The 101,102-nt window shown below is 63.9% G+C and carries 82 protein-coding genes, 1 pseudogene and 1 riboswitch (1 of these 84 only partly in view); of the genes and pseudogenes, 55 read left to right on the forward strand and 28 right to left on the reverse strand.

Translation table 11 applies throughout. The features are described 5' to 3' along the window. The 3 genes from J8I33_RS04625 to J8I33_RS04635 all read left to right on the forward strand — a co-directional run. Positions 1-218, forward strand: the 3' end of a protein-coding gene (locus J8I33_RS04625) for an ABC transporter permease (RefSeq protein ID WP_124554511.1). Its footprint begins 496 nt before the window's first position; 218 of the gene's 714 nt are visible here — the last part of the coding sequence; its start codon lies beyond the left edge, outside the window; it ends in the stop codon at positions 216-218. Between the two features lie 33 nt (positions 219-251). Beyond that, positions 252-1,019, forward strand: a complete 768-nt coding sequence (locus J8I33_RS04630) for an ATP-binding cassette domain-containing protein (protein WP_050018074.1) — start codon at positions 252-254, stop codon at positions 1,017-1,019. A gap of 82 nt (positions 1,020-1,101) precedes the next feature. Next, entirely contained in the window at positions 1,102-1,536 is a 435-nt protein-coding gene (locus J8I33_RS04635; RefSeq protein ID WP_050018075.1) for a cupin domain-containing protein, read from the forward strand. 200 nt (positions 1,537-1,736) lie between these two features. On the opposite strand, the gene phaZ is transcribed toward J8I33_RS04635, so the two are convergent. Next, on the reverse strand, positions 1,737-3,092 hold the full coding sequence (gene phaZ / locus J8I33_RS04640) for a polyhydroxyalkanoate depolymerase (protein ID WP_209933492.1): 1,356 nt from the start codon (positions 3,090-3,092) through the stop codon (positions 1,737-1,739). A 284-nt stretch (positions 3,093-3,376) separates the two neighbouring features. Here phaZ and J8I33_RS04645 point away from each other — a divergent pair, with 284 nt between their 5' ends. The 8 genes from J8I33_RS04645 (at position 3,377) to J8I33_RS04680 (ending at position 12,802) form a co-directional block, all read left to right on the forward strand. Beyond that, positions 3,377-4,039, forward strand: coding sequence for a glutathione S-transferase family protein (locus J8I33_RS04645; protein WP_050018077.1), 663 nt, complete (start codon positions 3,377-3,379; stop codon positions 4,037-4,039). A 238-nt stretch (positions 4,040-4,277) separates the two neighbouring features. Next, entirely contained in the window at positions 4,278-5,525 is a 1,248-nt protein-coding gene (locus J8I33_RS04650; protein ID WP_089489083.1) for a cyclic nucleotide-binding domain-containing protein, read from the forward strand. A gap of 13 nt (positions 5,526-5,538) precedes the next feature. After that, complete coding sequence (locus tag J8I33_RS04655; RefSeq protein ID WP_050018079.1) at positions 5,539-6,303, forward strand: flagellar motor protein; 765 nt, start codon at positions 5,539-5,541, stop codon at positions 6,301-6,303. 70 nt (positions 6,304-6,373) lie between these two features. Beyond that, the gene (locus J8I33_RS04660; RefSeq protein ID WP_209933493.1) at positions 6,374-7,045 is read left to right on the forward strand and encodes an OmpA family protein; all 672 of its coding nucleotides are present in this window, start codon (positions 6,374-6,376) and stop codon (positions 7,043-7,045) included. A 172-nt stretch (positions 7,046-7,217) separates the two neighbouring features. Then, a complete protein-coding gene (locus J8I33_RS04665) occupies positions 7,218-9,080 on the forward strand; it encodes a methyl-accepting chemotaxis protein (protein ID WP_209933495.1) in 1,863 nt (620 codons plus the stop codon). A gap of 323 nt (positions 9,081-9,403) precedes the next feature. Continuing rightward, complete coding sequence (locus J8I33_RS04670; RefSeq protein ID WP_209933497.1) at positions 9,404-9,868, forward strand: hypothetical protein; 465 nt, start codon at positions 9,404-9,406, stop codon at positions 9,866-9,868. A gap of 252 nt (positions 9,869-10,120) precedes the next feature. Then, the gene (locus J8I33_RS04675; RefSeq protein ID WP_209933503.1) at positions 10,121-11,935 is read left to right on the forward strand and encodes an NACHT domain-containing protein; all 1,815 of its coding nucleotides are present in this window, start codon (positions 10,121-10,123) and stop codon (positions 11,933-11,935) included. Positions 11,936-12,505: 570 nt separating this feature from the next. Further along, complete coding sequence (locus tag J8I33_RS04680; RefSeq protein ID WP_050018303.1) at positions 12,506-12,802, forward strand: hypothetical protein; 297 nt, start codon at positions 12,506-12,508, stop codon at positions 12,800-12,802. A gap of 200 nt (positions 12,803-13,002) precedes the next feature. Here J8I33_RS04680 and J8I33_RS04685 read toward each other — a convergent pair whose 3' ends face one another. The 3 genes from J8I33_RS04685 to J8I33_RS04695 all read right to left on the reverse strand — a co-directional run bounded on the left by J8I33_RS04685 (position 13,003) and on the right by J8I33_RS04695 (position 16,618). Next, positions 13,003-14,244, reverse strand: a complete 1,242-nt coding sequence (locus tag J8I33_RS04685) for an amidohydrolase family protein (RefSeq protein ID WP_209933509.1) — start codon at positions 14,242-14,244, stop codon at positions 13,003-13,005. A 13-nt stretch (positions 14,245-14,257) separates the two neighbouring features. Continuing rightward, positions 14,258-15,574 (reverse strand): MFS transporter, encoded by a 1,317-nt coding sequence (locus tag J8I33_RS04690; protein WP_023474996.1) that lies wholly within the window; start codon positions 15,572-15,574, stop codon positions 14,258-14,260. A 132-nt stretch (positions 15,575-15,706) separates the two neighbouring features. Then, positions 15,707-16,618: a LysR substrate-binding domain-containing protein gene (locus J8I33_RS04695; protein ID WP_209933516.1), complete on the reverse strand. Its 912-nt coding sequence runs from the start codon at positions 16,616-16,618 to the stop codon at positions 15,707-15,709. A 194-nt stretch (positions 16,619-16,812) separates the two neighbouring features. On the opposite strand from J8I33_RS04695, the gene J8I33_RS04700 reads away from it, so the two are divergent. The 6 genes from J8I33_RS04700 to J8I33_RS04725 all read left to right on the forward strand — a co-directional run bounded on the left by J8I33_RS04700 (position 16,813) and on the right by J8I33_RS04725 (position 24,039). Continuing rightward, positions 16,813-17,223 carry a TIGR02594 family protein gene (locus tag J8I33_RS04700; RefSeq protein WP_089489714.1) on the forward strand — a complete coding sequence of 137 codons (411 nt, stop codon included), beginning with the start codon at positions 16,813-16,815 and terminating at the stop codon, positions 17,221-17,223. A 258-nt stretch (positions 17,224-17,481) separates the two neighbouring features. Further along, positions 17,482-20,004 carry a type VI secretion system Vgr family protein gene (locus tag J8I33_RS04705; RefSeq protein ID WP_245171462.1) on the forward strand — a complete coding sequence of 841 codons (2,523 nt, stop codon included), beginning with the start codon at positions 17,482-17,484 and terminating at the stop codon, positions 20,002-20,004. Between the two features lie 15 nt (positions 20,005-20,019). Then, positions 20,020-20,646, forward strand: coding sequence for a DUF3304 domain-containing protein (locus J8I33_RS04710; protein ID WP_050017852.1), 627 nt, complete (start codon positions 20,020-20,022; stop codon positions 20,644-20,646). Further along, the gene (locus J8I33_RS04715; RefSeq protein WP_209933523.1) at positions 20,643-22,823 is read left to right on the forward strand and encodes a DUF2235 domain-containing protein; all 2,181 of its coding nucleotides are present in this window, start codon (positions 20,643-20,645) and stop codon (positions 22,821-22,823) included. The genes J8I33_RS04710 and J8I33_RS04715 overlap by 4 nt, the downstream gene beginning before the upstream one ends. 37 nt (positions 22,824-22,860) lie before the next feature. Beyond that, complete coding sequence (locus J8I33_RS04720) at positions 22,861-23,748, forward strand: DUF4123 domain-containing protein (RefSeq protein WP_124595203.1); 888 nt, start codon at positions 22,861-22,863, stop codon at positions 23,746-23,748. Positions 23,749-23,757: 9 nt separating this feature from the next. Then, positions 23,758-24,039, forward strand: a complete 282-nt coding sequence (locus J8I33_RS04725; RefSeq protein WP_077179869.1) for a PAAR domain-containing protein — start codon at positions 23,758-23,760, stop codon at positions 24,037-24,039. Between the two features lie 70 nt (positions 24,040-24,109). On the opposite strand, the pseudogene J8I33_RS04730 reads toward J8I33_RS04725, so the two are convergent. The 4 genes and pseudogenes from J8I33_RS04730 to J8I33_RS04745 all read right to left on the reverse strand — a co-directional run. After that, positions 24,110-24,652, reverse strand: a pseudogene (locus J8I33_RS04730) (integrase core domain-containing protein); the annotation flags it as partial. Positions 24,653-24,708: 56 nt separating this feature from the next. Next, positions 24,709-27,222, reverse strand: a complete 2,514-nt coding sequence (locus J8I33_RS04735) for an EAL domain-containing protein (protein ID WP_176015471.1) — start codon at positions 27,220-27,222, stop codon at positions 24,709-24,711. Between the two features lie 324 nt (positions 27,223-27,546). After that, a complete protein-coding gene (locus J8I33_RS04740; RefSeq protein ID WP_209933530.1) occupies positions 27,547-28,866 on the reverse strand; it encodes an EAL domain-containing protein in 1,320 nt (439 codons plus the stop codon). A 357-nt stretch (positions 28,867-29,223) separates the two neighbouring features. Then, positions 29,224-30,666, reverse strand: a complete 1,443-nt coding sequence (locus J8I33_RS04745; protein WP_209924701.1) for an efflux transporter outer membrane subunit — start codon at positions 30,664-30,666, stop codon at positions 29,224-29,226. Between the two features lie 92 nt (positions 30,667-30,758). On the opposite strand from J8I33_RS04745, the gene J8I33_RS04750 reads away from it, so the two are divergent. After that, positions 30,759-31,811: an RNA-guided endonuclease TnpB family protein gene (locus J8I33_RS04750; protein ID WP_209924702.1), complete on the forward strand. Its 1,053-nt coding sequence runs from the start codon at positions 30,759-30,761 to the stop codon at positions 31,809-31,811. A gap of 35 nt (positions 31,812-31,846) precedes the next feature. Here the strand turns inward: J8I33_RS04750 and J8I33_RS04755 are convergent, their stop codons facing one another. The 4 genes from J8I33_RS04755 to J8I33_RS04770 all read right to left on the reverse strand — a co-directional run bounded on the left by J8I33_RS04755 (position 31,847) and on the right by J8I33_RS04770 (position 36,051). After that, positions 31,847-33,421, reverse strand: a complete 1,575-nt coding sequence (locus J8I33_RS04755; protein WP_209933535.1) for a DHA2 family efflux MFS transporter permease subunit — start codon at positions 33,419-33,421, stop codon at positions 31,847-31,849. A 13-nt stretch (positions 33,422-33,434) separates the two neighbouring features. After that, positions 33,435-34,529: an HlyD family secretion protein gene (locus tag J8I33_RS04760; protein WP_050017860.1), complete on the reverse strand. Its 1,095-nt coding sequence runs from the start codon at positions 34,527-34,529 to the stop codon at positions 33,435-33,437. 64 nt (positions 34,530-34,593) lie between these two features. Continuing rightward, positions 34,594-35,025: a MarR family winged helix-turn-helix transcriptional regulator gene (locus J8I33_RS04765; RefSeq protein ID WP_011548253.1), complete on the reverse strand. Its 432-nt coding sequence runs from the start codon at positions 35,023-35,025 to the stop codon at positions 34,594-34,596. Between the two features lie 105 nt (positions 35,026-35,130). Beyond that, the gene (locus J8I33_RS04770) at positions 35,131-36,051 is read right to left on the reverse strand and encodes a LysR family transcriptional regulator (protein ID WP_050017861.1); all 921 of its coding nucleotides are present in this window, start codon (positions 36,049-36,051) and stop codon (positions 35,131-35,133) included. 135 nt (positions 36,052-36,186) lie between these two features. Between J8I33_RS04770 and J8I33_RS04775 the strand changes: the two genes are divergently transcribed. The 3 genes from J8I33_RS04775 to J8I33_RS04785 all read left to right on the forward strand — a co-directional run bounded on the left by J8I33_RS04775 (position 36,187) and on the right by J8I33_RS04785 (position 38,510). Beyond that, positions 36,187-36,615, forward strand: coding sequence for a MarR family winged helix-turn-helix transcriptional regulator (locus J8I33_RS04775; RefSeq protein ID WP_050017862.1), 429 nt, complete (start codon positions 36,187-36,189; stop codon positions 36,613-36,615). 205 nt (positions 36,616-36,820) lie between these two features. Further along, positions 36,821-38,068, forward strand: a complete 1,248-nt coding sequence (locus J8I33_RS04780; protein ID WP_209933540.1) for an aconitase X — start codon at positions 36,821-36,823, stop codon at positions 38,066-38,068. Then, positions 38,061-38,510, forward strand: coding sequence for a DUF126 domain-containing protein (locus J8I33_RS04785; RefSeq protein WP_209924705.1), 450 nt, complete (start codon positions 38,061-38,063; stop codon positions 38,508-38,510). Before J8I33_RS04780 ends, J8I33_RS04785 begins: the two co-directional genes overlap by 8 nt. 13 nt (positions 38,511-38,523) lie before the next feature. Here the strand turns inward: J8I33_RS04785 and J8I33_RS04790 are convergent, their stop codons facing one another. Next, positions 38,524-39,606, reverse strand: coding sequence for an AraC family transcriptional regulator (locus J8I33_RS04790; RefSeq protein WP_124681446.1), 1,083 nt, complete (start codon positions 39,604-39,606; stop codon positions 38,524-38,526). A 75-nt stretch (positions 39,607-39,681) separates the two neighbouring features. On the opposite strand from J8I33_RS04790, the gene J8I33_RS04795 reads away from it, so the two are divergent. After that, positions 39,682-41,715 (forward strand): NADPH-dependent 2,4-dienoyl-CoA reductase, encoded by a 2,034-nt coding sequence (locus J8I33_RS04795; RefSeq protein ID WP_209933546.1) that lies wholly within the window; start codon positions 39,682-39,684, stop codon positions 41,713-41,715. A gap of 195 nt (positions 41,716-41,910) precedes the next feature. Here J8I33_RS04795 and J8I33_RS04800 read toward each other — a convergent pair whose 3' ends face one another. Both J8I33_RS04800 and J8I33_RS04805 read right to left on the reverse strand, forming a co-directional pair. After that, positions 41,911-42,315, reverse strand: a complete 405-nt coding sequence (locus tag J8I33_RS04800) for a DUF2471 family protein (protein ID WP_050017867.1) — start codon at positions 42,313-42,315, stop codon at positions 41,911-41,913. A 137-nt stretch (positions 42,316-42,452) separates the two neighbouring features. Then, the gene (locus J8I33_RS04805; protein ID WP_209933547.1) at positions 42,453-43,346 is read right to left on the reverse strand and encodes a LysR family transcriptional regulator; all 894 of its coding nucleotides are present in this window, start codon (positions 43,344-43,346) and stop codon (positions 42,453-42,455) included. Between the two features lie 86 nt (positions 43,347-43,432). Between J8I33_RS04805 and J8I33_RS04810 the strand changes: the two genes are divergently transcribed. Beyond that, on the forward strand, positions 43,433-44,218 hold the full coding sequence (locus tag J8I33_RS04810) for an NAD(P)H-dependent oxidoreductase (RefSeq protein WP_209933554.1): 786 nt from the start codon (positions 43,433-43,435) through the stop codon (positions 44,216-44,218). 10 nt (positions 44,219-44,228) lie between these two features. Here J8I33_RS04810 and tssE read toward each other — a convergent pair whose 3' ends face one another. From tssE to tssK, 6 genes are all read right to left on the reverse strand, one after another. After that, the gene (tssE, locus tag J8I33_RS04815) at positions 44,229-44,651 is read right to left on the reverse strand and encodes a type VI secretion system baseplate subunit TssE (protein WP_209933563.1); all 423 of its coding nucleotides are present in this window, start codon (positions 44,649-44,651) and stop codon (positions 44,229-44,231) included. Beyond that, positions 44,648-47,362, reverse strand: coding sequence for a type VI secretion system ATPase TssH (gene tssH, locus J8I33_RS04820; protein WP_209933572.1), 2,715 nt, complete (start codon positions 47,360-47,362; stop codon positions 44,648-44,650). Before tssH ends, tssE begins: the two co-directional genes overlap by 4 nt. A 94-nt stretch (positions 47,363-47,456) precedes the next feature. Beyond that, positions 47,457-47,942 carry an Hcp family type VI secretion system effector gene (locus tag J8I33_RS04825; protein WP_006750272.1) on the reverse strand — a complete coding sequence of 162 codons (486 nt, stop codon included), beginning with the start codon at positions 47,940-47,942 and terminating at the stop codon, positions 47,457-47,459. Positions 47,943-48,036: 94 nt separating this feature from the next. After that, entirely contained in the window at positions 48,037-49,815 is a 1,779-nt protein-coding gene (locus tag J8I33_RS04830; protein WP_209933579.1) for an OmpA family protein, read from the reverse strand. Further along, positions 49,812-50,486, reverse strand: a complete 675-nt coding sequence (locus J8I33_RS04835; protein WP_209924712.1) for a DotU family type IV/VI secretion system protein — start codon at positions 50,484-50,486, stop codon at positions 49,812-49,814. Before J8I33_RS04835 ends, J8I33_RS04830 begins: the two co-directional genes overlap by 4 nt. Before the next feature lie 80 nt (positions 50,487-50,566). Further along, positions 50,567-51,916 carry a type VI secretion system baseplate subunit TssK gene (gene tssK / locus J8I33_RS04840; protein WP_209924713.1) on the reverse strand — a complete coding sequence of 450 codons (1,350 nt, stop codon included), beginning with the start codon at positions 51,914-51,916 and terminating at the stop codon, positions 50,567-50,569. Positions 51,917-52,494: 578 nt separating this feature from the next. Between tssK and tssB the strand changes: the two genes are divergently transcribed. From tssB to J8I33_RS04910, 14 genes are all read left to right on the forward strand, one after another. Next, positions 52,495-53,007: a type VI secretion system contractile sheath small subunit gene (tssB, locus tag J8I33_RS04845; protein ID WP_006750268.1), complete on the forward strand. Its 513-nt coding sequence runs from the start codon at positions 52,495-52,497 to the stop codon at positions 53,005-53,007. A gap of 73 nt (positions 53,008-53,080) precedes the next feature. Then, positions 53,081-54,631, forward strand: a complete 1,551-nt coding sequence (gene tssC, locus J8I33_RS04850) for a type VI secretion system contractile sheath large subunit (protein WP_006750267.1) — start codon at positions 53,081-53,083, stop codon at positions 54,629-54,631. A gap of 78 nt (positions 54,632-54,709) precedes the next feature. Further along, the gene (vgrG, locus tag J8I33_RS04855) at positions 54,710-57,379 is read left to right on the forward strand and encodes a type VI secretion system Vgr family protein (RefSeq protein ID WP_209933585.1); all 2,670 of its coding nucleotides are present in this window, start codon (positions 54,710-54,712) and stop codon (positions 57,377-57,379) included. Further along, a complete protein-coding gene (locus tag J8I33_RS04860; protein ID WP_209933592.1) occupies positions 57,376-59,364 on the forward strand; it encodes a phospholipase D-like domain-containing protein in 1,989 nt (662 codons plus the stop codon). The genes vgrG and J8I33_RS04860 overlap by 4 nt, the downstream gene beginning before the upstream one ends. 3 nt (positions 59,365-59,367) lie before the next feature. Beyond that, positions 59,368-60,663, forward strand: a complete 1,296-nt coding sequence (locus J8I33_RS04865; RefSeq protein ID WP_209933597.1) for a sel1 repeat family protein — start codon at positions 59,368-59,370, stop codon at positions 60,661-60,663. Then, the gene (locus tag J8I33_RS04870) at positions 60,663-61,907 is read left to right on the forward strand and encodes a sel1 repeat family protein (RefSeq protein WP_245171527.1); all 1,245 of its coding nucleotides are present in this window, start codon (positions 60,663-60,665) and stop codon (positions 61,905-61,907) included. Before J8I33_RS04865 ends, J8I33_RS04870 begins: the two co-directional genes overlap by 1 nt. A gap of 91 nt (positions 61,908-61,998) precedes the next feature. Beyond that, a complete protein-coding gene (locus tag J8I33_RS04875) occupies positions 61,999-62,247 on the forward strand; it encodes a PAAR domain-containing protein (protein WP_209924718.1) in 249 nt (82 codons plus the stop codon). A 10-nt stretch (positions 62,248-62,257) separates the two neighbouring features. Then, positions 62,258-63,472, forward strand: a complete 1,215-nt coding sequence (locus J8I33_RS04880; RefSeq protein ID WP_209933605.1) for a hypothetical protein — start codon at positions 62,258-62,260, stop codon at positions 63,470-63,472. Between the two features lie 19 nt (positions 63,473-63,491). Then, the gene (locus J8I33_RS04885) at positions 63,492-67,232 is read left to right on the forward strand and encodes an ImcF-related family protein (protein WP_209933610.1); all 3,741 of its coding nucleotides are present in this window, start codon (positions 63,492-63,494) and stop codon (positions 67,230-67,232) included. 8 nt (positions 67,233-67,240) lie between these two features. Then, entirely contained in the window at positions 67,241-68,824 is a 1,584-nt protein-coding gene (gene tssA, locus J8I33_RS04890) for a type VI secretion system protein TssA (RefSeq protein ID WP_209933620.1), read from the forward strand. Positions 68,825-68,833: 9 nt separating this feature from the next. Then, positions 68,834-70,648 (forward strand): type VI secretion system baseplate subunit TssF, encoded by a 1,815-nt coding sequence (tssF, locus tag J8I33_RS04895; RefSeq protein ID WP_209933628.1) that lies wholly within the window; start codon positions 68,834-68,836, stop codon positions 70,646-70,648. 17 nt (positions 70,649-70,665) lie between these two features. Further along, positions 70,666-71,769, forward strand: a complete 1,104-nt coding sequence (gene tssG / locus J8I33_RS04900) for a type VI secretion system baseplate subunit TssG (RefSeq protein WP_245171540.1) — start codon at positions 70,666-70,668, stop codon at positions 71,767-71,769. Positions 71,770-71,782: 13 nt separating this feature from the next. Continuing rightward, positions 71,783-72,301 carry a type VI secretion system lipoprotein TssJ gene (gene tssJ, locus J8I33_RS04905; RefSeq protein ID WP_209924724.1) on the forward strand — a complete coding sequence of 173 codons (519 nt, stop codon included), beginning with the start codon at positions 71,783-71,785 and terminating at the stop codon, positions 72,299-72,301. Beyond that, positions 72,298-73,062, forward strand: coding sequence for a hypothetical protein (locus J8I33_RS04910; RefSeq protein ID WP_209924725.1), 765 nt, complete (start codon positions 72,298-72,300; stop codon positions 73,060-73,062). The genes tssJ and J8I33_RS04910 overlap by 4 nt, the downstream gene beginning before the upstream one ends. An 88-nt stretch (positions 73,063-73,150) precedes the next feature. Here J8I33_RS04910 and catC read toward each other — a convergent pair whose 3' ends face one another. From catC to J8I33_RS04925, 3 genes are read right to left on the reverse strand one after another with little or no spacing between them, the layout of a single operon-like run. After that, positions 73,151-73,441, reverse strand: a complete 291-nt coding sequence (gene catC / locus J8I33_RS04915; protein ID WP_209924726.1) for a muconolactone Delta-isomerase — start codon at positions 73,439-73,441, stop codon at positions 73,151-73,153. 43 nt (positions 73,442-73,484) lie between these two features. Next, complete coding sequence (gene catA / locus J8I33_RS04920) at positions 73,485-74,387, reverse strand: catechol 1,2-dioxygenase (RefSeq protein WP_209924727.1); 903 nt, start codon at positions 74,385-74,387, stop codon at positions 73,485-73,487. 32 nt (positions 74,388-74,419) lie between these two features. Next, positions 74,420-75,553, reverse strand: a complete 1,134-nt coding sequence (locus tag J8I33_RS04925; RefSeq protein ID WP_209933635.1) for a muconate/chloromuconate family cycloisomerase — start codon at positions 75,551-75,553, stop codon at positions 74,420-74,422. 91 nt (positions 75,554-75,644) lie between these two features. Between J8I33_RS04925 and J8I33_RS04930 the strand changes: the two genes are divergently transcribed. Then, positions 75,645-76,535, forward strand: coding sequence for a LysR family transcriptional regulator (locus J8I33_RS04930; protein ID WP_050017395.1), 891 nt, complete (start codon positions 75,645-75,647; stop codon positions 76,533-76,535). Positions 76,536-76,681: 146 nt separating this feature from the next. Here J8I33_RS04930 and andR read toward each other — a convergent pair whose 3' ends face one another. Beyond that, positions 76,682-77,647, reverse strand: coding sequence for an anthranilate 1,2-dioxygenase regulatory protein AndR (andR, locus tag J8I33_RS04935; protein ID WP_209933642.1), 966 nt, complete (start codon positions 77,645-77,647; stop codon positions 76,682-76,684). Positions 77,648-77,860: 213 nt separating this feature from the next. Here andR and andAc point away from each other — a divergent pair, with 213 nt between their 5' ends. From andAc to J8I33_RS04960, 5 genes are all read left to right on the forward strand, one after another. Continuing rightward, positions 77,861-79,132 carry an anthranilate 1,2-dioxygenase large subunit AndAc gene (gene andAc / locus J8I33_RS04940; protein WP_209924730.1) on the forward strand — a complete coding sequence of 424 codons (1,272 nt, stop codon included), beginning with the start codon at positions 77,861-77,863 and terminating at the stop codon, positions 79,130-79,132. A 14-nt stretch (positions 79,133-79,146) separates the two neighbouring features. After that, positions 79,147-79,623, forward strand: coding sequence for an anthranilate 1,2-dioxygenase small subunit AndAd (gene andAd, locus J8I33_RS04945; RefSeq protein ID WP_006479528.1), 477 nt, complete (start codon positions 79,147-79,149; stop codon positions 79,621-79,623). A gap of 26 nt (positions 79,624-79,649) precedes the next feature. Beyond that, positions 79,650-79,976 carry an anthranilate 1,2-dioxygenase ferredoxin subunit AndAb gene (andAb, locus tag J8I33_RS04950; protein WP_039344765.1) on the forward strand — a complete coding sequence of 109 codons (327 nt, stop codon included), beginning with the start codon at positions 79,650-79,652 and terminating at the stop codon, positions 79,974-79,976. Continuing rightward, positions 79,966-81,186: an anthranilate 1,2-dioxygenase system ferredoxin--NAD(+) reductase gene (andAa, locus tag J8I33_RS04955; RefSeq protein ID WP_209933650.1), complete on the forward strand. Its 1,221-nt coding sequence runs from the start codon at positions 79,966-79,968 to the stop codon at positions 81,184-81,186. Before andAb ends, andAa begins: the two co-directional genes overlap by 11 nt. 111 nt (positions 81,187-81,297) lie before the next feature. Continuing rightward, positions 81,298-82,584, forward strand: coding sequence for a DUF445 domain-containing protein (locus J8I33_RS04960; protein WP_209933657.1), 1,287 nt, complete (start codon positions 81,298-81,300; stop codon positions 82,582-82,584). Between the two features lie 73 nt (positions 82,585-82,657). On the opposite strand, the gene J8I33_RS04965 is transcribed toward J8I33_RS04960, so the two are convergent. Continuing rightward, a complete protein-coding gene (locus J8I33_RS04965) occupies positions 82,658-82,957 on the reverse strand; it encodes an addiction module antidote protein (RefSeq protein WP_050017389.1) in 300 nt (99 codons plus the stop codon). Positions 82,958-82,960: 3 nt separating this feature from the next. Then, positions 82,961-83,299, reverse strand: coding sequence for a type II toxin-antitoxin system RelE/ParE family toxin (locus tag J8I33_RS04970; protein ID WP_050017388.1), 339 nt, complete (start codon positions 83,297-83,299; stop codon positions 82,961-82,963). A 376-nt stretch (positions 83,300-83,675) separates the two neighbouring features. Here J8I33_RS04970 and J8I33_RS04975 point away from each other — a divergent pair, with 376 nt between their 5' ends. The 12 genes from J8I33_RS04975 to J8I33_RS05030 all read left to right on the forward strand — a co-directional run bounded on the left by J8I33_RS04975 (position 83,676) and on the right by J8I33_RS05030 (position 100,182). Next, positions 83,676-85,316 carry an acetolactate synthase large subunit gene (locus J8I33_RS04975; RefSeq protein ID WP_089489109.1) on the forward strand — a complete coding sequence of 547 codons (1,641 nt, stop codon included), beginning with the start codon at positions 83,676-83,678 and terminating at the stop codon, positions 85,314-85,316. A gap of 28 nt (positions 85,317-85,344) precedes the next feature. Further along, complete coding sequence (locus J8I33_RS04980; RefSeq protein WP_124681325.1) at positions 85,345-86,778, forward strand: aldehyde dehydrogenase family protein; 1,434 nt, start codon at positions 85,345-85,347, stop codon at positions 86,776-86,778. 232 nt (positions 86,779-87,010) lie between these two features. Continuing rightward, positions 87,011-88,594 carry a Na+/H+ antiporter gene (locus J8I33_RS04985; protein ID WP_209924732.1) on the forward strand — a complete coding sequence of 528 codons (1,584 nt, stop codon included), beginning with the start codon at positions 87,011-87,013 and terminating at the stop codon, positions 88,592-88,594. 474 nt (positions 88,595-89,068) lie between these two features. After that, on the forward strand, positions 89,069-90,202 hold the full coding sequence (locus tag J8I33_RS04990) for a hybrid sensor histidine kinase/response regulator (RefSeq protein ID WP_124655039.1): 1,134 nt from the start codon (positions 89,069-89,071) through the stop codon (positions 90,200-90,202). A gap of 124 nt (positions 90,203-90,326) precedes the next feature. Further along, entirely contained in the window at positions 90,327-92,003 is a 1,677-nt protein-coding gene (locus J8I33_RS04995) for a methyl-accepting chemotaxis protein (protein ID WP_050017383.1), read from the forward strand. After that, positions 92,000-92,512 (forward strand): chemotaxis protein CheW, encoded by a 513-nt coding sequence (locus J8I33_RS05000; RefSeq protein WP_089489112.1) that lies wholly within the window; start codon positions 92,000-92,002, stop codon positions 92,510-92,512. Before J8I33_RS04995 ends, J8I33_RS05000 begins: the two co-directional genes overlap by 4 nt. Next, positions 92,509-93,924: a CheR family methyltransferase gene (locus tag J8I33_RS05005; protein WP_209933664.1), complete on the forward strand. Its 1,416-nt coding sequence runs from the start codon at positions 92,509-92,511 to the stop codon at positions 93,922-93,924. The genes J8I33_RS05000 and J8I33_RS05005 overlap by 4 nt, the downstream gene beginning before the upstream one ends. A gap of 47 nt (positions 93,925-93,971) precedes the next feature. Continuing rightward, entirely contained in the window at positions 93,972-94,688 is a 717-nt protein-coding gene (locus J8I33_RS05010) for a chemotaxis protein CheW (protein ID WP_124680579.1), read from the forward strand. Further along, complete coding sequence (locus J8I33_RS05015; RefSeq protein ID WP_209933670.1) at positions 94,685-97,000, forward strand: hybrid sensor histidine kinase/response regulator; 2,316 nt, start codon at positions 94,685-94,687, stop codon at positions 96,998-97,000. The genes J8I33_RS05010 and J8I33_RS05015 overlap by 4 nt, the downstream gene beginning before the upstream one ends. After that, entirely contained in the window at positions 96,997-98,016 is a 1,020-nt protein-coding gene (locus J8I33_RS05020; RefSeq protein ID WP_209933674.1) for a chemotaxis response regulator protein-glutamate methylesterase, read from the forward strand. The genes J8I33_RS05015 and J8I33_RS05020 overlap by 4 nt, the downstream gene beginning before the upstream one ends. A gap of 78 nt (positions 98,017-98,094) precedes the next feature. Beyond that, positions 98,095-98,198: riboswitch (Fluoride riboswitch) on the forward strand. A 79-nt stretch (positions 98,199-98,277) separates the two neighbouring features. Continuing rightward, positions 98,278-99,519 (forward strand): voltage-gated chloride channel family protein, encoded by a 1,242-nt coding sequence (locus tag J8I33_RS05025; protein ID WP_209933680.1) that lies wholly within the window; start codon positions 98,278-98,280, stop codon positions 99,517-99,519. Positions 99,520-99,597: 78 nt separating this feature from the next. Then, positions 99,598-100,182, forward strand: coding sequence for a hypothetical protein (locus J8I33_RS05030; protein ID WP_209933686.1), 585 nt, complete (start codon positions 99,598-99,600; stop codon positions 100,180-100,182). An 18-nt stretch (positions 100,183-100,200) separates the two neighbouring features. Here J8I33_RS05030 and J8I33_RS05035 read toward each other — a convergent pair whose 3' ends face one another. After that, on the reverse strand, positions 100,201-100,914 hold the full coding sequence (locus J8I33_RS05035; RefSeq protein WP_209924735.1) for a riboflavin synthase subunit alpha: 714 nt from the start codon (positions 100,912-100,914) through the stop codon (positions 100,201-100,203). Positions 100,915-101,102 lie beyond the last annotated feature (188 nt).

The following is a 101,102-nucleotide window of genomic DNA, read 5'->3' on the forward strand; positions in this document are numbered from 1 at the left end:
AAGTGATCCTGATGCTGCACGCGACGACGCTCGCGTTCACCGCGACCGTGCCCGACATCCTGAAGGTCACGCGCGACGTCAATTCGGCGACGTACATGTCGTTCCAGGCGTACGGCATCGCGGCCGTGTTGTACGCGGTCGTCGTGTTCGCGCTCATCTGGGCGTTCCGCAAGCTCGAGACGCGCTGGCTCGCGTACCTCGCGCCGCGCGGCCATTAACGCATTCGCAAGATCCGCAACGAAGGACCCAGCATGTACAAGCTTACCGTTGACAACCTGCACAAGAAATTCGGCGACAACGAGGTGTTGAAGGGCGTGTCGATGAAGGCGAAGGCCGGCGACGTGATCAGCATCATCGGCTCGAGCGGCTCCGGCAAGAGCACGTTCCTGCGCTGCATCAACTTCCTCGAACAGCCGTGCTCGGGGCAGATCACGATCGGCAGCGAGCCGATCCAGACCCTGCGCGATCGCAACGGCTCGCTGCGCGTGGCCGACCAGAAGCAGCTGCAGCGCATGCGCACGAAGCTGTCGATGGTGTTCCAGCACTTCAACCTGTGGGCGCACATGACGGTGCTCGAGAACGTGATCGAGGCGCCGATGGCCGTGCTCGGCGTCGGCAAGGACGAGGCGATCGCGCGGGCGCGCCAGTATCTGGAGAAGGTCGGGCTCGCGCCGCGCGTCGAGGGCATGTATCCGTCGCACCTGTCGGGCGGCCAGCAGCAGCGCGTCGCGATCGCGCGCGCGCTGGCGATGGAGCCGGAAGTGATGCTGTTCGACGAGCCGACGTCGGCGCTCGACCCGGAACTGGTGGGCGAAGTGCTGAAGGTGATGCAGAAGCTCGCCGAAGAAGGCCGGACGATGGTCGTCGTCACGCACGAGATGGGCTTCGCGCGCAACGTGTCGAACCACGTGATCTTCCTCCATCAGGGGAAGATCGAGGAAGAGGGCGATCCGCAGCAGATTCTCGTGAATCCGAAGAGCGAGCGGCTCGGGCAGTTTCTGTCGGGGCGGTTGAAGTAAGTAAGCGCACGGTTTCGCGCCGTCGCAAACTGGAACGCTTAATGCTTGTCTCGCGTGATCCTTTCGATGAAGGAGCATCGCGATGAGCACGCCGACCACCACCGCTTTTTCCCACGTGAAGCCGCAGGACACCGCCTATCAAGGCGAGGGCCTGCGCGACTTCTTCCTGTACCGCGATCTCGGTATCGCCGCCGCGACGAACGGCAAGGTCGTCGCGCAACTCGTCAGGGCCAATCATGCACCGGCGGCGGGCACCGGCTGGCACCGTCACGAGGCCGAATTCCATATCGTGATCATGCTGAAGGGCTGGGCGCGCTTCATGTACGGCGAACAGGAAACGCTGGTGGCGGCAGGAGACTGCGTGCACCAGGCGCCGGGAATCGTTCACTACCTGTTCGACTACTCGCCGGACATGGAGTATCTGGAGATCGTCGGGCCGGCCGACTTCAAATCGATCGACGTCGACGGCCCGTGTGCAGTGCCGGAGCCGACGCCGTGGGGCGAGGTCGGTGCGTAGCGTGCCGGTTGGGTGTGCGCTTTCGACGAACCGCCTGCATTCAGGCGGTTTTTTATTGGTGCGCCGACATCCGCGACTTGCCTTCCGCTTCCGCCTAGCCGGCCCGGCGCGCGAGTGGTTCGCTCACGCGTCGTCCGGATGTTGCGGCAAACGTCGCCGCGCCTCTCCGGCGTGGCGATTCACTGTGTCGCTACCCGCGTTCAGTGCGCATGATCCGATTGCGCTTCGGTCGCCGCATCGATCCCGGCCGTGCGCGCATCGAGCAGCGCGCGCAGCGTGACGTAATGGGTGCCGCTTGTGCCACCTTCCGCATCCGCGGTGCGATCGTACGGCTCGTTGTCGTGGATCGTCGCCCGCACGATCGGATAGATCTGCGTTTCCCAGCGGCTGCCGTTGAACACGCCGTAGTGCCCCACGCCCGTCTGGACATGGTGCGTCTTCAGGTACGACGGTAATCCCGAACACAGTTCCTGCGCGGCCACCGTCTGGCCCACCGCGCAGATATCGTCCTTCTCGCCTTCGACCGTCAACAGCGCGGTGCGATGAATCGCTGCCGGTTCGACGAGCCTGTCGCCCACCGTCAGCTCGCCGCGCGCGAGCGCGTACTGCTGGAACACCTTCTCGACCGTTTCCAGATAGAAGTCCGCGGTGAGATCGGCCGTTGCGAAATATTCGTCGTAGAAATGCCGCAACGTATCGGCTTTCGCGGGGTCGCCTTTCGCGCGTTCGTAGTACAAATCGGCGAACGACGCCGCATGCCGGTCCGGGTTCATCGACATGAACGCGCCCACCTGCACGAAGCCCGGATACACGCACCGCTGCGCGCCGACGAAGCCCGTCGGCACCACGCTGATCAGGTTGTGCGCGAACCACTCGATCGGCTGGCTCGTTGCGAGTTCGTTGACCTTCGTCGGATTCACGCGGCAGTCGATCGGGCCGGCCATCAGCGTGAGGCTCGCCGGCTGAGCGGGATCGCCGCCGGCCGCCATCAGCGAGACTGCCGCGAGCGACGCGACGGTCGGCTGGCAGATCGCGAGCACGTGCGCGTCCGGGCCGATGTGGCGAATGAAGTCGATCACGTGCGTGACGTATTCGTCGAAACCGAAACGTCCGGCCGTCAGCGGGATGTCGCGCGGGTTGTGCCAGTCTGTGATGTACACGTCGTGATCAGCCAGCATCGTGCGCACCGTGCCGCGCAGCAGCGTCGCGAAGTGCCCGGACATCGGCGCGACGATCAGCACGCGCGGCTGGCGCGCGACCGGCCGCGCCTTGCGGAAATGCAGCAGCGTCGCGAACGGCGTGGCCGTGGACGCTTCCTCGACGATTGGCACCGCTTCGCCGTCGACGACGACCGACGCGATCCCGAACGGCGGCCGCCGGTGCGAGAACGCGCAGCATTCGAGCAGTTCGCACAGCGCATCGACCATGCGGCCTGTCGGCGTCGATGTCGCCGGTGGCCACAGCGACATCGTTGCGCGCGTCGCGGCCGCCCATGCACGCGCCGGACGCAGACATTCCGCAGACCATTGATAAAACGGATAGGCAAGCAGATTCATGACCTTCGCTCGTGACGCCGCATTGCAATGAACGAGGCAAGCCGTATGCCAGCATGCGGCTGGCACGCGCGTTGCAGCGGTTCGGGAGCGTGGCGATGCGCGCGGTACGTAGTGAGCAGGGCGAAGGCGATGCGTTGCCTTGCTGGTCGGGCGCGCGACACGTGCGGCGATGCCGTGCGACGTTGCGCCAGTTCGGCGTACGGACCGCACAGGCGTGGTGCGCGGTCCGACGGCGCGTCCGTTTACGGTGCAGGGGCACGAACGACATTCTGCAGGGGAGTGATATGGAATCCAACGCACGAACGACGCTGACCATCAGCAGTCGCAATTACTCGTCGTGGTCGATGCGCGGCTGGTTGCTCGCGAAGCTGAGCGGCCTCGCGTTCGAGACGATCAGCGTGCCGATCGATGCCACGTCGCGCGCCGAGCTGCTGCTGCTGTCGCCATCGATTCTCGTGCCGTGCCTGACGCACGACGGCAACGCGGTGTGGGACACGCTCGCGATCGCCGAATACCTGAACGAGATCCGCCCGCAGGCGCGGCTGCTGCCCGACGAGCGCCACGCACGCGCGCATTGCCGGTCGATCTGCGGCGAGATGCATTCCGGCTTCAGCGCATTGCGATCCGCGCTGCCGATGAACCTGCGCGGGCATTTCCCCGGCTTCCGGATCTGGTCGCGCGCGCAGCACGACATCGAGCGGATCGTGACGATCTGGCGCGAGTGTCTGGCCGAGTACGGTGGCCCTTGGCTGTTCGGCGCGGAGATCGGCATCGCCGATGCGATGTACGCGCCGGTCGTCACGCGCTTTTTGACCTACGACGTGAAGCTCGAACCGGATGTCGCCGAGTACTGCATGCGCGTGCTTGCGCATCCGTTCGTTGCCGAGTGGATCGACGCGGCGAAGGCCGAGCACGAAGACATCGACGAACTCGACATGGAGTTCTGACGCGCGCGATCGCGGCGCGCTTTCAATTTCACTACAGGCGCAAGCGACGAAACGAACGATCGATGGACGTGCGCAACTCGCAAACGTTTCACCTTGATTTCGGTTCAAAACGAGCACGAATGTCCTAAAGGGCGTTGCGCCCGATGACGTAAACAAGTCACGGGGATGACTCGCGATCGCATGCTTCAGACGTGCGACGCGCAGTCCGCAATAACCAGCGCAGCAGGGGGATCGACTCGTGAATCGTCAGCAATCGTGGACGCGTACCGCCGCGCCCGGGGAAATCATTTACTCGGAGGGCTTCGCGGGCGAGCCCGTCATCTTCCTCATTACCGACGGCAAGGTCGAGCTGTCCACGCGCTGCGACGACAAGCGCGTGATCGTCGCGACGCTCGGCCGCGGCGAGTTCTTCGGCGAATCGGCGCTGCTCGCCGCCGAACCGCGAGCGCATACCGCGAAGGCGCTGTCGTTCTGTCAGCTCACGGTCGTGCCGGCCGGCATCCTCGATGAAGAAATCGAGCGCGTGTCCGCACTGCTGCGTCATATCGTGCGAACGATGATCCGCCGCGTGAAACGCAAGGATGACCAACTCGCGACCTATACGCATGCCGACTTCATGCCGGGCGTGCTGTCGTATGCGCACGTGTTGTCACTGATGGCCGGCGCCGATGCGCGCGAATCGGGCGACACATGGGCGCGCCGGCCGATGCAGGCGCATGCGGCCGAAACCTCCGTGCCGCTCGCCGAAGTGATCCGCAAATGCCGCGCGATTGCCGGCCACTCGCGGCCGCATGTGCTCGCGATGCTGCGACGCATGGAGAAGCTCAACCTCGTCACGATCGAAGCGGCGCAGGGCGACGCTGGTGGCGCGACTGATCACGCGACGTCGTCGGATGCGCGCCAGGTCGTCACCTTCGACGCCGCACGCGTGATCGACCGCGCGCAGCAGGTCGCCGATCACGATCTCGACGTGTCGATCAACAGCGAACTCGAACTCATCGAACTGGCCGATCTCGAATCGCTGATCGGCGTCGACAAGACGCTGCTGCTCAACAAGCTGTCGAATGGCGAGATCGCGGAAGAAGTGTTCGCGTTTCGCAAATCGAAGGTGCTCAACTACGTCGAACAGAAAGGCGTTGCGTACTTCTCCCGCCGCAACGGGCGCCGCGGCGGCGACGTGCGCGCGCTCGAGGATCTCGTGTGGATCGACCAGCGCACGCTGTTCGACGTGATCAGCGCGTTCGATACGTACGACCTCGCGAAACTGATCGCGAATCTCGACGATCGCGCGGTGGCCGACAAACTGTTTTCCGTGATGACCGAGGCGCGGCGCAACGAGGTGTCGTGGGTGATGCGCCGCGAACTCAAGCTCGATCCGGTCGAGATCGAGGACATCGAGCAGCGCGTGCTGGAGGCCGTACGCGCGGCGAAGGCGCCTGCGGCGGGTGCGATGTCCGTCGCGTCGACATTGTCGTCTGACGCGTGATACGGAGGCGCATATGGATCTGTTGACCCTGGTCGGTGTGGTGCTGGGCGGCGCGGCGATCGTGTTTGGGTTCGCGCTGGAAGGCGGGCATTTCTCGATGCTGTTTCAGTTCGAGGCGCTCGTGATCGTGCTCGGCGGCACGCTCGGCGCGGTGATGATCCAGAACACGTGGGCGCGCTTCTTCGACGCGGTGAAGCAGTTGCGGCTCGCGTTCGTGCGGGCACGCGAGGTCGATCGCAAGAACCTGTCCGACCTGCTCGAATGGGGCGACCGCGCGAAGCTCGACGGGCTGCTCGCGTTTGAGTCGATGGACGTGAGCGGGATTCATCCGTTCGCGCGCCGCGGGCTCGAACTGCTGGCGAACGGCGTGTCGACCGCGGTGCTCGAAGATGCGTTGCAGCGGGAACTCGATGCGTACGAACGCAGCCGCTTGGCAGCCGTGCGCGTGTGGCAGCAGGCCGGCGGCTATGCGCCGACCTTCGGCATTCTCGGCTCGGTGCTCGGGCTCGTGCAGGTGACGAGTCATATTCTGGAGCCGGCGCAGCTCGGGCCGGGCATCGCGATGGCGTTCATCGCGACGCTGTATGGGCTCGCGTTCGCGAACCTCGTGTTCCTGCCGCTGTACGGCAAGCTGCGCGCGCAGATCGATAGCGAGATGCGGTTTCGCAAGCTGTATCTCGACGGTTTGCTCGCGATCTCGCGCAAGGAATCGCCGCATACGATCGAGACGCGGTTGACCGGCGACGTGCGCGGGCGGGCGGCGGAAACGCTGGCGTGATGTTCGTGTGCTTTGTGCTTACGCCTGGGCCTGTATCTGTACCGTTTGACGAACCCGGATTCCCGACAGCATGACTGCTCGAACTGATGGCGCATCCGCTGCCGATCGCGACGATCACGAACTCGAAGGCGCGCGCTCCGGGCGCTGGCTGATTTCGTACGCGGATCTGATCACGACGTTGATGGTGCTGTTTCTCGCGCTGTATGTGCTTCAGCTCGCGAAATACAACGCGCTCGATGCGCGGTATCAGACGCTTGCGCGGCAGGCTGGGGATGCTGCGACTGCTTCCATCGATGCTGCCAAGTCCGAGCCAGCGCCGCCGTGGCTCGCGTTGCTCGATTCGTTGAAGTCGAATGGACGCATTTCGTTGGTGAAGGCGCCGCATGGCGTCGAGATCGGTATCGACGCGAAGATCCTGTTCAACGTCGGCGATGCGCGTTTGCTGCCCGATTCGTCGCCGGTGCTGAACCAGATCGCACAGGCACTGAGCGAGCATGCAACCGGCGACATCCTCGTCGAAGGCCACACGGATAGCGTGCCAATCGCGAACGCGAAATACGAATCGAACTGGGAGCTTTCGTCGGCGCGCGCGGGGAGTGTGGTGCGCTACCTGACCGAGCGCGGTGTCGCGCCGCATCGGCTGGCGGCGATCGGGCGGGCGGATACGCAGCCGCTTGTTGCGGGGGACGATGCTGGTTCAAGGGCGAGGAACCGGCGCGTCACGATCTTCGTTGCTTACTGATCAGCGCCTCGTATTTGCGTTGCTTCTCGTGCATATAGGTGGCCGCATATGCCCGCTCTTTAACAACATAACGAATCTCGAATGATCGCTATCTGAAATCAGCGATGCGATTCTGCGCCCGCCTGCCGATAACCCAATCTGGCTCAGACCGAGCGGTTATCGAGGGTTCCCCATGCATTTCTGGCGCAAGCTTTCCATTCAGAACAAGCTGATTCTCAGCATGACGAGTTGCCTGCTCGTGTTCGTCGCGATTTCGAGCGGGCTCAGCGTCCGTCTGATCGGCAACGCGGTGCGCGATCGCGTCGTCCGCGAAGAGCTGCCCACCGCCGTGAACGGCATCCGCGCCGACGTGCAGCGCCAGATGGCCGGCCCGATCGCCGCGTCGCGCATTCTGGCGCGTGATGCGTTCCTGCTGCAATGGGAAGCCGACGGCGAACCCGACGCCGGCACACGCAACTGGATTCAGCTCGCGAAGAACGTGAAGGACGAGCAGAAGGCCGCGTCCGTGCAGTGGGTGTCGGTGAAGAGCGGCAACTACTACAACGAAGCGGGCTTGCAGCGGAAGGTGACCGACAAGGATCAGTGGCTGACCAGCTTCCTGTCGTCGGGCAAGGCGTACGACGTGAACATGGATCGCGAGGTGACCGTCGGCGGCTACATGATGTTCATCAACAGCCGCGTGGAACTCGACGGCGTGCCGATCGGCGCGGCGAGCATGAGCCTGTCCGTCGATGCGCTCGCGAAGGGGATCTCGGCTTACCGGATCGGAGACACCGGGTTTGCGTATCTCGTGCGCCCCGACGGCGCGATCATGATGCATCGCGATACGTCGCTGATCGACGGCAAGCATTTTCTGAAGGATGAGCCGGGGCTGCCGGGCGAGGCGTCGTCGACGCTGCTTGCGGGCAAGCCGTATGCGTATCTCAGTTACGACGGTGATGGTGGCGCGCGGTTCATCGCGACTTCGTTCATTCCGGAGCTGAATGCGTATGTGGTCGTTCAGGTGCCGCAGGCCGAGCTGCTCGGGCCGGTGACGCGCGCGATCCGCAGCGCGGCATTGGTCGCGGCGGTGGTGGGCCTTGGGGTCGCGCTGCTCGTGATCTGGCTGGTGGGCCGCGCGATCGCTGCGCCGATTCGTCGGGCGGCTACCCTGCTGTCGGAGATCGCGAGCGGTCAGGGGGATTTGACGCGCCGCATGACGGTGGAGAGCGAGGACGAAATCGGGCAGTTGTCGGATGCGTTCAATCGGTTCGTGTCGTCGCTGTCGACGCTCGTTCACCGGATTCGTGCGGCTTCGGCTTCGATTGCGACTGGCTCGGCGCAGATTGCTTCTGGGAATGCGGATCTCAGCGAGCGCACCGAAGGGCAGTCGAGCAACCTGGAACGGACGGCTTCTTCGATGGAAGAGATCACGGCCGTGGTGCGCAACAACACCGAGACGGCGACTACTGCGGCGAAGATGATCAACGGTGCGGCGGATACGGCGGCGCGTGGTGGGCAGGTGGTGGGTGAGGTCGTGACGACGATGGAGCAGATCAGCAACGCGTCGCAGCGGATTTCCGAGATCATCGTGATGATCGACAGTATCTCGTTTCAGACGAATATTCTGGCGTTGAATGCTGCAGTGGAGGCGGCGCGGGCGGGGGAGCAGGGGCGCGGGTTTGCTGTGGTCGCTTCAGAAGTGCGGAATCTGGCGCAGCGTAGTGCGCAGGCGGCGAAGGAGATCAAATCTCTGATCGAGCACAGCGCGGGGACGGTGGGTGCCGGGTCGCGGCTCGTGAGTGAGGCGGGGAAGGTGATGAGTGATGTTGTTTCGCAGGTTCAAGGCGTTAGCGCGATGATGAGCGAGATTGCCGAGGCTAGTCTGGAGCAGAGTGCCGGGATCGATCAGATTGGCGATGCGGTGCAGTCGCTCGATCAGATGACGCAGCAGAATGCGGCTTTGGTCGAGGAAAGCGCGGCTGCGGCGGAGAGTTTGAGGCAGCAGGCGTCGGAACTGACCAAGCTGGTTTCAGCTTTTAAGGTGGATGAGTAAGGATTGGTTCGCGGGTTGGATTTTGGGGTGTTTGGGACGGCTGCCGTGGGGTCACGGCAGCCGTTTTTGTTTGTCGGTACTGGAATTGGCTGCGTTTATAGAAATGAAACGCATTTTCAGATTGAATGTTGGGGTGGGTGCTTGTTGCCGTCATTGCTGCGGTGGGGGGAAGTTGTCGGGTCGCCAACGGATACTTATCTGGCTTGTCGGGAGAAGGTGGCGGCGAAGGTGGGAGCGGTCAGGATGAAAGATCAGGCAGATCTGGACAAGAAATATGCGGCTGAAGTGAATGCGAGGCTGGTTAAGCTCGTCGGGGCGGTCAAATGAAGGAGTTTTCTGCGAAGGCGGGGAGTAACGTACAAAGCGTTCTCGCCGATGACAGGGTGACGCCCGGGCCCGATGGGCTTTTCTTGAAGTCGGATGTCGGGAAGGTCAATCTGCTTGTTACGACGGTGCCGCTTTTGAAGGCTTGGGCCGAGAGGGCGGACGCGGGGATCAAGTCTACGGGTGATGTTGCCGTTATCTTCGATAACGGGGCTTTCTATACGGATGTGTTCGCTGATGATGTGGCGGCGTATCGGTTTGCAGAGTTGCTGGTGACGTGGAAGCCGGCTGATGCTGGCGTGAAGGCGTTGCTTGGGGAAAGCCAGGAAGGGGTGCCGGAAGGGCCGAATACGTTGGTTGTCTCGGTCAAGCAAGGAGCAGTAGGAGTTTTCTTTGTATCGCAAAATCGAACAGGTTTAATAGATTGTGATTCAGGGATTTTCTGTTACACGTTTTTTTATTGAGGAAAGAAGATCCCGTCGTGCACTTCAATCGATCTGAACGGGGTTGGCTAGACACGGATGGGTGGCGACAATGCTTGGATTGATGGCGATTGTCATACTGGCTAATGGATGGTTGCGTGAACATAAAATATTGCGAGAGGAGGGTTGAGTTGTTTTGAAATTTTTTGGGGAGATTATTATGGCTATTTCATGTAAGTGATTTTATTTGCAATAAACATTCGATTTTAATTTATAAATCATAAGGGGTGGTTTATGGTGGTGGCGACTGCAGCATCGGTGGCGACTGGTGCGAGAATTTTAGCTCCGTTGATAAAGGATTTGTATGATCGAGCAAAAAAATCCGGTGTTAATTATTTGAGTAGATGGGATGCCTCGCAGTTTTCTAGAAAATTGTCGAGGAAGATTTGTAAGATTGAGTCTGTGAAGACCCTTTGGCAGTTTGATAAAGAAGTCCGCTTAACGGATTTTTATTATCCGGCAACAATTGAAGTGGAGGGTGAAGGGAGGAAGCGGGTCCGCAGTATTTTGGATATCGATGTTAGTCCAGTTGTTCTTGAGGGGATTGTTGGTCAAGGTAAATCTATATTTCTCAGATATCTTTGCATTCAAGAGTTGTCGGAGAACGGTAGTGGGCGCCTTCCAGTATTTATTGAGCTTCGCTCTATAAAATCTGGAAATGATCTCATGCACTACATTCTCCAGGAACTCAAAACGTATGATATTGATGCTACTCCGGAGGCATTTAATTTTCTTGCTAAAACAGGGAAAGTCGCGCTTTTCTTTGATGGATTTGATGAGCTTGATGGTTCTTTGGTTTCTGGCGTAGTTGACGAGTTGGAGAGGATTGTTGAAAGATATGATGATATATTTATAGCGATTACCTCTCGGCCGGATTGTGAAATTCAAAAGTGTCCGCCATTTTCAGTCATTCGTCTGGCTAAAATTGGTGTCGAAGATTACGTTCCATTTTTTGAGAAACTTGATTTACCGAGGGTGCGTGCAAATGAAATAGCCGCTGCCATTGAGGGGAGCCCAAACGAGATATCTAAGCTAATCGTCACGCCGCTGATGTTGACGTTGACTGTGATGGTTTATCGGTCGGAAAAATTTATTCCTCCATTGTTGGCTGAGTTTTTTGAATCGTTGTTTGCCACAGTATTCACGAGGCATGATAAAAGTAAACCGGGATTTGAGAGAAAATTAAAGACTGGCCTCGGTGAGCGGACGCTGCAGAAATTATTCGAAACTTTTTGCTTTATGTGTGCTCAAGCTGAACTGACTCGTACTCTCACTGCGGAGGAGTTTGCGACAACTTACGAGCGATCCGCAAAGTACTTCACTGAAGGGACAGCAACGGTGGAGGCATTTCGGCATGATATTAGCAAGGTTGCCTGCCTGTTGCTGGAAGAGGGTGTCGGTGAGATGACCTTCCTTCACAAGAGTATTGCCGAATATTTTGCTGCTTCATTTATTCGAAGATTGCACGATGAGGCGGCCCGGAAATTTTATGAAAGAGCAAGGGCTGATTACGATAGATGGCGGGAAATATTGAATTTTCTTTCTAAAATAGATAAATACAGATATTATTCGTATTTCCTGATACCGGATCATGAAAAATGCCTTGACGATATTATGGGGAAGTCGTCTGGTGATGAAAGTGCGTTGCGAAAATATCTGGATGAAAAGACGAAGGGCGTTAGTCTTCGTTTATTTGATGATGGTAAGGCGATATCTGCGGTTACCATGATCACGGTGCATCAGCTTGCAAGTCGAGATTTTTCTTTCTCGGGTGAAGAGGTTTTGCGACGCATCTCATTCGATACTGAAATTGATCCTTCTTATCGAAATTGGCTTGTTGAGCATGCGTCGCGCTATCAAGGGGGGAAGTCGATTCGACGAGTAGGAGGGGAGGAGATCGGTGAAATACCATTTGCTGTTTTGTTTTCTAAGACGGGTTATGATAATTTCATTAATACGCTTAAAGTATCGATTGAGAGAATGCGGCAGAGTATAGGTGTTGCTCGTGAGTATATCAATGGTGAAAATTTAAAGGAGAACATTTTTTGATTATTGATGGTTAATTTTATTAAAAATTAGTTTTGTATTGAATTTGGTGGAGGTCTTGAGTGTTGGGTTGTGAAGGTGTCGGAGGGGCTTGGTTATTTGAAATTGCATTGTCCCGGAGTTCGGTGGGGTGAGGGAAGTGGAAGTAATGAATTTCCCCAAGACTGAATTGGATCGTGCTCGAGGTGACCTGTCGTGTGGAGAAAGGCTACTGCAGGCGTAGCCTTTTCGTAAGCGAGGGCCGATTAAGCGCAAATCGATCGATGAAGCGCAATGTTAGGTCTTCGGTAGAAGCCCCGGTGACACGCACGCCCTATGCCTAACGGCCAATCCCCCTCAATTCCTCATTTCTGAGATGCCAGCGCGACTACACTGGTCATGAAGCCATGCTTCTCGCCATCGGAGCTGAACGCAACCTCCTCCGCCTCGATGGTCGAAAAACGTCTTGCCCAACAAGACCCAGCGAAGAGGGGAGAAAGAAGGGGAAACCTGAGGCAACAAAGAAGCGCGGGCCGCATGGGCGGCAACCCATACGACCCGCTGACCACCACCAACTCATCCGAGGAGTCGGAAATGGCTGACGCCAATACTAAGCCACGTCGTAGAAAGAACAAACCCGTCAACATGCAGAAGACGTTTGAGCTGGTCCTGCGCAACTACCCGGACCTACCCAAGCGAGGCTGGCCGTACCTGCCGTGGATGAAGGCGATCGATATCAATTTCAAGATCTTCGGTTTCAAGCCGGGCGACCGCGTGTACCTGAGGGTCAGCGACGTCGACCGATCGATCACGATCACGCCGGACTACAGCCAGTTGGCGCTGCGAGAGCAGCCGTACCACGATCCTGACCGGGGACCGTCGCCGCTCTAACACCTGCAAGGGCCGCTTGCTGCGGCTCTAGCGAGTGAAACGCAGGCGTTGCATGAACACGACTGGCCGCCGGGGCGACACCGCCCCGGCCATGGCCGCGAACGCCGCGATTCACACCTTTAGCGACCTTCAACAACTGTCACGACCGCAAGGCCAGTGAGGCCGCACCGCGCCTTCCGAAATACCCGAACGGCGTCAAATCACCGCCCGCCAACCCGCCGTTTCACAACCGCCCCCCGCTGCAACACATACTCGACCCGCGCGCCTTCATCGGCCACGACCCCGATATCCTCAAGCGGATTCCCATCCAGCACGACGAGATCAGCGATCGCCCCAACCGCAACGACCCCAAGCTCCCCGGTCATATTCACAATCTCCGCCGCCACCGTCGTCGCCGACCTGAGCGCTTCCAGATTCCCCAGCACCTCCGCCCGAATCCGAAACTCCCCGGACTGAAACGCATGCATTTCGCCGAGCAGGTCCGACCCGAACCCCATCTTCACGCCGGCCTTTGCATAGATCTCAAGCGACTCACGTCCTTTCTGCTGCACGGAAGCCACCTTCGCGATGGAGTCCGCCGGCATCCCAAACTCCGACCCATGCTTAGCCAACGCGTCATAAGTAACAAGCGTCGGCACCACAAACGCCCCCCGCTCATGCATGAGCACCGCAGCCGCTTCATCCACAAGATTCCCATGCTCGATCGTCCGCACGCCGCATCGCACGGCCCGCGCAATCGCCCGCCCCGTATACGCATGCGCCATCACATACGTATTCGCGGCCTCGGCCTCGTCGACGATCGCCCGAATCTCGTCCTCCGAATACTGCGTGTTCGCAATCGGATCGGTCGGCGAAGCCACGCCGCCTGACGCCATGATCTTGATCTGCGTCGCGCCTTTCTGAATCTCCTCACGCACGGCGAGCCGCACGCCTTCGACACCATCGACGACCCGCGCAATCGCTCCCGTCCTGAAACAGCAGGAGCAGGGCTCCAGCACATCACCACGAGGCCGGAAATCCCCATGCCCACCAGTCTGCGACAGCGCCTTCCCCGACGGAAAAATCCGCGGCCCCGGAATCAGCCCTGTCTCAACGGCCTGCATCAAACTCCAATCCGCGCCCCCCGCATCCCGCACACTGGTAAACCCCCGCGCCAACATCGCATCGAGAATCGGCAGCGACCGAATCGCCGCGAGAATATTCGGCTGCGTCGCATTCGCGCCCAGGTTCGCATTCGACGCCAGCACATGCACATGGCAATCGATGAACCCCGGCATCACGGTCTTGCCGCGCACGTCGATCACCTGCGCATTCGGCAAATCCACCGGCCGATCGGTGACTTCGACGATCCGCTCGCCTTCGATCACGACATGATGATGTTCGAGCAACACGCCTCTTTCGAGGTCGAGCACGTTGCCGCCTTGAAGCACGGTAATGGTCATGAGAGAAAAATCCTTATCGAGTCGTTGCGGCCGCACGCTTCGCATCCTTCACGAAGCGCGTGCCGACGAAACTGACGGCCGCCGCGAGCATCACGTAGAACGCGGGCGCCATGTTGCTGCCGGTGCGGGCGATGAGCCATGTAATCAGGAACGGCGCGAACCCGCCGAAGATCGTCACCGCGAAGTTGTACGCAACGGATAACCCGGTCGACAGCACCTTGGTCGGAAACAGCTCCGCGAACGCCGCGAGGATCGGCCCCGTATAGGTCGCGATCAGCACGCCGAACACGGCCTGGAACACGATCAGCGACGCGAACCCGGGCGCATGGTTGATCCACGAGAACATCGGCCACGCGAGCACGAGGATCGCGAGCGCCGAGCCGGACAGGAACACGCGCCGTCCCCACGCGTCGGCGAGTCGCCCGACGATCGGCGAGCAGCACATGATCATCAGCCCGCCGACCATGCCGGCCGTGAAGCCGGTCGATTGCGGCAGATGCAGCGTGCGCACGGAATAGGTCGGCATGTAGAACAGCAGCACGTAGGTGCAGACGGTCCACAGGATGACCATCGAGAAACTCGCGAACGTCTCGCGCGGATACGTGTGCAGCACTTCCTTCAGCGGCGAGCTTTCCTTCGCCTGCGATTCGACGGCGCTGAACGCGGGCGTCTCGTCGATATGGCTGCGAATGAAGTAGCCGACCGGCCCGACGATGATCCCGAGCAGGAACGGCAGCCGCCAGCCCCAGCTATGCAGCGCCTGCGTGTCGAGCGACGTCGTGACGAACGTGCCGGTCGCCGCACCGAGCAGCACCGCGAAGCCGATGCTCGACTGGATCCAGCTCGAGTAATACGCGCGCTTCTCCGGCGGCGCGTATTCGGTGAGGAACGCGGTGGCGCCGCCCATCTCGCCGCCGGCCGAGAAGCCCTGTAGCAGCCGCGCGACGACGATCATCAGCGGCGCGGCGATGCCGGCCTGTTCGTAGGTCGGCGCGATCCCGATCAGCGCGGTGCCGGCCGCCATCAGCAGGATCGTGAGCGACAGCGCGGCCTTGCGTCCGACCTTGTCGGCATAGACGCCGAGCACGATGCCGCCCACCGGCCGCATGAAGAAGCCCACGCCGAACGTCGCGACGGTGAGCAGCACGGACGTCAGTTCGTTGCCGGTCGGGAAGAACAGCTTCGCGATGATCACCGCGAAGAAGCTGTAGACGGTGAAGTCGAACCATTCGAGACCGTTGCCGATCACGGTCGCGACGATGGCGCGGCGGCGCTGTTGCACTGCCGCATCGACGGAAGGCGCGGCGCGCGGGGAAAGCGTTCCTTGCATGGTCTCTTCCTTGGTCAGAAGACGGGACGGCTGCCCCGCATGAATCCCATGCTAAGGAGAGCCGCATTTTTTTCTGAAACGAAAGATTCGCATGCCTGCATGCGCTGCACGCATGCGTCGCGCCCGCGGCATTCAGGGCGCGGTCTGCCGCTCCGCCTGTTCGAACAGCCAGCGCGTGAACAGGCGGGCGGCCTGGTTCTGCGCGCGGTCGTTCGGCGAGATCACGTAATAGCCGCCGCCGTGGCTCGCGGACGCTTCCGTCACGCGCACGAGCAGCCCGGCTTCGATGCATGCGTCGATCATGTAGCGCCAGCCGAGCGACACGCCCTGGCCGAGAATCGTCATCTGCACGATCTGCGGATACGAGTTGATCGTGATGTCCTGCGGCTGCGCCTTCTGCCGGTCGACGTCGTTCATGTCGAACCATTCGGACCACGACATCCATTGGCGCTGGCCGTCTTCGAGGCGCAGCAGCGTTTCGCTCGCGAGATCGGCCGCATCGAGCGTGCGGTCGGCCAGATAGCCTGGCGCGCAGACGGGGAACACTTCTTCGTCGAACAGGCGGCGTGCGGTGTATTCGGCCGGCGTCTGCTGGCGCACGTAGTAGACGCCGACGTCGAATTCCGCGGGCGACATCGATGCCAGGCCGTCGCGCACGATCAGGCGCAGCTTGATGTTCGGATACGTGGCCCGAAAGTTCGGTAGCCGCGGCGTGAGCCACAGCAGCGCGACACCGGACGAGCACGCGATCGTCAGTTCGAGATCGCCGTACGGTTTCATCACGTCGTGCGTGGCTTGCGCGCATTGCGTGAGCAGGTGGTGGACTTGTGCCGCGTATTGCTCGCCGGCGATCGTCAGCCGCAGCGAACGGTGTTCGCGCACGAACAGCGAGCGGCCGAGGAATTCCTCGAGCTGCTGGATCTGGCGGCTGATCGCGCTTTGGGTCAGATGCAGTTCGGCGGCGGCTTTCGTGAAACTCGCATGCCGCACGGCGGCTTCGAACGCGATGAGGCACTGAAGAGGCGGCAGGGGCGTGATGCGCATGGCGGGCAGGGAGTCGGGGGCGCTGCCTCCATGATACGGGGGGGCCCGACGAAAATCCCGATCCGTGAAGTGCGCTGTGGATTCGCCGTATTCACTCATGCGAAGATTGAGCGAAACTGCACCGACACGTACCCGAGAACGACGTGACCCTATCAAACCCTGAGAGCAAAGTGAAAGCCGTCCACCCACCCTGGATGCCCGTTGCGCTGGCCGAACTCGGTATCCGTCGCCATCCGCCGGGCAGCATCAACCCGCGCATCGTCGAGTACAACAACCAGACGAACCTGATCGGCTACGACGACAAGATTTCCTGGTGCTCGTCGTTCGTGAACTGGTGCATGGCGCACGCGGGATTCCGCGGGACCGGCTCCGCGCTCGCACGCTCGTGGCTCGAATGGGGCAAACCGCTGGAGCGTCCGGTCTACGGCTGCATCGCGATCCTGACGCGCGACGATCCGACGAGCTGGAAAGGGCACGTCGGGTTCTACCTGCGTCACGATGCCGAACACGTTCACCTGTTCGGCGGTAATCAACTGGAAGAAGTGCGCGAACTCGCGTATCCGTTGAACGAAGTGATCGGATACCGCTGGCCGTCCACGGACTGACCGTGCGGCGGTAGCACGCGGAAAATCCCGAATGCGGACATTCCCGCCGTTGCTAATCTGTCGAACACACCGCACTGACCCACCTGGAGCCCCGTCGGCGAGTTCCCCCACGATGTATGGCGCTCGCGCGTGGACGCACCTCAAATCCATGCGCGTGAGTTCACCGTGCTGGCGAGGCATTTGACTGTAGAATCGCGCGAGAGAGCTTGTGTCATACTACTGACAATAAAGTAAGCAAAAAGTAATAAAAGGATGGAAATGGATGCGCAAGACATCGTGAGGGCGATGCAGGGCGGATTGCTTCAGCAAGATCGGCTGCTGAAACTCGACACTCCCTTTGGGGAAAATGTATTGCTACCCCAGCGCACTGTGGGCTGGTCTCGGATCGGCCGACATTTCGACTTTGCGGTCGACGTCCTGTCGACACGAAGCGATCTCAAGCTGAAAGACCTGATCGGTCAATCCGTTACGCTCTGGATTCAGCAGGCAGATCGGTCCTATCAGCCACGAAACGGTTACGTCTATGCCGCCCGAAGACTGGGATCAGAGGGTGGACTGACCAGCTACCAGATCAGCTTTGCATCATGGATGCATTTTCTGAAGTTTCGCCGCGATCAGCGTATCTGGCAGGACAAGCCTGTTGATGAGATCCTCCGGGATGTATTCAACGCGCATCCGCAGGCGAAAGGCCGATTTGAATTCGCACTGTCCAGGCAGCTTCCGTCGAGGTCGTACTGTACTCAATACGAAGATGATTGGAATTTCGTCCACCGGTTGATGGAAGAGGAAGGACTGTTCAGCATCTGGAAGCAGGCCGACGATGGTAACTCCCATACACTGACTATCACGGATCACCTAGACACGTGTGAGCCCCTCGCCGCGCGGTCGGTTCAGTTCTCTCGATACGGTACTAACAGCGAGGTTGACGCGCTGGTTCACTGGTCCGGCTTGCGAACCCTCCATAGCGCGGCTCTGACAACTCGCACATTCGACTATAAGTATCCGTCGCCGCTCGCGAATCCGAAGGGCACCAATATCCCGACTGTGTCACATCAGCTGCCGGAGCAGTTGGAGGTGTATGAGTATACCGGCCCCTATACGTATCTTGATCAAGAGCGCGGCGATCATCTCACCAAGGTGCGCATGGAGGAGTGGGAATCACGCGGAAAGCGGTTTTACGGCACGGGGGGACTGCGCGGTATCGACGCTGGGCGGTGGTTTGAGCTCGTTGGCCATCCGGAGCATGACCGGGAGTCTAGCGAGCGCAGCCAATTCGCAGTCGTCGAAGTGATATGGCTGATCGAGAACAACCTGCCGGGATCGAACCATCACGGGGACCTTCCTCACAGCCTGAATGGGCGTTTGGCTAAAGCGAAAGCTACCTTCGACGGGCAACCGACCTCTGGGATTACTCATTTCGACGGGGCCGAGGGTTTCTTCTTGGTTGAAATCGAGGCACAACGTAAATCGGTGCCCTTCCGTAGCCCGTACGAACACCATAAACCCGTCATGCAGATGCAGACGGCGACAGTTGTCGGTCCGCAAGGTCGTCGTATTTATACGGATGAGTTGGGCCGAGTAAAGGTTCAGTTTCATTGGGATCGCATCGGTCAGCGTGACGAGCGTAGTTCCTGCTGGGTCCGGGTGAGCCATCCTTGGGCAGGCGAGGGATTTGGGATGATCCATGTTCCTCGAATCGGCGACGAAGTCGTAGTGTCGTTTTTGGACGGGGCACCGGACCGCCCGCTCATTACAGGTCGGGTGTCGAACGGAAATAACTTCGTGCAGTGGAAACTGCCAGATAACCAGGCGTTATCGGGGCTGCGTTCCAGAGATCTCGAGGGAACGCAGGCGAATCAAGTTGTAGCCGACGACACACCAGGAAAACTGCAGGTTCAAGTATCGAGCGACTACGAGCATTCACGCCTCGTCGTTGGCTACAACACACGCATTGATGGCAACGCGGGGCGAAACGGAGCTCGCGGCACCGGGTGGGAGCTGGCAACGGATTCCTGGGGCGTGTTGCGCGCGAACCGTGGCATGCTAGTGACGACCGAGACGCGCGCGGGTGCAACGGCCGCCGCGAAAGATATGAGCGAGACCGTTGACCGACTCGGAAAGGCGCAGCAACTGCACGACGCGCTGACGAAGATCGCGCAGCAGAGCGAGGCACAGGATGCGGACGGCCATCAAGCCGACATCGTCAATACCATCGCGGCACAGAACGAACAAATTCGTGGCACGGGCGCTGGCAGTAACAACGAGTTTCCGGAGTTGTCGGAACCGCATCTGGTGATCGACGGCAAGGCGGGTATCGAGATCACCACACCAGCGACCGTGCATGTGGCGTCTCAGCAGGCCGCGATCACAACAGAAGGTCATATTGGTATTGCAAGTGGACGCAGCCTTTTCGCGACGGTGCGAGACACGCTTCGTTTGTTTGCGCAGACTGGCCCTATGCATCTTGTCTCGGCTGCGGGCGACATCGTATTGAACGCACTGACAAAGTCAATCGTGGCGCGAGCACAGAAGCAGATCCTGCTGGAGAGCGAGGAGATTCTGCTGCGTGCTCACAAATTCCGTGTCGAGGTAAACGGCAGCTTCCTGAATATGGATGCGAGCGGTGTGGTGAGCGGAACAACAGGAAAATTTACCGCGTATGCAGCTTCTCATGATTTGCCCGGCCCGAAGGACCAGATGGTCGATTTGTCTCCGAAGAAGATCTGTGTCGAATGCATGCTTAAGGCAGCCCGGGGCGGAGCGGCCCTGGTGCCCCGTTAATCCGTAGACTTATCCATGATGACAGACCGACTTTCCCATTTCCGGCGACGTGCGATCCAGGCCGTCGCCTTTGCTGCCGTTTTTTTCCTCGGGGCATGCGATAAGCATCCTGGCGCTATGGCACAGCCGCTTGATCTGTCGAGCCTGCCGAAGCACTACGATACGCTGGGTGTTGGCGCCTCGACCCTGAACTACTCCCCTTGGTACATCCATAAGTGGGGATTTGAGGGACCGGAGGGATCGGGGGTAAGCGGTGGTGGCCCCAACGTATTACCCGTTGAAGCAGACAACAAGCCGTCCGGTGGTGGCGGTGATATGTGCTGCAGCGACATCCCCTCTGTATGGCAGCCGGACCTGAGGCTGACGGTGCGCTGGTTGGTTGACAAGAAGCAGGACGGAAAGACACCGGGGTACTGGTACAAGGCGGAAAACGTTCGGATCCCGAAATACGGAAAAATTATGGGCGGTCTATGGGCGGTCTTTTTGCCGGATGACCGGGTCCGTATCATGGTTGCCGACGGTCAGAAAGGTGACTTAAACGACCCCGGCATACGCCCTCCAGACACCGATCCGTACATTGTGCACGGGGTTTTGGATCAAGAGTGGAATCGGTTATACCGGAATGGAGGGGGCGCAAAATGAGCCTCAGATGGGCGGATCCGATGCCTCAGGGCGGGCGTATAGCGGGTAGTATCACGGCGTTGAGAAAAGGGCGCACGCTGGTGTGCGACGCTCTAATGTCTTGTCCTCAGACACTTCATATCACGCTGTTCTTTGACGGCACGAACAATAACGACGAACAGACAAATCCGTTCCGGGATTCGCTTGTTCACACACATTCCAATGTTGCGCGTCTGTATAACGCGGCACTGGACCGATCAGAAGAAGGGATATTTCGCTTCTATATTGCGGGTGTGGGTACACCGTTCAAGAGTATTGGTGAGCAGACATACTCGACTTCCGGCAAGTCAATGGCATCCGGTTTTGGAAGTCGTTGCGTGTGGGGCTACACAAGAGTACTGAATGCTATATATCGGGCTATTGCTACGGACAAGACGCGAAATCTGATTCCGGATAGCGACGTCCAAAGAGTTTGCACGGAAGTGGCCGATGGTCACAAACTCCCGCTGGTTGGCTACACCGATCGATTGGGTCTCGCTCACAAGCAGGCGATCGACGAGGGGCGATATCCCCAGACGATCAAGCAGATCTGGATCAACGTAATTGGTTTCTCGCGGGGGGCGGCATGCGCACGCGTATTCGTCAACAAGCTGATGAATGAATGGGCACGGGACGGACGGATTGGATATCAGACTGGCAAATATGCGCTGAATTACAAGGTTAACTTCGTCGGTCTTTTCGATACAGTTGCCTCCGTTGGCCCTCCCGACTCGACTCGTGCGACCGTGGACTTTGGCACGTTTGATGGGCACTTCGCGTTTGCTAACGACGGTCGGCTCGATATTCCTAAGGATGTGCGATTCTGTTACCACGCGTTCTCGGTGCACGAGCAGCGTATGAGTTTTCCACTTGATTCAATCCGTAACGGGGACAGCTACGGCGGCGGTATCCGTGACGAGGTGGCTTATCCGGGGGTCCATTCGGACGTGGGTGGCGGCTATGCGCCGTGCGAACAGGGTAAAGGAGGAGCTGCAGCGAAAGCTGGGGACGACAGCTACAAGCTTAGTCAGATCCCGCTGCACGATATGTATTTTAAGGCCGCCTCGTATGGTGTGCCACTGATGGATAGCGATGCGATAAGTAAACGTGCCGATCTGGTCGCCGACTTTGCTCTCGACCAGTCGGTGATCGATGCATTTAACGCTTGGCGAAAGACCGTCGAGAACGTTAACACTGTGGAGGACGCGCTGAAGGTCGGATTGGGCCAGATGTTGGCGTGGCGTACGCTGCGCGCAGACATTGGTAATCCGCAGCGCTATGTTACGGGACAGTCTTTCTTCAAACGCGCGCACGAAGACAAGATGACGCCGCACAAGGTACAGCAGGCGGTTTCAAAGGCGTCGGAAAAGGATTCGACCATGAGTAAGCTCAGGTCGCAATCTCAGTTGCTCCAGGCGAACGCCCTGTCGATGGGAGCGGGATATACGTCGTACATGAGCACGCAAAAGGGACAGGTGACGGCGCTGAACGAAGCCATGGACCGGCGCAACGAGCAGCTGTGCGGTGCGATTGCTCATCCTGGTGTCGCTAACCCGAAACCTGCCCGTCCAGGGGAGGGACCGCTCGATGTTGTGACCAACGATCAGACCGACCTTCGGCAAGGCGCGGAGGAAATGCGACTGCTTCTCGGGTACCTGTATCCGGACCAGTGTGAACGGTGGAAGGTGAAGCGCACGGATCATCGCCCAATAGTGACGCGCGGTGGCGACGTGATCAAGGTGCCACCGACATTTGTCGTCGAACATGATCAGCCCGGGAGTGATTCCCCCTGCGTGACGCTCGCGTATAGCGGAATACTGCTCAACACGGTCTGGTCGACGCTTGTGCAGAATTACCGCGTAGAGGACGATGTTATGGCTGCACCATTACCTGGCGTGGAATCATTCCTGCGCCAGCACACATCTTCCGACGCCGTGAACAAGTTGCCAGTTGGGGCCATCACTCTATTTGATGACTATATACACGATAGTCGCTGTTGGTTTCGAGTGCCGTATTTTCACGAGTACGCGCCCGGTGGGTATGGTTTCCCGCGAGTCGTGTTTGTAGGAGGAGATAAGCGCAAGGCATATCTCGGCCTTGCGTCAAACGCTTCGCAGCTCGACTTGGGTAATGGCAGGACCCAAGCCGGTTGGGCCTGAGGCGGATCGGAAAACAAGCCGATAAACAGGATTGCAGATGGAACTACAAGCTATACCCTCGCAAGCGCGCCTGATGGGGCTGATCGACGCGGCGGTGTGTCCACCGAAAGTGGTGCCTTTGCTGCAGCGTGCTGGCGTACCGTTTCTCTCCGTTTTCGCTGGTCTGCCTGAAGAGGAACTCGGGCCGGCTTCATTATTTTTGGTCTCGGTAGATGACACGGAGGCGGATTGGTTTGTAGAACTCGATCAGCTCGATCGTCAAAGTCCATGCCTGTCCTTGATCTCTAGCCGGGTCGAGATGGATGCGCTCGTCACGCATCTGCAAGCCTTCCTGTTTGCGGATATTGGCGACAACATGACCGCGATGGTCCGGTTCTTTGATCCGCGTAACACGACGGCGGTTTTGAACACGTGGGGAGAGCAGATTCGCGCCATGTTCATGAGCCCTATCGAGCAATGGATGTACCGCGGGCGTCACAAGGAGTGGCAGCACATTGGAAACGAATCGATGGCGAGCGCGAGGATCTGCCGTTCTGTCATGGTTCAGCTTGGGCCGGAGGACGTTAATGCCCTCACGGCGCACACGGAACCCGACGAGATTCTGGCTGCACTGATCGAGTCCGGCGATGTCGACGGAGAGCATACCTACCTTGACCGCTTCGAGGATTTTATTCCTCGTTACCTCCGTGCGGTGCAGTGGGGGATCCGCGAGCCGGGGGATCGCCTTTCGTTCTGTCAGCATACCTATATGTACGGGCAGGATTTCGATCGGCATCGGTTTGTTCATGATTTGCTGATTCAGCGTCAGCAGTCTGATGAGTCGTTTAGTGTCGCTATCACTGGCGTTCCGGAAAGTGTATGGGCCGAGATTGAGCGGATGGGTCCGCACGACGCCGGGAACGCTTCTCAGCCCGTTATGTTATAGGGAGTATGTATGGCATTGCAGATGATCGTGGTCGGTGATGCGACCTCACATGGCGGACGAGTGATCACCGGATCGGAAACACATAGCATCGATGGCAAAAAGATTGCGCGTTTGCACGATCTGGTGGACTGTCCTGAAAAATATCCGGATGGACGACCACATGGAGTTAACAAGATAATCGAGGCGCATCCGACGGTAACGATCGATGGCCAACGCGTTGCGTTGCACGGCCATCATACCGAGTGCGGGTGCACGTTAATTGGCAGTATGACTGCTCGTGTGGGCGATTGAACGATGCGTAGGATCACGTCGGTTGTGTCGAGGTGTGCGATTCACGGACATCGTTTCACTTCTTAAGGTGCCGACAATGTTCGGCGAGGGCCTTGTCGACGCGCCATTCGCGGTGCCGAATTCGCTCTTTCGTTTCGTCGAAGGCACTGCCCACCTCCTCCGCGGGAGGTGGGCTTTCTGTCAGATCAGCGATACGATCGACGGGTGTCTTGCCACCGAGCGAGCCGTGCGGGCGCTGCCAGTTGTAGTCGAACTTCCACTCCTCAATTCGTTGATCGATCGCGTCCTCCGTCGGCGAACGATACGACCAGGATTCGTTGATGTCAGTGAGCTATGATCGTTCTACTTTGCCATTGAGGTGTAGCGAGCGTGGCGGAATAGGTCGGAATTTGATGCACTCGCTCGTCAAACGGCGTTGCACCGGCTCAGCGAAGAACTCGCCGCCTCGGTCGGTTTGGATGCGCTGGATCGAGAACGGCTTTCCTCGATAACGCGATCAAGAAAGAGCAGCATATTTCGGGCAATTCTACGTGGGTAGATCGTCAGTACCCCGGAACCGCGAGCAGTCGTCAATTGGTGTGTGCTGGTACGCACCTCGAGCGATCAATACACTTCAACGACAAGGCGGTCTTGCATATCGAGCGACGCGCCCCGCGCCCCACGACCGCCTCACTCCGTCAGCAGTTCAGCGCCGCGGCGCGACGAGATGCCGACCAACTGCTCGGCGGGCTGCGGCCGCGCGAACAGGAAACCCTGCCCCTGGTGGCAGCCGATCTCCTGCAGGAAGGCCAGCTGCTTGGCCGTCTCGACACCCTCCATCACGACATCCAACCCCAGCGCGCGCCCCATCGCCACGATCGCGCGCACGATCGCGTCGTCCGTGCTGCCCGAGCCGCAGTCCGTGAGGAACGACCGATCGATCTTCAGCGTATCGACGGGCAGATCCTTCAGATACACCAGCGACGAATAGCCCGTGCCGAAATCGTCGATCGCCAGGCTGATTCCCCGCGTCGCCAGTTCGCGCAGCAGGATGCCGATTTCCTCGCGGGTGTTCATCGCCATGCTTTCAAGCAACTCGAGCTGCAGGTATTCGGCCGGCAACGCGGTTTCGCTGAGAATGGTCGTCAGGTCGCTGAGGAAGTGGTCGGTAAAGCACTGCCGTGCCGATACGTTCACCGACACCCGTCCGAACTCGAAGCCCTCGTCGAGCCAGCGGCGCGCCTGTCGGCAGGCTTCGTGCAGCACCCATTTGCCGATCGGGACGATCAGCGCGGATCGCTCCGCCAGCCCGATGAAGTCGCCCGGCGGCACCAGGCCGCGGTGCGGATGCAGCCAGCGCAGCAGCGCTTCCACGCCGACGATCCGGCCGCTCGCCAGATCGTATTGCGGCTGGTAGAACAGGCGGAATTCGTTCTGCTCGAGCGCGCGATGCAATTCGCCGAGCGTCTCCAGTTGCTCGATCGCCGACGACGTCATCTTGCTTTCGAAGAACTGGAACACGTTCCTGCCGCGGCTCTTCGCGCCGTACATGGCCTGGTCCGCGAGCAGGATCAAGTCCTCCGCCGCGGTGCCGTCGTCCGGATAGATGCTGATGCCGATGCTGGGCGTCACGAAGATCTCGCGATCGCCGATATCGATCGCCCGTCCCACTTCGTCCAGCAGCTTGCGCGCGACGCGTCCCACGTCGCGGACGTCGTCGATCTCCTCGAGCACGAGCGCGAATTCGTCGCCGCCCATGCGCGCCACCGTGTCGTTCGCGCGCACATTGGCGACGATGCGTTCGGCGACCATCTTCAGCACCTCGTCGCCGGCGTTGTGGCCGAGCGTATCGTTGATCAGCTTGAAGCGGTCGAGATCGAGGTACATCACCGCGACCTTGCGGCCGAACCGCTTCGCATGGCTGATCGCGTGCGCGAGCCGCTCCTCGAACAACATCCGGTTCGCGAGATTGGTGAGCACGTCGTGCGTGGCGAGGTAACCCAGCCGCTCCTCCGCCTGGCGCCGCTGCGTGATGTCGGAAAAGATCGCCGCGTAGTGAGAGATCTCGCCTGCGCTGTCGCGAATGCTGGTGATCGTCAGGTATTCGAGAAACAGTTCGCCGGTCTTGCGGCGATTCCAGATTTCGCCTTGCCAGTGGCCATCGGTCGTGAGCGAATGCCACAACTGCTTGTAGAAATCGGGCGTCTGGCGCCCGGAACTCAGCAAGCCCGGGTTGCGCCCGATCACTTCATCCTCGCTGTACCCGGTCAGGCGCGTGAACGCCTGGTTGACGCGCTCGATCCGCGCGCGTCGGTCGGTCACCATGATGCCTTCGAGCGCCGATTCGAACACGCGATCCGCCATGCGCAGGTTGAAGCGCGCGAGCCCCAGCGCTTCGTCGCGCTCGCGCAACGCGCTGCGCAGCTCGTTCGCGTATTCGTGCTCGATGCTCTGCAGCACGTCCGCGAAGCAGAGCAGGCCGGTCAGCCTGCCATCGTCGTCCCGGATGCCGACATGCCGCATGTTGTGTTCGGTCATGAAGCGCTGCGCCGCATACAGGCTTTGCCTGGCGGTCAGCATCTGCAGCGGCTTGCTCGCATGGGCGCCGACCGCGCCTTGGGCGCCGCCGTCCGCCAGCAGCCGGACGATGTCGCGTTCGGTCAGGATGCCGTGCTCGCCGTCGTCGTAGCCGACGAGGATCGCATCGAGCCGTTGCGCGCGCATCTGTGCGATGACGTCGTGCAGTCCGGCCTGCTCGGGCACCACGACGGGCGGATGGACGCGGATCGACTCGATCGGCTTCAGGTGCAGGAAAAATTCCGGGCCCTGGTTCACGACGACGTCGGTTTGCGTCAGCACGCCGATCGCGGCGCCATCCCGCACCACCACGAAGTGCCGCACGCCCGACTGCTTGAACTTCATCGCGGCTTCGCCGAGCGGCGTGTCGGCCTCGAGCGTCATCACCGGATGGCTCATCACCTCGCTGACCGGCCGATCGAGCTCGCCCGGATTGTCGCCGGCCGACAGCGCATCGTGCTCGGTCCAGATCCCGACGACCTGTTCCTCCTTCATCACGACGATCGAGCTGCACCGTTCGGCGAACATGCGTCGCGCGGCCTCCCGCACCGGCGTGGCGGGCGCGCAGGACAGAATCTGGCGCGCGACGAGGCGCGCGATCGGAACATCGTAGCTGTTCGGGTACATTCTCTGACCAAGACGAAAAATCCTTGCCGGCGCGCTTCGATCCGGCAACCTTCGGGCGCGCCCGCGCCGGCCGGCAAGGCATGATCTTGCTCGCCTCGACGGGTTGCGCACGCATCGAACTCGCCCACGCGGAATCGATGCCCGGTTGTCCGGCGAAACCGCACGCCGGCGCATCGCCCTCGCACGGGCCGCCGCCCTGAGTTAACGGCAGATTCGGTCAAGAGTTGAGTGCGATGACCCCATTCGGGCCGTACGTCGGCAAGTCGAGCGGCTGCGGGCTGGGCGAGATTGACGGCGCGGCCGTCGCGCCGCCCATTGCAAGGCTTACTGAGGGCGGTATGCGGGTAGCCCGCGCACCTGATCGTCGTACCACGTGGTGGCAGCGAGCCAGAGCGTGGTCAGGTCGTTCGGGGTGAAGATCGGCAACGTATTGCACGCTGCGCGGATGACGTCGAAGTCCCCCGATTCCGCTGCCTCGCTGGCGTTCAAGAGCCAACCCAGCTCGCCATGCCGTTCGAGCAGTGCCCGCCGGATATCGGCGTGAATCGGCGTCGTCGTGACGACGTCCTCGATCGTGCTGCCGAACAGCACATGAACGAGTGAGAACACGCCCGCAATGAACGCGGTAGCGGCGAACCGGTCATCGTCGGGCCGCAGCCGGCCCGCGGCCAGTTCCATGAATCGCGCCCGCGCGCCGCATAGCTGCGCCAGCGGATCGGAGCGCAACGCGTCCAGGCGCTCATCGGCAAACAGGAGCAACTGGGTCCAGCGCGTAATTTGCCGCGTGCCGACCAGCATGATCGCCTCGCGCAGTGACGAAACGGGCTGGCTGAGCCCCACCGCGCTTGAATTGAGCAGCATCAGAAGGGGAATGACGAGATTCGGAATGCGTTTGAGTTCGGCTTCGAGTTCAACGATCTCCGGTTCGCCGCCCAGAAGCACGAGCAGGCGCAGCAGCGCGTCGCGCGATGGCGTGACGCGCCGCGATGTCAGCACCTGCGGTTTCGCGAAGTAGTAGCCTTGAAACAGTTCGAAGCCCGCTTGCATCGCGGCGCCATGGTCCTCCGGCGTTTCGATTTTCTCGGCGACCGACATCTTCCCGTGCTGCTTGACGGTGCCGATCAGTTCGGCAAGGTGCTCGCGCGGACATTCGAGAAAATCGATCTTGACGATATCGACGTAAGGGAGAAATTCGAACAGGCGGGGGGAAACCTCGGAAACATCGTCCAGCGCGAGCCGGTAGCCCGCGCGCCGCAGTTCGCTACAGCGCTTGCAGAGCGCGTCGTCGAACGTCACCGTTTCGAGGATTTCGAGTATGAAGCGTTCATGTGGCAACAACCAGACGATGTCGGACATCAGCACCGTTCGATCGATGTTCACATAGCCCGTGCGATCGCCCAGTGCGGCGGTGAGGCCGATATCCCCGATGAGTCTTCCGATGACCTGCGCGGTGGCGGCAGCGTCATCCGTGATGTGGGCGCGATTGGCTGTCCCCGAGCGGAACAATAGTTCGAATGCGATCAACGCTCCGCTGCGGTCCAGAATCGGTTGCCGCCCGAGGTAGACGTATTCCGGTGCGGCGGCTCTGCCGCCCGACTCCGGTTGATCGTCGGCGGGGCGGGGCGACGGTGCGCTCGTATTCAATCTTGAACGTTCCCTTTGAGTTGAGGTCTCGCGGATGCCAGGCGGGCATCCGTCGCATCCGGGGAGTTCGTTGTGCCGATGACTGACGCCCTCGCCGGCTTCTTCAACGTTCACGAAGATGCGCGCGGCCCTTCCGGGTCGGCGCCGACCCTCGCGGTTTGCTCCACCTGTCAGTTTACTCGCGGCACGGGCGGCCGCCTAGAAGTTGTCCCAGTCCCCCGTCGGGGCGGCTTGCTGCGCCGGAGCGGGCCGCGCGGCGGGCCGATCCAGTACTGACGGGGCTGCGGCTGGATGCGTGTCGGAGGAGCCGCAGTGGTGTGCGTGTCCGGGCGGCTGACTTCGCATCGCGTGCGGCGCCTAGTTTTTCGCCACGGCCTCGGTTTCCGTCGGCGGCCCGCCGGCCGCGTCGTTCCGGCTCCACCCACCCCCGAGCGACCGATACAACGCCACTGCTGCCAGCGCATGCTCGCGCTTGACCTGATTGAGCGAATCCGAATCGCGCAGATACACCTCCTGCGCCGACAGCACGTCCAGAAAGTCGGTCGCGCCGCCCTTATAAAGCTGATTCGCCAGCCCGAGCGCTTTACCTGAAGCCGCCAATGCACTATCGAGCCGCCGCGTCGCCTCATCGGAGCTGACGAGATTCGCGCGCGCATCCTCGACTTCCCGCAGCGCTTGCAGCATCGTCTGCCGCAACCCGAGTTCCGACTCGTGCATCCGGCTTTCGCTCTGCGAGATATCGGCGGTAATCCGCCCCGCATTGAAGATCGGGCTCGTCGCACTCAGCGCCGCGCTGAACAGGTTGTCGGTCAACGTCGGCAACCCGAGATACGAGGCCGCCAGAATTCCGTCCGTCAGGTTCAACGAAAACTTTGGATACCGCTCGGCCTTCGCTACGCCGACTTGCGCCGCACGCCGCTCGACTTGAGCGTAGGCAGTCAGCACATCGGGCCGCCGCAACAATGCTTGCGAAGGCAACGTCCCCGGCGCGCCGACCGGCGGTGCCGGAATCTCGCCGGCTTGCGCCAACACGAGTCGATCGACCGATTCCGGTGTCCGCCCCGAATACACGGCGATCAGATTCAACTGATGCGAAATCTGCGCCTGCGTCGGCGGAATCCTGGCTTCGAGCGCATCGAGCTGGTTCTGCGCGCGGGTCACGTCGAGTTCCGTCGACAGCCCGAACGCCTGCCGCTTGCGCGTGAGTTCGAGCGCACGCTGCCGGATCTTCGCGTTGTCCTGCAGGATCTTCAATTCCTGCTGCGCCCAGCGCAGATCGACATACGCGGATGCCGCATCGGCCGCGAGCGCGAGGCGCATCGCATCCTCTGCATGCTTCTGCCCGACCAACTCCGCTTGAGCGGCCAGCAAATCGAGCCGTTCGCCGCCGAACACATCGGGCGACCAGCTCAGCGCGAGCCCCGCACCCGCCTGCCGCACATAACCGAGCGGCGGCGGCGTGTTCTGCCGCGCGTCGGCCGCATGCGCGGTCGCGTCGAGTTCGGGCAGCAGCACCGCGCGCTTCTGCACGGTCAGCGCCTGCGCCTGCTTCACGCGTTCGGCGGCAGCCTGCAGGTCGAGGTTGCCGTCGAGCACGGTCGCGATCAGCCGGTCGAGCACGGGGTCGTGGAATTGCGCCCACCAGGCGGCGGCGTCGATGTCCGCGCGCGGCACGTCGGTATCCCACGCGGTGGGCGCAAGCGTCTGAACGGATTCGTTCAGCGCCGGATGCCGCGCGGGCTGCACCGCACACCCGGCGGCGAATGCGCTGACGGCCAGCGCGACGAGTAGCTTCTTCATCAGAATTTGCTCCGAGAAACCCCGCCATTGATGGCGGGAAGGAAAGAATTGCTGTTGACAGGCTGCTTCTTCCACGGGTTAGGATCACCGGCATGATCCTTGTCTACCGCTACCGCGTGAAGTCGCTCAACGGACTGCTCAACAAGCAGAGCCGTGCGGTGAACTACGTCTGGAATTTCTGCAACGACACACAGAAGCACGCGCTCAAGTGGGGCAAGAAGTGGCCGACGGGATTCGATCTGAACGTGCTGACGACGGGGAGCAGCAAGGAACTCGGTATTCACTCCGGTACGGTCAACGCGACGTGCGAGCAATACGCGAAGTCGCGCAGCCAGCGCCGTCGGCCCTACCTGCGCTATCGCGGCAGGAAATCGCTGGGCTGGGTGCCGCTGAAGGGGCGTGACCTGAAGCGCGAGGGCGGCGCGTTTCGCTTTGCCGGAAATACTTTTCGGGTGTTCAACAGTCGACCGCTTCCCGAAGGCAAGATCAAGGACGGGACCAACTTTGCGCAGGATGCACGCGGCAACTGGTTCTTGAACATAGCGATCGAGATGCCGGATGTTCAGGCTCGCCCGATCCGTTCCGGTGTGGGCATCGATCTCGGCCTGAAAGACTTCGCCACACTTTCGACCGGCGAGAAGCTGCCCAATGACCGGTTCGGTCGACGAGCGGCGGAAAAGCTGGCGAAAGCGCAGCGAGCGCGAAAGCACAAGCGGCATATCGCGAAGCTGCACGCCAAGGTGGCGAACGCCCGTGCCGATTTCCAACACAAGCTCGCGCTCGATCTGGTGCGGCGTTTCGATTACATCGCGGTTGGCAACGTGTCGGCCGCAAAACTCGCCAGAACCAGGATGGCGAAGAGCGTCTACGACGCATCCTGGTCGTCCTTCCGAAACAAGCTCCGCTACAAAGCGATCGCGCACGGGGCCACGTTCGAGGAAGTGGACGAAAGCGGTTCGACCCAGTCCTGTTCGGCGTGCGGGTCGAAAGACAGCACGACGCGGCCGAAAGGTATCGCGGGACTGCGAATAAGAGAGTGGGCCTGCAGTGACTGTGGTGTCGAGCATGATCGAGATACCAACGCTGCGCTGAACATTCTCCGATGCGGACGTGCATCGCCAGATGTGGGAATCCTCCGCGCTTAGGCGGAGGAGGACGTCAAGATGATGATCCGTGGGCCTCAGTGCGCGTCCGGCGGCGGCGCGTTCAACGTAATGGGTTTGGAAAACACGACGGCAAGCAGCGCGACGACGAAGCACAGCGACAGCGCGTAATACGCATCCGCATAGGTCAGCGTCAGCGCTTCGCGATAGATCAGCCGGTGCAGGTTCGCGAGTCCGGCTTGCGCGGTATTCAGCGTATTGCCGGCCACCGATCCCCAGTACGCGGCCTGGCGATCGAGCAGCGACGCGACCTGCGGTTCGCCGGCGCTCACGTGCTCGTTCAGCCGCAGGTAATGAAAATTCAGCCGGTCGTTGAGCATCGTCGCGCTTACCGCGATACCGATCGCCCCGCCGAGGTTGCGCATCAGGTTGAACAGCCCGCTCGCCGATTTCAGCCGCGACTGCGGCAGCGAGCCGAGCGCCATCGTCACGATCGGCGGCACGCTGAACTGCTGGCCGATACCGCGCAGCGCCTGCGGCAGCAGCAGTTCCCGCCAGCCCCAGTCGTGCGTGATCGGCGTGTACAGGTAGCAGCCGAGGCCGAAGCAGATCAGCCCGAACACGAGCAGCGCACGCATGCTGACGTAGCGCGCGGCGAACGCATACGCGCACAGCGCGATCAACTGGAACGCGCCGACCGACAGCAGCGCGATGCCGATCTGCAGCGAGCTGAACGCCCGCACCTGCGCGAGAAACAGCGGCGTGAGGAACACGGTCACGAAAATCCCGATGCCGGTCACGAACGACAGCAGGCTGCCGATCCCGAAATTGCGCACGGCGAGCGCGCGCAGGTCGACGATCGGATCTTTCGCGGTCAGCGCGTGCACGATGAACAGGAAGCCGCAGATGCCGGAGATCCACGCGCAGATCACGATCGCATCGTCGCCGAACCAGTTCTTGCGCGGGCCTTCCTCGAGCACGTATTCGAGGCAGCCGAGGAAGCCCGACATCAGCATGATGCCGAGATAGTCGCCGCGTTTGATGAGGCTGAGATCGGGCGCGTCGATGTGCACGTAGCGCGGCACGAGCGCAGCCACCGCGATGCCCGGCACGAGGTTCAGGTAGAACAGCCAGTGCCACGACCATTGGTCGGTGATCCAGCCGCCGATCACGGGGCCGATCGCCGGCGCGAGCGACGCGAGCGCGCCGATGGTCGTCGACGCGATCAGCCGCTGCCTGCCGGGGAACAGCACGAACGCGGTGGTGAACACGGTCGGGATCATCGCGGCGCCGAGCGCGCCCTGCAGGCCGCGGAACAGGATCATCGAGTTGATGTCCCACGCGAGCCCGCACAGCATGCTGGTGATCGTGAAACCGACGGCGGATGCGACGAACAGCCAGCGCGTCGACATCACCTTCGACAGCCAGCCCGACATCGGGATCACGATGATCTCGGCGATCAGGTACGCGGTCTGCACCCACGACAATTCGTCCTGGCTCGCCGACAGCCCGCCGCCGATGTCGCGCAGCGACGACGCGACGATCTGGATGTCGAGCGTCGCCATGAAGAAGCCGACGCACATCAGCGCGAACGCGAACACGCGCTGCCTGGTCGGTTGCGACGCGGGGTCGCCGGAAAACGCGGTGGTCATCGTCGGCTCCCGCTCAGTGCTGGTGGTCGGTATGCACGGTCACGACCGCGGAGAGCCCGGGGCGCAGCACGTGCTCGATGCCCGGCTGCGGATCGAGATGCACGCGCACGGGCACGCGCTGGACGATCTTCGTGAAGTTGCCGGTCGCGTTCTCGGGCGGCAGCACGCTGAAGGTCGCGCCGGTCGCGGGGGCGAGGCTGTCGACGCGGCCATGCAGGCGCGTGCTCGACGCATCGAGCGCGACGTCGACGCGGTCGCCCGCGCGCATCTTGCGAAGCTGGTCTTCCTTGAAGTTCGCGTCGATCCACAGGCCGGAGGCCGGCACGACGGTCAGCAGCGGCACGCCGACGTTCGCGAGCATCCCGACGCGGCCCGTGCGGTTGCCGACGTAGCCGTCGACCGGCGAGCGGATCGTCGTGTATTCGACGTTGAGCGCCGCGACGCGCTGCGCGGCGAGCGCGGTGTTCACGCGGGCCCGCGCATCGGCGAGCTGCGCGCCGAGCACGTCGAGCTGGCGCTTCGACGCGAGCAGCGCGGCGTCGCTGCGTTCGACGGCCGCGCCGGCCTTCGAATAATCGGCGTCCGCGCGCTCGACGATCTGGTTCGATACGGCGTCCGACTTCACGAGCTCGCGGTAGCGCACGCGGTCCGATGCGGCGCGCGTCAGTTCGGCGGACGACGCGTTCTTGTCCGCCGCGTGCTGGCCGATCACCGCGAATTGCAGTTGCTGCTTCGCTTCGAGTTCGGTCACGGCGGAGCGCGCGCTGTCGACTTCGGCGCTGGCCTGCGCGAGCTTCGCGTCGTAGTCGCGCGCATCGAGCTGCACGAGCACGTCGCCGGCCTTCACGCGCTGGTTGTCGGTCACGAGAATCTTGTCGACGAAGCCGTTGACCTTCGGCGCGAGCACCGTCACGTCGCCGCCGACATACGCGTCGTCGGTGCTTTCCTGAAAGCGCAGCACGAACAGCCAGTCGAGCGCGGCGGCCGCGACCACGACGACGACGGCGCCCACCGCGATGCGCATCCACGGCACGCGGCGTCGTTGCTTCGCGGGCCGCTCGGTTGTGGCTGCTTCGCGTGACGAGGCAGCGGCTTGGGTCGTATCCATCGATTCACCTATGTATATGCACTAATCAAAGCGATCGACGACGTCGTGCCGATCGGGAAAAGGGTTAGCGTTCCGGCAGGTTGTGCGTGATCCGGAACAATTCGTCTCTGAGGCGGGCCGCCTGCGTCGACCCGAAGCACCGCTCGAACGCTTCCTGTGCGGCGAGCCAGTGCACGTGCGCGTCGGCGACCTTCGTTTCGCCGTGTGCGGTCAGTGCAAACGTCTGACCGCGACATGGCGGCTCGATCCGCCCCGTCACCAGCGCCGCGCCGACGAGCGGCTTGAGCGCGCGCAGCAGCGCGGTGCGTTCGATCACCAGCACGTTCGACAGCGTCGCCATCGTCAGGCCGGGCCGCTCGCGCAGCAGCGCGAGGATGCTGTATTGCGACGGCGTCACGCCCGCTCGCGACAGGTAACGCTCGTAGAACTGCGAGATCCGCCGGGCGGCTTGCCGGACCGCGAAGCAATCGTCATCGGTGAGCGTGGTCTTGTGCATGTGCACATGTTAGGGGGCGGGACGGCGTGAAGCGAGCGGCGGGACAGGATCAGATTGGTGTCGTGGCTGTACCAATCGGCGTCGGAACGGCGCGCTCGCGCCCGGTCACGCCGCCGCGGGAACGATCCAGCCTTCGCGGTCGCAGTACGCGGCCGTGTAGTCGATGAACGCCTTCACCTTCGCGGGCAGCAGCGCGCGGTTCGCGTACGCGAGCTTGATTTCGACGAACGCATCGACGAGATCGGCGTCTTCCAGCAGCTGCACGAGCGCGCCCGACGCGAGTTGGGCCTCGACGAGCGTTTTCGGGACGACGCCGATGCCGAAGTCGTGCATCACCATTTCGCGGTTGAAGACGGGGCTGTTCGACGAGATGTCGAAGCGGAACGGCACGGTGAGCATGTTGCCGTCGACACGGAACGACAGCGCCGGCCGGCGCAGCGACGGCGAGATCGGCACGAACGGATGATTGGCGAGGTCGGCCGGCGTCTCGGGGCGCGCATGCGCTTGCAGATATGCAGGCGTCGCGACGATCACGACCGGAATGCGCTCGACCAGCCGCACGACGGTCGATTCGCTCGTCAGCATGTACGGCACGACGATGCCGATGTCGTAGCCTTCGCCGACCAGATCGACCGGGCGCTCGGTCAGCGTGACGTCGAGGCGCACGTTCGGATGCGCGCGCTTGAAGCCGGCGATCAGCGGCACGAGCCGGTTCAGCGCGGCCGTCGTATGCGCGACGAGGCGCAGCAGGCCCTCGGGCTCGCGCGTGTGCGTCTGCGCTTCCACTTCGAGCGCGTCGAGTTCGTCGAGCACGGCCGCGCACCGCTCATAGATGCGCTCGGCCGTTTCGGTCAGCGACACCTGGCGCGTGGTCCGGTGCAGCAGCCGGCTGCCGAAACGCGCCTCCAGATCCGCGACCGCGCGCGAGACGACCGGCCGCGCGAGGCCGTGCATGTCGGCGGCTCGCGTGAAGCTGCGCATCTCCACCACCGACCGGAAGATGCGCAGCTTGTCGATGTAGTCCATGTCCGTCTCCTTGACGCGATGGCCGGCCCCGGCCATGTTACGGCGGAGTGTACATTGACTTTATGCATATGCACATATAGATTCGACGACATGAACGACATGAACGACATGAACGACATGAACGACATGAACGACATGAACGACATTCCGATTTCCGAGGCGTGCAACTGCCTCGCGCTGCGTCAGGCGGCGCGCTTCGTCACGCAACTGTACGAGCGCCATCTGGCCCCGGTTGGCGTCACGCCCGCCCAGTTCTCGATCATGGTGAACCTCAAACGCCGGCCCGGCCTGCTGATGAGCGAACTCGCCGATGCGCTCGTGATGGATCGCACGACCTTGCTGCGTGCGCTGAAGCCGTTGCAGCGCGACGGTTTCGTCGCGACGGCGGCATCCGAGCACGATGCGCGTGCGCATGCGCTCCATCTCACGAAGCTCGGCGAGCGCACGTTCGCGCGGGCGTTGGTCGCGTGGCAGGCCGCGCAGGACGAATTCGACACCCAGTTCGGCCGCGACCGCGCGAAGGCGTTGCGCGCGGAGCTGTTCAGCCTGACGGCGGAACGTTAGGCGAGGGGCGGGCGGGTCGGTGTGGCGGTCAACTGGTGCGGAACGCAAGCCATTGGCCGCCGCCGAAGCTTCCTGTTGTGAAAATTGGTTTTTATGATGCCCGGTTTTGTCCCAATCTGGACAGTTTTTGTTTCCAGTTGTAGAGTCCTCTGACGGAATTCAAGAGCCGGCGGCGGCCGCTGGCACGCGTCACGAGGAGCAACCGATGCTGCAGTTGAGTGACCGCGACGACGCAATGTTGCGCGGGGATTTCGGGCACGGCGTCGCCCGCGCGATGCGGATCGTCGCGCGCACCGCGCAAGTGATGTCCGCGCCGCACCTGATCGACATTACGTCTGCCCATATCGACGGCTGTCTGTATCACGGCCAGACGAGCCTCGACTTCGTCGACTATTTCGTCGACACGGGCGCGAAGGTCGCGGTGCCGACCACGTTGAACGTCGGCTCGCTCGACCTGATCCATCCCGAGCTGTACCACGGCGACCGCACGATCCAGCGCGATGCGCAGCGCCTGATGGACGCGCACTTGCTGCTCGGCTGCGAATCGAGCTTCACGTGCGCGCCGTATCAACTGAAGCATCGTCCCGCGCTGGGCGAGCAGATCGCGTGGGCCGAATCGAATGCGATCGTGTTCGCGAATTCGGTGTTGGGCGCGCGCACGAGCCGCTACGGCGATTTTCTCGACCTGGCCGCCGCGATCACCGGGCGCGCGCCGTATGCGGGGCTGCATGTCGATGCGAACCGCGCCGCGCGAATCGTGTTCAACGCGCCGGATTTCACCGGCCTGCCGTCGCGCGACATCTATTTCGCCGCGCTCGGTCTGGCGGTCGGCAAGATCGCGGGCGCGGTCGTGCCGGCGATCGTCGGGCTGCCGGCCGACACCACCGAGGACGAACTCAAGGCGCTCGGCGCGGCCGCCGCGTCGAGCGGGGCCGTTGCGCTGTTCCATGCGGTCGGCGTGACGCCCGAGGCGCCGACGCTCGACGCCGCGTTGCACGGGCGCGCAGCGCTTCGCACGATCGACATCACGATGGCCGATCTCGACGAGATTCGCCGCACGCTGAATCACGGCGCGGCCGGCGACGCGCTGGTCGCGGTCGCGCTCGGCACACCGCATTTCTCGCTGGCCGAATTCCGCACGCTCGACACGTTGCTCGACGCGTTCGACGGCAAGCCGGCCTGCGATTTCTACGTGAACACGAGCCGCTTCATTCTGTGGGAGCTGGGGCAAGCCGGCCTCGCGGAGAAATTCGCCGCGCGCGGCGTGCAGATCGTCGTCGATACCTGCACGTACATCACGCCGGTGATGAAGCGGTTGTCGGGGCTGGTGATGACCAACTCGGGGAAATGGGCGTCGTATGCGCCCGCGAACATCGGCGTGACGGTCGCGTACGGCAGCATGCGCGAATGCGTGCGGTCCGCGTACGAAGGCAAGGTGCGATTCGATGACTGAAACGACGGGCACATTCTTGACGGGCGACACGCTCGTGCCGGGCAGCGCGTGTGCGCGACCTTTCGTGCTCGAGAAGCCGCTCAGCTTCTGGGGCGGCTACGACTCGGGCGCGGGCAGGATCGTCGATCGCGGGCATCCGCAGGCCGGCGCGAGCCTCGCCGGCAAGGTGATGGTGATGCCGCACGCGAAGGGATCGAGTTCGAGCAGCAGCGTGCTCGCGGAAGCGGTGCGCAACGGCACCGGGCCGGTCGGGATCGTGCTGAAGGAGCGCGACCTGATCATCTCGATCGGCGCGATCGTGGCAGCGGAGCTGTATGCGATCGCGGTGCCGGTGGTGTGCGTGAGCGATGACGTGTACGACGCGATCGCCGCCGCAACGGGCGACGTGCGGATCGAGGCGGGCGAGGGGGACGGCGGCGCGCGGGTTTATATCGGGCGCTGATACGTCGCGCACGTCATTCGCGTCCCGCCCCCGCAGCCGCTTCCCGAAACGCGCTCGGCGTCTGCCCGGCCCAGCGCCGGAACGCGCGCGTGAAATTCGCCGGGTCGGTGAATTGCAGCCGCTCGGCGATCGTTTTCAGGTCGAGATCGGACGCGGTAAGCAACTGCTTTGCATCGCGAAACCGCGCTTCATCGAGTAACTGCCGATAGCTCGACCCGGCTTCCTCCAGCCGGCGCCGCAGCGTGCGCGTCGACACGAGCAGCGCATCGGCGAGCGTATCCGGCCCCGGATAATCGCCGGCGGCGCGCGCCAGTTCCGCGCGAACGCGCTCGACCAGATCGCCTTCCTCCTGCCGCACCTGCGCATATTCGCGCTCGACCTGCACGAGCGCCTGCCGGTGCGCGACTTCGTCGGCGAGCGGCAGCGGCCAGTCGAGCACGTCGTGCGCGATCCATAGCGCATTGGCCGCACAGCCGAATTCGACCGGTGGCAACGTATCGCGATAGCGCGCGAAATACGCGGGCTCCGGCCACGCGAATTGCAGCCTGATCGGCGGTGACGTGCGCCCGGACCATTGCGAGATGTTCTGCGCGAGCCCCGTCAGCACGAATTCGAACATCACGTGATGCTGCAGCACGGGGTTTGCCTGCACGCCGTGCAGTTCGAGCGTCGCGCCACGCTCGTCTTCCGCATAGGTCAGCCGGTACTGGCGATTGCGCATCCGGAAGTAGCGCTGCGTGACGAACAGCGCGTCGCGGATGTCCCGCGCGGTCAGCGTCGCGTAGCCGAGAAAGCCGTGCACGGTCGGTTTCAGCAGCAGCCCGAACGCGAGCCCGATGCCCGGATCGCCGCCGATTTCGATCGCGTTGAGCACGAGCCGCCCCCATTGCGACGGCGCGACGCGCGCGTCCGGTTCGGCCAGCACCGCGTCGCGCAGGCCGGTGCCGGCGCGCACGGCGGCGAGATCGACGCCGCGAGCGGCCAGCGCCTGCAGCAGCAGGCGCGTATAGGCGACCGGAATCGTTGGCCGGCGCAGCCCGAGGCGATCCTTGCGAGACGGGGAAGTCATGTCGATTTGGCCAGAAATGACAAGCATTATGGCTGTTTGCCCCCTCACGTTCAAGGCGGCGCACGCCTACGATGGCAGGCATCGCTTCTTGCCCGAATCATCATGACGACACCCTTTCCCCACCTGCTCGCACCGCTCGATCTCGGTTTCACGACGCTGAGGAATCGTGTGCTGATGGGCTCGATGCACACCGGCCTCGAGGACAGCCGCAAGACGCTGCCGCGCCTCGCCGAATATTTCGCCGAGCGCGCGCGCGGCGGGGTCGGCCTGATCGTGACGGGCGGCTTCGCGCCGAACGTGGCCGGCTGGACCAAGCCGTTCGGCGGCACGCTGATGACGTCGGCCGCCGCGCGCCGGCATCGCGAGATCACCGGCGCCGTGCATGCGGAGGACGGCAAGATCGCGCTGCAGATCCTGCATACGGGCCGCTACGGTTACCACCCGTTCGCGGTCGCGCCGTCGAAGATCAAGTCGCCGATTTCGCCGTTCGCGCCGCATGAGCTGAGCGCGCGCGGCGTGGAGCGACAGATCCGTGCGTTCGTGCGCTGCGCGACGCTCGCCCGCGAAGCCGGTTACGACGGCGTCGAGATCATGGGCTCCGAGGGCTACCTGATCAACCAGTTCATCTCGATGCATACGAACAAGCGCAGCGACCAGTGGGGCGGGGCGTACGAGAACCGCATCCGCTTGCCGATCGAGATCATCGAGCGCACGCGCGAAGCGGTCGGCCGCGACTTCATCCTGATCTACCGGCTGTCGATGCTCGACCTGATTCCGGACGGCAGCGACTGGAGCGAAACCGTGCAGCTCGCGAAGGCGGTCGAGCGCGCGGGCGCGACGATCATCAACACGGGGATCGGCTGGCACGAGGCGCGCGTGCCGACGATCGCGACGTCGGTGCCGCGCGGCGCGTTCGCGTGGGTGACGAAGAAGATGAAGGGCGAGGTCGGCATCCCGCTCGTGACGACCAACCGGATCAATCGGCCCGAAGTGGCCGAGCAGATTCTCGCGGACGGTTGCGCGGACATGGTGTCGATGGCGCGCCCGCTGCTCGCGGATGCCGAGTTCGTCGTCAAGGCCGCGCAGGGGCGGGCCGACGAGATCAACACCTGCATCGGCTGCAACCAGGCGTGCCTCGATCACGCGTTCAAGAACAAGATTGCGTCGTGCCTGCTGAATCCGCGTGCGTGCCACGAGACGGAGCTGAAATACACGCCCGCACCGCAGCCGAAGCGGATCGCGGTGGTCGGCGCGGGGCCGGCCGGGCTCGCATGCTCGACGGTGCTCGCGCAGCGCGGCCATCAGGTCGACCTGTTCGACGGCGCGGCCGAGATCGGCGGCCAGTTCAACATGGCGAAGCGGATTCCGGGCAAGGAGGAGTTTCACGAAGCGCTGAGCTACTTCGGCCGGCAGGTCGAGTTGACCGGCGTGAAGCTGCACCTGAACCGTCGCGTCGACGCGAGCGACCTGATCGCGGGCGGCTACGACGAGATCGTGCTCGCAACCGGCGTCGCGCCGCGCGACCCGAAGATTCCGGGGCAGGACGGGCCGAACGTACTCAGCTATATCGACGTGCTCGCGGGCAAACAGCCGGTCGGGCGGCGGGTCGCGGTGGTGGGCGCGGGCGGGATCGGCTTCGATGTCGCCGAGTATCTGGTGCAGGACGGTGAATCGCCGGCACTCGATCTGGACGAATGGAAGGTCGAGTGGGGCGTGACCGACCCTGCCGCGACGCGCGGCGGCGTGACGCGTGCGCAGGTGTCGGCGCCGGCGCGGGAAGTGACGCTGTTGCAGCGCAAGGCCGCGCCGCTCGGCAAGGGGCTCGGCAAGACGACCGGCTGGATTCACCGTGCGACGCTGAAGATGAAGCAGGTGAAGATGGTCGGCGGCGTGAACTACGAGCGGATCGATGCGCGCGGGCTGCATGTGTCGTACGGCGAGCAGCGCACCGATCACGAACTGATCGAAGTCGACACGATCGTGCTCTGCACCGGGCAAGAGCCGCAGCGCGCGTTGCTCGCGCCGCTGCAGGCGGCCGGTCGCTCGGTGCACCTGATCGGCGGCGCGGAACTGGCCGCCGAACTCGATGCGAAGCGCGCGATCGCTCAGGGCGCGCGGCTCGCGGCGCGGTTGTAACCGGCGGGCGCTGCGATGGTCGTTCGGACGGTCGTCGCGTCGCGATGATCGGCTGAAGCGACGGTTCGCGGCTTGCCGCAGGATGCGCCGATTCGCGGCGCAAAATCATGACGAGCCGCAGGGCCGACCGCGCCCCCACCCAACGTGGCGACGCGAGCCCCGCAGGCCGTGCCCGCGGCGATCGGCCAGCGAGCGTCAGGCTGCCTCGGCCCGTTCTTCCTCTTCCGCTTCGAGCATCGCCTTGACGATCAGGTAGACGGCCGGCAGGTCGTCGTCGTCGCGGCGCCAGTCGACCGGCTCCTCGACGTCCGCGGCGACCAGCCGGCTGTCGCGCAGCCGGATGAACGCGTCGACGACGGTCGGATCGTTGCGGTTCAGGAACCCGGGATTCGAGAACGCCAGCTCTTCGACGTTCAGCAGCGCCTGCCAGCTCATCGTGCGGACTGCCGCCGGATGCGTGCGGCGGCGCAGGCCGAGCGCTCGCTGCGCGGGGCCGCCGACGACACGCTGCAGATCGACGACCGCCCGCTGCGCGGCGCGCTCGAAGTGGACGGGATTGAAGCCGGGTTGCTCGGGATCGAATGCGGATGACTGGAACATGGTCGCCTCACTAAAGACCGTCTCGGGATGACGGAATTCGGGTCAAATGACGCAGAAACACTGTAAATATATACAGTGATTGGTGGACTTTCAAGCCCCCGATGACAGTAAATGTCAGCCGCGTCGCGACCGGCGTGTCAGACCGCCGCCGCGATCGTCTCCCGCAGCCACCGATGCGCGGGATCGCGATGCACGCGCTCGTGCCACAGCATCGACATTTCATAGCCGGGCACCTCGACCGGCGCATCCACCACGCGCAGCGCGGGCACGTTGCGCACCAGCCGCTCGGGCAGCATCGCGACGAGATCGGTGCTCGCGACGGCCGACATCACGAACAGGAAGTGCGGCACCGACAGCACGACGCGCCGTGTGCCCCCCATCTTCGCGAGTACTTTGTCCGTCACGCCGAAGAAGCCGCCGCCGTCGGGCGACACGATCACGTGCTCGAGCGTGCCGAATTGCGCGAGCGTGGGGCGCCGCTTCAGCTTCGGGTGGTCGGCGCGGCCGATCAGCACGTAACGCTCGACGAACAGCGGCAGGCGCCGCATGCCGGGCGGCGACGCTTCGGTCATGTGGAAGGCCAGGTCGATGCCATTTCGTTCGGTATCCTGCTCGATACGCGGCGGCACGAGCTCGAGGACAGCCAGCCGCGTGCCGGGCGCGGTCGAACGCAGCGTGCGCAGCGCGGGCAGCACGATCGTCGATTCGCCGTAGTCGGTCGCGGCCACGCGCCACGTGTTCGTCGCGGTCGCGGGATCGAACGGCGTGGCCGGGATCACCGCGCGCTCGACGGCTTCGAGCGCGTCGCGCAACGGCTCGCGCAGCGCTTCCGCGCGCGCGGTCGGACGCATCCCGCGCGGCCCCGGCAGCAGCAGCGGATCGCCGAATACGTCGCGCAGTTTCTGCAACTGAACGCTGACCGACGGCTGCGACATGTTCAGCTTCTCGGCCGCGCGCGTGACGTTGTGCTCGGCGAGCAGCACGTCCAGCGTGACGAGCAGGTTCAGATCGAGCCTTCTGAGATTATTCATGGCTATAGCTGGAATATCAGGAATTCATTTCAAATATACCGTCGAAGGCGGCATCCTGCAGTCATTCAATCCACGGAGTGACGAACATGAATGTGCTGATCGTGTATGCCCATCCGGAACCGCGTTCGCTGAACGGCGCGCTGCGCGACTTCGCGGTCGCGCATCTTGAAGCGGCCGGCCATGCGGTGCAGGTGAGCGACCTGTATGCGATGAACTGGAAGGCGACCCTGGATGCGCACGACATGACCGATCGCGCGCCCGACGATCGCTTCGATCCGGCGCTCGATTCGAAGCGCGCGTTCGAGGCGGGCACGCAGCGCGACGACATCGCGCGCGAACAGGACAAGCTGAAGTGGGCCGATGCGGTGATCCTGCAGTTTCCGCTGTGGTGGTTCTCGACGCCAGCGATCATGAAGGGCTGGTTCGAGCGCGTGTATGCATACGGCTTTGCGTACGGTGTCGGCGAGCATTCCGATACGCACTGGGGCGACCGCTACGGCGAAGGGATGTTGGCCGGCAAGCGGGCGATGATCGTCGTCACGACGGGCGGGTGGGAGCCGCACTACAGCCCGCGCGGCATCAACGGGCCGATCGACGACTTGCTGTTTCCGATTCAGCACGGGGTGCTGTATTACCCGGGGTTCGACGTGCTGCCGCCGTTCGTGATCTACCGGACGGGCAAGATGAACGGCGCGCGCTTCGACGAAACGTGTTCAGCACTGGGCCAGCGTCTCGACGATCTGTGGACCACGCCGCCTATTCCGTTCCGCCGGCAGAACGCGGGCGATTACGAGATTCCGGCGCTGACGTTGAAGGATGAGATCGCGCCGGGGAAGGTGGGGTTTGGCGTGCATTTGATGCACGAAGGCTGATCTTGCGCGGTCATGATCGATCGACGCGGCGCTCGACGTGCAGGCGGCCCGGCGGCTCGAAGTAGGTGCCGAAGCGCACGAGCCCGGCGTTCTTCAGGTGGCAGGTCATCTCGAAGCTGACGAGGATGCCGGGATCGCGGTTGTCGATGATCGCGACGTCGATCGCGCGAATGCGCGGCTCGTACTTCAACAGCGTCGCCTCTATTTGCTGCTTGAGCAAGTGCGCCGATGCGGGCAATGCCTTGTAGATGTTCGTGAGGTCGGGCAGGCCATAGTCCGGCAGGTGCTTGAGCGCGCCGGCCCGCGTATTGAGGATACGGCGCACGTTCTGCTGCACGCTCAGGCATTCGAGCGTCCGGTCGTCGTAGGCGCCGATCGGCTCGCCGCCGATCTGACCGAGCAGCATGTCGTAGAGGGAGGGGCCGGCGGTCATCGGGGGTTCGGCTTCGGTTGCTCGATGCGCGCATCGATCGTGGCCGGCGCATCGACGAAATCGATCGTCAACGCACCTTCAACGCCGGTCGACAGCACGATGTGTCGCGGCGTGACACCCGTTGCCATCCGGGCAAGCAGTTCGCGGGACACGACGGGCAGCACGCGCTGGTTCAGGAACGCATCGACGCCGCGTGCGCCGGATTCCCGCGACACGCAGTGCTGCGCGATCGATTCGATCAGATCGTCGTCGCATGTGAGCGTGACGGCGTGTTGCCGATGCAGGCGTTCGGCAATCTTGTCCAGTTTGATCCGCACGATCGATGCAAGCGCCGCGGCATCGAGCGGCCGATAGACGAGCGTCTGGAAGCGTGCGAGCAGCGCCGGCTGAAAATGCGCGACCAGCTGCGGATGAATGGCTTCGCGCAAAGCGACCTGCGTGATCGACGCGTTTTCGGCCGTCGCGTCATCGATCTGCGTACTGCCGAGATTGGACGTCATCACGATCACGCAGTTGCGGAAATCGATCTCGCGCCCTTCGCCGTCGCGCATCGTGCCGCGGTCGAACACCTGATAGAAAATATCGAGCACGTCGCGATGCGCCTTCTCCACTTCGTCCAGCAGCACGACGCTGTACGGACGCTGGCGCACGGCTTCGGTCAGCACGCCGCCGCGTCCGTAACCGACATAGCCGGGTGGCGAACCCTTGAGCTGCGATACCGTGTGCGCTTCCTGGTACTCCGACAGATTGATCGTCGTCAGCGCCGCGGTGCCACCGAAGAGCACGTCGGCGAGCGCGAGCGCCGTCTCGGTCTTGCCGACACCGGACGGCCCGGCGAGCAGGAATACGCCGAGCGGCGCGTGCTCGCTTTTCAGGCCGGCCTTGGCGGTGCGCAGGCTCTCAGCCAATGCGCCGATCGCATCGTCCTGTCCGACCACGCGCGTCGCGAGCGTCGACTCGAGCGCCAGCAGGCTTCGCAGTTCGTCCTCGACGAGATTGCCGACCGGCACGCCCGTCCATTCGGCGACGACGCGCGCGATCGATTGCGCATCGACGTCGGGGGAGATCATCGGCGACTTTCCTTGAGCGTTCGCCAGCGCGTCGATCGCCTTGATCACGTCAGCAGGATCAGGCGCGGGGTCGGCCGCACCACGAAGCGTGCGCACTGCATCGGCGAGTTCGCGCTCGCGTGCGTATTGACCGAGCAGCGTGTCGGCGGTGTCGCGCATCGCGTCGTGCTCCGTATCGATCGCGGCACGTCGCTCCGCGATGCCGGCGATGCCCGCGCGGGCGTCCGCATCGAGCGCCGCGCGTTCCAGCTCGAGCGCCGCCAGCGCGGCATGCGCGTGTTGCAGTTCCGGCGGCGGTACGTCGAGTGCCATCCGCACGCGCGCGGCTGCCGTATCGATCAGATCCACGGCCTTGTCCGGCAACTGGCGCGCCGGAATGTAGCGGCGCGACAGGCGGACGGCCGCGACGATCGCCTCGTCGCGGATGTGAACCTCGTGATGGGCCGCATAGCGGCCGGCGAGCCCGCGCAGCATCAGGCACGCGGCTTCGTCGTCCGGCTCGTCGACCTTGACGACCTGGAAGCGCCGTTCGAGCGCCGCATCGCGTTCGAAGTATTGCTTGTATTCGGCCCACGTGGTGGCCGCGATCGTGCGCAACTCGCCGCGTGCGAGCGCCGGCTTGAGCAGGTTGGCGGCATCGGCGCCGCCTGCCGCGTTACCGGCACCGATCAACGTGTGCGCCTCGTCGATGAACAGCAGGATCGGTGTCGTCGAAGCGCGCACCTCGTCGATCACGTTCTTCAGCCGTTGTTCGAATTCGCCCTTTACACCGGCGCCGGCCTGCAGCAAGCCGAGATCGAGCGTCAGGATGCGCGTGCCGCGGATCGTTTCCGGCACGCCGCCGTCGATCACGCGCAAGGCGAGCCCTTCGACAAGCGCGGTCTTGCCGACGCCCGGCTCGCCAACCAGGATCGGATTGTTCTTGCGGCGGCGCGCGAGCACGTCGATCATCTGCCGGATTTCGCGGTCGCGTCCGAACACGGGGTCGATCTCGCCGCGACGCGCCTTTTCGGTGATGTCGAGGGTGAAGCGCGCGAGTGCGTCGTGCTCGATCGCGCGCGTGGGGGCGCGTTGCGCCGCGGACGCCGACGTCGGCGTTCCGGTTGCGCGCAGGTCGCCGGCCGAGTCGGCTTCGGGTACCGATACGGGGTGGTCAACCGCGTTTTCGCACGAGCGCCGCCCGAGCCGGGGCAGCACGCGACGAATCTGCGCGCTGGAGACGGACAGCAGCGGCCACGCACGCTGGGTGCGCAGCACATGAGGGGCGTCGACGATCGCTTGCAGCAGATGCCCGGAACGAATCGAATCGTCGGGATCGTCGGCGGTCGCATGCGCCCACGCATCCTCCAGCACTGTGGCGAGTTGCCGCGACAGCGCCGGCATGCCGCGCAACGTGCGTGGCATGCGCTCGATCACGTCGATCATCGCATCCCACACGGCGTCGATGTCGAGGTCGTAGTGGCGCAGCAGCGCGGGAATGTCGCCGTCGTCGGCTTCGATCAGCTTCAGCACCCAGTGCTCGACCGCGATTTCGTCCGCGAGCCGGGTCTGGCACAGATTCGCCGCGGCTTCGAGTGCGCGCGTGCAGTGAGGATTGAGGCGGCGAATGAGATGGGAAGCGTCCCGGAGCGGCGGCGTCATGTCGGTATCTGATCAGGAAGGGAAGAGGGCGGGCGCCCTGAGGAGCGGAATCCCGCCGCGCAAGCGCGACGGATTCCGCCAGCCGGTCAGTCCATCAGGAACGTTCGTTCCAGGTGTCCTTGTGGATGATGTTGCCGTCCTTGTACGACCACGTGATCGTCTCGTAACGCAGTTCCACATCTTCGAGATGGTTGTGCTTCTCGTAGTCGGGGTTCTTGATGTCGAGCATCTTCGGCTTCACCGCGACGATCTTCACGTTGTCGAGCTTGGTGTTGAAGTATTCCTTTTCCTTGCCCGCGTCGTCGATTCGATACCACTTGATCTCGACCGACTTCAGCGTCTGGCCGCTCGTCACGGCCTTGTACAGGTACGGCGTCGACGCGTCGGTCTCCTTCGTCAGCGTGATCGGCTTGTGCACGCGCGTGCCGGTCAGCTTGCCCGTATTGCCGTCGGTCGGGATGTGCACGCCATGATCGAACGCGACCAATTCGACGCTACCCTCGCGATCCTGGACGGTTACCGAACCCTTGATGTCCGCGCCACCGTCGTCCTTGAGCCACATGTAGGCCGGAATTGCCATTTGTTCACTCCTTCTTCTTCGTACTGCGAATCGCCGGAACCGGATTCCGGCGCTGATAACCCCGGGGCGACTGCCCCGGGAACCCAAACGCGTGTTACCTCGCGGCGCCGGTCGGGACGGCAGGCACCGGTGTATCGGGCACGAGCGTGATCTCGACCCGACGATTCTTCGCCCGCCCTTCCGGCGTGGCGTTGTCCGCGACCGGCCGCGTATCGCCGTAGCCCTGGATCGCGAACCGTGTCGGCGGGATGCCCGATGCTTCGACGAGCCAGTCGCGCACGGCCGACGCGCGATCGATCGACAGCTTCAGATTGCGATCGGGCCGACCCTGATCGTCCGCGTAGCCGGCGACGAGCACGCGTTTGCCCGGATGGGCCTTGATCAGTTCGAGCGCATCGACCATCGCGCGCGTGGTGCCCGTTCGGAGCGTTGCCTTGCCGCTGTCGAACAGCGACATGCTGTCCAGCGTGACGACGGCGGGCGGCGGCGGGGGCGGTTCGTACGACGCGATTGCGTCGTTGAGGACGGGCAGCAGCGGTGCAGCGTGATAGGTGCCGAACGACAGCCGGAGCGGCACGCCGACCCGTGCGTACCGGTCGAGCTGATCGCGATCCGACGCAAGGACACCGAGCGCGTCGCGTTTGGCCGCGTCGTGCGTGGCGGGGATTCGGTTGTAGTGTTGAAGGTGATCGCCGATGCGGGTCATCAACGCATCGTTGTTCTTTGCGGCTGCGCAGATGGCGGCGATTGCGGCGCAGGCGACGATCGCGACGACGTGCGCGGCGGCGGTGATGCGCGGCGACCGCCACGTGTGGCGCGGCATCGCGTCGATCAACGGTTGCGGCAATGGCCACGGCGTCGGTGACGCAGGCAGTGCGGCCGGGGCGATACCTGTCAGGCTGCGGACTTCACGTTCCCACGGTTTGCCGGGGCCGCTCGCGGGGCCATGGTCGATCCAGCCAGCGCCGAACAACGGCCAGGGCGATGCGGGCTGGCGTCGATCGGTCAGCGTGTCGAACACGACGCGTCGGGTCCATCCGATCATCGATGCGACGCCGGCGGCGCGCGCCGCGACCGCCGGACTTCCGTCGGCATGGAGCGCATCCGACTCGGCTGCGTCGATCGCGGCGTCGAAGCGATGCGTGTCGACGATTGCCGATCCGGTCGACATGCCATACCACCGGGCAGCCGATTCGACGGCGGGCAACGTCGTCGCGGGATTTGCGTTCGAGAGCCGCTGATAGACGGCGACATAGCCCGGCAGCGACGTGCCGAGCATGCGGGACGCATCGGCCACGGCTTGCCGGATCACGCGCAGCGACTGCGACAGCGTGTCGGCGTTCGCATGAAGGCCCGGCGCGACCGCCAGCACGACACAATCCGGCGCATGACCGTCCCGCCACTGGCGGACCGCGACCGCAAGCCGTGGAAGATCCTGAGGGCGGTCGGCTCGCAACCAGATCGCGCCGTCGCCGACATGCACGAAACGCGACATGGCCGTATCGCGATCGAACATGGCGGACAGACCGTCGCCGGTGACGAGCGCGAGCGGCATTCTCGTGCGCAGCGTGACGGGCAGGTCGGCGGTCGCCGCGCCCAGTTGTGCAATCACCTGAACGTTTTGTTCGCGGGCGCGTGTCAATCCGCGCGAATGCAGCCAGACAACCAGCGCGGAAAGCGCGACGACGATCACTACGCATCCCCACATGACGCCGCGCTCGACAGGTACAACCCACCCGACGACGGCCAGTGCCAGTGCCGCGGACAGCGTCACGATCGTGCGGAGCGGATAGCCCAGGCCCGACAACGCCGCGCGTGCCGCATTGGAATCGGCGCGGGTTGCCGCCGTGGGGAGCGTGGTGCCCGAACTCACGGCCGTTTCGCTTGCTGGACGAGTTGGGCCAGTTCGGCATCGAGGATCCGATCCCACGCGAACCAGACGAGTACCGCGATGACGCATGCCGCGCCCGCGACCACCCAAGGCGACACATGCCTGAGCCGGTCGAGCAGTCGCGTGTTGGAGCGATCGGTGACGAATCCCGGGCGGACCGCCGGCCGCAATTGATCGATCTGCGCCACCAGCGCGGCGATCAGTGCCCGACGTTTCGCCTCCCCGTCATGGGCGCCCGCGGACGGCCCCGAGCGAGCGGCATACCGGCCACGGAATCCCAGGCCGAGAACGGCCGCATAGCACTCGAGCAGGTCGACGTTCGGCGCGGGTTCGCGCATCCGGTAGTCGAGTCGCTCGTAGATGCGCGTGCCTGCATCGTGCGTGCCGAAGCGCTCGACCTGCAGCGGCGTGGATTCCCACTTCGCCTTGGCCGAAGCCGGCAGGTGCCGCAGTGCGGCTTCGTCGATCAGCCCGCACTGGGCGACGATCGCGTCGTCCCGTACGTCCGCGGCGATGCCTTGCGCATCGAGTGCGGCCGCGAACTGCGCGACCAGCAGGCGGCACTGCTCACGCAGGCTTGCGGCATTGTCGACCTGACCGCCGTTCGACAGTTGAGTGACGAGCAATGCGGTATCGCGCAACAGCGCGCGCATCGAGGCTCGATGTGCATGACCGGATGACGGATCGCGCGCAAGCAGCGCGGTTTCGTGACGCATGGAGGCGACGGCATTCATCAGCGCAGCACCGCATAAAGTTCGAGCGACGCGTCGGGAATCGACGCGGGCAGATAGATCTGGCAAGCGCGCGCGGCGAGCATCCGCGCATGCGCGGCGTCGTGCGCGTCGAGCGCGAAATAGTGGTTGTCCAGCCGGACCGGAATCGCGCCCGGCACGCGCTGCACGGCCTTGAGCGGAATGCCTGCCACCGCGGAATTGACGATGTGCTCGACGTCGTCCGGAGCGCCGATCTTGCAGAGGCGCGGAAACTGTTCGACCAGCTCGAACGCCGGCAACGCGGCATTGACGGACAGATACCAGTCCGCGGCGTCTTCGACGATGCGTTCGTCGCGGAACTGACCGACCCAGGTCGTCGGCGTCGTATGCGAAAGCCCGATCGAGACGACGCGCGACGGAATGATCGCGTCGAGCAGATCGCGGATCAGCGATTCGAGCGCCGCGAACACGTCATGGGCGCTCGCGTGGTCGTAGGGCGGAATGTCGGTCAGCGACACGTGCGTCGAGAACGTGATCAGCGAGCCGGCCAGCTGGGCGAGCACCTGGTACAGGCGATCGGTCGGCTGCGCCGGATGCGACGCGAGGAAGCGCAGTTGCGGCCACGCCTGGTGAATGCAATGCAGGAGCCAGAACAGCTGGACGTCCGCGACACCGTACTCGGCCACCTGCTCGATGCGCTCGCTGCGGCGCGCACCGAGGAGCGCGCTTTTGGCGGCGAGGATGTCGGCGATCCGCCGAATGCGCTCGATATGCAGCGTGTGACCGGATAGCGCCAGACAGGGCGGCACGTATCGGCGATCGACCTGGAACTGTCCGCTCGTCGTGCGCGTCAGGCGTGCGATCGCGCATGCCGTGTCGTCGGCATGCGATTCGAAGCCGAACAGCAACCGGACGGCGTGACGCTCGGCGGCAATTTCGGTTTCGGCCGAGCCGTTCAGGTCCGTCACCTTGACGAACTCGCGATACGCGCGACGCGGGCGGGCCAGCGCCGTTTCGTCGAAACGGCAGTTGCTGCCGTTCGCGTCGGGTAGCGCGAGCGCGGCGAGTACGTCGACGGTCTGCGTATCGGCGGGAATTTCGCCGACGAGGTCGCGCGCCGGCGGCAACGCGTCGGCGACGGTCGTATCGACCGGCGTGCCGTCAGGGAATCGCAGTTGCAGCCGTGCGAGCTTCAGGCGGCCGGAGGACAGGGCCTCCTCGTCGATGTCGACGTTCAGCGTTCCCCATGGCGATACGGCGACGGCCGACGCCAGTTGTTGCAGCGCGAACGCGTTCCAGCGCTCCTGCTGCTGGAAATGCTGCTGCGTAAGAATCAGCCCTTCATGCCAGAGCGGTTTGTCGATCCGCATGGTGTGGTCAATACCGATGTAGGAATTATGAGGCGCCGATTCTATACATCGTTTTCTGATTTCGTATACCCCGTTTTATTCGAATTTGTTGTGAAGTGTCTCGAATAAATTGAGATAAGTGGGGTGTTTATTTTGAGATTTATTGGGCATGGGGTGTTTCTTCGGTGTCGGCGGTGTCGAGTGGAGTTTTTATTGAGATTTTGTGCTCCTTGTTTTTTGTGGAAATTTCATGAAAATCAAGTTGTTATGAGATTGTTGTGAATTTGCTTGATAGCCATTTGTGGGCGGAGTGTGAAATTCGGACAATGTGTGCGGAATGCGTCAGAGAATCGGACTGGTCTTATTTGTAAAAAACCTCATGTCGTTAATTTTCAATTTTCCGTGTTTCGGGTTTACTCGCTGACAAAGAGCGTGATATTTTCTGCCGCCTGAGTCGGATATCGGGCCGCGAATATCCGGATGGGCCGTTCGTCGATGCACGTTGCGGGGTTGGCATGGGCGGTACGGACGGCGATGCACCCATGACTTGCGGGTGCGTATCGCGGAGTCTTCAAGCTTCCTGAGATAAGGAGAACGAATTGGATAGCTTTCAGCGAGAGATCCCGAAGAGCCGGGTGTCGATCACGCTCGACCTGCATACGGGTGGAGCGCAGAAGAAGGTCGAGTTGCCACTGAAGCTGCTGGTCGCCGGCGACTTCAGTGCCGGCCGTGAGCAGGCGCCGCTTGCCGAGCGCAAGAAGGTGAACATCGACAAGAACAACTTCGATGCCGTGCTGGCCGACTATGCGCCGGATCTCAGGATCGCCGCGGACAACACACTGGCCGGCGACGGTTCGGAACTGCCCGTCAACCTGTCGTTCCGCTCGATCAAGGATTTCGCGCCCGAGCAGGTCGCGCGCCAGATTCCCGAGCTGCAGGCGCTCCTCGCGATGCGCAATCTGCTGCGCGACCTGAAATCCAACCTGCTCGACAACGGCACGTTCCGTCGCGAGTTCGAGAAGGTGCTGAAGGACGATCGCCTGTCCGCGAAGCTGCGCGGCGAACTCGCGCAGATCGCGACCGCCGCGACGCAGCCGGAAGGGCATGCGTGAACGCCGCTGGGCAAAACGCGCGTTCAGCGCATTCCGCAACATCGTAGCGATTCGATCGCAGACAGGACACGCCATGAAATCCACTGAAACGCAGCACGCCGGCGCGAGCGAGACCGTCGTGCTGGACGCCCCGCACGGGGATATCGACAGCGTCTATGCGTCGCTGTGCAGCAAGATCAACCTGAAGCCCGTCAGCGAAGCGCGCCCGCTCGAGGCGTTCCGCGACAACGACATGCTGTCCGAGGCGTCGGCCGACGAGCGCATCGCGCGCGGGATGGGCGCATTCCTCGAACTCGTCGCGAACGCGAGCCAGCCGGTGGACCGCCTCGACAAGTCGCTGCTCGATTTCCATATCGGCCAGATCGACCGGCAGATCAGCCGCCAGCTCGACGCCGTGATGCATACGCAGGAATTCCAGGCGCTCGAGGCACGCTGGCGCGGCCTGAAGATGCTCGTGAGCCGCACCGATTTCCGCAAGAACGCCCGCATCGAAGTGCTCGACGTGTCGAAGGACGCGCTGCAGCGCGACTTCGAGGATACGCCGGAACTGATCCAGAGCGGCCTGTACCGCCTCACGTACATCGAGGAATACGACACGCCGGGCGGTCAACCGATCAGCGCGATGATCAGCGACTTCGAGTTCGCGAATTCGCCGATGGACGTCGCACTGCTGCGCAACATCTCGAAGGTGGCGGCCGCCGCGCATATGCCGTTCATCGGCTCGGTCGGGCCGGCGTTCTTCGGCAAGCAGTCGATGGAGGAAGTCGCCGCGATCCAGGATATCGGCAACTATTTCGATCGCGCCGAGTACATCAAGTGGAAGAGCTTCCGCGATACCGACGATGCGCGTTACGTCGGCCTGACGATGCCGCGCGTGCTCGGCCGCTTGCCATACGGCAAGGATACGGCGCCGGTGCGCGCGTTCAACTACGAGGAGGCCGTCAAGGGCCCCGACCACGACAAGTACCTGTGGATGAATGCGTCGTTCGCGTTCGCGGCGAACATGGTGCGCAGCTTTGTTAGCAACGGCTGGTGCGTGCAAATCCGCGGGCCGCAGGCGGGCGGCAAGGTCGAGGATCTGCCGGTTCACCTGTACGACCTCGGCACCGGTCACCAGCCGAAGATCCCGACCGAGGTGCTGATCCCTGAAACCCGTGAATTCGAGTTCGCGAATCTCGGCTTCATCCCGCTGTCGTTCTACAAGAACCACGACTTCGCGTGCTTCTTCTCCGCGAACTCGGCGCAGAAGCCCGCGCTGTACGAGACCCGGGAAGCGACCGCGAACAGCCGCATCAACGCACGGCTGCCGTACATCTTCCTGCTGTCGCGCATCGCGCACTACCTGAAGCTGATCCAGCGCGAAAACATCGGCACGACGAAGGATCGCCGTCTGCTCGAACTCGAGCTGAACAACTGGATCAAGGGGCTCGTGACCGAGATGAAGGATCCGGGCGACGAACTGCAGGCGTCGCATCCGCTGCGCGAGGCGAAGGTCACGGTCGAGGACATCGAGGACAACCCGGGCTTCTTCCGGATCAAGCTGTTCATCGTTCCGCACTTCCAGGTCGAAGGGATGGATATCGGGCTGTCGCTCGTGTCGCAGATGCCGAAGTCCAAGAACTGATCTGACGTTAGTCGCAGTGGCGCCGGGGTGGACAGGGGCACCCCGGCGTGCCGTGCAGTCGCGCAACCGAGAGATTCCATGTCGATGATTCTGCCTTCGCAGGCTTATGAATTGAAGCTCGCGCCGCATCCGGCGCCGTTCTCGATCCTGAAGTTCAGCGGGCTGGACCGCGTGAGCCAGCTCTATCGATACGAGATCGAATTCACGAGCCCGGTGGCGGGGATTCCGATGGATCAGGTGCTGGGGCGACCGGCCAAGTTCAGCGCGGATCCGGTCGATCCGGACATGGATTACCTGCGGAAGATGTTCGGGGAGAACGCCGCGCAGTTCAGTGCGAAGCCGGCGGCGTACATGGTTCATGGCGTGATTACGCAGTTCGACGAGTTGGAGACGTCGGCGGACGAAACGCGCTACCGGGTCGTGCTGGAGCCGACACTGGCCGATCTCGATCGTGGCGTGACAAGCCGATTGTTTCAGAAGCAGTCGGTCGAGGAGATCGTGACCGATACGCTGCGGCATTACGGTTACCGCGCGGGTGTCGATTTCCAGTTTCAGCTGCGTGGACAGTACAAGCGTCGCGAGTACGTGACGCAGTATCACGAGACGACGTTTTCCTTCATTCAGCGCCTTTGCGCGAAAGAGGGGATCTGGTTTCGCTGGGAGCAGAAGAAGGATCGTGCGGTGGTCGTATTCGGCGACGATCTGGATGCGTATGCGCGCAAGCAGCGTACGGTGCCCTATCGGCGCGATTCGGGGCTGGAGAGCGTCGGTGCGGATGCGATCAAGTCGCTCGGGCGTGAGATGAAGCGTGTGCCGGAGGCGGTGCGGCTGCACGACTACAACCATCGACAAGCCGAGGTATCGCTGCTGGTCGAGGAGAACGCTGCGCGCGACGACAAGACGACGAATGCGGTCGATTATCGCTGGGGCGAGCATTACGAGACGCCGGAAGAGGGCAAGCGGGTTGCGCGGTTGCGGCACGAGGCCTATCTCGCGACGCAGATCACGTTCAAGGGGACGGGCAATCCGTTCTGGCTCGAAGCCGGCGAGGTGATGCGGGTCGAGCCGAAACCGGCCGACGCGAAGCACGGCGTTTTCGTTACGTCGGTCGAGTCGCACGGCGGGCGGAATGAGTCGTTCTGGGTGGCGTTCGAGGGCATTCCGTCGGATCGCGTGTGGCGCACGCCGGTGGCTTCGGTTTCACGGCCGGTGGTGGACGGAATTCTGCCGGCGCGGATTACGTCGCCGGGCAACTACAAGTATGCGTATCTGACCGAGCAGGGCTGGTACGTGATCAAGCTGCCGTTCGATCTCGATGAATGGAGCCCGGGTGGGACGAGCCGGCCGGTGCGGTTTGCGAAGCCATACAGCGGCGACAACTATGGGCATCACTTTCCGTTGATCGATGGGGCGGAGGTGGCGATCGTCCATACGGACGGCGATCCGAACCGGCCGGTGATCATCGGGGCGATGCATGACAGCGTGCATCCGGATCTGGTGAACAACCTGAACCATACGCGGAACCTTATTCGGACGGCTGCGCGCAATGAGCTGCGGATGGAGGATAAGGAGGGGAGTGAGCATATTCATTTGACCACGCCGTACCAGACCAGCGAACTCAATCTCGGACACATGGTCGACGAAAGTCGCAAAGAGCGTGGCCAAGGTGCAGAGCTTCGCACGGACGAACACGTGGCGGTACGGGGAGGGAAAGGTGTTTTCATCTCGGCCGACATGCAATCGGCATCCAATGGCCGGCAGCTCGATATGCGACCGGCGCGGGAACTGCTCGAGCTTGGCTTGCAGCAGATGCAATCCCTTGCCGATGCGGCGAAAGCAGCGGAAGCCGTTGCCGCGGATTGCGCCAATCAGAAGGTCCTGCTGGAGGAAACGCTGGCCGAACTGAAAAAGGCCGGTGTCCTGATCAGTGCGCCGGCCGGTATCGGCGTGGCGTCGGGGGATCATTTGCAGCTTACGGCGCGCAAAAACCTGATTGCAACTGCGGGGGGGAGCGCCGACATCGGTGTTGTCAAGCGATTTACGGTAGCGGCTGGCGAAACCGTATCGATGTTCGCGGCGAAACTCGGCATCAAGCTGTTCGCCGCGAAAGGCAAGGTCGCCATTCAGGCGCAAACCGACGAGTTGACGTTGGCGGCATTGAAGGACGTCACTATCACGAGCTCCGACGGCAAGCTCGTGCTTTCGGCGGCCAAGGAGGTGTGGATTGGTGCCGGCGGCTCGTATATCAGGATCGACGCCAATCGCATCGAAAACGGTACGCCGGGAGACATCCTCGAGAAGTGCGCATCGTGGAACAAACCTGGGCCCGCTTCGGCGCAGATCAATACTGCGCTGCCGAATAGCTTGCCGGCGGAGCGCCTGATGTTGAGCCTGGCAGCGTCTCCTTCGGCCATGGCGGCGATCCCGCAGGACGTTCCGTACAAGTTGTATGCGCAGGGTGCATTGGTCACGCAAGGGGTAACCGATTCGACGGGGCGAATCGCTGTCGACCATCGCCAGGGCACGAAATCGTATCGGCTTGAACTAGCCAATGGCGTTTCCTATGAGATTCCGGTCAGCGAGGAATTTCGCGGTGACGCGGCCAACGGCGAATTGGCCAACCAGGGGTTTCATTTCTACGAGCAAGGTGCCGGCGGTGACGGGGAAGATCGTGCAGCCAATCGCCAGCATTACTACCGCCTGCTGAATCCCGATACCGACACGCAGAACACGGAGGCGCAGTCATGAGTCAGCCGGCAGCCATCACGGTACCGATCGCGCAATCGTGCGGCAACGCGGCGACGTTGACGTTGCCGCACTTTGTACAAGGGGCGGAATACAAGCCAAGGAATGCGACGCACTGCCCGCTGGTGAATGGCGAGGAGGCGTTCGGCGCTGTATACGATGCGATTGCCAGCGCGCAGCACAGCGTCGATATCGTCTGCTGGGGGTTTCAGCCTTCGATGTATTTCAAGCGCGGATCGTCGGGACAGGGTTCGCTGTCGATCGGGGAATTATTGCTCGAAAGGGCGAAACACAATGTGAAGGTCCGATTGCTGGTGTGGGGCGATAAATTCCATGTTGCGCAGTTTTTGGAAAATATGATGCCCGGTGGTCGTTTCTCGCACCTGCCAGATAATCGAAACTCGGCTCAACGGGAGTTCGATGCTTGGTGGTACGAGATGGTGAAGATGGACAAGAAGAATCAAGCGGGCACCGAATGGACAGGCGTCAGTATCGCACCCATCCCCGTGCTGACGCATAAAGCCGTTCGACGTATTTTACGCAGCAAGCGTGATCCGGCATTCCGGAATATCGATTTTGCTACGCGTGATTTCGGCATGAACGAACGTGCCGAGATAGCGTGGCGTACCGCGACGGACAGCAAGTACGGCGATCGCACCAAAAATGCGAAAATTCAGAATGCCGCAGCAATGGGCCTGGCACCCTCGCATCATCAAAAAATGGTGCTGGTCGACTACGCGCATCCGGAGATCGCGACTGGCTTTGTGATGGGGCATAACACGCTTGACGAGTACTGGGATATCAGTAGCCATGGCCACGTGCGCATGCATTCACAAATGGGGCGCAACGGATTTTCGCCGAGACAGGATATCTCCGCCCGCGTCACGGGGCCGATTCTGACCGATTTGAATAAAAACTTCTGTCAGGCATGGGATGCAACGACGGGACAGCAACTGGAAAAGCAGCGAGAGTCAGCAAAAGAGCCCCTGCTCCGTTGTAGTAAAGATGACATCGCCGTGAGGGCACAGATCCTGCGCACCCAACCCCAGGTTGGGAAAGATGGCGTTAAAGACATCGAACGACTTTACCTGCAGGCGGTCAACAATACGACCAATTTTATTTATATCGAAAATCAATACTTCCGATTTCCGCCGTTAGCCGAAAAGTTGACGAAATTGGTAAAAGCGTATCAGGCTGGCGGGCGTAAGACGCCGCTCTATCTGTTCGTCGTGACCAACTCGAGCGACGACGGGATCGGGCTCGGGACGGTGAGTACCTATCACATGCTCAATGCACTCGGGCGCGCGGATGTTTTGCCTGGCGTGTCGAAATTGGAGCGTGCCGACGAATTGGAGAAGCAATACAAGGAAGCACTCAAGGCGAAGAAAGAGGCCGACCAGGCATATGAACGTGCACAGCACGTTCCTGTCAATCCATTCTCGAGTTCGGCGCAGTATGCCGTGAACAATCTCGCTGCGGCGCATCTGGATGCTATCGAGGCGGCCCAGCGGGCGAACGACTTGAAAGTCCAACTGGAAAAGGCCAAGACGGACAACCCGCAGAAGCTCAATATCCCGGGGCTCAAGGTCCATATCTGTACCCTTGTGCCACCGGACACGCCGAAAGGGCGGCCATGGGACGAGGTGTATATCCACTCCAAGCTGATGATCATCGATGACGTGTTCGTCACGCATGGTTCGGCGAACGTCAATTTGCGGAGTATGGAGGTGGATAGCGAATTGAATATTTTTCACGAGTCCATGCGTGTTACTCAGCCGCTGCGCGAGAAATTGTGGAGAATTCATGCCGGTGAAGATGGGGTGGGGGTGAAAGATAAGAATGGAAGATTGGATGCGAGAAGTGCATTCAAGGCTTGGGGAATTATTTTGTCTGAAAATAAGAGAAGGAAAAACTCTTCGGGTGACAGACCGTATGCATCGCTGGTTGAATTTTATAGAGATAATCCAAACCGTTCCTATCTGGATTAACCTATGCGCATCATCATTCCAATTTGCGTGGCGATTGCCAGTTTATCAGCCTGCTCGAAGGAGAACAACTTGCCCGGATCGTCTGATCTTGCCAGCATACGCGTCAATTTGGCGTTCACCTGTACGCACGAAGCAGATCGTCTTCCAGCCCTGGACCCAGACGCGGAAACGTTGTTCCGCTATGGTCGGTATCTACAGACGCGCGACGGCCCGAAAAACTTCGACGAGGTGGCTCGCCACTATCGGATCGCAGCGGCGCATGGTCATTACAAAGCCAATCACAACGTGCAGCAATTGGTATCGCAGGGTATGGCCAGTTCCCCGAATGCAGCGCACGAGGCGGTGGAATGGGCGAGTCGGTTGGTCAATCAGGGCATTCCGATGGGCTACTACGATATCGGCTACTACCTGAATTCAGGGTATGGCTTGAAGCAGAACAGGGAACTGGCACTGAAGTACATTCGCAAGGCGGCTGACCTTGGAAATGCCGATGCTCAATACCATGTTTCTGAATTGCTCGCCCCCCACGACAAATCGCCGGATGTCGCATCGAAAATGCTTCAATGTGCGGCCAATCAGGGGCACGGACGTGCGGCTTTTGAGCTAGGAATTGATCTTAAATACAATCAAGATTTTCGCGGTTCTGCTGTAGCTTTCCAAAAAAGTGTGGTCGCCGGAAATAGCATGTCCGCTTTGGTTCTTGAGAGATCATTTTCAGCCCCCCCGTCGACCGATAGGGGATTCTATCTTGATTTGCCAAAAGACCCCGAACGCTCTCGGCGCTATCAGTTGATTGGTAAATTTCTCGATGACAACGAACTGGCCAACCCGAAGGTTCCGGACATTGACAAAATCGTTCCGTTGCCGCCGGCAAAGCTCCCGCCGTGGGACGGTACGTTCGAATGGGAAAAGCAGCGAGCCCAAGTACCACCCAAGCCGTCGGATGAACTGATCAACCGACTGGCGAAGGAAAAGAACCTGGACCCGGCGACTGGTTTGCCTCTTTCGCCTGATGCGCAGTCGTCGCAGACGGCATCCCCGGCCGATGTAGTCGCGCGAGTCCCGCTCGGCACGGTGGCAAGAACCGGGACACGCTGTCCTGAAAGCGGTGTCTGGTGCGCACAGCTTCGTCCGGGTCTTCGGGCCGATACGACACGGGCGTTCAAGAAGGGCGAGGTGCTGCCGATGCTGGACTACTACGAACCGCGTTCGTTGGCGTTGCTCGACCGCGTGTTGGGCGAGCGGCGGCTTACTACAGAAGTCATGTGGAAGCTTGTCGCCTATGAGGTCAAGGCGTGATGACGCAGATGCGATTTGGATACGTTCTGGTAAAGACGCTAGTCGGGTTTCTCGTGCTCGCTAGCGTGAGTGCGTGTTTGAAGGCAAATGACTTGCCTGGATCGTCTGATCTTGCCAGCGTTCGCGCCAATCTGGCGTTCACCTGCGTCCACGAAGCGGATCGACTCCCTACCATCGATCTGGACGCGGACACGTTGTTCCGCTACGGCCGGTATCTGCAAACGCGTGATGGTCCGAAGGACTTCGACGAGGTGGCGCGCTACTACCGGATCGCTGCCGCGCATGGCCATTACAAGGCCAACCACAACGTTCAGCAACTGGTGTCACAGGGTATGGCAAGCTCTCCGAATGCGGCGCACGAGGCAGTGGAATGGGCGAGCCGGTTGGTCAATCAGGGTATTCCGATGGGCTACTACGATATTGGCTACTACCTGAACTCAGGGTATGGCTTAAAGCAGAACAAGGAACTCGCACTGAGATACATTCGGAGGGCGGCCGATCTTGGTAATGCCGATGCTCAATACCATGTTTCTGAATTGCTCGCCCCTCACGACAAATCTCCGGATATTTCATTGAAAATGCTGAAATGTGCGACTAATCAGGGGCATGGGCGTTCGGCTTTTGATCTGGGAATTTATCTTAAATACAATCAATATTTTCCCGGTGCTACTATAGCCTTCCAAAAAAGTGTGATTTCAGGAAATGGCATGTCGGCTATGGTTCTCGAGAAATCATTTTTAGGGCCCCCATCGACTGACAGAGGATTCTATCTTGATTTACCTGAAGACCCCGAACGCTCGCGGCGCTATCAGCTAATCGGCCGATTCCTGCGGGATAACAAACTGGCGAATCCGAAGGTGCCGGACATTGACAAGATCGTTCCGCTGCCGCCTGCGAAGCTCCCGCGGTGGGACGGCACGTTCGAATGGGAAAAGCAGCGAGCCCAAGTACCACCCAAGCCGTCGGATGAACTGATCAACCGACTGGCGAAGGAAAAGAACCTGGACCGGGCGACTGGTTTGCCTCTTTCGCCTGATGCGCAGCCGTCGCAGACGGCATCTCCGGCTGATGTAGTCGCACGACTGCCGCTCGGCACGGCGGCGAGAACTGGAGCGCGCCATCCCGAAGGCGGTATGCGGTGTGCGCGGATCCGCCGGGGCTTGCAAGCCGAGACGACACGGAAATTCAGCAAGCGCGACGTGCCGCCCATACACGACTTACACGAGCCGATCGTACTGACTTAGCGGTTTCGCGCGCGTGAGACGTCGAGACACAGCATCAACGAAACTCATGCTTAACTAATTTGCATTCCTATTAAGATGGAGAGCTATAACAATGATCGATCTCATTCGCCTCGGCGACGCGACGGATCACGGCGGAACAGTCATCACCGCGTCGAACTCGATGAACTTCGAAGGCAAACGCGTCGCCCGAAAAGGCGATGAAGTGACTTGCCCGAAGCACGATATCCGACCCAATCTCATCATCGAAGGCGATGAAACCATGTTGGACGACGGCGTACCGATTGCACGGCATGGCTATCGCGCCATGTGCGGGTGCCGTCTGATTTCCAGTCTGGTGTGAACGACCGATCATGCCGGTAGAACTTCCTCAGCTCGACCTGCCCGGCGCCGCGCCGAGGCCGCCGCGTGCAATCGTGTGGACGGTGCTGTTCGTCGTCGTCATGGTCGCCGGCGTGTCGGTGGCACTGTTGACACGGTCCAAAGACGAAGCGACCGATACCGCATGGTTCTGGGTGCGCCTGCTTGCTTTTCCTGCGTTGACGTGGTGCGTGATGTTCGGCCTGCGCCGGCACTACTACGATGAGCAGATGCAGCGACTTCAGGCCGAACGCGGCGTGCGTGCTGAAGATCGGGAGAAGGCGCTGCAGTTCGCGCGTGAACCGCTCGCCGTCCTGGGCTACACGTATTTGACCGCATTGGGCAGCACGGGCGCCGCGGTCAAGCTGGCGAGGGGTGAGCATGCGTTGAGTGCGCAGACATCGGGTGCGGGCATTGACGCGATTCGTCACACCGCACTGAGACTGAACGAGGACAAGGAAATGCCCGCGCGCTACCGGGCGTGTTTCAACGCATTGCTGGAGCAAATTTCCGATGCCGTGATGACTGTCCCAGCCAAGGTCCCGCTCGATATCCGTTTGCTCGCGCCAGCTGATGTTGATCAGGACGATCCCCTCAAGACATGGGAGTCGTGCTGGAGCGCAAAAAACCTTCGATCGGCAAAGACGAAACAGCTTTCAGTCGATCAGGGCGTGATGGCGCTCGATGAGTGGCTGGACATTCGGGGCGGTCCCGCCCTTGAACGGGCCACATTGTTCGTTTCCGCGCAACTGTACGACCACCCTCCGCAGTCGAGTGCCGAAGCGGCCGTCGGTGTGCTGCTTGCGTGGGCGCCGCTCGCCGAGCGGCATGGTTTGACGACGCGGGCGCTGCTTCATCGACCGGTGGACGCCGGTGGGCCTGGGCTGGATACGGCACTGTCCAGGGTACTGCTGTGGGGTGATGCGACCGCGGCCGAAATCAGCGATCTCTGGCAGGCTGGCATGGCCGGGCAGGACAAGCGCGCATTGCTTCAGGCCGCCTCGGATACGAAGCTGGGTGTTTCGCAAACTGCCGGACTGTCAGGCGTCCACGACGTCGATCTGGCAATCGGCCATCCCGGCGTCTGCGCGGGTTGGCTAAGTATCGCGCTCGGAATCGAGCACGCGGCGCAAACCGGCGCCCCTCAACTCATGGCATGGCACGAAGGGTCGCTGCGATTCGCGGTCGCTCGTACACCACGCGCATAAAAGCAACGGTACCTATTGCATGTTCATTCGCACGATCCTGGGGTATTGGGTTCTAGTACCGGCGGTCACCGCGGTTGTAGCGCTGCTGGCGTACTTCATGGGGGCCGACCTTCATCCGTCGCCGGCGTTTCGCGTCGGGGTCGTCATCATGGCCGGTCTGGCTGTTCTGGCGTTCCACCCTCTATTGGTTGGCGCATGGCGATGGGCTGCACGGCATGCTTCCGCTCGATCGGCGAGCCAGTACGATCGCGATCCGTCCGCCCGGATCGGCACGCGTGCCGAAGCGCAGGTGGATCTCGGTTCGTATCGCGCCCGGGGCCTTCGAGAAACGTTGCGCTCCCGACACGGATGGCGGTGGCGCTATCGTAATCACTGGGTGCTCGTGACAGGGGACGAGCCGATCGTCAATCGATTGGCTCCGGGGCTCGCGGATGCCGGGTATGTGGTTTGTGGCGACACGATTCTGATTTATGCCCGGCAAGCCGGCAACGCGCTCGATACCGGATGGCTCGACCAGATCCGGCGCATGCGCAGATCTCGGCCCGTCGACGCCGTCGTTGCATTGACGCGCAACCGTGCGTCGTCCCGCAGACCGTTCGACGCCGACGAGCTTTCTCAACGACTGGCGCGCCAGGCGCGGGCGCTGCGCTGGGCCGCGCCGGTGTATCTGGCCAACGTCACCGATTTCGGTAGCGAGTCGTCTGCACCGGACGGGACCATCGGCTTGACATGGTCAAATGCGCGGATCAACGCGGCTGAAATCGACGGGCGCTTGAGGATGCTGTCGCACAACCTCGCGGACGCGGGCGTCGTGGCGCTCAACGAGAACGTTCGGGACCGGTATCCGGCTGAGCTTTCGCAGCATCTTGCGCATGTGCGCAGTGCACTGTCGGAACTGGTGCTGCAAACGACCCAATCGAGTGTCTGGCGGCATGCGGTTCATGGCCTGCTGTTCGCACCACTCTTCACGGAGCAGGAACGGGTACCGTCGGCTCCGGGCGAGCCGGGCGACGAGCAATTCCCGCCGGAGCCGCGGTATCGATCTGTCTGGCAGACGGTCGCGGCGCACAGCCGCAATATTCGCGGACGTCGTGTGGGCCTGTCGTTTTCGGCGGCGGCTGCATGGCTGACCGGCATTCTGATCGGCTCGTGGATCATCGGCACGATGGTGTCGGGCTTTTCGAATCGTGTCGTGATTCAGACTGCCGCGGATACAGTCGCGAAATTGGCGAGCGTGCAGGACCGCACCCAGGCCATGATTTCGCTGGATGGCTTCGGCAAGCAGATCGATACTCTCGAATTCCGTCAACGCGATGGCGCACCGTTGAGGACACGTTTCGGTCTGAATCGCGACGCCGCGCTGCTTGATGCGCTTTGGCCGAGCTACGCGCAGGCCGCGAGTCGCATCCTCGTTACGCCGATCCGGGAAAGACTTGAACGCCGCCTGCATCAGCTCGCATCGCTGTCGGACGCGGAAATCGCCAGTGGTGGAGATGCACAGGTACAGGCCGCCTACGATACGCTCAGGGCGTACATGATGCTTGCGAGGCCTGAACGCGCGGTGGCGACCTTCCTGGCGCCTCAGCTGGTGGCAACGGCCGTACCCGCGCGCCCGACCGACTCGTCATTTTCAGCGGGCGCCTGGGAAGACCTTCGTCGGCGTACGATCGCATTCTTCGCAAACCACTTGACCCAGGAAAGGCCGCTGGCAATTGCTCCTGATCTCGGGCTCGTTGCGTCGACGCGCCAGACGATCGTCGGTGTACGGGGTATCCAGAGTTCGTCGGACGCGGTTTATCAACAAATCCTCGACGACGCGACGCCGAAATATCCACCGGTGTCCCTCGCTACGCTGTTGGGCGATACGAGCGGTCGAGGCGTGTTCAATACGGCAGCTACGATTCCGGGTGTCTTTACGCGCGCGGCGTGGGATGACCGCATCTCCAAGGCGATCGATGACGCAAGCGGGCAGCACAGCGTGGCGGGCGATTGGGTGCTTTCCGACGCGAAAGCCGGCAAGCAGGCGTCTTCAACGCTGAAAGTCGAACTGCGTCAGCGCTATTTCGACGATTACGCGCGGGCATGGGCGCTATTCCTCAACAGTCTGCGTTGGCAACCCGCACCAACGCTATCAGCCACGGCCGACCAACTCACGCTACTGGGCGATCCCCAACGCTCGCCGCTCGTCGCGTTGATGAATGCGATCGTGTATCAGGCGGGAACGGGCGCCAACGCCCAATCGCTGTCCGACACGCTGATCAGCAAGGCACAGCAACTGGTCGGCGCGGACGAGAAGGATCCGTCCAAGCAGGCCAAGCCGCAACTCGCACCGCTGGCGGCCGCGTTCGGCCCGATCCTGCGCCTGACCGGCAGCGACCTCGCGTCGGGAATGCCGACGAACGGCAAGGTGGCCACCACGCAAATGGCAGCGACCGGCGACCTGAGCCTGGCCCGCTATCTGGAGCGGGTCACGGCGATGCGCCTGAAGACATCGCAGATCGTTTCCAGCCCGGATCCGGACGCGATCGCACGTCTGGCCGCGCAAGCCGTGCTGCAAGGCAAGACTTCCGATATCGCCGACAGCCGCGATTACGCGAGCCGTGTCGCCGCGAGCCTCGGTGAGCAGTGGTCCGGATTCGGCGCATTGTTCCGCGCGCCGTTCGATCAGTCGTGGCAGGTCATCGTGCAGCCGGCAGCATCGAGTCTGAACGAGATGTGGCGCACCGCGATCGTGGCCGACTGGAACAAGAGCTTCGGCGGCCGCTATCCGTTCGCGGATTCCGACAACGACGCGTCGCTGCCCGAGATGGCGCGCTTCATGCGTCCGGACAGCGGCGTGATCGCGCAGTTCGTGACGTCGCAACTGGCCGGTGTCGTCGAACGGCAGGGCGACCGATGGGTCGCTTCGCAGGGAAGTGATTCCGGCGCGTTGACGATCGATCCGGCGTTTCTCAACGGGTTGAACAAGCTCACGCGCACGTCGACGGTCCTGTTCCCGTCCGGTGACGCACGCGTGCGTTACGAACTGCGGGCCGAGCCGACGCCGGGTGTCACCGACATGAGATTCGTGCTGTCCGGCCGCGAACTGCATTACTTCAACCAGAAGCAGGAATGGACGCCGTTCGAATGGCCGGGGCAGTCGCTCGAGAACCTGTCGCATATCGAATGGCAAACGGAACAGGGCGGCTTGCGTACCGCGCTCGATTCGCAGGGGCGGTTCGGCCTCGTTCGATTGCTGGAACGCGCGAAGATCACCCAGCAGGACAACGCCCGCTATCTGCTGACCTGGACGCCCGACACGAGCCAGGGCATTCCGCTCAAGGTGCAATTGCGCAGCGAGGCCGGCGGCGGTCCGCTCGATGTTCTCCAGTTGCGGAATTTCACGTTGCCGACACGCGTCTTCGTGACGGGATCGCAGAACACGGGGCCGCGGGTTTCGGCGATCAGCCCGCCGCCATTGCCTGCATCGGCGATCGCGGCCGCGAAGCATGCGGCTGTGCCGTTGCCGCCGGGGCTTCCGGGCGGGCGCGCCTTTCCGGACGAGGTCATGCCGGCGACGACAGCGCAGGCATCCGGTCAACGCGCCACGCACGAACTTGCTCAGGCGAAAACGCGAACCGCTGAACCTGGGGCGGCGAAACAGACGGCCGCGCCGAAGGCTGCGATTTCGCCATTGGCGACCACGTCGGGACTTGCCGATTCCCCCTCCGGTCCGTTCGGGCATGCCCTCAGGCTGCTCGGCGACGCATTCGTTTTTTGAGGTCTGCCATGACGCTTGCCAATTTTGTGAGGACACTCGTCGGCGGTCCCCGTATCGATTCGCTCCAGCGGGCACGGACGGATACCTGGGCCGCATGGGTCGCGCCGATACCGGGCGAGCACGCATGCGGGCGCGACCCCGGCTACGAAGACGCGTTCTTCGAACTGAAGGATGAAGCCGGCAAGCTGTCGGGTATCGATGACGGCATGATCGTCCGCGTGTGCGAACACCTGCTCAAGGAGACCGGCAAGGATTTGCGCGTCGCCGGCTACTACGCGTTCGCACGCCTGCGGCAGGACGGCCCGGCCGGATTCGCCGACGGGCTCGAACTGGCTGCCGCGCTTGTCGACCGGTTTGGCGAAGCTCTTTTGCCTGCCCGTCACGAAGCGAAGAAGGCAGCGCTCGAAATGCTCGCGACTGCGCGCGTGATCGAGACGCTGGATAGTCGTGGCGACTTTGCGCCGGTCGATCTCGAACGCGCGTTGGCCGCGCTCGATGTGCTCGTCACGCATACGGCGGCGTGGCCCGAGGCGGCTCGCCCGAACCTGCAGTCACTCGTTTCCCGCTTCGAGAAAAAGGAAGGGCCGGCACGCGGTGTCGATGCCGGCGTCACGATGCCGCCTGTGACGGCCACGGGAAAGACTTCAGCCGGACTGATCGTGTCAGCTCGCGATCTGCTCGATCAGGCGCGGGCGATGTCGGCGTGGCTCAGGGATCAGGAAAACGGCTATTTGCCGTCGGTGCGGCTCGTGCGAAGCATTCGCTGGGACACCGTGCACGACGTGCCGCCGTCGGATGCCGCGTCGCATACGCGTCTGGTGGCGCCACGCGCCGAGTTGCGACAGCAGATGAAACGCCTCGTTCTGCAAAAGCACTGGCACGAGTTGCTGGAGCGTGTCGAGGGTGCGTTCATGGAAGGCGTGAATCACCTGTGGTTCGACCTGCAGTATTTCCAGCACGTCGGGCTCGACCACGTCGGCACACCGTACAGCGCATGGCGTGAATTGCTGCGCACCGACTTCGCGCTGTTTCTCGAACGACTGCCCGGCATCGAACGGCTGGCATTCAGCGACGGCACACCGTTCGCCGACGACACCACACTCGAATGGATTGCCCGGCATGCGGTCGTACGTGATCTGGAGGCCGGCGAGACGGTTGCGCCGCTGCCAGTTTCCGCGGATAGCGCGAGCGACGCGGCGGGCGACTGGCCGGAGATCGAAACCCAGGCTCGCGAGCTCGCTGCCCGTGACGGCATCGAAACGGCCTTTGCGTGGCTCGAAGCGCTGCCCGGCATGAAAACCGATCGACATCGCTATTTGCAGCGGCTCGTGATGGCCCGCCTGGCCGACCATGCCGGCCGTCACGATGCGGCGCTCGCACTCCTTGCAGAACTCGACGGAATGTCCCGTTCGCTGCCGTTGATGCGCTGGGAGCCGGCGCTGACGTTCGAGGTCAAGCAGCAACTGGTCAAAGCACTGAAAGCGATGAGCAGCCGCAAGGACGCCGACAAGCAGGCGTTCGCACGCCGCATCGGCGAGCTGCAGGCGGAACTCACGGTACTCGATCCCGCCCGCGCGTTGACCCTTTCGTAACGGATTCCCATGGACAACAACGATCCCATCCTGCGCTACTACGAAGCGGAAATGCGCTATTTGCGCGAATCCGGCAAGGAATTCGCGAAGGCGCATCCCGACCGTGCGCGCCTGCTCAATCTCGACCGCGTCGGCGATCGCGATCCGTATGTCGAACGCCTGTTCGAAGGTTTTGCGTTTCTGACGGGCCGGCTCCAGCAAAAACTCGACGACGAACTGCCCGAACTGACCGAAGGGCTCGTCAGTTTGTTGTGGCCGCACTATCTGCGGATGATTCCTTCGCTGTCGATCGTCGAGCTGACGCCGTTCGCGGAGAAACTGCAGAAAACGGTAGTCGTGCCGGCCGGCGTGCCGGTGCGTTCCGCGCCGATCAACGTGCCGGCCGCGGGCCGCGCGGAGGGCGCGGCGCCGCCGACCGTGCGATGTCTGTACCGGACCACGCAGGATGTCGCGCTGCAGCCGGTGTCGCTCACGCATGCCGCGCCGGCCGTGCGACACGACGGGCGATCGGTGATCCGCTTCGGCTTCGCGTTGCAAGCGTCGGCGCTGCGCAAGGAGACGGATCTGTCGCGGCTGCGGTTGCATTTGAACGCCGATTTGCCGACCGCATTCGCGATGCATCTTGCGCTGACGCGTCAGGTCGACGCGATTCACTGGCGCGTTCCGGAAATACGCGATGGCGAATCCGTGCCGCTGCCGGGCGTCACGATCGAGCCGGCGGGATTTTCGACGGAGGAACGGCTGTGGCCCAAGGCCGACGCGGCGTTCTCCGGATATCAGTTGCTGCTTGAATACTTCACGTTTCGCGAGAAATTCCTGTTCGTCGATCTGTGCGGACTCGACATCACGAAGCTGCCTGAAAAATCGACCCGCTGTGAACTGGAGATCGTTCTGAAGGAAGCCTATCCGTCGGATCAGCGATTCAGCGCGGACAACGTGCGATTGTTCTGTTCACCGGTGATCAACCTGTTCGAACTGGATGCCGAGCCGATCGAGATCGACCATCACGAAACCGAGTATCGCGTCGTGCCGGCCGGTCATCAGGGCGAGCATGTCGAAACGTATTCGGTCGATGCGATCGCGACGTTCGATCACGATACGGCCGAGCGATACGAATACGTGCCGTTCACGACGTTCCGGCATCGCGGCGGCATGCTGCGGCATGAGGCGCCGGAGCGCTATTTCCATACACGCGTGCGTTCCGGCGTATCGGGGCTGCACGAAATGTGGGTGATTCTCGGCGGGCATGCGTGGGAAACGATGGATACGCTGCCGGAGGAAAGCCTGTCGCTGCGCGTAACGGGCACGAACGGGCTGCTGCCGCGCAAGGGGCTGCGGGAAGCCAGTCTCGACGAGCTCGCGGCCAGCACGCCGAACGTCGCGAGCGTGCGCAATCTCGTGTCGCCGACGTTGCCACTGCATCCGCCGACCGAAGATCGTTTCCAGTGGCGTGTGCTGTCGCATCTCGCGCCCAACTTCCTGTCGATGATGAACGCGGAGGTGTTGCGCGGCGCTTTGGCGCTGTACGACTGGACGAACGACGAACTGAACCGGCGGCGGCTCGCCGGCATCCTGCATGTGTCGCAGGAAATGATCGAGGAGGTGTCGGGCGGGGCGGTCGAGCGCGGCGTGCTGATCGAGGTCACGCTCGATGCGCATGCGTTCTCGGGCGAAGGCGACGTGATGCTGTTCGGCGAGTTGCTGCACCGGTTCTTCGGAGCCTACGCGGAGATCAATCTGTTCACGAGGCTGGCGATCGTCAGCCTGCCATCGCGGTCGCGGACGGAGTGGCCGCGCAGCAAGGCGGGGCGGGCACCGCTATGAGTGCATCGATCGACCGGATGAGTGCCGAAGCTGCTGAATCGAAGAGCCTGTCGGCCGTGGCGGCCAGGCTGTTCGAACGGGCGCCGAAGATGACTTTCATGCAGTTCTGTCGTCTTTTGGAGGCATGTGCGCCCGAACGTCCCGGATTCGGCACACGCGACACGCCGGAGCACGAGCCGGTGAGGTTCCGGCCGCGCCCTCGGTTGGGCTTTCCCGCAGGCGAGATGGCCGCGGTCGAATTCGACGATGAGCATCCCGCTGCGCCGCCGACTGTACGTACTACCTTCATGGGGCTTTACGGCGTCGATGCCGCGATGCCGTCGCATACGATCGACGAGATCGCGTTGCGCGAAGAGGGGCATGAGGCGGTCGAGGCCTTTCTCGATCCGTTCAATCACCGAATCGCGACGTTGCTGTATCGCGCATGGAAGAAGTATCGGTATCCGGAGCGTTTTCGGGCCGGCGGTGTCGACGATTATTCGCGGAGCCTGTTGTGTCTGCTGGGGTTCGGATGGGGCGACAAGCCTTTGCGGGCGGGCCTGCCGGATTCGCGGCTGCTCGCGTTGTCGGGGCTGTTGATTCAGCGGACGCGCACGTCGGAAGGGCTGGCCGGCGTGGTGGCGCTCGCCGCGCCGGGGGCGGAGGTTCGCGTCGACGAGTTTTGGGCGGTGACGACGAGTACCGGTCGGCCGAAGCCGTTGACGTCGACGAAGCCGGCTGCGGGCGGGCTGTCGGACGGCAATCGCAACGGGCTCGGTGGCGGCTATGTGCTCGGCTGGCGTCTCGCGTATCGCAGCCGGGCAGTGCGCGTGACGTTGCGGCCAGCCGATGCGCGGCAGGCTCAGGATCTGCTGCCGGGCGCATGGCTGCATCGAGAGGTGATGGCATTCATCCAGCTATATGTGGGCATCAAGGCCGATGTGTACTTGCGGATGGAGGTGTCGTCACGGTTCGTTCCGCATCCGTCCGTCGGGATCGAGCGTACCGGCCCGGCGCCGCGTCTCGGCTGGACGACGGTGTTGCCATCTGCCGACGAACGGCTGATCGATATTGCGCTGGGCGCCTACGAGGCATTGCCCGCGCCGCAACCCAACCCGCATCTCGTGCCGCGCACGATCTGATTCCGGAGTCTTCATGTTCTATCGAATGAGTGCGGCTACGGCTGCCGCCGTATTGCTTCTGTCGGGCTGTGGTGCGTGGCAGTCGGTATCGGACGCGTCGTCGAATGCCTACCGCGCAGTGTTTTTCAAGCAGGTGAAGGTGCTTGATGTCGATCTGACTGCGCGTGCCGCATTGAATCCGGACGACGTAGGACGGCCCACGTCGGTTGCCGTACGCGTCTATCAACTGAAGGATCGCAAGGCGTTCGATGGGGCGTCGTATGACGATCTGCTGAAGAACGATCGGACTGTGCTGGCTCAGGATCTGCAAGCGGATATGTCGGCTGTTGTGAACCCCGGCGCCTCGTCGAGCTTGTCTCAACCGATGCAACGCGAGACGGAGTATGTGGCGTTCGTCGCGTTGTACCGCGTCCCCGGAGCTGCGGCAGACTGGAAGCGGGTCATCGAGAAAAAGAAGCTTGATCCGGATAAGCCTCTACGTCTCGGCTTGACGTCGAATGGATTGCAAATGACGGGGGATAGGTCGAAATGAAAGTCGTGCAACCCATTCGGAGCGGGAACAACCCATTCACGCTGTCTAAACGACTCAGGCTGGCAGTTTTGCTTGGCGTGATCGTGTCCGCTCACGCGGTGGCTCGTGATGTGCCGTCTCCATCCATTGCGCCGCTCGCTGGAAAGCCGGACGGCTTCGTTCCCAAAGGCTGGAAGCTGGAATTTCAGACGAAGGGCGACCTGAACGGCGATGGCCGCGACGATCTTGTGCTGGTCTTACGTGACAATGATCCTGCGAACGTGATATCGCATGACGGCATGTGCGAGAACCCGTTCGACGCGAATCCGCGCATTCTTGTCGTTGCCTTTGCGCAGCCGGATGGCCGGTACGCTGTCGCGTTGCGAAACGATACGCTCATACCGGTCCGGGAATCTCCCTGTCTCGCGGATGCTCTGGAAGAGGGGAACGTGATTGTCGACCGGGGCGCGTTGCGGGTCACGCTGAGTCGCTTTGCCAGTGCTGGGAGTTGGGAAATGGGATCCACCACCCATACGTTCCGGTGGCAGGACCGAAATTTCATGCTGATCGGCTATGACAACTTCTCGACGATGCGCAATACGGGCGTCGTACGAAACCTCAGTGTGAACTACTCGACAGGCAAGGCCAAGATATCGATCGGAAATGTGTCCGACGACCGCGAACGTACACGCTGGGTAAAGCTGCATACGCAGCGTCGCTGGACACTGGAGCAGATTGGCGACGGCTTCGAGTTTTCCCGGTCGCTGCCGAGCATCGAATAGTCGTCGATGCTGGCGTGCATGGCGTCATCACGACGCCATGTTCTCCGACCCATGCGCCGGACAACCGGCGGCATGGGCTGCACTGGGATCACCGGTCATCTTCCCGCACCGAAGAAGGATGCCGGCACAGCGCCCGCACTTCCATCTCCATATACGGGAACAGCGGCAGCTGGCTCAGCAGGTCATGCAGTTGCTGCACGCTCTCGACGTCGAAAATACTGACGTTCGCATACTGCCCGGCGATTCGCCACAGATGACGCCACGTCCCTTCGTTCATCAGCCGCTGGCACATCGCCTTCTCTTCCGCCTTCAGCGTGGCCGCCTTGACCGGATCCATGTCCGCCGGCAGGCGAACGGTCATTTCCACATGAAACAGCATCCTGCACTCCTTGCGTTGTCGATTCGTCGAACGGGAAGGGCGCTCACGCCTGCGCGCGGGCCCGCTCGACTTCGCTGCCCGGCACGTCCTGCTTGTCCTTGAGCAGCGAGAAGTCGAAGTCGATCAGCGCGAACTGCCCGTCGACGCCGTACGGCTTGCCTTCCGCGCCCTCAGCCTGCTTGACCGGCGGGATCAGCCCGTCGCGCGTCGCGAACGCGAAGTCGTCCCACAGATGCGGATCGCCATCGATGTTGATCTGCGTCGTCAGCTTACGATAACCGTCCGCGGAAACGAAGAAGTGGACGTGCGCCGGACGATGGCCGTGGCGGCCGAGCTGGTCGAGCAACTGCTCGGTCTTGCTGCCCGGCGGCACGCTGTAGCCGACCGGCAGCACGCTGCGGAAGCTGTAGCGGCCTTCGGCATCGGTGCGGATCGAGCGGCGCAGGTTGAACGCGGGCTGCGACGCGTCGAAGTACGAGTAATTGCCCAGATGGTTTGCATGCCACACCTCGACCAGCGCGTTCGCGAGCGGCGCGCCGTCCTGGCCGAGCACCCGGCCGCGCATGATCAGCGTCTGGCCCGGATCGGTGCCGTCGTCGAGACGCGCGTGGCCGACCGATTCCGGCGCACCGGCGACATACAGCGGCCCTTCGATCGTACGCGGCGTGCCGCCCTGGATGCCGGCCTTCGCCTCGGCTTCGTCCATCCGCACGTCGAGGAAGCGCTCGAGGCCGAGGCCCGCGGCGATCAGCCCGAATTCGCGGCCGGCTTCGTTCAGGAAGTTGAGCGCGGTCCAGAATTCGCTCGGCTGCACGTCGAAGTCCTCGATCGTGTAGCAGAGGTCCTTCACGATCCGGTTGACGATCGCGCGCACGCGCGGGTTGCCGGGCTTCTCGGCGGCGTCGTCGAAGGTCTTCAGCAGGGCGTCGATGGCTTGCTTGTTCATCTGTGTCTCCGGTTTCGGTTGTCGTGTGGGGATCAGTGGGCGTCGCGTCGCATCCGTTCGATGCGGGCCCAGTCGAAGGTGATGCCGAGGCCGGGCGTCGCCGGCAGATGCAGCTTGAAATCCTGGTAGCGCAGCGGCTCGACGAGGATCTCCTCGGTGAGCAGCAGCGGGCCGAACAGTTCGGTGCCCCATTTCAGCGAGTCGAACGTGCTGAACAGTTGCGCGGACGCCATCGTGCCGGCCGCGCCTTCGAGCATCGTGCCGCCGTACAGGTCGATGCCGGCCGCCGCCGCGATCGACGCGACGCTCGCCGCGCCCTGCAGGCCGCCCGATTGCGCGATCTTCACCGCGAACACGTCGGCCGCGCGATCCTGCGCGAGCGCGAATGCATCGACGGGGCCGTGCAGCGCCTCGTCGGCCATGATCGGCACCTGTGCGAGTCGCGTGAGGCGTTTGAGCCCCGCGCGGTTGGTCGCGGCGATCGGCTGCTCGACGAGGCTCACGCCGGCTTCCGCCAACCGCGCGCAGGCCCAGATCGCATCGGTCTCGCTCCAGGCCTGATTCACGTCGACCCGCACGTCGCCGCGCTCGCCGAGCGCGCGCTTGATCGCGACCACGTGCGCCACGTCGTCGGCGACGGCGTTCGAGCCGATCTTCAGCTTGAACGCGCGATGGCGGCGGGCATCGAGCATCGCTTCGGCTTCCGCGATGTCGCGCTGCGTGTCGCCGCTCGCGAGCGTCCATGCGACATCGACCGCGTCGGTCCGGCGTCCGCCGAACAGTTCGGACAGCGGCACGCCGAGACGCTGCGCCTGCGCGTCGAACAGCGCGGTCTCGATCGCGCACTTCGCGAAGCGGTTGCCCTGGAACAGCTTGCGTGCCCGCGCCATCGCGGCGCCCGGACGCGTCGCGTCCATGCCTTGCAGCAGCGGCACGAAGTAGGTATCGATATTGACCTTGATGCTTTCGGGGCTCTCCTCGCCGTACGCGAGGCCGCCGATGGTCGTCGCCTCGCCGACGCCTTCGATACCGTCCGTGCATCGAATTCGGATCAGTACGAGCGTCTGGCAATTCATCGTCGCGACCGACAATTTGTGGGGCCGGATCGTCGGCACGTCGACGAGCAACGTCTCGATGCGTTCGATGGTGGCGGCAGTTGCTATCATGCGATTCCTCCTGTTGGTGCACATGGTAGGAATTCCCGCCCCGCGTCGTCCAACACTCTTTCCGACTACTTCCATACCTTCGAGGCATGAAATGGAATTGCGCCAGCTCCGTTACTTCATCGCCGTCGCCGAGGAAATGAACATCACGCGGGCCGCGGAGCGCCTTCACATGACGCAGCCGCCGCTGAGCCGCCAGCTCCAGGCGATCGAGGAAGAGATCGGATTGCCGCTGTTCGAGCGCGGCGCGCGGCCGCTGAAACTGACCGATGCCGGGCGTGTGTTCTATGCGCAGGCGAAACGTCTGGTCGACCAGGCCGACGAACTGGGGCCGCTGACACGGCGGCTCGCGCAGTCGTCGGAGCGGATCGTGATCGGCTTCGTGCCGTCGGCGCTGTACGGCGCGCTGCCGGACGTGATCCGTGCGTTTCGCGAGGCGCAGCCGGACGTCGAGCTGTCGCTGATCGAAATGTTCACGCTCGAACAGCTCGGCGCGCTGAAGGGCGGGCGGATCGACGTGGGGTTCGGCCGCCTGCGCTTCGACGACGACCAACTGGTGCGCGAGGCGCTGATCGAGGAAAAGCTGATCGCGGCGCTGCCGGTCGGGCACCGGCTCGCCGATCCGGCCCGGCCGCTGACGCTCGCGGATCTCGCGAACGAGACGATGATCGTCTACCCGAGCACGCCGCGGCCGAGCTTCGCCGATCAGCAGTTGTCGGCGTTGCGCGACGGCGCGGTCGTGCCGGCGGCCGTGCACGAGGTGCGCGAGCTGCAGACGGCGCTCGGGCTCGTCGCCGCGCAGGTGGGCGTGTCGCTGGTACCGGAGAGCGTGGAGGGCGTGCGCGTGAAGGGCGTCGTCTATCGGCGCTTGCCGGAGCCGGGCGCGACGTCGCCGATCATCATGAGCCGCCGGCTGCATGGCGAAAGCGCGGCGACGGCCGCGTTCTGCGCGATCGCGCGGGAGATGATCGTGCCGGCGGCGTGACGTCATGAACTGCAACTAACGGTCGATCCCGGACGCGCAGCCGAATTCCGACAGGGCGGTGCGACGAGAGCCGTTCCGGCACGGTCAAAGCCGGCGAGTAAGCCGCCGCGTGGTGAGGGTGGTGCGCAAGCGCAGCGGGACGACCGTCACGCCTGACGCTGCGCGTCGAGCGTCTCCGACGGCGATTCGCCGAACCTTTCCCGATATGCGATCGCGAACCGCCCGAGATGGGTAAACCCGCAATCGAGCGCGATATCGGCGATCCGCCGGTCGGCTGCCGCGCCGCGCAGCAGTTCGCGCGCGTGCGCGAGCCGCGTCGCACGCAGGTATTGCATCGGGCTCATCCCGCGGAATTGCAGGAACGCGTCGCGCAGCGTCCGTTCGGGCACGTTGGCGGCCTGGACGATATCGGCAAGCTGCAGCGGCTGCGCATAGTGCGCATCGACGAATTCCTGCGCGCGCCGCACGAAGCCCGGCGCCGGGTCGCGGTGCGACGCCTGCAGCACGGACGGCGGATGGCCTTCGATCAGCAGGTCGATCAGCAGATGCTCGAGCTGCGACGCGACACGCGGGTTCGCGTTCGCGCGTTCGAGCAGCTCGGGCGACCGCGCGACGAGCATCAGCTGCTCGCGCCACGCGGCGAGCGCGGCGTCGCTGACGTGCAGCACCGGGTCGAGCGTCGTGCGCGGGTCGCCGGTCAGCGCGCCGACGGTCGCCGCGTCGATGCGCAGCACGAACTGCTCGCAATCGGCCGACAGCACCGCGTCGAAGCGTTCGCCGGGCGCGCACAGCACGCCGGTCTGCCCGTCGACGCCGAGCTGCCGCCCCATCGCGCGCACTTCGGCCTGGCCGGACAGGCAGAACATCAGCAGGTAATAGCCGTCGACGGCGTCGACCTGCACGCGCATCGCGTCGCCGAACGCGATCGTGCCGATCCCGAGCCCGCCCAGCCGGACGAAATCCATGTGCGACGCGCCCCGTACGCGGCCGCTCGGCAGCAGCGCGTGCGGCTGCATCACGCGCGAGATCCGCTCGCGCGTCTCGTCGAGATCGCGGGATTCGAACAGCCGGTGCGCGCGCAGCGCGAGCGGCTCGAACGACGTTGGGGACATGGGCCTCAGCCTTGGTATGGACGACGCGCGCTTCGATCCGATGAATGGGTCGCGATCGTGCGCCGGGTCGCGTGTGCCGTCATGCTAGCGCAGAAATCCGCCGAAAGTGGATATTGCGCCGCCGCAATCGCACTTTCCGGATAGACGCCGAATATTAGCTTTTCAAAAATCGGCTCCATGCATTCAACGCAACGGATCGACAAGGAGTCCGACATGGAGCAGACAGAATCGCCCGTCGTTTTCGCCTCACGCGGCGACGCATCCGACGTGAGCTTCCCGCACGACGACGGCTCGCGTGTGCCGTACAAGGTGTTCAGCTCGCGGGCCGTCTACGATCGCGAGCAGGAACGCATCTTCCGCGGGCCGACGTGGAATTTCGTCGCGCTCGAAGCCGAAATCCCGAACGCCGGCGACTTCAAGAGCACGTTCGTCGGCGACACGCCGGTGGTCGTCACGCGCACCGAGGACGGCGCGCTGTCCGCGTGGGTGAACCGCTGCGCGCACCGCGGCGCGCAGGTGTGCCGCAAGTCGCGCGGCAACGCGAGCTCGCACACGTGCGTGTATCACCAGTGGAGCTTCGATAATCAGGGCAACCTGCTCGGCGTGCCGTTCCGGCGCGGCCAGAAGGGAATGACCGGGATGCCGGCCGATTTCGATCCGAAGCAGCACGGGCTGCGCAAGCTGCGCGTCGACAGCTATCGCGGGCTCGTGTTCGCGACTTTCAGCGATGAAGTCGCGCCGCTGCCCGAGTATCTCGGCGAGCAGATGCGCCCGTGGATCGACCGGATCTTCCACAAGCCGATCGAGTATCTCGGCTGCACGCGCCAGTATTCGAAGTCGAACTGGAAGCTGTACATGGAGAACGTGAAGGACCCGTATCACGCGAGCATGCTGCATCTGTTCCATACGACCTTCAACATCTTCCGCGTCGGGATGAAGGCGCGCTCGATTCCGGATGCGACCCACGGGCTGCACAGCATCATCACGGTGACGAAGACGGGCGACGATACGTCGGCCGCGTACAAGCAGCAGAACATCCGTTCGTTCGACGAGGGCTTTCATCTGGAAGACGAATCGATCCTCGATCTCGTGTCGGAATACGACGAGGACTGCACGAACCATATCCAGCCGATCTTCCCGCAGCTCGTGATCCAGCAGATCCACAACACGCTGGTCGCGCGGCAGATTTTGCCGAAGGGGCCGGACAACTTCGAGCTGATCTTCCACTTCTTCGGTTATGCGGACGACACGCCCGAGCTGCGCGCGCTGCGCATCAAGCAGGCGAATCTCGTCGGGCCGGCCGGCTACATCTCGATGGAGGACACCGAAGCGACCGAGCTCGTGCAGCGCGGCACGGTGCGCGACGCCGATGCGACGTCGGTGATCGAGATGTCGCGCGGCAATCCGGACCAGCAGGACACGGTGATCACCGAGAGCCTGATCCGCAAGTTCTGGGTCGGCTACCAGAAGCTGATGGGCTATTGACGCGGGAGCAAAAAATGACGGAAGACATGAAGACGTGGTTCGAGATTTATATGCTCCAGAACCGCTATATCGGGCACCTCGACAACGATCGGCTCGAACACTGGCCGGAGATGTTCACCGAGGACTGTACGTACGAAATCGTGCCGAAGGAGAACGCCGATCTCGGGCTGCCGGTCGGGATCGTCCATTGCACGAACCAGCGGATGCTGCGCGACCGCGTGGTGTCGCTGCGGCACGCGAACATCTATGAAGAGCACACGTACCGGCACATGACGTCGGGCCTGACGATCGTCGCCGAACGCGACGGCGAGTTCGATACCGAGAGCAACTACGTGGTCGTGCAGACGCGCAGCAACGGCGAATCGAACGTGTACCAGGCCGGCAAGTACTACGACACGGTCGTGCGTACGCCGGACGGGCTGCGCTACAAGACCAAGCGCGTGATCTACGACACGTCGCGCGTGCAGACGCTGCTCGCGACGCCGATCTGACCGCTCTGACGAAGCAAGGAATCGACATGACTGAAGCAACGCTGGCCGAGTGGCATCCGCTCGGCGCTTTCGACGAATTCTCCGAAGACGAACCGGCGGCGCGCGTCGCCGGCCAGAAGCCGATCGCCGTGTTCCGGATCGGCGACGAACTGTTCGCGATGCACGACCTGTGTTCGCATGGTCACGCGCGCTTGTCGGAAGGCTACGTAGAGGACGGCTGCGTCGAATGCCCGCTGCACCAGGGGCTCATCGACATTCGCACGGGCGCGCCGAAATGCGCGCCGATCACCGAACCGGTGCGGACCTATCCGATCCGGATCGTCGACGGGCAGGTGGAAGTCAATGTCGGCTGACCCGTTCGTGATCGTCGGCGCCGGCCACGCGGCGCGGCGTACGGCCGAAGCGCTGCGCGAACGCGATGCGGCGGCGCGCCTCGTGATGATCGGCGCGGAGCGCGAGCTGCCGTACGACCGGCCGGCGTTGTCGAAGGATGCGCTGCTGACGGACGGCGGCGAACAGCGCGCGTTCATCCGCGATGCCGCGTGGTACGACGCGCAGCGCATCGAGTTGCGGCTCGGCACGCGCGTCGATGCGATCGAGCGCGATGCGCGGCGCGTGCGGCTCGACGACGGTGCGTCGTTACCGTACGGCAAGCTCGTGCTCGCGACGGGTTCGCGCGTGCGCACGTTCGGCGGGGCGATCGACGAAGGTGTCGCCGTGCACTACGTCCGCACGGTCGACGATGCGCGTGCGTTGCGTGCGCAACTGGCGCCCGGGCGTCGCATGGCGGTGCTCGGCGGCGGCTTCATCGGCCTCGAAGTCGCGGCGGCGGCGCGTCAGCTCGGCTGCGACGTGACGGTGATCGACCCGGCCGCGCGCTTGCTGCAGCGCGCGTTGCCGGAAGTGGTCGGTGCTTATGCGCGTCGGTTGCATGACGCGCGTGGCGTGAACTTTCAGATGGCGACGCTGCCGCGTGCAATTCGTCGCGCGCCGGGCGGTGGCGCGATCGTCGAGACCGATCGCGGCGACGTGCCGGCCGACATCGTCGTGGTCGGCATCGGCGTGGTGCCCAACGTCGAGCTCGCGCAGGCGGCCGGGCTCGACGTCGATAACGGGATTCGCGTCGACGCGGGCTGCCGCACGGCCGATCCCGCGATCTTCGCGGCGGGCGAGGTGACGATGCACTTCAATCCGCTGCTCGGGCGGCATGTGCGGATCGAATCGTGGCAGGTGGCCGAAAACCAGCCGGCCGTCGCGGCCGCGAACCTGCTCGGCGCCGACGAGCGCTATGCCGAGCTGCCGTGGCTGTGGTCCGATCAGTATGACTGCAACCTGCAGATGCTCGGGCTGTTCGGCAACGAACGCACGATCGTCGTGCGCGGTGATCCGGCGAGCGGGCCGTTCACGGTGTTCGGGCTCGGCGACGACGGGAAGATCGTCGCGGTGGCCGCGGCGAACCTCGGGCGCGACATCGGCGCGTCGCGACGGCTGATCGCCGCAGGCGCGGTGCCCGATCCGGTGAAGCTGGCCGACCCGGCGGTCAATCTGAAGACGTTCATGTAGCCGCGCGGCGCGGGCGGCACGCATGCATCGTGCACGCCCGCGCCGGCTACGGGTTTGTCGGTGGCGTCGAAATCGGGGATATTAACGGCATCGCCGATCCGCCCGTCCTCCATGACGCCAGACAAAGCCCTCGAACTGAAACGCAGCAAGCGCCGCGCGCTATGGCTGCTGCTGGCCGCCGTCGCGGTGTTCGTCACGACCATCCTGCTGCCGCGCGGCCCGTGGGTCGACGGCTTCAAGGCGGTCGCCGAAGCCGCGATGGTCGGCGCGCTCGCCGACTGGTTCGCGGTCGTCGCGCTGTTCCGCCGCGTGCCGATCCCGTTCGTGTCGCGCCATACCGAGATCATCCCGAAGAACAAGGACAAGATCGCCGACAACCTCGCGGTGTTCGTGCGCGAGAAATTCCTCGGCCCCGACGCGCTCGCCGCGCAGATCCGCCAGCACGATCCCGCGCAGAAGCTCGGTGCATGGCTCGGCGAGCCGGCGAACACCGACGCGCTCGGCGGCTACGTGACGAAGCTGATGAGCTTCGCGCTCGACATGACCGACGACGCGCGGATCCAGTCGTTCGTCCACGATGCGTTCCGCGCGGCGATCGACCGGGTCGACCTGTCGCAATCGGCCGGCGCGATCCTCGACACGCTGACGAAGGACGGCCGCCACCAGGCGCTGCTCGACGACGCGATCGAACAGGTGGTCGACGTGCTCGACAAGGAAGAAAACCGCGAGGTGATCGCGGGTTTCATCGTCGAATGGCTGAAGACGCAATATCCGAAGGTCGAGAAGATCATGCCGACGCAGTGGTTCGGCGAAAACGGCGCGCGGATGCTCGCGAGCGCGGTGAGCCGCGTGCTCGAGGGCGTCGCGGCCGACCCCGAGCACGAGCTGCGGCAACGCTTCGACCGGACGGTCGTGCGGCTGACCGAGCGGCTGAAGCACGACCCCGCGTTCATCGAGAAGGGCGAGGAGATCAAGCGCTATATTCGCGACGGCGATGCGTTCAACGACTACGTGCGCGATTTGTGGGACCAGTTGCGCGCGTGGCTGAAGGCCGATCTCGCGCGCCCCGATTCGGCGCTGCACCGGCAGGCCGCGACGCTCGGCGGCTGGCTCGGCGCACGGCTCGCCGAGAGCCCGGCGCTGCGCGCGTCGCTGAACGAGCACGTCGAGAAGGCCGTGCACGAGATGGCGCCCGATTTCGCCGATTTCCTGATGCGTCACATTCGCGACACGGTGCGCAACTGGGATGCGCGCGAGATGTCGCGACAGATCGAACTGAACATCGGCAAGGATCTGCAATACATCCGCATCAACGGCACGCTGGTCGGCGGGCTGATCGGGCTCGGGTTGTATCTGGTGTCGCTCGCGCCGCGCTGGGCGGCCGGGTGGCTGCACTGACGCGGGCACGCGCGTTGCGCCCGCGCCGCGATGCGCTGCGGTGCGCTGCGGTGCGGTGCGGTGCGTCGCCGGGTTACGCGGCCGCCTTCGCGCCGTGCAATTGCAGGCCGAGCGCCTTGATGACTTTCAGGATCGTGCCGAAGCTCGGATTGCCGTCGTGCGACAGCGCCTTGTACAGCCCTTCGCGCGACAGGCCCGCATCGCGCGCGACTTGCGACATGCCGCGTGCGCGGGCGATCACGCCGAGCGCATGCGCGATGAAGGCCGGATCGTCGCCGCCCTCCTGCAGGCACGCGTCGAAGTACTCGGCCATGTCGTCTTCGGTTTTCAGGTGTTCGGCCGAATCCCACGGCCGCGTGTTGATCTTGTCCATCGTTCACTCCATGTCGAGGTGCGCGAGCATTGCGTGCGCGGCGCGTATGTCGGCCCGTTGCGTCGATTTATCGCCGCCGCAGAGCAGGATCACCCATATCGTTCCGCGCCTCGCGTAATAGATGCGATAGCCGGGGCCGTGGTCGATACGCATTTCGACGACGGGGGAGCCCGCGGATTTCCAGTCGCCCGGATTGCCCATCGACAGGCGGTCGATGCGCGCCTGGATGCGGCGCCGGGCAAGGCGATCGGGCAGGCCGGCAAACCAGGCGTCGAAGACGTCGGTGGTCCGGATGCTGTACGTAGGCGCACTGTAGGGCACGGATTGCAGGATGTCAACCATGGTTCACATGTCCGGTGAATGGAATCGGTTGCGCCTACCGTAGCGCCGCGCGCGTCGTTTGAGGTCGAATTGGCCGTCAGGCCGATCCCGTCGCGGGGCCGCAGCCGGCCATCCGGTCGAAGCCGGAATTCCGCGAATCCGTCTACAATCAAAAGCGTCTTTGCCGCCCGTGCGCGCCCGCCGCGTGCGGGCGAGTCCGTTCGTCCTCCGGCATCCGGAGGCGCCGCCGCGCGTCACGCATCGAGCATGGCGTGTTGCGCGGCGAGCAGTGCCGTGGTCTGTGTCCAGTAGGTAAGGCGTCCGCGTGCCGTAGGCCGGCGCGCGTCCTGAACGCCGCGTGTCCGTAGGCCGGGCAGGCGGCATAACCGAGAGTCCCATGAAAGCATCGGATCTGTTCGTGAAGGCGCTGGAAGCCGAAGGCGTCGAGTACGTGTTCGGCATTCCCGGCGAGGAAAACCTCGATCTGCTCGAATCGCTGCGGCGATCGAAGATCAAGCTCGTGCTGACCCGGCACGAGCAGGCGGCCGGGTTCATGGCCGCCACCTACGGCCGCCTCACGGGCCGCACCGGCGTGTGTCTTGCCACACTCGGCCCGGGCGCGACGAACTTCGTGACGGCCGCCGCGTATGCGCAGCTCGGCGGGATGCCGATGCTGATGATCACCGGGCAGAAGCCGATCAAGTCCAGCAAGCAGGGCCACTTCCAGATCGTCGACGTGGTCGACATGATGCAGCCGCTCACGAAGTTCACGCGGCAGATCGTGTCGATCGGCAACATCCCGTCGGCCGTGCGCGAGGCGTTCCGCCGCGCAGAGGAAGAGCGCCCGGGCGCCGCGCACCTCGAACTGCCGGAAGACATCGCGCACGAGGAGGGCGACGGCAAGCCGATCCCGCGCAGCTACAGCCGGCGGCCGGTGGCTGAGGAGAAGGCGGTCGCGCATGCGGTCGACGCGATCCAGGCCGCGCGTCATCCGCTGTTGATGATCGGCGCGGGCGGCAACCGCAAGACCACCTGCAAGATGCTGCTCGAATTCGTCGACAGGACGGGCATCCCGTTCTTCACGACGCAGATGGGCAAGGGCGTGATCGACGAGACGCACCCGCTGTGGCTCGGCAACGCGACGCTGTCCGACGGCGACTTCGTGCACCGCGCGATCGAGCACGCGGATTGCATCATCAACGTCGGCCACGACGTGATCGAGAAGCCGCCGTTCTTCATGCGCACCGACGACAAGACCGTGATCCACGTGAACTTCCTCGGCGCGCAGGTCGATCCCGTCTATTTTCCGCAGATCGAGGTGGTCGGCGACATCGCGAACGCGGTGTGGCAGATGAAGGAAGCGGTGACGCCGCAATCGCACTGGGATTTCGAGCGCTTCAGGATGATCAAGGCGCATTTCGACGCGCATCTGCAGAAAGGGCAGCACGACCCGCGCTTTCCGATGTATCCGGTGCGGATCGTCAACGACCTGTACAACGCGTTGCCGGTGGACGGCATCGTCTGCCTCGACAACGGGATGTACAAGATCTGGTTCGCGCGCTACTGGCGTGCGCACGAGCCTAACTCGCTGCTGCTCGACAACGCGCTCGCGTCGATGGGCGCCGGCCTGCCGTCGGCGATCGCGACGAAGATCGTGCATCCGCAGCGCAAGGTGATCGCCGTGTGCGGCGACGGCGGCTTCATGATGAATTCGCAGGAGCTCGAAACGGCCGTGCGGCTGAAGCTCGACATCGTCGTGATGATCCTGCGCGACGACGCGTTCGGGATGATCCGCTGGAAGCAGGAGAACATGAATTTCCCCGATTTCGCGATGACGCTGCAAAACCCCGATTTCGTGTCGTACGCGCAAAGCTACGGCGCGCACGGGCACCGCGTCGAGTCGGCCGACGATCTCGAGCCGCTGCTGCGCGAGTGCTTCTCGTCGCCGGGCGTGCACGTGATCGACGTGCCGATCGACTATTCGGACAACGAGCGCGTGTTGAACCGCGAGATCAAGCGTCTGTCGGCGCAACTTTGAATTCCCGTTCACAGGAAGGAGTCGTTCCATGTTGAAGGAAACCTATCCGTACTACCTCGCCAACGAAGCCGTCTACGCGAACACCGATCTGGAGGTGACCGACAAGTTCAGCGGCAAGGTCGCCACGCGCGTCGCGCTGGCCGACGCGAAGGCGATCGATGCTGCGATCGCCGCGGCCGTCGACGCGACGAAGCCGATGCGCGAGATGCCGGCCTACAAGCGGCAGGCCGTGCTCGATCATTGCGTCGCGCGCTTTCGCGAACGTTTCGACGAGCTGGCCGAGGCGCTGTGCATCGAGGCCGGCAAGCCGATCAACGATTCGAAGGGCGAAGTCACGCGGCTGATCGATACGTTTCGCGTCGCGTCCGAGGAATCGGTGCGCATCGACGGCGAGATCGTCAACCTCGAGATCTCCGCGCGTGCGCAGGGCTATACGGGCTACACGAAGCGCGTGCCGGTCGGCCCGTGCTCGTTCATCTCGCCGTTCAACTTCCCGCTGAACCTCGCCGCGCACAAGGTCGCGCCCGCGCTCGCGGCCGGCTGCCCGTTCGTGCTGAAGCCCGCGAGCCGCACGCCGATCGGCGCGCTGATCATCGGCGAGGTGCTCGCGGAAACCGACCTGCCGAAGGGCGCGTTCTCGGTGCTGCCCGCGCATCGCGACGGCGCCGACCTGTTTACGACCGACGAGCGCTTCAAGCTGCTGTCGTTCACCGGTTCGCCGGCCGTCGGCTGGGCGCTGAAGGAGAAGGCCGGCAAGAAGAAAGTCGTGCTGGAACTGGGCGGCAACGCGGCGGCGATCGTCGATGCGGACCAGCGCGACCGGCTCGACTACGTGGTCGAGCGGCTCGCGTTCGGCGCGTACTACCAGTCGGGCCAGAGCTGCATCGGCGTGCAGCGGATTCTCGTGCATGCCGACCTGTACGACGCGCTGCGCGAGAAGCTGATCGCGAAGACGCGTTCGCTGAAGATGGGCGATCCGAAGGATCCGTCGACGTTCGTCGGCCCGATGATCTCCGAATCCGAATCGCACCGGCTGTCGGGCTGGATGGACGCGGCCGTCGCGGCGGGCGCGAAGATCGTCGCGGGCGGCAAGGTCGACGGCGCGATGTTCGAGGCGACGCTGCTGGAAAACGTCGGGCGCGAGCAGGACCTGTACCGGAAGGAGGCGTTCGGCCCGGTCGCGATCCTCGAGAAGTTCGACCGCTTCGACGACGCGCTCGCGCGCGTGAACGACAGCGACTTCGGGCTGCAGGCCGGCGTGTTCACCGATTCGCTCACGCATGCGCACCGCGCATGGGACGAGCTGGAGGTCGGCGGTGTCGTGATCAACGACGTGCCGTCGTTCCGCGTCGACAACATGCCGTACGGCGGCGTGAAGGATTCCGGTCTCGGCCGCGAAGGCATTCGCTATGCGATCGAGGACATGACCGAGCCGCGGCTGATGGTCGTGCGGCGCCGGTAACGCGCGGCAGGCAGCGCGGCGCCGCGGCGGCACGCGGGCGGGCGGGCGATCGGGCCGCCCGCGTGCCGTTTTCATGGCGGCGCGCGCAGCGGCACGGCGCCGCGCGTGTCCCGCGCGGCGGCCGCTCGCAACAGGCTCGACTACGGGCCTTCCCTCGTGATGTAATCGCGCGAAACTGCCGACCGGGGTACGACGCCGGAACGCGCAAATTCATTCTTCACGAGGTCGATTCATGTCCCCCGTCTCGGCATTCAAGCTGGTTCTATTGTCATTCCTCGCGATCGTCGCGCTCGAATGCATCGCCAAGCGGTTGAGGCTGCCGCCCGCCGCCGCGCTGCTGATCGGCGGCATCGGCATCGCGTTCATCCCCGGCCTGCCGCCGATCAACCTCGATCCCGAGCTGGTGTTGCTGGTGTTCCTGCCGCCGCTGCTGATGGACGGCGCGTACTTCTCCGTGTGGGAAGAGTTCAAGCGCAACGTCGGCGGCATCCTGATGCTGGCGATCGGCGCGGTCGTGTTCACGACGTTCGCGGTCGGCTTCGCCGTGCACTGGGTGGTGCCGGCGCTGCCGTGGGCCGCGTGCTTCGCGCTCGGCGCGATCGTGTCGCCGCCCGATGCGGTCGCCGCGAAGGCCGTGCTCGAACGGGTCGCGCTGCCGCGCCGGCTGATGGTCCTGCTCGAAGGCGAGAGCCTGCTGAACGACGCGGCCGGCCTCGTGCTGTTCCGCTTCGCGGTCGCGGCCGCGCTCACCGGCGCGTTCAGCCTCGAGCATGCGGTCGTGCGTTTCGCGGAACTCGGGCTCGGCGGCGTGGTGGTCGGCTTCGTGGTCGGCAAGCTTGTGGTTTGGTTCCTGAAGCTGCTCGACGACGACTATCTCGTGATCACTGTCGCGGTGATCGCCGGCTGGATCGCGTACATCGCGGGCGAAATGGTCGAGGTGTCGGGCGTGATCTCGACCGTCACGGCCGGCATGATCGTCGGCTGGCATCAGCACGAGGTGTTCTCGGCGGCCGTGCGTACGCGCGGCACCGCGTTCTGGCAGGTCATCGTGTTCCTGCTCGAGGCGATGGTGTTCGTGCTGATCGGGCTGTCGCTGCGCGGCGCGATCCACCGGCTCGGCGGCTTCGAGCAGGTGCTCGCGACGATGGTGCCGCCCGTGCTCGCGGTGCTGGCGGCGGTGATCCTGTCGCGCTTCGTGTGGATCTACGCGGTCGAGGCGCTGAAGTGGCCGGTGCGTGGCCTCGTGCGGCGCGGCGACGCGCCCGACTGGAAGGCCGCGACGATCATGAGCTGGGCCGGGATGCGCGGCGTGGTGACGCTGGCGATCGCGCTGTCGCTGCCCGAGGCGCTACCCGGCCGCGACGTGATCCTGGTCGCATCGTTCGCGGTGATCCTCGTGACCGTGCTGCTGCAGGGCACGACGATCGGGCCGCTGATCCGGCTGCTGCGCCTGCCGCCGCGCGACGAGCGCGCCGCGCACCACCTGACCGAGCCGCAGACGTGGGCGTACGTCGAGGCCGCGCAGCTCGCGGCGATCCAGCCGCTCGTGCGCGACGCGCACGGCGTCGTGATCCATCCGCGTCTGCTCGAGCAGTACACGTATCGCGCCGAGCTGACCGAACGGTCGAAGAACGAGCCCGCGTATCCGGCGGAAGTGCGCACCGCGCACTACGACGTGGTGCTGGCCGCGATCCGGGCCGGGCGCGCCGAACTGTTGCGCCTGCATCGGTCGGGGCGCATCCACGACGAGATGCTGCACACGCTCGAACGCGACCTCGACCTGCAGGAAGTGTCCGCGCAGCACGCGCGCGGGTAGGCGGGCGCACGGGCCGGCGTCCTGTCGGCCCTCAAACGGCGGGGTCGAGCGCGCGCGTCGCGCGATTTTTTCTTCTTCCGCCTGCCGTTTGCGACTCTTTTAATCCGGCCCCAATACACACCCTGATACGGCCCGCCACCAGCCTTGCAGCGCATGCAAACCTCATGGCGCCGGTCTCGCAAACGTTATCGTCTTTCGAATCCGGAAATGATCTGATTTATCTGATTCCGTCTCTTTCTGCATATTTGGCAAAACTAAACCGGAAGGAGATAGATGCTGTGTTCTAATTTCATTTAGAATCAGCCGGTTATGTTTATTGAGAGAAAGAATGCGGAGGTAATGCGGGCCGTCGACGGGGAAACAGGCGGCGTCCAAAGCCCCGCAAGGAAGTGCCGACAGGCCAAATCGGCGGAATCAGGCGGGTTTTTCCAACTGCCAATATAAGATAGCGTCCAAGTCGGATAAACAACTCCTATGAAAGAATCGATTGGAGATTCGGCGTTTGAAACTGTATTTATGAAAGAATCGAGCAGTGATAATGCCTCGGATTGCCTCGAATCGGGCTTATCGGTCCTCCTGGTCGACGACCAGCCGTTCGTCGGCGAGGTGATCCGCCGCGCGCTGCGCAGCGAGCACGACATCGATCTGCACGTGTGCACCGACGCGCACCGGGCGATGGCGGTCGCGCGCGACGTGAAACCGACGGTCATCCTGCAGGATCTCGTGATGCCGGAGATCGACGGCCTCGATCTCGTGCGCGCGTGGCGCGCGGACCCCCGCACCGCGCGCGTGCCGATCATCGTGCTGTCCGCGAAGGAGGAGCCGATCGTCAAGCGCGAGGCGTTCATCGCCGGCGCGAACGACTATCTGGTGAAGCTCCCCGACGCGATGGAGCTGACCGCGCGCATCCGCTATCACTCGAATTCGTACCTGATGTCGCGGCAGCGCGACGAGGCGCTCGATTTCCTGTCGCACGACATGCGTTCGCCGCAGACGTCGATCCTTGCGCTGCTCGACGTCTACCGGGCCGAGCACGGCGACATGCCGGCGATCATGGAGCGCATCGCCGGCCATGCACGGCGCGCGCTCGCGCTCGCCGACGGCTTCATCCACCTGACCCGCGCGCAGTCCGAGCGCCGCGCGCACGAGGTCGTGAGTCTCAACGAGATCGTGCTCGACGCCGTCGACCAGCTGTGGGAGAAGGCGGCCGGGCTCGGCTGCCGGGTGAGCGCGTGCGTGCCCGATACCGAATGCGTGACGATGGGCGACCGCATGATGCTGACGCGCGCGGTCGCGAACCTGATCGACAACGGGCTGAAGTATGGGCCGGCCGGGATGGACGTACATTGCACGCTGAGCGGCGAGGACGGCGCCTGGCTGATCGGCGTCGAGGATGCCGGCGCCGGCATCGCGCCGGAGCAGCGCACGGCCGCGACCGAGTCGTTCGTGCAGCTCGAATCCGCGCACGGCGCGGCGCGCAGCGGTTTCGGCCTCGGTCTCGCATTCGTCCGCGCGACGGCGGCGCGGCATCGCGGCCAGATCCTGATGCGCAATACGGCGCGCGGCTTCATGGTCGCGCTTCGGCTGCCGGCGCAAGCGGAGCGATGATGTCGCGGCGCGGCCTGCCGGCGCCGCGCCGCCCGCGGGACCCCGATGCGCTCGTGGCGCGCCGACCGGCGCGCCAGGCGGGCGCGGATTTTTCAACGCTGAATTTAGAAAGCCCATAACGAACATGGCCACCTTGACGCCCCGCGCGACCAATGAAAGCCTGCATCCGACGATCGGCGCCGCCCGGCTGACGCTCGGCAATCGCATCCTGCTCAGCTTCGGCGTGCTGTTCGTGCTGATGCTGGTGACCGCCGGCGTGTCGTACGAGCGACTGCGCGCGATCAACGCCGAAGCCGTCAGCATCGAGCGCGACTCGCTGCCCGGCGTCTACCTTGCATCGTCGCTGCGCGGCGCGGTCAACGAGTCGTTCACGCTGCTGCAGCGCGGCATCTTCGTCGACACCGAGCCCGACGCCGCGCAGCGCGATCTCGCGAAGATCGCCGACGCGCTGAAGGAAATCGAGTCGATGTCGGTGGACTACCAGAACACGACGTTCCGCGACGACGACCGGCAGCGCTTCATGGCGTTCCGCGGCGCCTACGATCACTACGTGCCGTTGCTGAACGAAGCAGTGCAGAACAGCCGCGCATCGCACGCCGAGGCGGTCGCCGCGTACGCGAAAGCGTTGCCTGCATGGACCGAGGTCGTGCGCAACGCGAACGTGCTGGTGCAGGAGAACCGCAAGTTCGCGGAGCAGTCCGCGAAGCTGATCCGCGAATCCGTGCAGGACACCGAGATCGTGCTCGCGACCGCGCTGGCGTTCATGCTGCTGTCCGCGCTCGGGCTCGGCTACATGCTGTACCGCTCGGTGACGGTGCCGATGGCGCGGCTCGTCGAGGTGCACGACGTGATGCGCACCGGCAACCTGACCCATCGCCTCGATCTGCGCCGCCGCGACGAATTCGGCACGCTCGAGACCGGCTTCAACCGGATGGCCGACGAGCTGACCGAGCTGGTGTCGCGCGCGCAGCAGTCGTCGCTGCAGGTGACGACGTCGGTGGCCGAGATTGCCGCGACGTCGCGCGAGCAGCAGGCGACCGCGAACGAGACCGCGGCGACGACGACCGAGATCGGCGCGACCTCGCGCGAGATCTTCGCGACGTCGCGCGACCTGCTGCGCACGATGAACGAGGTGGCCGGCGTGGCCGAGCAGTCGGCGACGCTCGCGGGCGTGAGCCAGAGCGGGCTCACGCGGATGGGCGAGACGATGCGCAGCGTGATGGACGCGGCCGGCTCGGTGAACGCGAAGCTCGCGATCCTCAACGAGAAGGCGCTGAACATCAACCAGGTGGTCGCGACCATCACCAAGGTGGCCGACCAGACCAACCTGCTGTCGCTGAACGCGGCGATCGAGGCCGAGAAGGCCGGCGAGTACGGCCGCGGCTTCGCGGTCGTCGCGACCGAGATCCGCCGCCTGGCGGACCAGACGGCGGTGGCGACCTACGACATCGAGCAGACGGTGAAGGAAATCCAGTCGGCCGTGTCGGCGGGTGTGATGGGGATGGACAAGTTCTCCGAGGAAGTGCGCCGCGGGATGCTCGACGTGCAGCAGGTGGGCGGCCAGCTGTCGCAGATCATCGCCGAGGTGCAGACGCTCGCGCCGCGCTTCCAGATGGTCAACGAAGGGATGCAGACGCAGGCGAACGGCGCCGAGCAGATCACGCAGGCGCTGTCGCAACTGTCGGAAGCCGCGCAGCAGACGGCCGAGTCGCTGCGCCAGTCGTCGCAGGCGATCGACGACCTGACGCTCGTCGCGAACCAGTTGCGCACCAGCGTGTCGCGCTTCAAGGTCGACGCGTGACGCGCGCCGATCCGCAGAACGGCGCGCACGCGCTGTTCCTGATGTTCGAGCTCGACGGCGAGCGTTATGCGCTCGACGCGGCCGGCATCGACGAGGTGCTGCCGCTCGCCATCATGAAGGCGGTGCCCGGTGCGCCCGACTGGATCGCCGGGCTGCTGATGCGCGGCGGCCAGCCGGTGCCGGTGATCGACGTGCCGATGCTGGCGCTCGGGCGGCGCGCGCAGGCGCTGCGCTCGACGCGGCTCGTGATGGTCCGTCATCGCTCCGGTCACGCCGATGGCGAGCGCACGATCGGCCTGATCGTCGAGCGTGCGACGCAGACGATGCGGATCGACCGCGCGGCATTCCGCGCCAGCGGCGTCTCGACCGCGCGCACGCGCTGGCTCGGGCGGGTCGCGAACACGCCCGACGGCGTCGTGCAGCAGTTGTCGGTGTCCGACCTGATCGACGACGTGGCGCGCCTGTATCTGTTCGACGGCCCGTCGGGCCACGGAGAGGAATTCGCATGAACGCGTCCGAATCGCGCTTTCGCGGCTGGTTGCTGCGCGAGACCGGCATCGACGCCGATTCGCTCGGCAACGATTTCCTGATGCGGGCGCTGACGGATCGCGTGCATGCATTGCAGGCGGACGGCGAGCGCGTGCCGTCGGCCGCGCGCCCGCCCGTCACGCCGGAAGCGCTCGACGCGTACTGGCAGCAGCTCAACGCGTCGGCCGACGAACGGCGCGCGCTGATCGAGCTGTTCGTCGTCCCGGAAACGTGGTTCTTCCGCGACCGCGAAGCGTTCGCGACGCTCGCGCGGCAGGCCGCCGAACGGGTCGCCGCGATGCCCGGCCGCGTGATCCGCGTGCTGAGCGCGCCGTGCTCGACGGGCGAGGAGCCGTATTCGGCGGCGATGGCGTTGCTGGATGCGGGGCTCGAGCCGGCGAACTTCGCGATCGACGCGATCGACCTCAGCGCACGCGCGATCGAACAGGCGCGGCTCGGCTGTTACGGGCGCAATGCGTTCCGCGGGACGGCGACGGAGTTCCGTACGCGGTATTTCACGCCGACCCGCGACGGCTGGCTGCTCGACGAGCGCGTGCGCGCGTGCGTGCAGTTCAGTCACGCGAACCTCGTCGAACCGGTGGCCGACAACGGCATTCGCTACGACTTCGTGTTCTGCCGCAACGTGCTGATCTATTTCGACCGCGATGCGCAGGATCGCGCGATCCGCTCGCTCGACGCGCGTCTTGCCGACGACGGCATGCTGTTCGTCGGGCCGGCGGAGACGGGCGTCGCGATGCGGCACGGGATGCGCTCGGCGCGCGTGCCGCTCGCGTTCGCGTTTCATCGCGAGCCGGCCGGTGCGGCGGCCGATGCAGGCGCGGCCCGGCCGGTTGCGCCGCTGTCCGCGGCGGCGCCGGACCGGCGCGCGGAGCGCTTCACGGTCGCACCGCTCGCCGCGCCGCGCCCGGTGGTGGCCGTCGCGCCGCCGGGCTGGCTCGGCGACGTGCGCCAGCCGTTCGCGGCGGCGCCGGCCTTACAGGCCGCCGCAGTCGACGCGCGGGCCTCTCTGGCGGCGGCGATCGCCGTGGCGGCCGCCCCGGCCTACGACGGGATCGCGCCGACGATCGACGATGCGCCGACGCTGGAGGATGCGCAGGCCCTGGCGAACGCAGGCGCGTTCGACGAGGCCGAGCGCGTGCTCGCGCAGTTCTCGGCGCGCGTCGGCCCGCATGCCGATGCGTTCTACCTGAACGGACTGATCGCGGATGCGCGCGGCCGCGCCGCGGAAGCGAGCGACTTCTACCGGAAGGCGCTGTACCTGCGCCCCACGCATCACGAGGCGCTGACGCATCTCGCGACGCTGCTCGACGTCGGCGGCGATCGCGCGGGCGCGCAATGGCTGCTCGAACGCGCCCGGCGTTCGGCCGGCTGACACGACGACGGGAAATGGGACCGACACCGCGATGACCAGAGGAACGCATGAACCGCGCCGCTGCCACTGACGACGCGACGCTCGACGTCGACGATTGCTGGAACCGGATCGGCACGCGCGGCGACCGCTCGTGCGAGCGGCTGAACGACTGCCTGCGCTGCCTGAACTGCCCGGTCTACGCGTCGCACGCGGCGAAGCTGCTCGAGCGTCCGCTCGACGTGGCCGAGATGGCGGACGTCACGCGCCGGATGAGTGCGCTCGGCACGGCGCGCGCGGGCGACGACGACGGCGATACGCGCCATGCGGCGCTCGCGTTCCGGGTGGCCGACGAATGGCTCGCGCTGCCGATCGGCGTGCTGCGCGAGATCGCCGGCACGCGCCCGATCCACTCGCTGCCGTATCGCCGCCATTCGGCCGTGCGCGGCGTGGTCAACATCCGCGGCACGCTGCGCATCGCGATCTCGATCGGCGCGCTGCTCGGCCTCGATGCCGGCAAGGCCGGCAACGGCGGGGGCGGGGGCGGAGGCGACGGCCGTTTCACGCGGCTGCTGGTGGCCGCGCATCAGGGCGAACCGGTCGTGTTTCCGGTCGACGAAGTCGAGGGCGTGCTGCGCTTCGGCGCGTCCGACTGGGTGCCGGTGCCTGCGACGGTCGGGCGCGCGAGCGCCGGCCTGTCGCGCGGCGTGCTGTCGTGGCGCGGCAAGTCGGTGGGGCTGCTCGACGACGATCGTCTGTTCGATGCCGTGACGCGGAGCATGCGATGAGCGGCGATGACGACCTGAGCCACCTGTCGCTGCTCGAGCTGTATCGCGAGGAGACGCGCACGCAGACCCAGGCGCTGTCGGAGCGGCTGCTCGCGCTCGAATCGGGCGAGCCCGATTCCGTCGCGCTCGAGGCGTGCATGCGCGCCGCGCATTCGCTGAAGGGCGCCGCGCGCATCGTCGGCGTGCCGCTCGGCGTCGAGATCGCCGGGCGGATGGAGGAATGCTTCGTCGCCGCGCAGGCCGGCACGATCGCGCTGACGGCCACGCACGTCGACGTACTGCTGGCCGGCGTCGATTTGCTGGTGCGCGTCGGCGATCCGCAGGGGCAACCCGTGTCGCAGGCCGAGATCGACGTGTTCGCGGCGGCGCTGACGGGCGCCGACGGCGCGCAGACGATGCAGGCGCCGGCCGCCGTGCCGCCGCCGGTGCCGATGCCGCCGTCGTTCGTGCCGTATCGCGATCACGACGGCGCCGCGAACGAGCCGGTCGGCGCGAGCGCCGCGGTGCCGCCGCTCGCCGTGTCGAGCCCGGTGCCCGATCCGGTCCAGGCGGGCCGCGTGGCGGGCGCCGGCGCGATGCGCCGCGTGCGCGCCGATACGCTGAACCGGCTGCTGAGCCTGTCCGGCGAATCGCTGGTCGAATCGCGCTGGCTCAAGCCGTTCGCCGAATCGATGCTGCGCGTGAAGCGCGCGCAGCGCGACGCGGCCCGTTCGCTCGACCTGATGGTCGAGCAGTTCGCCGACGAGCTCGACGCCGGCATGCTCGCGTCGATGAACGAAGTGCGGCACATGCTCAACGACCTGCAGCGCTCGCTCGCCGAGCGCATGGACGAATTCGACCGCTTCGAGCGGCGCAGCACGCATATCGCCGAGCAGCTGTACGACGAGGCGCTGCAGTGCCGGATGCGGCCGTTCGGCGACGCGACGCGCGCGTATCCGCGTATCGTCCGCGATCTCGCGCGCTCGCTCGGCAAGCAGGTGCGTTTCTCGATCGTCGGCGAAGGCACGCAGGTCGATCGCGACATCCTCGACCTGCTCGACGCGCCGCTCGGCCACCTGCTGCGCAACGCGATCGACCATGGCGTCGATTCGCCCGACGCGCGGCGCGCGCGCGGCAAGCCGGCCGAGGCGAGCGTCACGCTCGAGGCGCGCCACAGCGCCGGCTCGCTGCTCGTCAGCGTGATCGACGACGGGCCGGGCGTCGACATGGACGCGCTGCGCGCGGCCGTCGTGCGCCAGCGCCTGACCGACGACGAGACGGCCGCGCGGCTGTCCGACCCCGAACTGCTCGAATTCCTGCTGCTGCCGGGCTTCTCGATGCGCGATGCGGTGACCGACGTATCGGGGCGCGGCGTCGGCCTCGACGCGGTGCAGGAGATGGTGCGCGGCGTGCGCGGCGCGGTGCGGATCTTCAACGAGCCGGGCGCCGGCATGCGCTTCGTGCTGCAGTTGCCGCTCACGCTGTCGGTGATCCGCAGCCTGCTCGTCGAGGTCGGCGGCGAGCCGTATGCGTTCCCGCTCGCCCACGTGCGCCGCACGCTCGAGCTTTCGCACGACGACATCGACGTGCTCGAAGGGCAGCCGCATTTTCCGTTCGACGGCCGGCGCGCGGGCCTCGTCGCCGCGCACCAACTGCTCGACGCGGGCGAACCCGACGTGACCCGTGCCAGCACGGCGGTCGTGGTCGTCGGCGCCGAACCCGAGCTGTACGGCGTCGCGGTCGACCGCTTCCTCGGCGAACGGATGCTCGTCGTGCAGCCGCTCGACAGCCGCCTGCACAAGATCCAGAACATCGCGGCCGGCGCGTTGCTCGAGAACGGCGACCCGGTGCTGATCGTCGACGTCGAGGACCTGATCCGCTCGGTCGACAAGCTCGTGCGCGGCGGCCAGCTCGCGCGGGTCACGCGCGATCCGCAGCTCGCGCTGGGCGACCGGCGCCGCCGCGTGCTCGTCGTCGACGATTCGCTGACGGTGCGCGAGCTCGAACGCAAGCTGCTGGAAAAGCGCGGCTACGACGTGACGGTCGCGGTCGACGGGATGGAAGGGTGGAACGCGGTGCGCAGCGATGCGTTCGATCTCGTCGTGACCGACGTCGACATGCCGCGCATGGACGGGATCGAACTCGTCACGCTGATCAAGGGCGACCCGATGCTCAAGCGGGTGCCGGTGATGATCGTGTCGTACAAGGATCGCGACGAGGATCGCCGCCGCGGGCTCGATGCCGGCGCCGATTACTACCTCGCGAAGAGCAGCTTCCACGACGAAGCGCTGCTCGACGCCGTGCACGACCTGATCGGGGACGCACGCGCATGAACATCGGCATCGTCAACGACCTGCCGCTGGCCGTCGAGGCGCTGCGCCGCGTGATCGCGCTGCGCGCGGACCATCGCGTGCTGTGGGTCGCGACCGACGGCGACGAGGCGGTGGATTTCTGCGTCGCGCATCCGCCCGACGTCGTGCTGATGGATCTCGTGATGCCGAAGGTCGACGGCGTCGCCGCGACGCGCCGGATCATGGCGCGCGCGCCGTGCGCGATCCTGATCGTGACCGCGAGCGTCAGCGCGAACACGTCGTCGGTGTACGAGGCGATGGGCGCCGGCGCGCTCGACGCGGTCGATACGCCGACGCTCGCGCTCGGGCTGTCGACCGACGCGTCGCCGCAGGCGCTGCTCGCGAAGATCGACCAGATCGGCCGGCTGCTCGAAAGCCGCAGCGCGGCACTCGTGCCGCCGGGGCCGACGCCCGCGCGCGGACAGCCGACGCTCGTCGCGATCGGCGCGTCGGCGGGCGGGCCGACCGCGCTCACCGCGCTGCTGCGCGCGCTGCCGGCGGATTTTCCGGCCGCGATCGTGATCGTCCAGCACGTCGACCAGGCCTTCGCGTACGGGATGGCCGAATGGCTCGACGGCTATACGCAGCTGCCGGTGCGCGTCGCGCGGCAGGGCAGCATGCCGGAAGCCGGCACGGTGCTGCTCGCGGCGACCAACGACCATCTGATGCTGTCGCCGCGCGGCGTGCTCGGCTATACGCGGCATCCGGTCGAAACGCCGTACCGGCCGTCGATCGACGTGTTCTTCAACAGCGTCGCGGACGGCTGGCAGGGTGACGCGCTCGGCGTGCTGCTGACGGGCATGGGACGCGACGGCGCGCTCGGCCTGAAGGCGATGCGGGCGAAGGGCTGCTACACGATCGCGCAGGACGAGGCGACCAGCGCCGTGTACGGGATGCCGAAGGCGGCCGCGGCGGTCGGCGCGGCGTCGGCGATCCTGCCGCTCGAACAGATCGCGCCGCAGTTGATCGCGCGGATCGCGCTCGCGCCGCGCGACTGACCGCGCATCGGGCAGGCGCCGTCGTTGCGTGGCGCGCCGGCGCTGCATTGCATGCGTGGCGCGGCGTCGCGTACAATTGCGGCCTGCGGAGATGGCATGCCTCCCTGCGGTCGTTCCCGGCGCGTGGCGCGCGGTGCGGCCCTCAACCGCCGGTTTGCCCGGCTGATGATGCCTGCGTGTTCCTGGGTCGTCAGGAGGTCGCAGGCCGTCCATCCGGTATTCTGCCGCCCAGGTTTTGATGTTCCGTCGAATCTGGAAATCATGTTCTTCACCACTTCTGCCGATCTTTTCGCGACCGTGCGCTACGTGTGCCGCTGGCTCGCGCTTTCCGCGCTGCTCGGCGCGCTCGCCGGCACGGCTTCCGCGCTGTTCCTGATCGCGCTCGACTGGGCGACCGGTACGCGCGTTGCGCATCCGTGGCTGCTGTGGGGGCTGCCGGCCGCCGGTTTCGCGACCGGCTGGGTCTACCATCGCTTCGGCCAGTCGGTCGCGCGCGGCAACAACCTGCTGATCGACGAGATTCACGACCCGAAGGCGCTCGTGCCGAAGCGGATGGCGCCGCTCGTGCTCGTCGCGACCGTCGTCACGCACCTGTTCGGCGGGTCGGCCGGCCGCGAGGGCACGGCCGTGCAGATGGGCGGCGCGCTCGCCGATCGCGTCACGCACCTGTTTCGGCTTGATCGCGAGCATCGCCGCGTGCTGCTGATGGGCGGCATCGCGGCCGGCTTCGCGTCGGTATTCGGCACGCCGCTCGCGGGCGCCGTGTTCGGGCTCGAGGTGCTCGCGATCGGGCGCGTGCGGTACGACGCGCTGCTGACCTGCGTCGCGTCGGCGATCGTCGCGGACGTCGTGTGCCGCGCGTGGGGCGTCCATCACACGGCCTATGCGATTCCGTTCGTGCCGGCCGTATCGGCGACCGGGCTGGCCGTGACGGTCGTCGCGGGCATCGCGTTCGGCGTGGTCGGGCGGCTGTTCGCGTTCGCGACGCATGCGCTGACCGCGTGGTTTCGCCGCGTGATCCGCCATGCGCCGCTGCAGCCGGTGCTCGGCGGCCTGCTGGTTGCGGTGGCCGCGACCGTGCTGAACGTGCCGCAGTATCTCGGCCTCGGCATCCCGACGATCGAGGCTGCGTTTCATAGCCCGCTGCCGCTCTACGAGTTCGCGGGCAAGTTCGCGTTCACCGTCGTCACGCTCGCGTCGGGGTTCAAGGGCGGCGAAGTGACGCCGCTGTTCTACATCGGCGCGACGCTCGGCAATGCGCTCGGCCAGGTCCTGGCGCTGCCGGTGCCCGTGCTCGCGGGGCTCGGCTTCGTCGCGGTGTTCGCGGGCGCGGCGAACACGCCGATCGCGTCGACGATCATGGCGATCGAACTGTTCGGCGCGGATATCGGCGTGTATGCGATCGTCGCCTGTGTCGTCGCGTATCTGTTTTCCGGGCACGCGGGGATTTATCGCGCGCAGCGCGTGGCGGTGGGGAAGGGGGCGCGGGTGGAGGCGGAGTGAGGTGGGGGGGCGCGGTCGATGTCGTTCGATCGCGGCGGCGCGATGCGATACCCGGGACGCTAAAAAGAGAGGCATCCAATGACGTCGGACGATTTCCTGACCGAAGCCAGGCGGCTTGCGAGGCCGTGCCGTCAGTACCGCTTCGCGGCTGACGGCGAACCCGTCACCGGCTACTGGCATGGGGTCGATGCCGGCGAGTTGTGCATTTCCACCGAACGCGACGGCGTCTGGCTGAACGTCCATCTCGACGATAGCGGCACGTCAGGCCGCGTGGAGACTTCCACGCAACCTGTCCGTTCCGACCGCCCGCTGTGCCGATCCGACGCGCTGTCGCTTCCGCCGGTCGACGCGGTGTTCCGCTTCGGTTCCGCCGCGATCGGCGCGTACCTCGACGCGCACGGATGGCAGCGCGACTGGGGATTCAACGGCAACTTCAAGGGCGCGGCCGCGCACGACTACGAGCGCGAGTGGATGGCGCGATGCCCGCTCTACACGGGCGGCGTGGTGGCCGTCGCGGGCGGATGGCACATGCCATGGCCCGACGACGACTGGAATGAACTGATCGACCTCGAACTCGTCCTCTGGACGTTCGAGGAATCGGAACCGTGGGTCGAGGTGTTTTCGGACGGCGGCCGTTACTCGGTGATCCAGCGGATCACCTAGCACGCGCTTAATCAGCCTTTACTGCTTCGGCAGCCGCGCGACGTTCCGCGCCAGCAGTTCCTCGATATCGATGCCTTTTTCCGCCAGCAACGCGGTGACGACGCCGTTCAGTTCGCCGAGCGTTTCCTTGACCGCTTCCCGGATCGTATCGACGACCACCTGCGTGCTGCGCTCGATCTCGATGTTGACCTTGTCGTTGACGCCCTTCGCGTCGAACGTGGTCGCGCGGCGCGTTTCGGGAATCAGCCAGACGTCGAACCAGCCTTCGTCGCGATTGACGTCCGACACGGTGAGGCTGCAGCCGTTGATCGCGATGTAGCCCTTCGCGAACACATAGCGCTTGAACGCGGCCGGCACGCCGATGCGGATCATCCGGTTGTGCTCGGACGACGCGATGTGCGCGATGGTCCCCGTGAAATCGACATGACCGGACAGCGGATGACCGCCGATCTCCGCGCCGTCCTTCGCGGCCCGCTCGACGTTGACGCGCGCGCCGGTCGCGAGGTCGGCGAGCGTCGTGATCCGCAGGCTCGGCAGCATCACGTCGAAGTCGATCAGCGCCGGCGAATGGATGGTCGTCACCGTCAGGCACACGCCGTCGACCGACACGCTCGCACCGATCTCGATCTCGTCGGTGAACCGTTCGGGGAACTCGATGCTGAACGTCCTCAGTTCGCCGTGATCCTTGATGGCGTTGATGACGGCAACACCCTGAACAATGCCTGTAAACATGATCGATCCCTCGTCGCAAATTTCCTGGCCGACATGATAAGTGATCCCGCTGCCGGACATGCCGCGGCGCGCGGGCCGGCGCCGGCGAGCCCGTGCCGCAGATACAAAAATGGTTCATCGCGGGAAACCGTGGAGCGTTTGAGGGGGATTGCGTAATCTGACGCCTGACTTTAAAGACGTCAGGAGGA

Source organism: Burkholderia sp. AcTa6-5, assembly GCF_017815075.1.
Lineage (GTDB): Bacteria > Pseudomonadota > Gammaproteobacteria > Burkholderiales > Burkholderiaceae > Burkholderia > Burkholderia sola.

Excerpts from the sequence above, each read along its gene's own strand:
- J8I33_RS05015 (WP_209933670.1), top strand. The coding sequence starts at position 94,685 with ATGAGCGGCGATGACGACCTGAGCCACCTGTCGCTGCTCGAGCTGTAT.
- J8I33_RS04975 (WP_089489109.1), top strand. The coding sequence starts at position 83,676 with ATGAAAGCATCGGATCTGTTCGTGAAGGCGCTGGAAGCCGAAGGCGTC.
- tssH (WP_209933572.1), bottom strand. The coding sequence starts at position 47,362 with ATGACGCCGCCGCTCCGGGACGCTTCCCATCTCATTCGCCGCCTCAAT.
- J8I33_RS04710 (WP_050017852.1), top strand. The coding sequence starts at position 20,020 with ATGATGACAGACCGACTTTCCCATTTCCGGCGACGTGCGATCCAGGCC.
- J8I33_RS04635 (WP_050018075.1), top strand. The coding sequence starts at position 1,102 with ATGAGCACGCCGACCACCACCGCTTTTTCCCACGTGAAGCCGCAGGAC.
- J8I33_RS04680 (WP_050018303.1), top strand. The coding sequence starts at position 12,506 with ATGGCTGACGCCAATACTAAGCCACGTCGTAGAAAGAACAAACCCGTC.
- catC (WP_209924726.1), bottom strand. The coding sequence starts at position 73,441 with ATGCTGTTTCATGTGGAAATGACCGTTCGCCTGCCGGCGGACATGGAT.
- J8I33_RS05035 (WP_209924735.1), bottom strand. The coding sequence starts at position 100,914 with ATGTTTACAGGCATTGTTCAGGGTGTTGCCGTCATCAACGCCATCAAG.
- J8I33_RS04805 (WP_209933547.1), bottom strand. The coding sequence starts at position 43,346 with ATGAATAATCTCAGAAGGCTCGATCTGAACCTGCTCGTCACGCTGGAC.
- J8I33_RS04685 (WP_209933509.1), bottom strand. The coding sequence starts at position 14,244 with ATGACCATTACCGTGCTTCAAGGCGGCAACGTGCTCGACCTCGAAAGA.
- J8I33_RS04790 (WP_124681446.1), bottom strand. The coding sequence starts at position 39,606 with ATGCTTGTCATTTCTGGCCAAATCGACATGACTTCCCCGTCTCGCAAG.
- J8I33_RS04880 (WP_209933605.1), top strand. The coding sequence starts at position 62,258 with ATGCCGGTAGAACTTCCTCAGCTCGACCTGCCCGGCGCCGCGCCGAGG.
- J8I33_RS04695 (WP_209933516.1), bottom strand. The coding sequence starts at position 16,618 with ATGCGCATCACGCCCCTGCCGCCTCTTCAGTGCCTCATCGCGTTCGAA.
- tssF (WP_209933628.1), top strand. The coding sequence starts at position 68,834 with ATGGACAACAACGATCCCATCCTGCGCTACTACGAAGCGGAAATGCGC.
- J8I33_RS04825 (WP_006750272.1), bottom strand. The coding sequence starts at position 47,942 with ATGGCAATTCCGGCCTACATGTGGCTCAAGGACGACGGTGGCGCGGAC.
- J8I33_RS04675 (WP_209933503.1), top strand. The coding sequence starts at position 10,121 with ATGGTGGTGGCGACTGCAGCATCGGTGGCGACTGGTGCGAGAATTTTA.
- J8I33_RS04720 (WP_124595203.1), top strand. The coding sequence starts at position 22,861 with ATGGAACTACAAGCTATACCCTCGCAAGCGCGCCTGATGGGGCTGATC.
- J8I33_RS04960 (WP_209933657.1), top strand. The coding sequence starts at position 81,298 with ATGACGCCAGACAAAGCCCTCGAACTGAAACGCAGCAAGCGCCGCGCG.
- J8I33_RS04885 (WP_209933610.1), top strand. The coding sequence starts at position 63,492 with ATGTTCATTCGCACGATCCTGGGGTATTGGGTTCTAGTACCGGCGGTC.
- J8I33_RS04705 (WP_245171462.1), top strand. The coding sequence starts at position 17,482 with ATGGATGCGCAAGACATCGTGAGGGCGATGCAGGGCGGATTGCTTCAG.
- J8I33_RS04985 (WP_209924732.1), top strand. The coding sequence starts at position 87,011 with ATGTCCCCCGTCTCGGCATTCAAGCTGGTTCTATTGTCATTCCTCGCG.
- J8I33_RS05005 (WP_209933664.1), top strand. The coding sequence starts at position 92,509 with ATGAACGCGTCCGAATCGCGCTTTCGCGGCTGGTTGCTGCGCGAGACC.
- J8I33_RS04870 (WP_245171527.1), top strand. The coding sequence starts at position 60,663 with ATGACGCAGATGCGATTTGGATACGTTCTGGTAAAGACGCTAGTCGGG.
- J8I33_RS04990 (WP_124655039.1), top strand. The coding sequence starts at position 89,069 with ATGAAAGAATCGATTGGAGATTCGGCGTTTGAAACTGTATTTATGAAA.
- tssC (WP_006750267.1), top strand. The coding sequence starts at position 53,081 with ATGAAATCCACTGAAACGCAGCACGCCGGCGCGAGCGAGACCGTCGTG.
- vgrG (WP_209933585.1), top strand. The coding sequence starts at position 54,710 with ATGTCGATGATTCTGCCTTCGCAGGCTTATGAATTGAAGCTCGCGCCG.
- J8I33_RS04725 (WP_077179869.1), top strand. The coding sequence starts at position 23,758 with ATGGCATTGCAGATGATCGTGGTCGGTGATGCGACCTCACATGGCGGA.
- J8I33_RS04715 (WP_209933523.1), top strand. The coding sequence starts at position 20,643 with ATGAGCCTCAGATGGGCGGATCCGATGCCTCAGGGCGGGCGTATAGCG.
- J8I33_RS04980 (WP_124681325.1), top strand. The coding sequence starts at position 85,345 with ATGTTGAAGGAAACCTATCCGTACTACCTCGCCAACGAAGCCGTCTAC.
- J8I33_RS05020 (WP_209933674.1), top strand. The coding sequence starts at position 96,997 with ATGAACATCGGCATCGTCAACGACCTGCCGCTGGCCGTCGAGGCGCTG.
- J8I33_RS04865 (WP_209933597.1), top strand. The coding sequence starts at position 59,368 with ATGCGCATCATCATTCCAATTTGCGTGGCGATTGCCAGTTTATCAGCC.
- J8I33_RS04755 (WP_209933535.1), bottom strand. The coding sequence starts at position 33,421 with ATGACCACCGCGTTTTCCGGCGACCCCGCGTCGCAACCGACCAGGCAG.
- andR (WP_209933642.1), bottom strand. The coding sequence starts at position 77,647 with ATGTCCCCAACGTCGTTCGAGCCGCTCGCGCTGCGCGCGCACCGGCTG.
- tssA (WP_209933620.1), top strand. The coding sequence starts at position 67,241 with ATGACGCTTGCCAATTTTGTGAGGACACTCGTCGGCGGTCCCCGTATC.
- J8I33_RS04795 (WP_209933546.1), top strand. The coding sequence starts at position 39,682 with ATGACGACACCCTTTCCCCACCTGCTCGCACCGCTCGATCTCGGTTTC.
- andAc (WP_209924730.1), top strand. The coding sequence starts at position 77,861 with ATGGAGCAGACAGAATCGCCCGTCGTTTTCGCCTCACGCGGCGACGCA.
- J8I33_RS04700 (WP_089489714.1), top strand. The coding sequence starts at position 16,813 with ATGCCCGTTGCGCTGGCCGAACTCGGTATCCGTCGCCATCCGCCGGGC.
- phaZ (WP_209933492.1), bottom strand. The coding sequence starts at position 3,092 with ATGAATCTGCTTGCCTATCCGTTTTATCAATGGTCTGCGGAATGTCTG.
- andAa (WP_209933650.1), top strand. The coding sequence starts at position 79,966 with ATGTCGGCTGACCCGTTCGTGATCGTCGGCGCCGGCCACGCGGCGCGG.
- tssE (WP_209933563.1), bottom strand. The coding sequence starts at position 44,651 with ATGACCGCCGGCCCCTCCCTCTACGACATGCTGCTCGGTCAGATCGGC.
- J8I33_RS04970 (WP_050017388.1), bottom strand. The coding sequence starts at position 83,299 with ATGGTTGACATCCTGCAATCCGTGCCCTACAGTGCGCCTACGTACAGC.
- J8I33_RS04810 (WP_209933554.1), top strand. The coding sequence starts at position 43,433 with ATGAATGTGCTGATCGTGTATGCCCATCCGGAACCGCGTTCGCTGAAC.
- J8I33_RS04930 (WP_050017395.1), top strand. The coding sequence starts at position 75,645 with ATGGAATTGCGCCAGCTCCGTTACTTCATCGCCGTCGCCGAGGAAATG.
- J8I33_RS04665 (WP_209933495.1), top strand. The coding sequence starts at position 7,218 with ATGCATTTCTGGCGCAAGCTTTCCATTCAGAACAAGCTGATTCTCAGC.
- J8I33_RS04800 (WP_050017867.1), bottom strand. The coding sequence starts at position 42,315 with ATGTTCCAGTCATCCGCATTCGATCCCGAGCAACCCGGCTTCAATCCC.
- J8I33_RS04770 (WP_050017861.1), bottom strand. The coding sequence starts at position 36,051 with ATGGACTACATCGACAAGCTGCGCATCTTCCGGTCGGTGGTGGAGATG.
- J8I33_RS04775 (WP_050017862.1), top strand. The coding sequence starts at position 36,187 with ATGAACGACATTCCGATTTCCGAGGCGTGCAACTGCCTCGCGCTGCGT.
- J8I33_RS04745 (WP_209924701.1), bottom strand. The coding sequence starts at position 30,666 with ATGAAGAAGCTACTCGTCGCGCTGGCCGTCAGCGCATTCGCCGCCGGG.
- J8I33_RS04690 (WP_023474996.1), bottom strand. The coding sequence starts at position 15,574 with ATGCAAGGAACGCTTTCCCCGCGCGCCGCGCCTTCCGTCGATGCGGCA.
- J8I33_RS04655 (WP_050018079.1), top strand. The coding sequence starts at position 5,539 with ATGGATCTGTTGACCCTGGTCGGTGTGGTGCTGGGCGGCGCGGCGATC.
- J8I33_RS04925 (WP_209933635.1), bottom strand. The coding sequence starts at position 75,553 with ATGATAGCAACTGCCGCCACCATCGAACGCATCGAGACGTTGCTCGTC.
- andAb (WP_039344765.1), top strand. The coding sequence starts at position 79,650 with ATGACTGAAGCAACGCTGGCCGAGTGGCATCCGCTCGGCGCTTTCGAC.
- catA (WP_209924727.1), bottom strand. The coding sequence starts at position 74,387 with ATGAACAAGCAAGCCATCGACGCCCTGCTGAAGACCTTCGACGACGCC.
- J8I33_RS04735 (WP_176015471.1), bottom strand. The coding sequence starts at position 27,222 with ATGTACCCGAACAGCTACGATGTTCCGATCGCGCGCCTCGTCGCGCGC.
- J8I33_RS05025 (WP_209933680.1), top strand. The coding sequence starts at position 98,278 with ATGTTCTTCACCACTTCTGCCGATCTTTTCGCGACCGTGCGCTACGTG.
- tssK (WP_209924713.1), bottom strand. The coding sequence starts at position 51,916 with ATGCGGATCGACAAACCGCTCTGGCATGAAGGGCTGATTCTTACGCAG.
- J8I33_RS04965 (WP_050017389.1), bottom strand. The coding sequence starts at position 82,957 with ATGGACAAGATCAACACGCGGCCGTGGGATTCGGCCGAACACCTGAAA.
- J8I33_RS04660 (WP_209933493.1), top strand. The coding sequence starts at position 6,374 with ATGACTGCTCGAACTGATGGCGCATCCGCTGCCGATCGCGACGATCAC.
- J8I33_RS04765 (WP_011548253.1), bottom strand. The coding sequence starts at position 35,025 with ATGCACAAGACCACGCTCACCGATGACGATTGCTTCGCGGTCCGGCAA.
- J8I33_RS04780 (WP_209933540.1), top strand. The coding sequence starts at position 36,821 with ATGCTGCAGTTGAGTGACCGCGACGACGCAATGTTGCGCGGGGATTTC.
- J8I33_RS05010 (WP_124680579.1), top strand. The coding sequence starts at position 93,972 with ATGAACCGCGCCGCTGCCACTGACGACGCGACGCTCGACGTCGACGAT.
- J8I33_RS04645 (WP_050018077.1), top strand. The coding sequence starts at position 3,377 with ATGGAATCCAACGCACGAACGACGCTGACCATCAGCAGTCGCAATTAC.
- J8I33_RS04670 (WP_209933497.1), top strand. The coding sequence starts at position 9,404 with ATGAAGGAGTTTTCTGCGAAGGCGGGGAGTAACGTACAAAGCGTTCTC.
- J8I33_RS04835 (WP_209924712.1), bottom strand. The coding sequence starts at position 50,486 with ATGCGCGCGCTGTTGCGCGATACCGCATTGCTCGTCACTCAACTGTCG.
- J8I33_RS04785 (WP_209924705.1), top strand. The coding sequence starts at position 38,061 with ATGACTGAAACGACGGGCACATTCTTGACGGGCGACACGCTCGTGCCG.
- andAd (WP_006479528.1), top strand. The coding sequence starts at position 79,147 with ATGACGGAAGACATGAAGACGTGGTTCGAGATTTATATGCTCCAGAAC.
- J8I33_RS04860 (WP_209933592.1), top strand. The coding sequence starts at position 57,376 with ATGAGTCAGCCGGCAGCCATCACGGTACCGATCGCGCAATCGTGCGGC.
- tssG (WP_245171540.1), top strand. The coding sequence starts at position 70,666 with ATGAGTGCCGAAGCTGCTGAATCGAAGAGCCTGTCGGCCGTGGCGGCC.
- J8I33_RS04630 (WP_050018074.1), top strand. The coding sequence starts at position 252 with ATGTACAAGCTTACCGTTGACAACCTGCACAAGAAATTCGGCGACAAC.
- J8I33_RS04875 (WP_209924718.1), top strand. The coding sequence starts at position 61,999 with ATGATCGATCTCATTCGCCTCGGCGACGCGACGGATCACGGCGGAACA.
- J8I33_RS04760 (WP_050017860.1), bottom strand. The coding sequence starts at position 34,529 with ATGGATACGACCCAAGCCGCTGCCTCGTCACGCGAAGCAGCCACAACC.
- tssJ (WP_209924724.1), top strand. The coding sequence starts at position 71,783 with ATGTTCTATCGAATGAGTGCGGCTACGGCTGCCGCCGTATTGCTTCTG.
- J8I33_RS04910 (WP_209924725.1), top strand. The coding sequence starts at position 72,298 with ATGAAAGTCGTGCAACCCATTCGGAGCGGGAACAACCCATTCACGCTG.
- J8I33_RS04750 (WP_209924702.1), top strand. The coding sequence starts at position 30,759 with ATGATCCTTGTCTACCGCTACCGCGTGAAGTCGCTCAACGGACTGCTC.
- J8I33_RS05030 (WP_209933686.1), top strand. The coding sequence starts at position 99,598 with ATGACGTCGGACGATTTCCTGACCGAAGCCAGGCGGCTTGCGAGGCCG.
- J8I33_RS04995 (WP_050017383.1), top strand. The coding sequence starts at position 90,327 with ATGGCCACCTTGACGCCCCGCGCGACCAATGAAAGCCTGCATCCGACG.